Consider the following 115343-nt stretch of genomic DNA (forward strand, 5'->3'; position numbering starts at 1 on the left):
CAGGGGCCGCGCGTCGGCGAACTCACGCCGGATCGCCATCAGACCCGGCATCTCATGCTCGGCCAGACGGATCTCCTTACGCCCGAACTCCGCGAGCGACAGATCCGCCACCTTGAAGTCGCCCTCGGCGACAGTACGCGGCCGGGCCTCGGACGACGTGCCACTTGCGGACGCCGGGAGGGTGCTGGTCATAAAAGCTCCTGTCGGACGATGGTGCTGCGCAACCTCCCACCTTACGCGCGTCGACGACGGGCGGTCGGGGTGGTTACGGACAGCGCACGGGGCGGCCGGCGTGGACGTGTGCCGTCCATCTCCGTCCGCCCCGTGCATCCCCCCGGTTTGGTTCCCCCGCGCGTTCTCGGACCATCGTCGCGATAACGCTACGCACCCATAGAGTCACACTGAGCAAGAGCCGAGTCAAGCCATTTCGGGAAATTCGGACTTGCCAGTCGGCGGTCGATCGCCCGGCGAAGCGCTGGGGAAGGTTAGACCTGCCCGGTCGAGGCGATGTACGTCTCACCCGCACCGGTGACCGTGAGTGAACCACCCGCAGCCGGGCCGACCGCAGCCCGGCCCGGACCGAGGGTCACCGGCGACATCCCGTCGGTCACGGTGATCCGGCCAGCGGTGCAGAGCACCACCCGGGGGCCCGGTACCGCCAACGTCACCTCGCGTCGGCCGCCACCGACGGTCACCCGGTGCAACGCGAAGTCGTCCACCGGCACCGGCCAGGTCACCACCCCGTCGGCGACCTCCTGCGGTCCGACCACCGGCCGGTCGAGCACCTCGAAACGGAGCACCCGCAACAGTTCGGCCACGTCCACGTGCTTCGGGGTCAACCCGCCCCGCAGCACGTTGTCGCTGGCGGCCATCACCTCCACGCCGGTACCCCGCAGGTAGGCGTGCAGGTTGCCGGCCGGCATCCAGATCGCCTCACCGGCCGCCAGCCGCACCCGGTTGAGCAGCAACGCCACCAGCACTCCGGGATCTGCCGGGTACGCCTCGGCCAACCGGCCCACCAGGTCCGCGTCCGGGCCGGCCGCCGCTCGAGCCGCCGCAACCAGCCAGGCACGCTCCGCCGTCGGCCACTCCAACAGCCGGCGTACGGCCTCGGCCAGCCCCGCCGGTCCGGTGGACAACGCGGCCAGCACCGGCCGCAGCTGCGGTACGCCCAGCGCGGCGAGCGCCCGCGCCGAGGCGGCCGGGTCCCGGAAACCGCACAGCGCCTCCATCGGCCCGAGCGCCACCAGCAGCTCCGGCTTGTGGAACGGGTCGACGTAGTTGCGGTGCCCACCGGAGCAGGCCTGCTCGGCGGCGTGACCGGCCCGCGCCTGCTCGGCGTCCGGATGGGCCTGGAGGCTCAGCGGAGCCGCTGCGGCCAGCACCTTGAGCAGGAACGGCAGGCGGGTGCCGAACCGGTCCATCACCGGCCGGCCGAGCCAGTCGACCGGCTCGGCGGCGAGCACCTCGGTGAGCGGGATCAGCCCGCCGTCGCGCTCGACGGCAGCCGGGGCGCCCGGATGCGCGCCGAGCCACAGCTCCGCCTCGGGCGCCGCGCTCGGCACCGGCCGCCCCTGGAGTTCGGCGATCGCCGAGTGGGAGCCCCAGGCGTAGTCCTTGATCGGCCCGTGCAGTGGTTCCAAAGGTCAGCTCCCAGCGGGCCCGGAGGTGGCAGCGGGCTCGGCACTGGCCCGGAAGATGTCCGGTTCGAGGTAGATGACCCGGGCGACCGGCACGGCGGCCCTGATCCGCTCCTCCACCGCGTCGATGCCCCGGGCCACCTCCTCGGCGCTCTCGCACCGCGACACCGCGATCTTCGCGGCCACCATCAGCTCCTCCGGCCCCAGGTAGAGGGTCTTCATGTGGATGATCCGCTCCACCTCCGGACCGGCGGCGACCGCCCGCTCGATGGCCGAGACGTCCGCGGGCTCGGCCCCCTCCCCCAGCAGCAGGCTCTTGGTTTCCACGGCCAGCACGATGGCGATGGTCACCAGCAGCAGGCCGATCATCGCGGTGCCGGCCGCGTCCCACCGGCCGTTGCCGGTGGCCAGGGTCAGGCCCACGCCGAACAGGGCGAAGACCAGGCCGACCAGCGCGCCGAAATCCTCCAGCAGCACCACCGGCAGCTCCGGCGCCTTCGACCGGCGGATGAACCTGGTCCAGGACTCGCGGCCCCGGACCAGGTTCGACTCCCTGATGGCGGTACGGAAGGAGAACGACTCCATCACGATCGCCGCGAGCAGCACCGTCACCGGCACCCAGTGCCAGCTGGTGATGCCGTGCGGGTCGGACCACTTGTGCCATGCCTCGTAGAGGGCGAACAGACCGCCCAGGCTGAACAGCACGATCGCGACGATGAACGCGTACACGTAGCGCTCCCGCCCGTACCCGAACGGGTGTTGCGGGGTGGCGGCCCGCCGGGCCCGCCTGCCACCGAGCAGCAGCAACGCCTGGTTGCCCGAGTCGGCGACCGAGTGGATGGACTCGGCGAGCATCGACGACGAACTGGTCAACAGGAAGGCCACGAACTTCGTCACGGCGATGCCGACGTTGGCGAGCAGCGCCGCGATGATCGCCTTGCTGCCACCCTGGGTGCTCACTGGTTGGCCAGTTCCTTCATCTCGGTGATCGCCGGCACCGCCATCGGGTCCAGACCGTGCGCCAAGGCCAGATAGATCGACGCGAAGTCCGGCACCGCCACCAGGGAGGCGAGCCGTTCCAGCGCCGATCCGCCCTCGGCGGTGACCACGTCGCACCGTACGCCCCGCCGCTCGGCGAGGGTCTGCACCGCGTCCGCGCGCCGCTCCTCGACCGCGAGGGGCTCGTCGGCGTCGTCCTCGGCGTTCAGGCCACCGTCGCGCAGCAGCACCAGCCGCAGCCGGGTGCCCGCACCGTCCGACTCGTCCGGATCGGCGAAGATGTCCCGCTCCCCCTCGGACAGGCCGCCGAAGACCCCGTCGAGCAGGCCGACCCGGCCCCGACCCGCCTCGCCGAGCGCGCCGGTGACCACCGGGTAGCGGGCGTTTGCCGACAGGGTGTCGCCGAAGCGCCGGGCGGCGACCGACGCCAGCGGCGACGAGCCCCACACGATCGGGATCGAACCGGCCAGCCCGAGGGCGAGGGACTTCGCCGGGTTGACGAAGGACTCCGCGGTCGGACGGCTGCGGTCCGCGTCGGCGTCCAACCGGGCCGCCGTCTCCGCCAGATCCGCCTCGTTCACCTTGACCAGGCCGAGGGCCCGGGCGGCGAGCAGGACCGGCACGGTCAGCCCCCAGAGGCTGGCCCGGGCCGGTGCCCGCCGAGGCACCGGGATGAACGGCGCGCGGGCCCGCTCGGCGACCGAGTGCAGTTGCGACTCCGCCGGACCCACCGCGACCAGTCGGGCTCCCCTCCGGTGGGCGGCTTCGGCGGCACCCAGCGCCTCCGGGCTGCGACCGGAGGCACTGACCGCGATCACCACGTCGGCCGCGCCGACCCAGCCGGGCACTCCGGCAAGGCGGTGCGCGATCACCGGCACCGGGCAGCGCGGCCCGGCGACCGTGGCCAGCACGTCACCGGTCCGCCCGGCGGTGCCGATGCCGGCGATCACGACCGCCCGGGGACGCCCGTCGTCGGCGAGTACGGAGAGGTTCGCCTCGGCGGCCAGGGCAGCCGACTCGCGTACCTGTGCACCCGCCGAGGCGGTGTGTCGCAGCATGCCACCCGGATCGCGCTCGGCGAGGGCCTGCGGGTCGTCGAGGAGTCGCTCGTCCGCGTTGCGGTGTCCGCTGACGCCAGCCGTTCCGTCGATCACGATCCCTCCGCGGGGCTGCGCGCCTCGTCCAGCAGCAGCACCGGCACGTCGTCGCGGACCTCGAAGATCCGGCCACACTCGGTGCACGTCAGCGTCTGGGCCGGCGCGTCGTAGGTCAGCGGGGCATGGTGTGTGTCCGGGCAGGCGAGGATTTCCAGCAACTGCGGGTCGAGGGCCACTGCGCGGCTCCTTCCACGTGTGCGGCTTCACCGATCGGGGGTGCCGACCGGCGCGAGCGATCTTATCGGCGAACCCGGTCGAGCACCTCGTCGCGCAGTGCGGTCATCCGCTCGGCGGTCGGTGCCTCGACGTTGAGCCGCAGCAGCGGCTCGGTGTTCGAGGCGCGCAGGTTGCACCACGCCCCGTCGGCAAAGCGCAGGGTGAGACCGTCCATCTCGTCGGCCACGGCGTCCGGGTACGCGGCACGCACCTCGGCCACCTTGGCCGCCTGATCCGCCACCGTCGAGTTGATCTCACCCGAGGCGACGTACCGTTCGTACTCGGCGGCCAGCGTGGACAGCGGCAGCGGCTGCTCACCGAGCGCCGCCAGGGTGTGCATCGCGGCCAGCATCCCGGTGTCGGCGAACCAGAAGTCCCGGAAGTAGTAGTGCGCCGAGTGCTCCCCACCGAAGACCGCGTTGGTACGCGCCATCTCGGCCTTGATGAAGGAGTGACCCACCCGGGCCACCACCGGCTCACCGCCGTGCTCCCGAATGATCTCGGGCACCGCGCTGGAGGTGATCAGGTTGTGGATCACCGTCGAGCCAGGATGCTTGGCCAACTCCCGAGCGGCCACCAGCGCGGTGATCGCCGACGGGGAGACGGGCTCGCCGCGCTCGTCCACCACGAAGCAGCGGTCGGCGTCCCCGTCGAACGCCAGGCCGATGTCCGCGCCGTGCGCCACCACCGCGCGCTGCAGGTCGACCAGGTTGGCCGGATCCAGCGGGTTTGCCTCGTGGTTGGGGAACGTCCCGTCCAACTCGAAGTACAGCGGCACGATCCGCAACGGCAGGGCCGGCAGCGCGGCGTCGCCGAGCACGCTCGGCACGGTGTGCCCGCCCATCCCGTTGCCGGCGTCGACCACCACGGTCAGCGGCCGGATGCCGGCGAGGTCCACAAGAGTGCGCAGGTGTGCCGCGTAGTCGGGCAGCAGGTCGCGCCGCTGCGTCGGCGCGGTCGGCTCGCCGAGCGGCTCGTCCTTGTCGAGCAGGGCCTGGGCCCGGTCGCGGACCTCGGCCAGCCCGCTGTCCTGCCCGACCGGGCGGGCACCGGCGTGACACAGCTTGATGCCGTTGTACTGCGCGGGGTTGTGGCTGGCGGTGAACATCGCACCGGGCAGCCCGAGCGCACCGGAGGCGTAGTAGACCATGTCGGTCGAGGCGAGCCCGATCTCGATGACCGGGCGCCCCTCGGCGCGTACGCCGGTGGCGAAGGCGGCGGCCAGCCCGGGCCCGGAGGCCCGCATGTCGTGCCCGATCAGCACCGCCTGCCCCGGCTCACCGGCGGCGTCGAGCATCTGGGCGAAGGCGACGCCGAGGGCACCGGCGACACGCTCGTCCCACTGGTCCGGCACCGTCCCACGGACGTCGTACGCCTTCACGATCCGGGACAGATCAGACACCGGTTCCACTCCTCGCCTGCGGGTCGTCAACGAACCTGAGCGTATCGGAGCGGCGGCACCCACCCCGGCTCAGCCGCCGAGCCCGCGCCCGTACTACGGCTCGTCACCCGTCCCGGCGCCCGGTGACCGGTCCGGGTGCCCCGGCTCCCCGCCCGTGGCTGAATCGGGCCTGGCACCGTACACACCGCCGCTCGGGCGGGGTGCCGGGGTGCCGCCGTACACCCGTGGCGTGCCGGGCCGGTTCGTCCCGTACGTCGGACTGGGCGCGGCCGGTGGCACGGTGCCCAGGCCGGGCGACGGTGCCGGCGGGGCGCCCGCGGCGGGTGCGATCGGTGCGGCACCCGGACCGCCGCCGGACCGGTAGGTGGTGCCGCCCGGGTTGCGCGACGGCGGGATCTCGAAAGCGTCGGCCGGTCGTCCGCGGTCACCGCGGTCCTTGCGGGATCGGTGGATCAACAGCCCGATGAGCAGTGCGCCGGCGACGACCATGGCGATGCCGAAGTACATCACCGGTGATCCCCCGGAGCCGCCTTCGGTCTGGGTGAGGTCGTCCGTCGTCTCGGCGGCGAGCGCCACGGTGGGCGTGGCCTCGACCGACGGTTCCTCGGCCACCTCCTTACTGGGTGACGGTGAGGGCGTGGGCGACGGGGAGGGCGACGCCGAAGGCCGTCCGCCGACCACCCGCGACGACGCGGCGGCCCGACCGAGCACGGCACCCCGCGCGGTGGTCGCCTCACCGGTAACCACCAGTCGACCACCGGGGGCGGTCGCGGCGAAGGCGACCCGGTACCGCATCGCCACGCCCTTGCCCTTGCAGATCTCGTCCCGGGCCGGGGCGACCGGTTCGGTGGTGATCAGCCCCGCCGCACCCGAGAGGCCCACCGGCACCCAGCGGCCCCCCACGTTGGCCTGCACCGCCACCTGGTCGGCCCGTACGTCGGGCAGGCTCAGTCCGAGCGCGGTGCGCACCCGCACGCACCCGTTCGTGCGCTTGCGCACCTCGACGGTCACGCCTTCGGCGGAACGGCCGGCGGTGAAGCTGCCCGCCGAACGCACCCGCACCCGGTCCTCGTCGGCGTGCGCCGGGGCGCCACCGAGCGCCGCCAGGGCGCCCAGGAAAACGCAGACCGTCGCGAGCCGCGCCGTCTGCCGCCGTACCGACATGATCAACCACCGTTCCTCCCCCGACGGGGGAACGCCGGTCAGGCTACTACCGGGGCCCGACCGTGGCTGGCCATCGAGCACCCGGCATGTGCGACGCACCACGTCGTGACGGCGCTCGGCGATCACGCCCGGCGGTCCGGGCCCTCCCCGGGGCCGGGCTCGTCGGCGTCGTCCGCGTCGTCCTCCCGGTCCGCCGCGCCAAGCGCCAGCGCAAGCGCGATGCCGATGGCGATACCGACTCCGATGCCGGCAGCGCCGTCCAGCGCCATCACTCCGATCACCAAGCCGAGCAACATCGCCGACGGCCAGTACCAGAGCCGGGAATCGCCGCCCGCTTTCTTCCGATCCGCCATCGCCCGAGCGTATTGCGCTCCGTCGAGGCCCACAGCGGCCCGCGCTCGCGCCGTTCGGCGCGGCAGACCGACCGCTCATCTCACGTTCAGTAGGCTCGAACGTACGCAGCGCCAGGAATCGGCGCGGTCCGATAAGTTCCGGGGTGTGATCGACCGCGAACAGGCCGAGCAGCTCGCAGCGGTGTGGGCCCGCCGCGACTCGCTGCGTCTGGGGCGTGAGTGCCAGCCCGCGGTCACCGAGTTCGACCTCGGCTACGTCATCACCTCGACCGTGTCCACACAGGCCAGATCCCTGCCCGGCGAACTCCCCTCGACCGTCGTCGACAAGCGGACCGGTGAGGTGAGTACCTGTCCACGGGTTCCGCCCGACGTGGTGGCGCGGCTCTACCGCCGCAGCCGGGCCACTGGTCCGCCGGCTCCGCGTACGGTGGACCCGGCCGGCCAGCTGCTGCGGGAGATCCGCCGGCGGACCGCCCCGACCACCACCGCGCGGCTCACCGTCGACGGGCGGACCTGCACCGCCCAGGGCGCCAAGGGGGACGTGGCACTCAACCATCACCCGCTGGTCCAGGCGTACCTCGGCAGCCTGCCCGCCGGCCGGCTGGTTCGCGGCGGGCACCGGCACGCGGAGTTCGTCGTGGTCTCCGACGTCCTCCACGAGTGCGATCACCGCCGCAGCGCGGAGGGCATCGCACCCATGAGCATGGGCGACGCCAGGGAGCTGCTCAGCTCCGCCCGCGTCGAGGTGGTCCAGGTCCGCGATCCGGCCGATCCGCAGGGAGGTCCGAGCGCGCGGCCCTGCGACTCGTGTCTGAACATGCTTGTGGAGTTCAACGTGCTGGCGCGCACCAATCTGGTCCACACCGAGCCCTGGTTCCCGCAACCGGCGCCCGACCCGGCGCACGGCCGGTTTCCCCCGGAGGTGGCGCGAGCGCTGGTCGCCGCCGGCTGGCGGCCCCGCTTCGACGACGCAGCCGTGGCGACGTCCGCGGTGCACGACGTCGGAGCGGTTGCTGGCCGGGCCTACGGACCGACCGCGTTTCCCGCTGCGGTCGCCGCTCTGACCGCCTTCCCTCGCCTGGCCAGTCAGCGTCGCGGCCCAGGTGAGCAGGTGTGGATCTCACGCTTCGACATCCGACCCCGCCAGGTCGCCCAGACCGCCGACTCGCTCGGTGACTTCGCGGCGGTGATCGGTTCCCGGCTGTTCCCGCTCGGTGCCGAGAGTCCGCACAGCATCATCGCGGTCGACGAACAGGGCCGGATCTTCGCGCTGGACCAGGCGGGCGAGTGGTTCCTCGGGGCTGACATGGACGCCGCGCTGACCACTCTGCTGCTCGGCCGCGCCCCCGCCCGCGTACGTGACGACGGCGGTTGGTGACCCCCTGGCGGTCTCTCAGAGCTGCACGCGGGTCAGGACGGTGACCAGGAACGCTGCGGGCTCCGCAGGTACAGCCTTGGCGACCACCTACCCCACTAAAACAGTCGCATCAGCCCTTGTCTGCCGCGAATTCAGTAGCGAAGATGGCAGCAAGGTTGCGATAACCGCCGCAGCGAGACCCGGACCCCTCGGAGTGATCCAGTCATGAGTGACCAGCAGAGGCTGCGCAACTTCGTCAACGGCGAGTACGTCGAGCCGGTCGACGGCGGCTACGCCGATCTGATCGACCCGTGCACCGGTGAGGTCTTCGCCCGGACGCCGGTCTCCGGCGCCGCCGACGTCGACGCGGCCATGCGGGCCGCCGCCACCGCCTTCGACGGCTGGCGGGACAGCACCCCGGCGGAACGGCAGCGGGCGCTGCTCAAGCTCGCCGACGCGGTCGAGGCCCGGGCCGCCGACCTGGTCGACGCGGAGGTACGCAACACCGGTAAGCCCCGCCAGCTCACCGCCGACGAGGAACTGCCGCCCGCCGTGGACGAGTTCCGCTTCTTCGCCGGCGCCGCCCGCCTGCTGGAGGGTCGTTCGGCCGGCGAGTACCTGGCCGGGCACACCTCGTACGTCCGGCGCGAGCCGATCGGGGTCTGCGCTCAGGTCACCCCCTGGAACTACCCGCTGATGATGGCGGTCTGGAAGATCGCTCCCGCGCTGGCGGCCGGCAACACCGTGGTCCTCAAGCCCTCGGACACCACGCCGGTGTCGACGCTGCTGCTCGCCGAGATCGCCGCCGAGCACCTCCCACCGGGTGTGTTCAACGTGGTCTGCGGCGACCGGGACACCGGCCGCGCCCTGGTCGCGCACCCCACCCCGCAGCTGGTCTCCATCACCGGCTCGACCCGGGCCGGCATGGAGGTGGCCGCAGCCGCCGCGCCCGACCTCAAACGCACCCACCTGGAGCTGGGCGGCAAGGCCCCGGTGGTGATCTTCGACGACGCGGACGTCGCCGCGGCGGCCGAGGCGATCGCCCTCGGCGGCTACTTCAACGCCGGCCAGGACTGCACGGCGGCCACCCGGGTGCTCACCGGACCCGGCATCCATGCCGACTTCGTGGCCGCCCTCACCGAACAGGCCCGCAGCACGAAGACCGGCGCACCGGACGACGCCGACATCCTCTACGGCCCGCTCAACAACGCCAACCAACTGGCCCGGGTACGCGGCTTCCTGGACCGGTTGCCCGATCACGCCACGGTGCGGACCGGGGGCGCGCAGGTCGGCGAGCGCGGCTACTTCTACGCCCCGACCGTCGTCTCCGACGTACGGCAGGACGACGAGATCGTCCAGGACGAGGTGTTCGGGCCGGTCATCACGGTGCAGCGGTTCTCCGACGAGGACGAGGCGGTCCGTTGGGCCAACGGCGTCGACTACGGTCTGTCCGCCTCGGTGTGGACCCGGGACCACGGGCGGGCGATGCGGATGACCCGGCGGCTCGACTTCGGCTGCGTCTGGGTGAACACCCACATCCCGTTCATCTCCGAGATGCCGCACGGCGGCTTCAAGCACTCCGGGCACGGCAAGGACCTCTCCGTCTACAGCCTGGAGGACTACACCCGGATCAAGCACGTCATGCACCACATCGAGGGCTGACCACCGCTGGTCATCTCCGACGACGAGCTGGCCCGCGGCCCGGCCATCCTCGACGCCGCCTTCGGGCGACCGACCGGCCGGGTGGTTGCCGCGTCCGCACCGCGCGGCAGCCACCCGGCCTCAGCCTCAGCGCAGTACCTCGACGATGTTGTTGCGCACGAGATTCTTGCCCGGCTCCCGGATCTGCTCCATCGCGGCGGAGTTCAGCAGCACACAGCTGCCCGAGGGGCCGGTGATGGTGACCGTGGTCGCCTTGTCGTTGTCCAGGTTGGTCACCCGCAGGCGGGTACCGACCGGGAAGCGGTCGCTGGTCGCGGCCGGCCCGGCGGCCTCCTCGAAGAAGGTGATCGCACCCTGGCAGGCCGACCCGGTCACCGGGCGGGCCGCCGGTGGTGAGGCCGAACCCGGTCGGTCGCCGATCACGCCCGGCTGTCCCGCACCCGGCTGCGCGGCGACCTCGCCGATCCGTTCGACCACGTTGCGTCGGATCACGTTCTTGCCAGGCTCGCGGACGAGTTCCATCGCGGCGGCGTTGAGCAGCACGCAACTGCCCGACGGACCGACGACGGTCACCTCCGCCGATCTGTTGTTGTCCAGGTTCGTCACCCGCAGCCGGGTGCCGACGGGGAACTGGTTGCTGGTGGCGGCCGGCACGCCCGCCTCGGCCGAGAACGTGATCGATCCGGCGCAGACACTCTGCCGGGTCGGCGCGCTGTCCGCGAATCCGAGTCCGGTGCCGACCGCCACCGTCGCCGCGGCGACCACCGCCACCCCTGCCGCCAGCGCGTGCTTCCGCTGCAGCTTCACCTGTTCCTCCCGTCCTCACACCCTTGTGTTTCGAGGGCTGGTACGGCCCGGGAACGCTGTCCAGTTCATCGCCGTGACACTTGTCGAAAACAAGACTTCGAATGAACCGACGACGCACCGGTCATACCGGCCCGTAACGGGTATGGGGCGCACCCGTCAGCAACGCCCAGTAGCGATCCCCGTACGACCAGTGCCACCACTCGGTCGGATAGTTCACCAGGCCGGCCCCGCGTAGCGCGTCGGCCATGATCTGCCGGTGCCGCCGGGCCTCGACACCGATCGACGACGCGGCGGTGAAGCAGGCGTTGTCACTCGCCTCCGGGGTGGCGTCCACCGGGGTGCCCATGTCCAGTTCGATGCCGTCCACCGTGCACATGGTGAGGTCCACCGCACCACCGGTGCTGTGCGGCGCCACCGCCACCGGCGACACGAACTTGGTGGTCTCCCGGTACAGCCGCTCCGGCGACCAGTCCGGGTGGCTGCGGCGCAACTCCTCCTGGTAGCCGGTGAAGATGTCCAGCTGCGCCTGGTAGGGCCGGTAGCCCTCGACGATCAACAGGCGCAGGCCGTCCGGCAGGGCGCGCTGCGCCGCCAACAAGCGGTCCACCACCGGCTGGCGCAGTCGGGCGTACGCGCCGGTCGGATCGGCCGCCCGCGCGTCCAACCGCAGCTCGGCCACCTCGCGCAGGTCGACAAGGGGCGCACCGTCGTCGATGCCGCGCACCGCGGCGACCCGCGGATCGCAAAGGAGGATCATCGTCCGGCTCCCCCGCCGGGCCGCTCCGCGTGCCGGGCGAAGGCCAGCGCGACGAGCCGGTCCAGGATCTCCCGGTAGTCGACGCCGGCCGCTGCCCACACCTTCGGGTACATCGAGTGCGCGGTGAAACCCGGCATCGTGTTCAACTCGTTGACGTACAACTCGCCGGCGACCTCGTCGTAGAGGAAGTCGACCCGGGCCAGGCCCCAGCCGCCGATCGCGGCGAACGCCCGCACCGACAGCTCCCGGATCCGCTCGGTGACCTCGCGGGGCAGCGGGGCCGGAACGATCATCGGGTCGCTGTCGCCGAAGTACTTCTGGCGATAGTCGAACCAGCCACCACTCACCCGTACCTCGCCGACCGCTGATGCGTCCGGACGGGTACCGCCGAGCACACCGCACTCCAGTTCCCGGCCGCTCACCCCCTGCTCCACCACGACCACCGAGTCGTGCCGCAGCGCCTCCTCGATCGCCGCCGCCAGATTGTCGCCCTCGGCCACCCGGGAGATGCCGATCGAGGAGCCCATCCGGGCCGGCTTGACGAACACCGGGCGACGCAACCCCACCACCAGCTTCTCCGGATCCTCGGTCGTCCGGTACGTGGTCGCGTCGAAGGAGACGTGCGGGGTGATCGGCACTCCCTCGGCCCGCAACGCCCGCTTCATCGCCACCTTGTCCATCCCGACGGCCGAGGCGAGGATGCCGCACCCGGCGTACGGCACACCCAGGGATTCGAGCATCCCCTGCACCACACCGTCCTCACCGAACGGACCGTGCAGCACCGGGAAGACCACGTCCAGTTCGGCGTGCACCGCGCCGGGCGCGTCCATCGCGGTCACCACCGCCGTGCCGGAGCGCGGCCCAGCCCGTAACTCGACCGCCGGACCGATCACCGTCAGCCGGTCGTCGATCGCCCGCTCGGACGCCGTGCCGGCGAGGAACCCGGACAGCGCGGCGTCCGGGACGAGCCGCAGCCCGCCGGTGCGGGTGACCCCGATGGCGACGATGCGGTACCCACCGCCGGCCAGCGCCCGAGCCACGCCGAGCGCGGAGGCGCAGGAAACGTCGTGCTCCGCCGACGGACCGCCGAACAGAATGCCAATGCGTACGGGCGCACTCACGCCACTGCCACCTCTTCCTCGATTCGGGTGGTCGCCGTAAGTCGGGCGACCAGTTCCGGCTCCACGTTTCCGCCGGTCAGCACCACGCCGACCGTCCGCCGCCGGTCACCAACCACCGCCGCCGGTCGCTCGGCGGTCGGCGACCGTCGCGTCCCGCCGGACCCGGGCGAGCGCAGCCCCGCGTCAGCGCCGAGCGGGCGCAGCGTCCCGTCAGTGCCGCGCGGGCGTAGCGCCCCGTCGGCGACGAGCCGTAGCGCGCCGGCCAGGCCGGCCGCCCCCGACGGCTCGGCCAGTACCTTCAGTTCCAGCAGAAGCAGCCGGAACGCCTCGGCGATCTCGTCGTCGTTCACCCGCACCACCGCCCGCAGCCGGTCGCGCAGGACGGCGAAGGGCAGTTCACCCACACAGGACGGACGCAGTCCGTCGGCGATCGTCGGTGCCGGGGTGACCGCGACGGGTCGACCGGCCGCCAGGCTGCGGGCGAGTGAGTCGCAGCCATCCGGCTCCACGCCGTACACCTCGATCGGCCGGCCGGTCGCGGCCAGGCAGGCACCGGCCGCACCACCACCCCCACCGACCGGCAGCACGAGGGCGTCCAGCGGGGTACCGGCCCGCTCGGCCTCCTCGATCAGTTCGAGGCTGGCGCTGCCCTGCCCGGCGATGACGTCCGGATGGTCGTACGCGTCGACGATCGGGTGGCCGGTCTCGTCGCTGACCCGACGGGCCACGGCCAGCCGCTCCTCGACCGTCGTACCGGCGAGCACCACCCGCGCGCCTGCGGCGCGGGCCCGGGCCACCTTCGTCGCCGCCGCGTCGACCGGAAGCACCACCGTGGCGGCGAGCGCGAACTGCTGTGCGGCGAGCGCCACTGCCACCGCGTGGTTGCCGGTGCTCTGCGCGACCACCCCGCGGTGCCCGGCAGTCGCCAGCCGGCCCACCGCGAACAGCCCGCCGCGCATCTTGTACGAGCCGCCGACCTGGAGGTTCTCCGCCTTCAGCAGCACCCGGGCACCGGCCAGCCGGTCGATCGCCGGTGCGCGCAGCACCGGGGTACGCAACACCCGGCCGGCCAGCCATCGAGCTGCCTCCGGCACGTCGATCGGAGCCGGGACGGCTCTGCGGGGATCGGTGTGGGACATGTCCTCTCCTTCGAGGTCGATCAGTGCGACGCCGTCGGCATGAGCGGTCGTCGGGCGGCCTCACCCCGGCGGGGCAGGTCGAACAGCCACGTCGCCCGGATCGCCAGCAGCAGCCGGTGCAGTCCGAGGCTGAGCGCCAGCACGGCGACGGTGAGCGACAGCGGGAAGCCGAGGGCCAGGGCGAACCGGGCGGGATCGTCCAGCGCGGCGATCGGTTCGGCGATCAGTCGGTGCAGCAGCGCCAGCACCGGCATGTGCAGCACATAGATCGGCAAGGTCTGGCGACCGAGGGCGGCGAGCGGTTCGCCGACTGCCGGCCTCCGGGCCAGCCGGACCGCCACGGCGATGCCGAGCAGCACGGCGAGGACGGAGACCAGCGGCGCCACACCGGGCAGCCGAGCGGTGCCGGTCGCCGCCACGGCAGCCAGCGCGACGGCGTACGCCCCGGCGGCCAGCACCAGTCGTCGGCCGGTGACGGCGTCGGTCCACCTGAGCACGTACCCGCGCAGGTGCAGGCCGGCCAGGAAGAACACCAGATTCTGGTAGAGACCGGCCCGGTTGCCCGGGGTGTCGACCAGCCCCGCCGAGGCGACGGCGCTCAGGATGCCGGCAGCGGCCAGCAGCACCGCCGGACGGACCCGTCGCAGCGCCTTCGCCAGTACGAAGTACAGCGCCAGCGCGTACAGGTACCAGAGGTTGGACGGGGTGACCGTCAGCTGTGCCAACAGACCGCCGAGGTCGCTCGCCCGGTCGGTGGGGAAGTCCGGGGCGAGGGCCAGTACGGCAGTGTGGATCATCAGCCAGACGCCGTACAGGTAGAGGAAGCGGGCGACCCGGGGCCGGGCGACCGACCGCCAGGGGCGCTGCACGGCGGCCGCCGCGAACATGCCGGAGATGGTGAAGAACAGCGGCATCCGCATCGGCAGCAACAGTTCGCCGAGGGTTCCCCAGGCACCCGCCACCGGCACGTCGAGCCGCCAGTCGATCTGGAGATAGTCCTTGACGATCACGTGCCAGAGCAGGACCAGCAGGATGCAGCCGCCCTTGGCGACGTCAGCCCAGGCCAACCTGACGCCGGCCGAGGCCGACCCGGTGCCGCCGCCGGGGGCGGGCCTACCGACGGCCGTATCGACCGCGACCTGTTCCCGGGTGGTCATGCTCTCTCCTCTTCGTCGCGGTGCACGCTGGCCAACTGGTTCCCGGCACGCCGGGTCGGCTGTTTCGCGGGCACGCCGAAGGTCGGGCTGCCGCGGTGTGCGGCCCCGATCTGTGGGCTGTGGTTCGAAGCCGGCCGGGTGGCCGGGTCAGGGTGCGCTGGGTAGTTGGACGTCCACCCACAGTCCGCCGTACTCGGCCGGCCGGGCGGCGATCAGGCCGTCGTGCGCCTGGGTGATCGAGCGGGCGATGGCCAGACCGAGGCCGGCGCCACCGCTCTGGTTCGTCCGGTCCCGGGCCAGGCGCCGGAACGGCTCGAAGAGCCCGGCCACCGCCTCCGCCGGCACCACCTGTCCCGTGTTGACCACGGTCAGGGCCGGACTGTGTCCGACCGTGACGGTGAGGGTGCCGCCCGGCCGGTTGTACTTGATCGCGTTCTCCACGAGGTTCGTCACCAGCCGTTCCAGCAGCACCCGCTCGCCCATCACCATCCGGGGCTCCAGGTGGCTCTGCACCGTCACCCCGGCCTCGGTGATCCGGTCCTGGTACGTGGCCAGCACCCCGGTGACGACCTCGTCGAGCCGCTGCGGGGTACGGGACCGTAGGCCCTGGTCACTCTCGCTGAGCGCGAGCAGCCCCTCGATCAGCCGCTCGTTGCGTTCGTTCGTCTCCAGCAGTTGCCCGGTCAGCAGCTCCAGTTGTTCACCGGTGAGCGACCGGGCCATGCCGACCTCGATAAGCGTGCGCTGCACCGCCAACGGCGTACGCAGTTCGTGGGAGGCGTTCGCGGCGAACCGCCGCTGCCCCTCGTAGCCGGCGGCGATGCGCTCCATCATCTCGTCGATGGACCGGGCCAGCCGGGCCAACTCATCGTTGCCGCGCGGCCGGAGTCGGTGACCGAGATTCTGCGGCCCGACCTGCGCGATCGGCCCGGCCAGATCGCGCACCGGGCGCAGGCACCACAGCGCGGCGGCCCAGATCCCGAGCACCGCGACCAGGAGCACGGCAAGCGGGGCGAGCGCCAGGATCAGCTCGACGAAGTTGGACACCTGGCCGCAGAGCACGCCCGACCCGGGCAACCCGGTGCCGCAGAGCCGCTTGCCCCAGAGCCACAGCTGGCTCAGGGCCCACCTCGCCAGCTCGGGAGCGGCGTATCCGGCGAACAGCGCGAGCACGCCGACCAGCACGATCCGCCAGCGCGGGGTCACTCGGCACCGCCGATGCGGTACCCGGCCCGGGGCACGGTGTGGATGACCTGCGGCTCACCGAGCTTCTTGCGCAGCGTCATCACGGTGACCCGGACGACGTTCGTGAACGGGTCGGCGAACTCGTCCCACGCCTGTTCCAGCAGTTCCTCGGCGCTGACCACCCGGCCTTCGGCCCGCAGCAGCACATGCAGCACCGCGAACTCCTTCGGGCTCAGGCTGACCGGCCGGTCGTCGCGAGTGACCGTGTGCCGGGCCACGTCCAGGACGACGCCGTGGGCCGCCAGCACCGGCGGGATGGCCGGTGCGGAGCGCCGGCCCAACGCCTGCACCCGAGCGACCAGCTCGGCGAAGGCGAACGGCTTGGTCAGGTAGTCGTCGGCGCCCAACCCCAGGCCCTCCACCCGGTCGCGGATGCCGGCGGCGGCGGTGAGCAGCAACACCCTGGTACCGGAGCCGGACGCCGCCAGGCTGCGACACACCTCGTCACCGGTATGTCCTGGCATGTCCCGATCCAGCACGGCGACGTCGTACCGGTTCACCCCGACCCGCTCCAACGCTCCGTCACCGTCGTAGCAGACGTCCACCGCCATCGCGAGGCGACGCAGCCCCTCGGCGACGGTGTCCGCCAACAACCGCTCGTCGTCCGCCACCAGCACCCGCACGCTTCCGCTCCCCGTGTTCCTCGCTGTCGGCCACACGCTCTCAGGCAGGAGTTAAGAGTTCCGTAAGTGCCCGCCGAACCAATACTCCACGTAACCACCCCACCCCCTGAACGCCCGCCCCCACGCCCCCGTCGATCTTGCACTTTCGGTCGCCGACTTGCCCGTTATAAGTCATTTGCACCGGCAGAAAGCGCAAGATCGCGCGGGGTGGGGCGGGGGTGGTTGGTGGTTAGGAGAGAGCGGCTCGGATGGTGGCGACGATGTGGCTGGGGCGACGGTAGAGGTCACGGTCGGTGAAGTACCGCATCCGCCAGCCCTGCGCGTCGAGCCAGTTGACTCGTTCCCGGTCGTACCTGAGGCTCTCGCGATCGAGGTGGGAGACACCGTCGTACTCGACGCCGACCCTGCGCTCGCGGTAGCCCAGGTCGAGGCGATAGCGCTGAACGCCATAGGCGTCGTGGACCCAGACTTGCGGCTCAGGAGGCGGTAGCCGCCCGTCGATCAGCACCAACCGCAACTGACTCTCCTGGCGACATTCCGCCCGTCCGTCGGCCAGCGGCACCAACTCACGCGCCTGCCGCACCCCGCGTAGCGCCCGGTGCCTGCACACCTCAGCCATCAACTCGTCGGGAGTCACGACACCGGACCGCAGGGCGCAGTCCAGCACGGGAAGCGCGTCGAGCCGCCGCACCGTACGCGCCAGGTCGACCGCACAGCGTGCCGCCGGCACGCAGGGCAGCCCACCGACGAGGACCGGCCGCACGGGAAGCACGGACCGATGCACGACCAGCCCGGGTAGCCGGGGTTTGGGCACGGTGGCCGGCAGTTGGACGTGCACGAGATCGTCGCGCAGCACGCCGAAGCCGTACCGGCGGGCCGCCGTCTGTCGGGTGAACATGGCCCCCTCCGGCAGACACAGCAGGAGAGCCCGCAGTTCGTCCTCGTCGTCAAGGATCTGATCGGCGTAGACGCCCCTCCGCACACGGCGTAGCTCGTCCCGGCCCACCCGAGTACGAAGACGTCGGGCGGTGAGCGTCGCCAACAGAGTTTCCACCCGCCACAGCTGAGCAGTCATGCGGGCACCCTCCCCCGCCCACCTCCACACGCTCCACCCCCACCCACTCCCCTGTGGACAACCCAGCCCACTGTGGAATTCCCCCCACCCAGCCCACCCTCGTGCTAGGCACCCCCCGCTGCCCGCCCAACCCTCCGCGATCTTGCACTTTGTGTCCCCGCATACCGGACACAAGCCGCATTCGAGCGACCAAAGGTGCAAGATCGCGGAGGAGGGGGCGACGGGGGTCAGCGGTCCTCGATGGACCAGGGGGAGCCGTAGGCGGTGAGCAGGTCGAGGAAGAGTTTTGGGGGGAACGCTTCGGGGGCGAGGACGCCGGTGCCGGACCAGGCGCCGCTGGCCAACAGTTCCAGGGCGACGACCGGGTTCACGGCGGTCTGCCAGACCACCGCCTGGTGGCCGTACTCGCGCATCGACCACTCGTTGTCGACCACGTGGTAGAGGTAGACCTCGCGCGGCCGGCCGTCGATCCCGGTGCCCCGTACCCAGGTGCCGGCGCAGGTCCTGCCACGCATCCGGTCACCGAGGGTGGCCGGGTCGGGCAGGCAGGCGGCCACCACGTCCCGGGGCGACACCGGCACGCCGCCCACCCGCACCGGCGTGGTCGCCGACAGGCCCAGCTTGTGCAGCGTCCTGAGCACCTCGATGAACTCCGCGCCGAGCCCGTACTTGAAGGTGACCCGCTTCGCCGGCACCCAGCGCGGGATCAGCAGCACCTCCTCGTGCTCGACGTTCACGCACTCCACCGGCCCGATGCCGGCCGGGAAGTGGAACACCTCCGGCTCGCTGAACGGCTCGGTGGTGAACCAGCCGCGCCCGGTCTCCCAGATCACCGGCGGGTTGAGGCACTCCTCGATGGTGGTCCAGATCGAGAAGGACGGGGCGAAGGCGTACCCCTCGACGGTCAGGTCGGCGCCGTCGCGTACTCCGATCTCGTCGATTTCGGCGAACAGTTCGTCGGCGGCGTAGCGGGCGAAGACGTCGGACAGACCCGGTTCGACGCCGATGCCGCACAACGCCAGCCGTCCCGACCCGGCCCACCGGTCGGCCACCGCGAACTGCTCGTCGCCGAGCTTGACGCCGGTCTCCTGCCAGGGCCGGACCGGGTGCGGACGGGACAGCGACATGGCCAGATCGAGGTAGTCCGCGCCGGCCGCGTACGCCCCGTCGAAGATAGGCATGACGAAGCGCGGGTCGACCGCGTTGAGCACGTGGGTGATCCGGTGTTCGCGGCACAGCGCGGCGACCGCGTCCACGGACGCTGCGTCGACGGACGCGGCGACGAAGCGGGAGTCACGGCCGGCGACCGCCCGCGCGGCGCGGCCGGCGTCGTGGTCGGCGACCACCACGGTCTCGAAGAACTCACGCCGGGCCGCGATGGCGACCACCGCGGAGCCGACGCCACCAGCACCGACGAGCAGGACACGCATCACGAGTCGAACCCCAGACCGAACCGATCGAGCGTACGGAGCCACAGGTTGCGCCGTCCCTGCCGCGCGTCGGCGCGGGCCAGGGACCAGCGGGTGAGCCCGATGCCGGCCGCGCGGGCCGGTTCGGGCGGGAACGGCAGCGGCCGGTCGCGGACCAGTGCGAGCCGGGTCAGCGGGGTGTCCGCGCCGTCGAGCAGGTCGAGCATCACCCGGGCACCGAACCGGGTCGAGCCGACACCGAGCCCGGTGTAGCCGGCCGCGTAGGCGAGCCGACCGTCGTACGCGGTGCCGAAGAACGGGCAGAATCGGGTGCAGGTGTCGATCACCCCACCCCAGCGGTGACTGAACCGCACGTCGTCGAGCTGCGGAAACGTGGTGAAGAAGTGGTCGGCCAGGGCGGTGAAGGTGGCGTCCCGCTGCTCCAGCGCCGGTGCCACCCGGTTGCCGTAGTGGTAGACGGCGTCGTAGCCGCCGAACAGGATCCGGTCGTCGGCGGTGATCCGGTAGTAGTGAAACTGGTTGCCGCCGTCCGCCAGCCCCTGCCGGTTGCGCCAGCCGACGGCGTTGCGCTGCTCGACGCCGAGCGGCTCGGTCATCAGCGCGTAGTCGTACACCGGCACGATCCAGGCCCGCAGCCGGCGCAGCAGCGGCGGAAAGGCGTTCGTGGCCAGCACCACCCGCCCGGCGCGCACCGTCCCGGGCACGCCGTCGGCCCCGACGGTACGCGCCACCAGCGCCCCGCCGTCGCGGCGCAGCCCGGCGACCCGGGTGTGCTCGTGCATCCGTACGCCCGCCGCCCGGCAGGCCCGGCGTAGCCCCCAGGCCAGCCGGGCCGGATCGAGCATCGCCACCCGGTCCCGGTCCCACAACCCGCCGAGGTACGTCGGCGAGTTCACCTCGGCGCGCACCTCGTCGGCGTCGAGCAGGGCCACGTCGTGGCCGTACCGGCGGGCCAGGTCGACCTCCTCGGCCAGCCCGGCGAGCTGGTACGGCTCGACGGCGACGGCCAGTTCGCCGGTGCGCTCGAAGTCGCAGTCGATCCCATGCTCGGCCACGGTCGCCGCGATCGCGTCGAGGTTCTGCCGACCGTGCCGCTCCAGTTCGCCGATCTCGTCGGGGAACCGCCGGGCCCCGTTGGCCAGCCCATGGGTCAACGAGGCGGCGCAGAATCCGCCGTTGCGCCCGGAGGCGGCCCAGCCGCAGGTCCCTGCCTCGACCAGCAGCACGTCCCGCCCGGGGTTGGCCTGCCGGGCCAGCAACGCCGTCCACAGTCCGCTGTAGCCGCCGCCGATCACCAGCAGGTCTGCGCCGGTCGCGCCGGTCAGCGGCGGCAGCGGCTCGGGCCGTTCCGGCCGATCCAGCCAGTACGGCACCCGCGCCGCGTCGGCCAGGGCGCGGGTCATGGCCGGCCGTCTTTCCGGGCCGGCGCGGGTCATGACCGGTCACCTTCCCGGGCGGACACGGGGACGAGCGCCGCCCGGCGGGCCTGCCGGCCGCGCAGCGAGGTGGCCAGCACCAGCAGCAGCGCGATCAGGAACATGGCGGTGCCGATGACGTTCACCTGCGGTGGGATGCCCCGCTGGGCGGCACCCCAGACGTACATCGGGAACGTGACGGTGGTGCCCGAGTTGAAGTTCGTGACGATGAAGTCGTCGAAGCTGAGCGAGAACGCCAGCAGGGCGGCGGCCACGATGCCGGGCAGCACCAGCGGCAGGGTGATCCGCCGAAACGTCTGCCACTCGCTGGCGTAGAGATCCATCGCGGCTTCCTCCAGCCGCCCGTCCATCCCGGTCAGCCGCGCCTTCACGGTCACCACCACGAACGACACGCAGAACATGACGTGGGCGATGACGATGGTCCAGAAGCCGAGCGGCACGCCGCCGGAGACGAAGAGGGCGAGCAGCGAGGTGCCCATCACCAGTTCCGGCGTCGCCATCGGCAGGAAGATCAGCACGTTGAGCCCGGACCGGCCCCGGAACCGGTGCCGGGCCAGGGCGAACGCCATGAGCGTGCCGAGCACGGTGGCCGCCACGGTGGCGAGGAACCCGATCTGGACGCTACGCAGCACCGCGTCGCACATGTCGGCGGTGGCGCACGGGTTGCGCCAGTTGTCGAGGGTGAACTCGTTGAAGTCGTACGACAGCCGGCTGGACGGGCGGTTTAACGACAACGCGGCGACCACGGCGATCGGCAGGAACAGGTAACCGAGCACCAGCAGCGCCACGCCCAGCACCCAGTGCTCGGCGAACCAGCGGGAGATCCTCACAGGACCTCCCGCGTTCCGGCGCGGCGGAGGTAGCCGAAGACCACCGCGAGGATCGCCGACATCAGCAGGAACGACAGCGCCGCGCCCTGCGGGTAGTCGAGCCGGACCAGGAACGCCGAGTCGATGACGTTGCCGATCATGTACTCGTTCGGCGTACCGAGCAGTTCCGCGTTGATGTAGTCGCCGGTCGCCGGGATGAAGAAGAGCAGGGTGCCGGCGATCAGGCCGGGCATCGACAGCGGCAGGGTGACCCGCCGGAACGTCTTCAGCGGGCTGGCGTACAGGTCGCTGGAGGCTTCCAGCAGCCGATGGTCGAGCCGCTCCAGGCTCGCGTACAGCGGCAGCACCAGGAACGGCAGGAAGTTGTACGTCAGGCCGAGCACCACCGCGATCGGGGTGGCCAGCAGCCGACCGTCGGGGCCGAGCAGGTGCACGTCGCGCAGCAGGCCGACCAACCAGCCGTTGTCCGACAGGATTGTCTTCCAGGCCAGCGTACGCACCAGGAAGCTGGTGAACATCGGCGCGATCACGCAGACCAGCAGCAGGTTCTTCCACCGGCCGGCCCGCTGCGCGATCGCGTACGCCAGCGGGTAACCCATCAGCAGCGCCAGCAGCAGCGCGATGCCGGCGTACGCGAACGACCGCGCGAACTGCGGCCAGTACGCCTGCACCGCCGCCGGATAGTTGCCGAAGGCCCAGGTCAGCACGTACCCCGTGGAGAGCGAGCCGGTGGGGTCGTAGAGGCTGGCGGCGGCGAGTTGCACCAACGGCACGACGAAGAACAGGAACAGCCAGGCCGCGCCCGGCAGCAACAGCAGGTACGGCAGCAGCCGGTAGCGCTCCGATCGGGCAGCCTTCGGCGGCGAGGCAGGCTGCCGGGAGCCGGTGGGTAGGTGAGCCAGCGCACTCACGGGACCAGCACCGGGGTGGTCCGGTCGTGCTCGTCGGCGCGCCGGTCGAGCAGGAAGGCGTGCTGCGGATTCCAGTGCGCCACGACCCGCTCCCCGACGGCGAACCGCTCCTGGGCGCCGGTGTTCGCGACGAAGACGCTCAGCTCCGTGCCCCAGCCGGTACGCAGCAGGTACTGCGTGCTCACCCCGACGTAGGAGGCGTCGGTGATGCTGCCTTCGAGGTGCTGGTTGCCGGCGGGCACCTGCCCGGCCGCCGCGGCCAGCTGCAGCTTCTCCGGGCGTACGCCCAGAAAGACCGGACCCTGGTCGGCGCGGGACCGCGCCGACGGCACCGAGAACCGCGCGCCGTGCGCGGTGACCAGCAGGTCGCCCCCGTTGCCGCCGGAGACGTCAGCGGCGATCAGGTTGGACTGGCCGAGGAAGTTGGCCACGAAGGCGGTCGCCGGGAACTCGTAGATCTCGGCCGGTGTGCCGAGTTGCTCGATCCGGCCGGCGTTCATCACCGCGACCGTGTCCGCCATGGTCATGGCTTCCTCCTGGTCATGGGTGACGTGCACGAAGGTGATGCCGACCTCGACCTGGATCCGCTTGAGTTCGATCTGCATCTGGCGGCGCAGCTTGAGATCGAGCGCACCGAGCGGCTCGTCGAGCAGCAGCACCTGCGGGTGGTTGATCAGCGCCCGGGCCAACGCGACGCGCTGCTGCTGGCCGCCGGAGAGCTGGGCGGGGCGGCGCCGCTCGTACCCGTCGAGCTGCACCAGGGACAGCATCTGCCGGACCGGGCCGTGGACCGGGCGGATGCCCCGCCGCCGCAGCCCGAAGGCGACGTTCTCGAAGATGTCCAGGTGGGGGAAGAGCGCGTAGCTCTGGAACACGGTGTTGACCGGTCGTTTGTACGGCCGCAGTCGGGTGATGTCCCGGTCGCCGAGCAGCACCTGGCCGCTTGTCGGTTCCTCCAGACCGGCGACCATCCGCAACGTGGTGGTCTTGCCGCAGCCCGAGGCGCCGAGCAGGGCGAAGAACGAACCCTGTGGGATCGTCAGGCTCAGCTCGTCGACCGCGGTGAAGGCGCCGAAGGTCTTGCTGAGGTTGGCCAGCCTCAGGTCACCGGCCGGATTCTCGGTAGCCACCTCACGCTCCGATGACCTGCTGGAACTTGCCCTCGTACTCGCGTTCCTGCTGTTCGTCCAGGGCCATGAAGACCCGCGACTTGGCGAGCATCGCCTCGTCCGGGAAGATCAGCGGGTTCGCGGCCAGCTCCGGATCGATCTTCTCCAGCTCCGCCTGCGCCCCCTGCACCGGGCAGATGTAGTTGACGTATGCGGCGAGCTGGGCGGCTACCGCCGGGTCGTAGTAGTGGTTGATCAGCTCTTCGGCGTTGGCCTTGTGGCTGGCCTGGTTCGGCACCAGCATGTTGTCCGACCAGAGCATCACGCCGGAGTCGGGCACCACGAACTTGATCCGTTCGTCCTCGAAGCCGAGTTGGATGATGTCGCCGGACCAGCCGACGCACGCCGCGATGTCGCCCTTGGCCAGGTCCGGGGCGTAGTCGTTGCCGGTGAACCGGCGGATCTGCCCGGAGTCGACGGCCCGCTTGAGCTTGTTGAGCGCGTCGTCGAACTGGGCGGCGGTGAAGTCGGCCGGGTTGTGGCCGTTGGACATCAGCAGCAGGCCCATGGTGTCGCGCATCTCGCTGAGCGCGGTCACCTTGCCCTTGAGGTCGGGGCGGGTGAGCAGTTCGTCGACCGTACGGATCTCGCCGGTGACCCGGCCGTTGTAGGCCAGTCCGGCGAGGCCGGACTGCCACGGGACGGCGTACTGGTTCTCGGTGTCGAAGGGTCGGTTCCGCAGCGACGGCAGCAGGTTGGCCTCGACGTTCGGCAGCTTCGAGCGGTCGAGTTTCTGGATCCAGCCGAGCCGGATCATCCGGGCGGCCATCCAGTCGGTGAGCACAATGATGTCCCGCCCGGTGCTCTGGCAGGCGGCGAGCTGGTTCTGCACCTTGCCGAAGAACTCGTTGTTGTCGTTGATGTCCTCGGTGTAGGTCACCTGGATGCCGGTCCTGCTGACGAACTCGTCCAGACTGGGTCGCTTCGACTCGTCGTCGGAGTCGACGTCCATGTACTGGGGCCAGTTGGAGAAGGCCAACGTCTTCTCCGAGCCGGACAGGTCCTCGCTGACGCAGCCCTCCTCGGTCTGCTGCGCGGCCGGGGTGCCGCAGCCGGCCAGGGCACCCCCGGCCGCCAGCAGTGCGGCCGAGCCGAGGGTGCCGGTGAGCAGACCACGCCGGGTGACGGGCCGGAAGGCACTACGCATGTGACGACTCCGATCGGTGATCGTCGGCGGCAGGACGGGGGTGGCGCGCCGGCTGGGCTGGAGAGTCAGTGGCGATTGACGACTGATACTGACATGAGGAAACCTCACTCACAAGGGATTCCGTTGCCGAGATAGCTCCCGACGACGAATTACGCCAGACCGGCCGATGCCGCTAGGCTCACCTCGGTGACGGACATGGGGAGCGGTCGATGACGAACCGACAGCAGGACAACGGCAACGGCGGACGCCGGGTCAGCGTGCGCGAGGGTGCCAGCCACGCCCTGCTCGACGACGTGGCAAAGCAGATCATCGAGCAGTTGCAGGAGGACGGTCGCCGCCCGTACGCCACCATCGGCAAGGCGGTGGGGCTCTCCGAAGCCGCGGTACGCCAACGCGTGCAGCGCCTGCTCGACGCCGGGGTGATGCAGATCGTCGCGGTCACCGATCCGCTGCAACTCGGCTTCCCCCGGCAGGCCATGATCGGGCTGCGCACCGACGGTGACCTGGAGAGTGTCGCCGACCGCATCGCCGAGTTGGACGAGGTCGACTACGTGGTGATCACCGCCGGCTCGTTCGACCTGCTGGCCGAGGTGGTCTGCCGCAACGACGAGCACCTGCTGGAGATCCTGCAACGGCTGCGCGCGGTCGAGGGAGTGCTGTCGACCGAGGCGTTCGTCTACCTCAAACTACGCAAGCAGACCTACAGCTGGGGCACCGCCTGACTCGCCCAGCCGCTTGACCCGCCCAAGCCGCTTGATCCACTCGACATGCCGCATCCCGCGCCATCCGGGTCGCGTGAGACCGCAACATGCCGCATCCCACGGCGACGCAGCCAGGCGAGGCGACCAGCCGCGGCAGCCGAGGAAGATCCGGGGGCTCAGTCCGTGCCGCGTGCCGCAGCGGCGACGAAGGCACCCCAGGCGGTAGGGGTGAAGGCCAGGGTGCCACCGGTGCGATCCTTGCTGTCGCGCACCAGGACCCGGCCGGGCAGATTGTCGGCCACCTCGACACAGTTGCCGCCGTTGTTGCTGCTGCGGGTGGCGGTGCGCCAACGGGCGTCGGTCAGCTCCATGTCGTCGCCACTTCCCTGATCAGCTCGATGGACCGTCGACGGGGCAGCGCCTCACCGGTGACGCTCTCCCACCTCGCGCCCAGGCTAGCAAGGTCGGCACTGTCGGTCACCACCTGACCGCGCAGCTGATTGTCCAGATAGGCCGCTTCGGCGCCGTCCGCCATCCGGGCCAGCACGAACGGCCCGGCCAGGCCGGTGTGCCACGGGTTCTCCGCCGGAATCACCCGCACCTGCACGTGCTCCCGCTCGCCCAGGTCGGCCAGGTGGGTCAGTTGCTCGGCCATCACCGCCCGCTCGCCGCCCACCCGCCGACGCAGCACCACCTCGTCGATCACCGTCACCAGTTGGAGCGGAACCTCCCGCTCCAGCACCCGCTGCCGATCCAGTCGCGCGGCGACGTTCTCCGCCACCTCCGACTGCGAGAGCAGGCCGCCGGTCGCGAGCACCGCCCGGGCGTACCCCTCGGTCTGGAGCAGCCCCGGCACCAGCAGCGGCTCGTACGACCGGAGGGACCGGGCGTCCTGCTCCAGTTCCGCCCACGCCCGGAACCAGGGCAGGTCCCGGCGGCGGAACGGCTCCGGCCAGAGTTCGGCGGCCTTGCGCCCGAGCAGGTTGGCCACCGCGATCCTGGTCCTCGGGTGCGGAATCCGCCCGTCCGCCAGCCAGCGCGCCGCCGTCTTCGGATCGACGCCCACCTTCCCGGCCAGGGATTCGGCCGTCTCGCCCCGGTCCGCCATCGCCACCCGCAGCGCCTCGTTGCCCGCCGTCCCGTTGCCCATCGCGCCTCCCGACTCGCATCACACTCCGGCGCACGCTAGTCACCACGGGTGCCTGTGTCCGCCCGCTACCGGCGTGTTGCGGTCAGGACTGTTTCGCGCATCCGAGCCGCGCTCCAGATGCCCCCGAGACGCCCTGGAAACGGCACCGATTACGCCCCACCCCACTTCACCTCGCCCCCTTTGCTCTGCTTCAACCCGCGCAACGATTCCCACCGGAATCCTGTGCGTCCGGTGAAGCAGAGCAAAGGGCGCGCAGGAGCTACCTGACCCGAGCCGCCTCAGCCGGGCCGACGACGACGGGCCGGGGTTCGGTCGGGGCGCCGCGAACCGGCTGGGCGTAGTGCGAATTCCGTTGCCTAGAGCCGGGAGTCATTGTAAATCCGTTGCGTAAGCGCCCATCGCCAACTGATAGCACTTGCTTTGAGGCACGGGGCTGTGGGATAACCGTGGTATGAGCGGCCGGTGTCCCTGATCGGCCCGAGACCCGATGGGGCTGACATGGCCAACGCCACCGACCACCTCTGGATGCACTTCACCCGGATGGCGAGCTACTCCACGAGAGAGGTGCCGACGATCGTGCGCGGCCAGGGCGCGTACGTCTGGGATGCGCAGGGCCGCCGCTACCTGGACGGGCTGGCCGGGCTGTTCGTGGTAAACGCCGGCCACGGGCGCACCGAGCTGGCCGAGGCCGCCGCGAAGCAGGCCGGCGAGTTGGCCTACTTCCCGCTCTGGTCGTACGCGCACCCGAAGGCGGTCGAGCTGGCCGAGAAGATCGCCACGCTCACCCCTGGCGACCTGAACCGGGTCTTCTTCACCACCGGTGGATCCGAGGCGGTCGAAACGGCCTGGAAGCTGGCCCGGGCGTACTTCAAGCGGGTCGGCAAGCCGAGCAAGCACAAGGTGGTCAGCCGGTACATCGCCTACCACGGAACCTCGATGGGTGCGCTGTCGATCACCGGCCTGCCCGGCATCAAGACCGACTTCGAGCCGCTGGTGCCCGGCGGCATCAAGGTGCCGAACACGAACTTCTACCGGGCGCCGGAGCACGGCGACGATCCGGTGGCGTTCGGCCGGTGGGCCGCCGAGGAGATCGGCCGCGCCATCGAGCGGGAGGGCCCGGACACCGTGGCGGCGGTTTTCCTGGAGCCGGTACAGAACTCCGGCGGCTGCTTCCCGCCGCCGCCCGGCTACTTCGAGCGGGTACGCCAGATCTGCGACGTGTACGACGTGCTGCTGGTCAGCGACGAGGTGATCTGCTCGTGGGGTCGGCTCGGCGAGTACTTCGGTGCCCTGCGCTACGGCTACCAGCCCGACATCATCACCACTGCCAAGGGCATCACCTCGGGCTACGCCCCGCTCGGCGCAATGATCGCCAGCGATCGGTTGATGGAGCCGTTCCTGACCGAGACCGGCATGTTCGCCCACGGGGTGACCTTCGGCGGTCACCCGGTCTCCTGCGCGGTCGCCCTGGCCAACCTGGAGGTCTTCGCCCGGGAGGATCTGGTCGGGCACGTACGCGCCAACGAGGCGGCGTTCCGCGCCACCCTGGAGAAGCTGCACGACCTGCCGATCGTCGGCGACATCCGGGGCGACGGCTACTTTTACGGCATCGAGCTGGTCAAGGACAAGGCCACCCGGGAGACGTTCGACGGGGCCGAGTCGGAGCGGCTGCTACGCGGCTTCCTCTCCGGCGCCCTGTTCGACGCCGGCCTCTACTGCCGCGCGGACGACCGGGGCGACCCGGTGATCCAGCTCGCCCCACCCCTGATCGCCGGAGAACAGCAGTTCAACGAGATCGAGCAGATCCTGCGCACCGTCCTCACCGACGCATGGTCCCGCCTCTGACCCCGGCGGGGTCAGTGGGTGGGGGGGATTACGCGGAGGTGGCCGCGGCGGGAGGTGGGGGAACCGGCGGGGGGTGCGGTGGGGTGGTTCTGGTCGTCCTGGGGCGGACGAGGGGCGGGACGGGCAGCCTCGCGGACCGCTTCGGCGAGTGCGACCAGGTCGTCGGTGGTGGGTGGCGGCGGCTCGAACTCGCCCTCGTGTCGGACCACCTCCCAACCGCGCGGAGCGGTCAGGCTACGGGCGTGCGGCTCGCAGAGGTCGTACGTGTGCGGCTCGGCGAAGGCGGCCAGCGGGCCCACCACGGCTGTCGACTCGTTGTAGACATAGGTCAGCGTGGCGACCGCTTGCCGGGGGCAGCCGTTGCGGGAGCAGCGCCGTGGTGACCTCACCGGCGCAGGGTATCTCCATTACCGGCTCCGGCGCACCGCTTCGCGTTACGACACGCCCGTCTTGGTGATCACATTCCCGTCCGGCGCCGCAACGCGCCACGCGGTCGACACTGACGCGGCACGGCGCGGACCGGAAGCTACTCTGTGGCTCATGACGAGCCCGGAGAACCGCCGCCCCGGCACCGGCCGGCGGGCGCACCGCGACCGGCACGGACGCGGTCTGCGTGGGCGGCTGGTGCCGGCCACCGTGCCGCTGGCACGGACCAAGGCGGAGATCTTCGACGACCTGGTACTGGACACCGTCGAGACGCTGGAGCGTCGGTTCGCCAAGGAGCTGGCCGGGGTGGAGTTCGCCGTCGAGGACGTCCCGCCCGACCTGAACGTCTACGACTCCGACGTGCTGGAGGACGGCGAGGTGCCGCTGGCGCGGCTGCTGCCCGGTCGACCGGGCCGCCAGGAGGTGCCGCCAAGGATCGTGCTGTATCGGCGACCGCTGGAGTTCCGGGCGATGGACCGGGAGGATCTCGCCGACCTGGTCCACGACGTGATCATCGAGCAGGTGGCGAACCTGCTCGGCGTCGACCCGGACGAGTTGGCCTGATCGCAGCCGACGCACTCGCCGATCCGCGTCGCGATCATCCGCTTCGCCGACATCCGCACCCCCGACCTAACCCGCAAGCCCGCGCCGGGCGGGACGGCCCCCGACCGCCCCCCGACCGCCCCCCAACCGCCACCCGCCGGGTGGGACGGCCCCCAGCCGTCCCGTTCCCACGTCGGATCAGGCTGCCCGGCGCTTGAGCTTGCGCCGCTCCCGTTCGGAGAGTCCACCCCAGATCCCGAACCGCTCGTCGTGGCCGAGAGCGTATTCGAGGCATTCCGTCTTGACCTCGCACCGCGAGCAGATGCGCTTCGCCTCGCGGGTCGAGCCGCCCTTCTCGGGGAAGAACGCTTCCGGGTCGGTCTGCGAGCACAGGGCCCGCTCCTGCCACTCCGGCGCGTTTCCGAGCAGGTCGGCCGCCTCGAGCTGGCCGTCCATTCAGTTGCCTCCTTGTCGCGCACCGGCGTCGTCGCCGCTGCAACCCCCCACGCGAAAGGCGTGCTTTTGTCCGTCCGGTCCCGTTATCGTGCGTTCCGTGCGAACAACCCCATTCAAATTACACGCGTGTAATGCGTGCGCCGTCAAGCCAAACTTGATAATGGAGTCGCCCTCCCGACACGTGTCCCGGACGGCCGTCCGTACCACCCGGTCTCGCCCTGCCCTATCGATTCAGACCCCGGCCGAGTAACGCCCTCCCCGGCGAGTTGCCCGAGTTTTCTCCCGTGGCGCGCGGGCCGCCGCCGGAGCGGTCGGGCGTCGCGTCGACGCCGGGGAAGCCGTCTACGAAGATCCGTTGATCTTGATGCGCAAGGTTATCTTGACTTCGCCAACCCTGCCCGCCGAGCGGGTGAACGGCGACCGCGTCCCGTCCACACTGTGGACGGGACGCGGTAGGCGGCGACTCCGGCGGATCAGTCGGCCGATGGGATCGAGCTGGTCGGTAAGACGAATTCGGCGACCATGCCACCGGCCACGGTGACCGGTCCGACGGGCGTGCCATCGTCCCACCAGACGGTATAGCCGCCGCCGGGAGGTCCGGATGGACAGCACTGTGGAACGTCCCGTCGAGCTCAGCGCCGGGCCACGGCGCGGCCGGTCGGTCAGCCCTCGGTCGCGCACCTCGACGCGGGACTGGCCGACGAACAGTCCGGTCACGACAGACCACGCCGGCCCCCGATGAGGGGTGCCGGCGGCGGTCCTCGCCGTGCCGCCGCCGGCATCGACAGGTACGTCCGGCGGCCAGCGAAGGTTCGACCCTAGGCGGCGATGTGACCGTACGCAGTCGTACGCCTACGCGCCGGTCGGCCCGCCGCCGCCGCGATGGCCCGCAGTTGCTCCTCGGTGCGCGCCGACCCGTTGCCGGAACCGGCCATCCGCGAGATGGTCTCCTCCATCAGCGTGCCGCCCAGGTCGTTGCAGCCGCTGCGCAGCAGCTCCGCGGTGCCGGTGTCGCCCAGCTTCACCCAGGAGCACTGGATGTTGTCGATCCGGCCGTGCAACAGCACCCGCGCCATCGCGTGCACCACCCGGTTCTCTCGCCATGTCGGACCGGGCCGGGCGATGCCGGCGAGGTAGATCGGGGCGTTCGTGTGCACGAACGGCAGCGCCACAAACTCGGTGAACCCACCGGTCCGGTCCTGCACCCCGGCCAGCACCCGGAAATGCGCCAGCCAGTGCGCGGGGTGGTCGACGTGGCCGTACATCATCGTCGAGCTGGACCGGATGCCCAGTTCGTGCGCCGTGCTGACCACCTCCACCCAGGCGGCGGTCGGCAACTTGCCCTTGGTGAGCACCCAGCGCACCTCGTCGTCGAGGATCTCCGCCGCGGTACCCGGGATGGTGTCCAGCCCCGCCTCGCGCAGCCCTGCCAGCCACTCCCGCACGGACACGCCGGCCTTCGCGGCGGCGGTGACGATCTCCATCGGCGAGAAGGCGTGCACGTGCATCTGCGGTACCCGGTCCTTGATCGCCCGGACCAGGTCGGCGTAGATCGTGACCGGCAGCTTCGGGTCGATGCCGCCCTGGAGGCAGACCTCGCCGGCACCGGCCTGCCACGCCTCCTGCGCCCGGTCCGCGACCTGCTCCACCGAGAGCCGGTAGGCGTCGGCGTCCCGTTCCCGCTGGGCGAAGGCGCAGAACCGGCAGCCCACGTAGCAGACGTTAGAGAAGTTGATGTTGCGGTTGACCACGTAGGTCACGTCGTCACCCACGGCGGAACGGCGCAGTTCGTCGGCGGTGCGGCACAGCTCGTCCAGCGCCGGACCGTCCGCACCGAACAGTGCCAGCGCGGCATCGGTGTGTCGGGGCTCCAGCAACGCGGCCGGATCCTCGGCGGCCAGCCGCAGACCGGCCCGCAGGTCCGCGTCGCCTGCGCCGGCGGTGGCCCCTCGGCCGGCCACGACACGGTCCGCCGCCTCGGGTGCCAGACCCACGTCGGCACCCGCTCGCGCAGGTGGCACAGCCGCCTTCGCGGCCACCTCGGCCCAGTCGCCGTAGACGTGGTCGAAGTCGCCCCGACGGTCGTCCGTCCGCCCGGTGGTGTCGATGGTGGTGTGCAGGTCGGTACGCCCACCGAAGGTCTCGTCGGGCTCCTGCCAGGGCCGGCCCTCCGGACGGGCCGCCTCGATCGCCAGCCCGGTCGTCGGATCGGCGAGCGCGCTCACGTGCGGCAGCAGCCGCGCGTCCAACCACGGCTCGCCGGCCCGCACGTACTCGGGGTAGACGGTCAGCCGCTCGCGGAGGGTGAAGCCGGCGGCGGCGGTACGGGCAGCCAGCTCGTCGAGCTGTGGCCAGGGTCGTTCCGGGTTGACGTGGTCCGGGGTCACCGGCGAGACACCGCCCCAGTCGTCGATACCGGCTCGTAGCAGCAGGTCGTACTCACCGGCGATGAGGTTCGGTGGTGCCTGGATGCGGGCCTTCGGGCCCAACAGCACCCGGGCCACCGCCACGGTGGCCGCGAGGTCGTGCAGCTCGGCGTCGGGCATTCCCCGCATCGCCGTGTCCGGCTTCGCCCGGAAGTTCTGCACGATCACCTCCTGGAGGTGGCCGTACTCGCGTTGCGTACGCCGGATCGCGAAGATCGCGTCGACCCGTTCGGCGAGGGTCTCGCCGATGCCGATCAGGATGCCGGTGGTGAACGGGACGCCGACCCGACCGGCGTCGTCGAGCACCCGCAACCGCACCGCCGGCTCCTTGTCCGGTGAGCCGTAGTGCGGGCCGCCGGGCTCGGACCACAGCCTGGTGGCCGTGGTCTCCAGCATCATCCCCATGCTCGGCGCCACCGGCTTGAGCCGTTGCAGTTCCGCCCAGGAGAGCACGCCCGGGTTCAGGTGCGGCAGCAGGCCGGTCTCCTCCAGCACCGCCACGGCGCAGGCCCGTAGGTAGTCCAGGGTGGACCCGTAGCCGCGTTCGTCCAGCCACTGCCGGGCCGCCGGCCAGCGCTCCTCCGGCCGGTCACCGAGGGTGAACAGGGCTTCCTTGCAGCCCTGCGCCGCACCCGCCCGGGCGATGGCCAGCACCTCGTCGCGATCCAGGAAGGCCGCCGGCAACCGGTGCGGCACCGTGGCGAAGGTGCAGTAGTGGCAGCGGTCCCGACAGAGCCGGGTCAGCGGGATGAAGACCTTCTTCGAGTACGTTACGATGCCGGGCCGGCCGGCGTCCCGCAGGCCCGCGTCACGGATCGCACCGGCGATGCCGAGCAGTTCCTCAAGCGCCGCGCCCCGGGCGGTCAGCAGGGTCGAGGCCTCGTCGATGTCGAGCGCCCGGCCGGTGGCGGCACGGCCCAGTGCCCGCCGTACGCTTCCGTCACCCGGCCCGCGCTCGCTCTGATCAACCATCCGCTCAGCCTATGCGCTGCGGCCCGGTCCGGCCCCGGCCCGTGGGCAACCGCACGTACCTCCGTCGGTCAGCTCGGCTGGTCACCCGGGTCGATCCGTTGGGTACGGTCGGCCTCGCCGTCGCCCGACCGGTGAACCGACGGGTCGGCGTCACCATCGGTTGGCCGTGGGATGGCCTGGGTCGGCTCGGCACCCTGCCGCTCGGCGTTCCCGGCCGGGTCCGCCTGACGCGGCACGCCACCGACCGGGTCACCCTGACGCGGGATGCTCTGCGTGGGGTCGGCCGAGGCCGGCTGCCCGAACGGCGGTGCGGCCGGCGAGGACGGTGCCGTCGGCTGCGCGGGTACCGCCGGCTGACCGTGCGGCGGCCAGGTGTGCGGGGACTCCGGCGGTCCGCCGGCGGAGGATGCCTGCCCGGCGACCGGCCAACCCGGCTGGCCGCCCTGGTGGCCCTGGGTCGTGCCGCCCGGCGGGTAGCCGCCAGGCTGATTCGGCTGCCCCGGGCCGGGCTGCCCCGGGGCGGGGTAGCCGCCCGGATAACCGGCGGGGCGGTCGGTGCCCGGCCAGCCGCCCGACTGGCCGGGCGGCGCCCATCCGCCGCCCTGCTGACCCGGCTGACCACCGAACTGGCCCGGGCCGCCCGGCTGCGGCCAACCGTGCTGTGGCGTGCCGTACAGGCCGGGCTCGGGCTTGGGCCGGGGCACGTGGTAGAGCCGCTGCCACACGCTCCAGACCAGGTACGCCGCCGCCGCGAACAGCGCCACCCAGGCGACCCGGATGAGCAGGCCGGTCATCGCGTCGAAGAGCTGCGCCTCGGCCAGCCGACCGACCACCCAGATCAGCAGGGTCAGCCCGCCGAGCACGGCGCTCACCGCGTACTCGATCAGCGCCACCTGAGTGATCAGTTTCGCCCGTCCGACGGTCGGCGCGAGATGCGTGGCGAGCAGCACCGCCAGCACCGGCAGCACCACCGCTTCGACGCCGATGAAGGCGAAGAACGAGCTGGCGGCGCGCCCGGTCACCGTGCTGTAGGCGCCCTGCGGGGTCAGCAGCCGGATCAGCCCCACGAAGAGGAAGACGGCGTTCGCGCCCAGGAGTACGAGGGCGACGAGTTCACGCAGCGGCCCGGTCACCTGGCGGGCCGGGGTCGGGTCGGTGGGTGGGGGCTCGGCGGGGCTGGTCACGAACTCTCCCTGGGGGCGAAAGCGGACAGATGCCGACGTGAGCCTAGTCTCCCGGGGCAGTTGGCTGCCGGAGGCGTCACGTAGGCGAGGATGGGCGGATGCGCATCGTGGTTCTGACCGGCGGAATCGGCGGTGCCCGGTTCCTGCTGGGGGTGCGGGCGTACGCCCGCGAGGTGGGTGCCGAGGTGACCGCCGTGGTCAACGTCGGCGACGACCTACGGCTGCACGGGCTCCGGATCTGCCCGGACCTGGACAGCGTGCTGTACACCCTCGGCGGCGGCGCCGACCCGCAGCGGGGCTGGGGACGGGTCGACGAGAGCTGGACGGTCAAGGACGAGTTGGCGGCGTACGGCGCCGAGCCGGGCTGGTTCGGCCTCGGTGACCGGGACATCGCCACTCATCTGGTCCGCACCACGATGCTCGACGCCGGTTATCCGCTGCACCAGGTCACCGAGGCGTTGGCGACCCGCTGGCAGCCCGGCGTACGCCTGCTGCCGGCGACCGACGACCGGCTGGAGACGCACGCGGTCGTCGACCTCGACGGTGGCCAGCGGGCGATCCACTTCCAGGAGTGGTGGGTGCGGTACCGGGCGCAGATCCCGACCCACCGGTTCGTCTTCGTCGGAGCGGAGTCGGCGAAGCCGGCACCCGGCGTGACGGAGGCGATTGCCGGTGCCGACGTGCTGCTCGTGGCGCCGAGCAACCCGGTGGTCAGCATCGCACCGATCCTCGCCGTGCCGGGTCTGCGCGAGGCGGTGACGGACGGCCCCGCCCCGGTGGTGGGCGTTTCACCGATCATCGGTGGCGCACCGGTACGCGGCATGGCCGACCGCTGCCTGGCGGTCGTCGGGGTGGAGTGCAGCGCCGCCGGCGTCGGTGAACTTTACGGAAGCCGGGCGCGCGGCGGACTGCTCGACGGCTGGTTGGTGGCCGAGGAAGATGCGGCAACGGTGGTGCCGGATGTGGCGGTCCGCGCGGTGCCGCTGCGGATGACCGACGAGGCGGCGACGGCGGCGATGGTCCGCGCCGCGGTGGAGTTGACGTGAGACTGGAGATCCTGCCGGTGCCCGGGATCGGGCACGTGGCCGAGGGGGACGACCTCGCGGCCCTGATCGGAAGCGCGGCACCCTGGCTGCGCGACGGAGACGTGCTGGTGGTGACCAGCAAGATCATCTCCAAGGCCGAGGGGCGGCTGGTCGACGTGCCCGCCGACGGCCCGGATCGGCAGGCCGTCCGGGACGAGGTGCTGGCGGCGGAGACGGTACGGGTGGTGGCCTCGCGCGGTCCGACCCGGATCGTGCAGACCCGCCACGGCTTCGTGATGGCCGCCGCCGGAATCGACGCCTCGAACGTCGAGAAGACCCGGCTGGTGCTGCTGCCGGAGGACCCGGACGCCTCGGCCCGCGCGCTTCGCGCCGGTCTGCGCGACCGGTGCGGCGTGGACGTCGCGGTCGTCGTGAGCGACACCTCGGGCCGCCCCTGGCGCAACGGGCTGACCGACGTGGCCCTCGGCGTGGCCGGGATGGACGCCATCCGCGACCACCGGGGCGAGGTCGACCCGTACGGCAACGAGCTGGTGCTGACGCAGATGGCGGTGGTCGACGAGCTGGCCGCGGCGGGTGAACTGATCAAGGGCAAGTGCGACCAGATGCCGGTCGCGGTGATCCGTGGCTATCTGACGCCGCCGCTGTCGGGGGACGGCGAGGGCGCCCGGGTGCTGGTCCGGGACGCCTCGATGGATCTGTTCTCGCTCGGCACCGCCGAAGCGAAGGCGGCCGGTCTGGCGGCTGCCGCCACCCTGCCGGATCGCCTGGCCGAAGCCCCACCCGACCCGGCCGCCGTCGCACGGGCGATCGCCTCGGTCGCCGGCGTGATCGCGCCCGGCACGGTCTTCACCCAGGTCACCGACGATGACGTACGCGCCGCGCTGGCCGCCATCGTGCCGGGCTGGCCGGCCCACGCGACCGGACTGGTGCTCTGCTCCCCACCCACCCCGGTGGGTCCGTTCCAACTTGTCCGCTTCGGCACGGACGTGCAACGCCTGCGCACCGCCCTCGCGGCAGAGAACGTCCCCACCCGACTCCTCCCCCCACCCAGCGGCACCACCGCCGCCGCCGCCCTCGCTTTCTGACAGCCTCTCCGGCGGGCGGGTCACGGGTTGAGGATGGCGCGGCCGAGGGGGGTGAGGGTGTGCAGGACGGTGTTGCGGTCACGGTGGCTGACCAGCAGGCCCGCGTTCCGCAGCACGGTGGTGTGCTGGCTGGCCGAGGCCGCCGAGATGCGCAGCCGGCGGGCCAGCTCGCCGGTGGTGCAGCCGTCGTCGCTGGCGGCGAGAACCGCCGCGCGGGTACGGCCGAGCAACGCGGCCAGTGCCGCCCGGCCGGTATCGCCCGACCCGGCTACGTCCGTGGTCAACCCACCCAGCTTGTCGACCGGGTAGACAAGCACCGGCGGTAGTTCCGGGTCGAGCAGCGCGACAGGTGTGTCGGCGCAGAAGAAGGACGGCACCAGCAGCAGTCCTCGTCCCTCCAGGTGAAGTTCCCGACTCCTCGGGTACGCGGGGATCTCCAGCACGCCCGACTCCCAGCGCAGGCCCGGCCGCAGCGTGGTCAGCAGCCCTTCGACACCGCCGTCGAGCATGGCCCGCGCACGGCGGGCACGGTCGGCCTCCACCGCCCCCTGGACCCGTGCCCAGTACGGGCCGAGGGCAAGCTCCCGGTAGCGACCCATCGCCTCGGTCAGGTGGGTCAGGGCCGCCGGCTCCCCCCGGGCGATGGCGGCCGTCCCGGCGGGCAGGTTCCGGTTGTCGTTCGCCAGCAGCGTCAGATCGCGTTGCAGCAACGCCACGGGGGTACGCCGCAGCGCCTCCATCCCCGCCTCGAAACCGTGCACACCCTCGTACGGGGTGAGGAAGTCCGGAAAGTAGCCGCGCGGCGGGCTCAACGTCGACAGCAGTCGCAACGCCTCGGAGTCCATTTGTCGACGCAACCCACGAGTAACCTCGCGACGCCATCCGGCGAGCAACGGATCACGACTGCGCCCGGGCAGCAGGTGCAGGCTCAGCACCACTTCCCAGACCGGATCGGCCGCCGGAGCCACCCGGGTCCGGAGAATGTCCTCCCGGGAGAAATGGATCTTCAGCATGGGTACTCCCATCGCCTGGCAGAGGGGGCACCCGGCGACCCTCGAACTCTACCCGGCACCTCGGCCTCGGGCAGTTAAGCCTCAGCTGAAAGACCTCGACGCCCGTAACGCGAATCCGCCATGCTTCCCGTGCCACAGGGGGCGACCCACGTCGAACGTGTCCGCCCACTGTGCGCCCGAGAGCGGGCGGCACCAGACGAGGGTCTGCGGCTCAGATTCCGCAGGAGGTGCCGCCCGGTCTCCCGCGCCCCGTTCCGGCCCATCTGCTCAGCTCCGACACGCCGCACCGCGGATCCACCAGCACCCCGTACGCTGGCTCGGACGAGAGGAGTGGCCGTTGTCGACGCCCCGAATGGTGGACCAGTCCCCGCGTGGCGACGCGGACGGCTGGACGGCCTTGCACGCCGACGCGGTGGCGGTGCTCACCGCCTGGACGCCGACCAGCCCGGACGCGGCGGAGTCCCGCGAGCGCACCGTCGGTCTGCTGGGCGCCGGGCCGATCGCGATGAGCCGCGCGCACCGGGCCGGTCACGTCACCGCCAGCGCGTTGGTCTTCGACGCGACCGGCACCCGGGTGCTGCTCTGCCTGCACGGAAAGTTCCACAAGTGGGTGCAGTTGGGCGGGCACTGCGAGCCCGCCGACCGGACGCTGGCCGGCGCGGCGTTGCGGGAGGCCACCGAGGAGTCGGGCATCGCCGGTCTGCGGATCGATCCGCTGCCGATCGACGTGGACGTGCACCCGGTGGCCTGCCAGGGCGGTTCGCTGCACCACGACGTGCGCTTCGCCGTGTTCGCCCCGGCGGGGGCGACGGAACGGGTGAGCGTGGAGTCCGAGGCGCTCGGCTGGTTCCCGCCGGATCGTCTGCCGCATCCGCTGGCCGGCGGCACGGCCCGGCTCGTCGCACCGGGCCTGGCAGCCTTCAGACGAGCTTCTCCGCACCCCGTCTCTTGAGCTCGTCCACGATCGACTTCACGTCCTGAGCGCGATCACGCGGGCAGACCAGCAACGCGTCCTCGGTGTCGACCACGATCAGGTCGCGTACGCCGACCGCGGCCACCAGCCGACCGGCCTGCGGTGCCACCACCATGCCGCTGCTGTCGCACAGCAGCACCTCGGTCTTGGCGTCGCTGGCGAGCACCACGTTGCCGTCGGCGTCGGTCGGCAGCACCTCGCCGAGGGTGTGGAAGTCACCCACGTCGTTCCACCGGAAGTCACCGGGTACGGTCGCCACCCGGCCGGCCGCGGCCGCGCCCTCCATCACCGCGTAGTCCACCGAGATCTTCGTCAGCGTGGGCCAGACCGCACCGAGCACGTCGTCCTGTTCGTCGGTGTCCCACGCTGCCGCGATCGCGGTGACCCCGGCGTGCAGGTCGGGCTGCTGACGTGCCAGCTCGGCGAGGAACGCCGACACCCGCCAGACGAACATGCCGGCGTTCCAGAGGTAGTGGCCCGACCGCAGGTACGTCTCGGCGACCTCCGCGCTCGGCTTCTCCTTGAACTCGACCACCGGGCGCATCGGGCCACCATCGACGGGCTCGCCGGTCCGCAGGTATCCGTAGCCGGTCTCCGGCCGGGTCGGGGTGATCCCGACCGTCATCAGCAGCCCCTGCTCCGCGCCCCGGACCGCCGCCCGGACGGTGTCCACCCATCGCTGCGGGTCGCCGATCAGGTGGTCGGCGGCGAACGATCCCATGACGGCGTCCGGGTCGCGCACCGCGATCACCGCCGCGGCCAGCGCGATGGCGGCGCAGGAGTCCCGGGGTGACGGTTCGACCAGGATGTTCTCCTCCGGCAGACCGGTCAGCTGGCGGGCCACGGCCGCCGCGTGCGCGGCCCCGGTGACCACCATGGTGCGTTCGGGGGTGGTCAGCGGCCCCAGCCGCTCGACGGTCGCCTGGAGCAGCGACGCGGACGTACCGGTGAACGGGTGGAGGAATTTGGGATGCCCGGCGCGGGACAGCGGCCACAACCTTGTGCCGCTGCCACCGGCTGGAATGACGACATAGATCACCAGGACATCATGCCCGAACCGCCCGACCGGACGCCTCGGTTACCGGCCTCAGGCCCGCGCCCTGGTCCATGCCGCGATGTGCACCTCGGCGCTGGACCCCCAGGTGAACTCCTTCGCCCGATCGAAACCTGCCTTGGCCAGCGACAACCGGCGCGGCTCGTCGTCGAGCAGCGCGGCCAGGTCAGCGGCGATCTGATCCGGATCCTCGCTGGTGTAGGCCACCGCGTCGCCACCGACCTCGGGCAGCGACAACCGGGGAGTGGTGAGCACCGGGGCGGCACACGCCATCGCCTCCAGGATGGGCAACCCGAACCCCTCGCCGTAGGAGGGGTACGCGGCCACCAGGGCGCCGCCGAGGAAGCCGGGCAGGTCGCCGTAGCGCAGGTAGCCGGGACGCAGCAGCCGCAGGTGTGACGGCACCTCGGCCACCGCGCGGTCGATGTCGTCGTCGTGCCCCTGCCCGCCGGCCACCACGAGTGCCGGCGGGTCCTGCCGGTCGGCGACCGCCCGGGCCCAGCCACGGATCAGGTTCGGCACGTTCTTGCGGGGTTCCTTGGCGCCGAGGAACGCGACGTAACTGCTGCCGCCCAGCCCCAGGCGGGCACGAACCCGGGCCTTCTCCTCGTCGCCGGGCGCGTGGAAGGCCTCGTGGTCCACGCCGTGGTAGGCCACGTCGATCCGGGTCGGGTCGGCGTCCAACAGTCGGATCAATTCGTCGCGGGTGGCCTTGCTCGGCACGATCACCCGGTCCGCGCGCCGTAACGAAGTCTTGATCGCGCTACGGAAGAACGTGCGGCGGGACTTGTCGTAGTGCTCCGGCTCGGTGAAGAACGTCGCGTCGTGCACCGTCACGGTGACCGGACAGCCGGCCCGCAGCGGGCAGGTGTAGAAGGGCGAGTGCAGCACCTCCGCGCCGACCTGCTGGGCGAGCAGGGGCAGGCCGGTCTGCTCCCACGCGAGCCGGGCTGGCCGGTGCGCGACCGCGGCCGGCGCCGGAATGATCTCCGCGCCGGGCAGCTTCCGACGGTAGCGCTCCAGATCGGTGCGGAGGCTGACCACGACCAGGTCCACCGCCGATCCGCACACCTTGCCGAGGGCGCCGAGCAGGCCATCGACGTATCTACCGACGCCGCCGCGATCGGCGGGAACACTCGTGGCGTCGATGAGCACGCGGGGCGGGCGACCGGCGGTCACGGGGCGACTCCTAGCGGTGGCGGGGCTGTGGGGAACGACACTCCGGCAAGCCTACGCCGGAGCCGGGCACGGACGCTGACTGCGACCCGACGGTACGCCGACTTGTCGCTGTCATCGAGTACGGCCGCCGGGCGCGTATCGTTCGCGCCGATGGCCGACAACATTGCCCGGGTGTTCGCCGACGCGATCGCGACCGACCCGAACCGCCCGCTGCTGACCTGGTACGACGATGCGTCCGGCGAGCGCACCGAGCTTTCCGGAGCGACCCTTGCGAACTGGGTGGCCAAGACGGCGAACCTGCTCGTCGACGAACTGGCCCTGGGGCCGGGCGGCACCGCGGCGGCGCTGCTGCCGCCGCACTGGCAGACCGCCGCCGTGCTGCTCGGCTGCTGGTCGGCCGGGTTGACGGTGCAGCGGGCCGGCTTGCCGGTCGCCGACCAGCCGGGCGAGGTGGACGTGCTGTTCGCCACCGTCGACCGCGTCGCCGAGGCCGACGCCTGGTCGGCGGCCGACCGGTACGCGCTCGCGTTGCACCCGTTCGCGCTGCCGCTGCGGGAGGTACCGGCGGGCTTCGCCGACTACGTCACCGAGGTACGCGCGCACGGCGACCACTTCACGGCGTACCTCCCGGGCGGACCGGACCACACCGCACTGCGGGCCCGGGCCGCCGCCCGCGCCGCCGAACTCGGCATCTCTGCAGGCGACCGGCTTCTCGTGGACGTCGACCGGCACCCTGACCCGCTCGACTGGCTGCTGGCCCCGCTGAGTGTCGGCGCCACCCTGGTGCTCTGCGCCCACCTTGACCAGGCTCGTCTGGCCGACCGCCGATCGACCGAACGCATCACCCACACCCTGACCTGACCTGCCCCGCCCGCCCCGCCCTGCTCGATCCGAATGATCCGATCGGCCTGACCCACCTCGCTCGACCACCCTGGCGAGGACGCTTCCCAGGGCCCAGTTGCTCGAACCACCACGTCGACCATCACCCTCCGTGTTGCTCACCCACCGTTGCCACGCCAGCGCCAGGAGATATATCCCTCCTCGTCCTTTGCTCTGCTTCAACCGACGCACAACCGGCTGAACTGGAACGACGCGATGATGGTCCGGCGCCACTCACGTGTCGGACGCTACGGAGGGTAAATGTTGCGTGGGTTGAAGCAGAGCAAAGGACGGTGGACGGTATTGGTTGGGCGAGCTACGACAGCACGCTGAGTGACGGTATGGCCAGCCGGCCGTTGAGGAAGCGTGACTCGTCAGGTCCCTAGCTCCTAGCTGGTTCTCGACCGCTGAAGCTGGGGCTGTGGCGACCAGCGCCCAGGCCGATACCCACGAGCACGAGCCACAGCACGAGCCCGAGCACGAGCCGTAGCCCGAGCCGTTGCCGGCTGGGCGGTGCGGGAGGCTCGGGGTCGAGGGGTCGGCGGCTTGGCTCGGGTCAGGCCGTGGAGCGGTCCGGGGTGCGGTGTCGGGCCAGGGTGGCGAAGGCGGTCAGCGAGTCGGGGTTGGCCAGGGCGCCCTTGGCGGCGGCCTGGTCGACCGGGGTCCCGGTGAGGATCTTCTTGACCGGCACCTCGAGCTTCTTCGCCGACAGGGTGCGTGGCACCGCGCGGACCTGGTGGATCTCGTCGGGTACGTGCCGGGGGGACAACGCGGTACGCAGCTCCCGGGAGATCTTCCGGCGCAGCTCGTCGTCAAGGGTCACCCCCTCGGCGAGCACCACGAACAGCAGCAGTTCACCAGCGCCGCCCTCGTCGTCCTCCAGGTGCACCACCACCGAGTCGACGACCTCGTCCAGCCCTTCCACCACGGAGTAGAACTCGGCGGTGCCGAGGCGTACGCCGCCCCGGTTGAGGGTGGCATCGGAGCGGCCGGTGATGACGCACCCGCCCCGGGAGTTGATGGTGATCCAGTCCCCGTGCCGCCACACCCCGGGATAGACGTCGAAGTACGCCTCCCGGTAGCGGGCTCCGTCCGGGTCGTTCCAGAAACCCACCGGCATGCTCGGCATCGGCTCGGTGATCACCAGCTCGCCGAGTTCACCGATGACCGGGGTGCCGTCCGGCGAGCGCGCCTCCACCTTGGCGCCGAGGGCGCGGCAGGCGATCTCACCGGCGTGCACCGGCAGCAGCGGGACACCGCCGACGAAACCGGTGCAGACGTCGGTGCCGCCGGACAGCGACTGGAGCTGAAGGCCGCCGCCGACCGTGTCGTACACCCAGGTGAAGCCCTCGGCGGGCAGTGGCGCGCCGGTGGAGCCGAGGCCGCGCAGCGCGGAGAGGTCGGCGATCTCGCGCGGGACCAGCCCGGCCTTGCGGCAGGCCAGCAGGAACGGTGCCGAGGTGCCGAAATACGTGGTGCCGGTCTGCTCCGCCAGCCGCCACAAGGCTCCCAGGTCGGGGTGGCCGGGGTTGCCGTCGAACAGCACGATGGCCGCACCCACCGCCGGCCCGGAGACCAGGAAGTTCCACATCATCCAGCCGGTGGTGGTGAACCAGAAGAACCGGTCCGCCGGGCCGAGATCGTGGTGCAGCGCGAGCATCTTCAGATGCTCAAGCAGGATGCCACCGTGTCCGTGCACGATCGGCTTGGGCAACCCGGTGGTGCCGGAGGAGTAGAGCACGTACAGCGGGTGGTCGAACGGCACCGGCGTGAAGGCCAGCGGTTCGTCGGTCTCGGCCGCCAACTCCGACCAGGCCAGCGCCCCCGCTGCCGGCGGACCGTCGGGGTCGAGGTAGGGGATCGAGACGGTGTGCCGCAGCGACGGCAACGCGGCGCGGATCGCGGCCACCTCGGCGCGCCGGTCGACCGGCTTGTCGCCGTAGCGGTAGCCGTCCACGGCGACCAGGATCTTCGGCTCGATCTGCTGCCACCGGTCGGTGACGCTGCGGGTGCCGAACTCGGGCGCGCAGGACGAGAAGACGGCGCCGAGGCTTGCGGTGGCCAGCATCAGCACGTACGTCTCGGGGATGTTCGGCGCGTACCCGGCCACCCGGTCGCCGGTGGTGACGCCGAGCCGGCGCAGTCCGGCGGCGACCCGGCGGACCTGCTCGCGCAGTTGCCCCGCGGTGAGGGTGGCCGGCGGCCGGGTCTGCCCGTGCGCCACGACCACCGGCTCATCGTCGGTCCGGCCCGGCATTCGCAGCACGTTCTCGGCGTAGTTCAGGGTGGCGCCGGGAAACCACCGGGTGCCCGGCATGTTCCGGTCGGTCAGGGTGGCGATCGGCGGGGTGTGCGCGACGACGCCGAAGTGATCCCAGATCGACTGCCAGAAGGCGTCCAGATCGGTGACCGACCACCGCCACAGCGCGTCGTAGTCGGCGAAGGTGAGCCCCCGGTGCTCGGCGAGCCAACGCAGGTAAGCCCCGATCCGGGACCGCTGGAGCACGTCCGCCGGTGGCGTCCACAGCACGTCCGTCACTGGTCCACTCCTCCCCTGGCCCGGCACGACGCTGTGCGGTGGGCCGTGGCGCCATCTTGCCCTACCTCGAAGCGCCATTGTCCGCACCCGACCCGCGCAGGCGCATGTGCCCGCCCCACACCCCCTGAACCCGACCAGTGTGGCCGAGACGCAGAACGGGCCACCGACAGCCGAAGGAGGTCAGGGTTCGCTGCGGGCCGCCTGGATGGCCTGGCGGCGGGCCAGCCGGTGGGCGCGGCGGATCTCCGCCTCGCGCCAGCGCCGCTCGTCCTCCGGCGTCTCCGGCAGCACCGGACGCACCGGCCGGGGCGCGCCGCCCACCTCGACCCCGACGAAGACGAGGTACGCGGTGGCCACCCGGACCGGCAACTCGTCGGCCGAGTCCCAGCGCTCCGCCATCACCCGGACGCCGACCTCCATCGAGGTCTGCCCGGTCCAGTTCACCTGGGCGTACGCGTGCACCAGGTCGCCCACCCGGACCGCCTCCGAGAAGACGATCTCGTCGATCGCGGCGGTCACCGCCGTACCGCCGCTGTGCCGCGCCGCCGCCGCGCCGGCCACGTCGTCGACGAACTTCATCAGCACCCCGCCGTGCACCGTTCCGTACAGGTTCACATCCACTGCGGTCATGATCCGACTAAGGGTTACCCGGGAGTACGAGGTCGGCTTGCCCGGCAGGGCGGTGGCGAGGTGCTCGGTCATGTCGGAAACGGTACGGTGCGCGGATGCGACATCTGTGGAGCTTCCTCGCAGGGCTGGTGGTGGTGCCGGTCACCTGGGTGCTGGTCACCCTCGGTCAGGACGGGTCGGCCGACACCGTCAACCGGTGGGTGGAGATCGGCACCTCCAACACGGCCAATCTCATCGAACCGGCCGTGTACCTCGCTGTCGGTGGCATCGTGCTGGGCCTGCTCGGCACGCTGCGCATCTCACCGCTCGGTCCGCTGGTAGCCGGGCTGCTGCTGGTCACCCCGTACGCCGGACTGTTCGTCTCGCCCTTCCGGGTACGCGAGCGCATCCCGTCCGACTGGCAGTTTCTGGGCGACCCGCTGCCGCTGGGGCTGCCGGTGGAGAACGGGACCCTCTTCCTGATCGGCGTGCTGCTGCTGGTCGCGACGTTCAGCGGGCAACGCTGGCGGCGTTGGCCGGTCGCGATGCCGCAGCCGGCGCCGGCGACCCCGGACGCGCCGGCACCTGACCCGACGTTGACCGACTGGTCACCGGACCCGTCGGCGGAACGCGACACCACGCCGCTGAGCCTGGGCTATCCGGACCCGGACGATACGCCGACCGAGCCGCTGCCCCGGCGTACCGGAGGTGGTTCGCCCTGGTCGGCACCGCCGGGCAACCTGCCCCGACGCGACGACGCCACCAACTGATCCCGGCGACTCCGATCGTCGCCTCCGTCCGCCGACCGGGCGGGCGGAGGCGACCCGCCAGGCGTTACTGTCTGGCTACGTCATTGGCAGCCAGGGGGTTGGACAAGGCATGAGCTCGTCGGAATTCATGGTGTTCGCAGGATCAGCCAGTCGAAACCTTGGACGTGCGATCGCCGACCGGCTCGATGTCGAGTTGGGCTCCTCCGAAGTGCTTCACTTCTCCGAGGGGAACCTTTTCGTCAGAGTCCTGGAGAACGTCCGGGGGCGGGACATCTTCATCGTCCAGGGCACCGCTTTCCCGGCCAATGACAATTTCATGGAGTTGCTCTTCTGGATCGACGCCTTGAAGCGAGCCAGTGCCGCGTCGGTGACCGCCGTGATCCCCTACTTCAGTTACGCCAAGGGTGACAAGAAAGACGAGCCGCGGGTGTCCATTCGCGGACGGGTGTGCGCCGATGCCATCGCTGCGGCGGGAGCGGACCGAGTAGTCACACTCGACCTGCACACGCCCCAGGTGCAAGGATTCTTCAACATCCCGGTCGATGACCTGTATTCGTTGCCGGTGCTCTGCGACGCCATCGCGACGCGCAACTTCCACGATCTCGTGGTGGTCGCTCCGGACGCTGGATACGCCAAGAAGGCGCGACAGTGGGCCAATCGCCTGCGGGTGCCCACCGCCATTGCCGACAAGCGACGCGTCGACCACACCGAGACCGCAGAAATCGTCGAGCTGATCGGCTCCGTGGAGGGCCGGACGGCGCTTATCGTCGATGACTTCACCATCAGCGCGGGCACTCTTGTCGACGCCGCCCGCGTGTTGGTCGACCGGGGCGCGACCACGGTGTACGCGGCAGTCAGTCACGCTCTGTTGACCGAGGCTGCGAATGAACGGCTCGACGACAGCCCGATCGAGTGCCTGTTCACCACCGACAGTGTGGAGACCCAACCCACCAAACTGTCGGACAAGGTCCAGGTCGTCAGCGTGGCCGGGCTGTTCGCCGAAGCCATTCACCGCATCTCGGCACGGGAGAGCATCTCGGTGCTCTTCGAGTAGCTCCTCAGTCCTTGAGCAACTGGCGGGCCATGACGATGCGCTGCACCTGGTTCGTACCCTCGTAGATCTGGGTGATCTTGGCGTCGCGCATCATCCGCTCCACCGGGTAGTCACGGGTGTAGCCGTAGCCGCCGAGCAGTTGGACCGCGTCGGTGGTGATCTCCATCGCAGCGTCCGAGGCGAAGCACTTGGCCGCCGCGCCGAAGTAGGTCAGATCGCCGTCGCCACGCTCGGACCGACCGGCCGCCGCGTACGTCAACTGCCGGGCCGCCTCCAGCTTCATGCCCATGTCGGCGAGCATGAACTGCACGCCCTGGAACTCGGCGACCGCCTTGCCGAACTGCTTGCGCTCGGCGACGTACCCCTTGGCGTAGTCGAGCGCACCCTGAGCGATGCCCACCGCCTGCGCGGCGATGGTGACCCGGGTGTGGTCCAGGGTCTTCATCGCGGTCGCGAAGCCGGTGCCCTCGGCGCCGATCATCCGGTCCGCCGGTATCCGCACGTTGTCCAGGTACACCTCGCGGGTCGGCGAACCCTTGATGCCCAGCTTCTTCTCCGGCGCGCCGAAGCTCACCCCCGAATCGGACTTCTCGACCACGAAGGCGGAGATGCCCCGGGAGCGGGCGGCGGGGTCGGTCGTCGCGAAGACGGTGTAGAACTCCGAGACACCGGCGTTGGTGATCCAACGCTTCACCCCGTTGAGCACCCAGTGGTCGCCGTCACGTACCGCCCGGGTGGTCATCGCCGCCGCGTCGCTGCCGGCCTCCGGCTCGGAGAGGCAGTACGAGAACATCGCCTCACCGGCGGCGACCGGCGTCAGGTAGCGCCGCTTGAGTTCATCGGAACCGGCCAGCAGCAGCGGCATCGTGCCCAGCTTGTTGACCGCCGGGATCAGCGAGGAGGAGGCGCAGGCCCGGGCCACCTCCTCGATCACGATCGCCGTGGCCAGCGCGTCCGCACCGGCCCCGCCGTACTCGACCGGGATGTGCGGTGCGTGGAAGTCGGCGGCACGTAGCGCGTCGTACGACGCCTTCGGAAACTCACCGGTCTCGTCCGCCTCGGCGGCGTGCGGAGCCACCTTCGCCGCACAGACCTCACGGACCGCTTCCCGGATCGCGTCGTGCTCCTCCGGCAGGCGGTACGCGTCGAACGACTGCTCTGCGGCCATGTCGGCCCCTCCCCTTCACGGCTATCATGCGCAGTCTGTAACGTCGCTTGGACGCCCACCACGCAGACTGAAGGATAACGACCACAGTTCAGGTGATGTTACCGGCGCGTAGGCTGGGCCATGAGGAAGCCTCGACGCCGCTCGGCGATGATGGAACCGAGCAGACGACCCACCCCTCCGGCGCCCCGTCCTGGCGCCGCAGCGGAATGCGACGCAGCCACGCGGCGCCAGTGCGAGCGGAGAAGACAGGCGTGACCATCCCGTACCCGAACACCCAGCCGGTGCCCGCCATCGCGGCGGTCACGCCCCCCTCGGGTGCCTCCCGGCCCCGGGTGACCTTCCTGGGCACCGGCTACCTCGGCGCGACCTATGCCATCTGTTACGCCGAACTCGGCTACGAGGTGCTCGGCTTCGACGTCGACGCGGACAAGATCGCGAAGCTGAACGCGGGTGAGGTGCCGATCCACGAGCCCGGCCTCGACGAGTTGCTGCGGCGTAACCTGGCCGCCGGTCGGCTGCGGTTCAGCACCGACATCGCCGAGACCGCCGACTTCGGTGACGTGCACTTCATCTGCGTCGGCACCCCCCAGCGGGCCGACGGCATGGGTGCCGACCTGTCGTACGTCGAGGCGTCGGTCACCGGCCTGGCCCAGCACCTGACCCGCAAGGCGCTGATCGTCGGCAAGTCCACCGTTCCGGTCGGCACCGCCGAGTGGGTGGAGCAACTCGTCGGCAAACACAGCCCGACGGACCTCGGCGTCGAGGTCGCCTGGAGCCCCGAGTTCCTCCAGGAGGGCTTCGCCGTCGACGACGTGCTCCGGCCGAACCGCATCGTCGTCGGCGTCAAGAGCGAGTGGGCCAACGGCATGCTCTACGCCGCCCACAAGGGCGTGTTCGATCTCGCCGCCACCGAGGACCGGGAGGTACCGCTGGTCGTCACCGACTTCGCCACCGCCGAACTGGTGAAGGTCGCCGCGAACGCCTTCCTGGCCACCAAGATCTCCTTCATAAACGCGATGGCCGAGGTCTGCGAGGCCTCCGGCGGCGACGTCACCCAACTCGCCAAGGCCATCGGCTACGACCCGCGCATCGGCAACCGCTTCCTCCAGGCCGGCCTCGGCTTCGGTGGCGCCTGCCTGCCCAAGGACATCCGCGCCTTCCAGGCCCGGGCCCAGGAACTCGGCGCCGGCGAAGCCCTGCGCTTCCTGCACGAGGTCGACCTGATCAACCTGCGCCGCCGTACCCGCGTCCTGCAACTCGCCGCCGACCTGCTCGGCCGCCGCTCCGGCCCCGCCGGCCCCGACCTGTCCGGCACCCGCATCGCCGTGCTCGGCGCCACCTTCAAACCCAACACCGACGACGTACGCGACGCCCCCGCCCTCGCCGTCGCGGCCCTGCTCCACAAGGCCGGCGCCGACGTGCACGTCTACGACCCCGAGGGCATGGACAACGCCCGCCGCGCGGTCCCGGAACTCACCTACGAGCCCGGCATCAGCGAGGCGGTCACCGACGCCGACCTGGTTTGCGTCCTCACCGAATGGGCCGACTTCCGCAACGCCGACCCCGGCCTCCTCGGCGACCTGGTCGCCGGCCGCCGCATCGTCGACGCCCGCAACTGCCTCGACCCGGCGCTGTGGACCCAGGCCGGCTGGGAGTACCGGGGCATGGGGCGACCCTGATCGCGCCGTGTGGTGATATTGGCACTTGACCCGCCGACAACTGTCGAATTCCCGGCCCACTTTGGGCATGCTGCGACAGTGGGAATCCACAGTGCGGGTGGAGGGGTGTCGTGGCGAGCTTTCAGTGCCCTTCGTGCGGCCGGGACATCAAGCCAGCGGTTCGCTGCCCGCACTGCGGTGCGCACCAGCCACAATGGGCCGAGCACCTGGCGGAGATCGAACGATCCATCGCGGAACTGAAGGCCCGCGAGGCCGCCATCGCCCGCGAACAGCGGCAGCTCGCCGCGAAGATGCAGGCCGCGCTCTTCCAGCGGGACATCCTTTCGCACGCCGGCAGCCAGGGCGACGAACGACTCCGGCAGGCCACCCGACCTCGGCGCGTGCTCCGTCGTCGGCCGCCGCGGCGTCCCACCTCCGAGGATGCCTCGCCGCCCCGCGACGGAGTGACTCCGCCGCCCCGGGTACCCCGGCAGGGCCCCGCCGGCACCCAGGGGCCACCGCCACCGACCGAACCGGTCTGGCTGGACGCCGACGATCCTGAGCATCCACCGGAGGCCTCCTCCCGGGAGGTCCAGAACATCCCGCTCGGGCTCGGTGCGCTGCTGCTCGGCGTCGCCGCCGTGGTGTTCGCCGTGGTTGCCACGAGCGCGATGGACGCGTTGGCCCGCCTCGGCATCCTGCTACTCGCGACGGTGCTCATGCTGCTCGCCCCGCCGGTACTGATCCGGCGCGGGCTGACCTCCACGGCGGAGACCATCGCCGCCGTGGGTCTGCTCCTGGTGCCCCTAGCCGGGTACGCGTTGTGGGCCGTGGACCGGATCGGCAACGGCGGTGCCTCCGGTGCCGTCTTCGCTGGAGTGATCTTCGCGGTCACCGCTGCCGTCTCGGTCGGCTACGCGGGGTGGACCAGGCTGCGCGCGCCCCGGTTCGCCACCGTGCTGGCCGCCCAGCCGGTGGTGCCACTGCTGGCGTACGACCGGATCACCGGTCCGGCGGGCTGGGCGCTGGTGCTGACCGTGGTGGCGCTGCTCGACCTGTGGCTGGCCCGCTCCCCGGTCACCGTGGAGCAACCGGGCGTCGAGAACGTGGTCGACTCCCGCCGGTCGAGTGCGCCCCGGCAGCGTTCGGCCGAGCAGAGCCAGATCGACGGACGGCCGGAGGCGGCGCCGGAGGAGAGCGGCGAACTGCTCGATCCCGTCGGTGGCAGCGCGGCCGCACCGACCCGACCGGTGCCCGGGCTGCGGGGACTGACCTGGGTGTTGCACGGGGTGGCGGTCGCCCTCGCCCTCGCGTACGCGGTGACCGCCCTGCTGCGGACCACCACCGTGCCCGGCGCGACCGGCGCCGGCCTGGTGCTTCTCCTCGCCGCCGCCGTCTGCCTGGCCGGGACGCTGGTACTCCGTCGCCCACCCCTGCCCGACCTGGGCGCGGGCGTGTTCACCCTCGCCGTCATCGGCGCCCTGGGGCGGATCGCCTCGGTGGCGCTGCCCGGCCGCGCCCTGCTGTTGATCGCGGTGGTCATCACGGTCACCGGTCTCGCGGTCCGGGCGGTACCCGAGTCCGCCCGTCGGGGACCGCAGCTGGCCTCCGCGGTGGCGCTCACCGTCAGCGGGGTGGTGGTCGCCGGCAGCGCGTTGCGTGCCGGCGTCGCCCCGATCCAGGCGGCGCTGCCGGCCTGGGCGGCGGACCTCGACCGGTACCCGGCCGAACTGGCCGCCGCCGTGGGACCGGCCGCCTGGCAGCTCGCCGCCAGCGCCTTCCTGCTGACCGTGGCCGCGGTGCTGGCCCTGCCGCCGGAGATCCGGCGCGAGTTCGCGGTGACCGGTGCCGCGCTCACCGCGCTGGCCGTACCGGCCTCCTTCGGGTTGGCCTGGCCGCTCGCGCCGTGGCCGATGGTGCTGACCGCGATCGGCATCGGGGCGGCCGGCCTCTCCGCCCGTACCCCCCGCGCCGCGCTGGCGCACGCGGTGGCCGCCGCCACGGTCGGGCTGGCCGGTGCCGGCGCGGCCCTCACCCGGCCGGCGTTGACCGCCGCCGTGCTGCTCACCCTCGTCGTGGCCGGCACGCTGATCGCCGCCGCTCCCCGGATCCGGCTCGCCCCGGCGGCGGCGGACACCGTCTCCGCGTGGGCCGCCGGAGGTGCCGCCTTCGCACTGCCCGGAGCGGTGGCCGCCTTCGTGGCAGCCACCCTGCCGGTGGACACCACGCCGACCCCGGCGAGCTTGCGCGAGGCGACCGTGCCGGTGCTCGCGGCGAGCTTCCTCGCCGTTTGTGTCACGCTCGGTTACGCCGCCGTCGTGCAGGTGTCGCAACGCCAGATTCCGGTACCACTGTCGGTGGGCACCGGCCTGGGGGCGCTGGTGGTCGCCGCCGCCGGCTTCGGCTCACCGGGCGCCACCGTGGCGGATGCCTGGGTCGGCGCGCTGCTGCTGGTTTCCGCGGTGCTGCTCTTCCTGGCTCCCTCGATCGACACCGGCCGGCGTTCCGATCTCACCCTGGACGGCTCCGACCTGGCGGCCGCCGCGGTGACCGCCGCGCTGGTCGCCACCCTGCTGCGGATCGGTACGGTGCTCGCGCCGAGCGGGCAGCTCGCCGTCGCCGCCGCGCTGGTCCTGGTGGTCGCCGTGGCGGCCCGGGCGATGCCCGAGGAGTGGCGCCGCGGGCCGGTACTCGGCCTCACCGTCGGTGGCGTGTTGATCGGGCTGTTGGCGGGCTGGATGGCGCTGCGCGGTGGCCTCGGCGTGCTGGCCACCCCCGGCCCGATCTGGAACGGTGACCTCAGCGGTTGGCCGGCCGCTCCCACCGGCGGCACGACCTGGCAGGGCCCGATCGCCCTGGTGCTGCTCGCGGTCGCGGCGGGGATTCTGCTGCCGCCGCCCTGGCGCTACGACGTGGCCGGCGTGGCGGTGGTGCTCGCCACCATCGGCGCTCCCGCCGCGTTCGAGCTTGCCTGGTGGTCGCCGGTCCTGATCGGCGGCATGGTCGCCACGGTCTTCGGGATGGCCGCGGTCGCCACGATCGATCCCCGGGCCGCGCTGTCCCGAATCACGGTGGCCGGGGTGGTCGCGCTGCACGCGGCCGGCGCCGGCCTGGTACGACCGTGGACGACCGCGCTGGCCCTGGGCAGCATCGTGCTGATCGGCGCGGTGGTGGCCGCGCTGGCCCGCAACATGGCCGAGCCGCTCGTCGAGGACATCGAGGCGGAGGGCATGCCGCCGCACCTGGCGCAGATCGGTGGTGCGGGGGTGGGCGCGGCGCTGTTGGCGCTGCCGGGTGCCATCGCCGCCCTCGCCGTCGAGTTCGGCCACAACCCGCAGGTGGTGCTCACCGCCGGCCTGGCCGCGTCCAGTCTCGGCCTGGCCGCGGTGGCGGCGGCCCGTCGGCAGGTTCCCCAGTACCTGCCCTGGGCCAGCGCCGGGGTGGTCGGCGGAGCGAGCGTGACCGCGCTCGCCGCCGTGCCGATCGCCGTGCCCGTCGGTGTCTACGCCGCTGCGGCGGCACTGCTCGGGGTGCTCGCCGAGCTGGTGCGCGGGGCGACCGAGCCGCCGGTCGGCGCGGCCCAACCGGTGCGCCGCTGGACCGTACTACTGGACGGGGCGCTGCGCCGGCTGCCCGACGACAACCGGCGCCGGTGGCGGGTGAGCCCGGCCGCCGGTGCGCTGGCGGCCGCCGCCGTGCCGGTCGTCCTGGCCCTGGTCTCCATCGCACCGGCGCTGATCGCGGCGCTCGTCGACCCGCATCGCACCGTCGGCCGGATCTGGCAGGGGCCACCGGCGGCCCTGCTCGACCCGCCGCCGGCCGCGGTCAACCCGACCCATGTGCTCACCGCACTGCTGCTCACCGCGACGGCGGCCCTGGCCGCCACCGGGTTCAGTGGCGGCCGTCGGTCCCGGGCCGTGCCGGTGGTGCTGCCCGGCGCCGCCGTCACCCTGCTCATCGCGCCGATCGCGCTGGGTGGCGGCTGGCCGGCCAGCACCCTGTCGGCGTTGGCGGTGTTCACCATCTCGATGCTGGGGTTGGCGCTGACGCCGCCGCCAGCCCTGGTGGAACGGGCCCGCTCGTTGCGACTGGCCCGGGTGCTGGTCTTCCTGATCGGGCTGGCGGCGGGCGGGGCCGGCCTCGCCGGCAGCCTCGCCACTCGGGAGCTGACTCTGTTCACCCTTGGTGGTGCGGTCGGCGTCGGGCTGGTGGCCGCCCTCTACGGCCTCACCTCCCAGGCCCGCCTGCTCGGTTGGCTGTTCGCCTCGCTCATGGCGCAGCTGTTCGTGCTCACCGCCGGCCTGGTGGCCGGGCTCGCCCCGGTCTGGTCGGCGTTCGGAGTGCTGGCGGTCGGCGCGGCCTTGCAGGTCTTCTCCGCCACCCTGCCCCGCCTACGCCGCCCGGAGGCACGTCGCGAGGCGGCGACCGTGGAGTGGAGCGGGCACGCCGCTGCGCTGATCGCGCTGGCGCTGGCCTTCGACTCGCCTCGGCACATCGCCGCGCTGCTCGCCGCCTGGGGTGCGGTCCTCGGCCTCGCGGCGACCCGGCCCGGCCGCCGGCCGGCGGAGCGACGAGTGCTGTTCTGGGCGGTGGTGCTCTGCGAGATCACCGCCTGGTGGATCCTGATGCGGGTCGCCGACGTGGCCCTGCCCGAGGCGTACACCCTGCCGTTCGCCGCGCTGGCCCTGCTGGTCGGAGTGCTTGAGCTACGCCAGCGCACCGACCTGAGCAGCTGGGTGGCGTACGGACCGGCACTGCTCGCCGCCTTCGTGCCGACCCTGGCGATCGTGCTGGCCACCGATTCGAGCACCATGCGCCAGGTGCTGCTACTCCTCGGTGCGGTCGCGGTGCTGGTCTTCGGCTCGATGACCCAACAGCAGGCACCGGTCATCGTCGGTGCGGTGGTCACCGCCATCGCGGCCGTACACGCGCTGTTCAGCCTCGGACCGTGGCTGGCGCTGATCCCGGTCGGCTTCCTGCTGCTGATCCTCGGTGCCAGCAACGAACGCCGACGCCGAGCCCAGGAACGCCTACAGACGGCGCTACGCGGCATGCGCTGAACCGGCTCCACCACACGAGGCCGGTTCGGCGCGGAGTCGGGCCCGACGCACCGGGATCAGAGCCGGCGGGAAGCAGGACGCCAGCGCGCAGAGTCGCTGGCCCCCGCGCGACGTCGGGGCCCGCGCGCAACGTCGAGGCCCGCGCGCAATGTCGGGGCCCGCGCGCAACGTCGGGGCCCGCGCGACGTGGGGCCTGGCAGCGTTTAGTGCGGTGTCCAGAAACGTTCACCGGGCCGCGCCAGGCCCAGGCGGCGATCCGGCAACGTTCCTGAACACAGCACTAGAGGTTGGGGCACTGTCGAGCTGAGAGCCTGGACGGATCAGCCACCGGCGGCCGCCGCGCCGGGCGCATTGGGCGCACGCCGGGCACGTCGAGCGCACGCCGGGCGCGTTGGGCGCCGGGCACGTTGCGCGTTGGGCGCGCCGGTGCCGCTGATAGCACGGACGGCTCAGCTCGACAGCGTCTGAACCCCACATGGTGCGCCCGGCACAGCGCGGCGAACAGCGGCCGCGAGCAGGAGGGCAACGGGGCGAGCAGGCCTGCGGGCGAGCGCCGACAGACGAGCAGGCAGCTGGTGCTAAGAGCGACCGGCAATAGGGCGGTGGAGGCGAGGCGGGCCATGGTCGAGGGTGGTAAGGCGGAGGAGGGAGGCCATGCCGGTGTTGCATGGGCGACGACGACAACGCCGCCAGCCGACGTGCCAGGGCGCGCCGCAGCCCCGCCAGTCCTATCGCCGGTCGCTCTAAGCCAGGGAGGCGCGGAGTGCGGCGTCCTTCTCGGCGACCAGCTGCTCCAGGTCGGCCTGGTACGCCGACATCCGGTCGAGCAGGGCGCGGTCGGCGGTGGCGAGGATGCGGACGGCGAGCAGCCCGGCGTTGCGGGCATTGCCGATGGACACGGTCGCCACCGGTACACCGGCCGGCATCTGCACGATCGACAACAGCGAGTCCATGCCGTCGAGGTGCTTCAACGGCACCGGTACGCCGATCACCGGCAGTGGCGTCACCGAGGCGACCATTCCGGGCAGCGCCGCCGCGCCGCCGGCCCCGGCGATTATCACTTTGAGTCCCCGATCGGCGGCGGCCCGACCATAGTCGATCATCTTGACCGGGGTGCGGTGCGCCGAGACCACCTCGACCTCGTACGAGACCTCGAACTCGGCGAGCACCTCCACGGCGGCCTTCATCGTCGGCCAGTCCGAGTCGCTCCCCATGATCACACCGACCGTGCTCACGCCGCTCGCTCCTCCGGTGTTCCGTCCCGCAGCCAGCGGGCGGCCCGGGCAGCCCGGGCGCGTACCTCGTCCAGATCCTCACCGAGCACCGTGACGTGCCCGATCTTGCGGCCGGGCCGCACCTGCTTGCCGTACAGGTGAACCCGGGCGGTCGGCTCGGCGGCGAAGAGGTGATGCAGCCGCTCGTCGATCGACGTGCCGCCGGGCTGGCCACCGAGCACGTTCGCCATCACCACCACCGGGGCGGTCAACGAGGTGTCGCCCATCGGGTAGTCCAGCACCGCCCGCAGGTGCTGCTCGAACTGCGACGTCCGCGCACCCTCGATGGTCCAGTGCCCCGAGTTGTGCGGGCGCATGGCCAGCTCGTTCACCACGAGCCGGCTACCGCCCGGCGACACCGGATCGGCCACCTCGAACAGCTCCACCGCGAGCAGGCCCACCACGCCGAGCGCGGTGGCCAGGTCGATGGCGAGCTGCTGCGCGGCAACCGCCAACTCCTCGGCCAGGCCGGGTGCCGGGGCCAGCACCTCGACGCAGATCCCGTCCCGCTGCACCGTCTCGACCACCGGGTAGACCGCGACCTGCCCGAACGGCGAGCGGGCCACCTGCACGGCCAGTTCCCGGCGCAGCGCCACCCGCTCCTCGACGATCAGCTTCGTGCCGCCGGCCAGCAGCGTCTCCGCCAGTTCGGTCGCAGCGGTCTGGTCGGTGACCGGCCAGACACCCCGGCCGTCGTACCCGCCACGGGCGGCCTTGAGCACGACCGGCCAGCCGACCTCGTCGCCGAAGGTGACCAGATCGGCGGTGGATGCGACCGCTCGCCAGCGCGGGTTCGGCGCATCCAGGCGGCCGAGCCGTTCCCGCATGACCTGCTTGTCCTGGGCGTGCACCAGGGCCTCGGCGGGCGGGAACAGCTTCACCCCCTCGCCGGTCAGCGTGTGGATGTGTTCGGTCGGGACGTGCTCGTGGTCGAAGGTGACCACCTCGCAACCCTTGGCGAAGGTGCGCAGCGCGGCGAGGTCGGTGTGGTCGCCGTACTGGACGTCGGCGGCGACCAGGGCCGCCCCGTCGTCCGGGGTGAGCGCGAGCACACGCAGCGACTGGCCGAGGGAGATGGCAGCCTGGTGGGTCATCCGGGCCAGTTGGCCGCCGCCCACCATGCCGACCACGGGCAGACCGGTACGGGAATCCATAGCGGCGTCAGCCTATCCGGGCCGGTCGCGGCACCGACCAGCGGATCCGGCTCAACGCAACTGCCCCACCAGTTCCTCGACACCGGTCACCGGGCGCTGGCAGACGAAGCCCCGACAGACGTACGCGGCGGCCCGCCCGTCGACCAGCGGACGGCCGGCCAGCAGCGGAACCCCCGGCTGGTCCGGCGGGCCTGCCACGATCACCGCACCGGGTGGGGCGTGCCGGTACGCCGCCGCCACCAGCGGGTCCGTCGCCGGATCATCGGTCGCCACCGCGATCTCGTACGGCCCGGAGAGCAGCGCCTCGCCCACGGTCGCCGCGTACCCGGTGAAGCGGGCGTGCCGGCCGACGATCGGCGCGACGGTGGACAGGGCCGCCTCGGCGGCCTCGCGGTAACGGTTCTCCCCGGTCAACGCCGCGTACGCGACGAGGGCGGCGACGATCGCGGACCGACCCGAGGGGGTGGCGTTGTCGGTCGGGTCGGCAGGCCGGGCGACCAACTGCTCCGCGTCGTCGGCGGTGTCGTGGAACGCCCCGCCGGGCGCGGCGAAGTGGGCCAGCGCCGCGTCGATGAGCTGACCGGCCAGGTCCAGCCACCGTCCCTCACCGGTGACCTGGTGCACGGCGCAGAACGCCTCGGCCACGCAGCCGTAGTCCTCCAGCACCCCGGCCGGATCGCCGACCCGGCCGTCGCGGGACGCGCGGCGCAGCCGGCCGTCGGAGACGTGCACCCGGGCGAGGTACTCGGCGGTGTCCCGCAGCGCCCCGTCGGCCACGATCGTGACCCCCTCAAGCAGGTTCGCCTCGCCCTCGGTGCCGACCCGGCCGGTGGTCTCGACCAGCCGGACGAACTCGGCCAGCGCAGTGATCGCCAGCCCGTTCCAGGCGGCCACCACCTTGTCGTCGCGCGCCGGCTGGGGCCGGGTGTCCCGGGCGGCCAGCAGTCGGCGGACCACCACCTGCCAGCGTTCCCGCACCGCCGGGTCGGCGTCGTCGACGTCGCGGGCCAGCCGCAGCACGCTGGTGCCCTTTTCGAAGCTGCCGGCGTCGGTCACCGCGAACAGGTCGGCGGCCCACCAACCGTCCTCCTCACCCAGCACCTCGACCAGCTGGGCCGGCGTCCAGACGTAGGTCAGCCCCTCGACGCCCTCGGTGTCCGCGTCCAGCGCGGAGGCGAAGCCCTGCCCGGGCCGGTGCAGCTCGTCGGCGAGGAACCGGGCGGTGTCCCGGGCCACCCGCAGCGCCAGCGCGTCGCCGGTGAGTCGCCAGAGGTGGGTGTACACCCGTAGCAGCAGCGCGTTGTCGTAGAGCATCTTCTCGAAGTGCGGCACGGTCCAGTACCCGTCCACCGAGTACCGGGCGAAGCCGCCGGCCAGCTGGTCATGGATGCCGCCCCGGGCCATCGCCTCGCAGGTGTGCCGGACGATCTCCAGGCTCCGTGCCGAGCCGGTGCGCTGGTGGTGACGCAGCAGGAAGAGCAGATTCATGTGCGGTGGGAACTTCGGTGCCCCGCCGAAACCGCCGTTGACCTCGTCGTACTCGCTGGCCAGCTGGTCGGCGGCGGCGTCGAGCAACTCGGCGGTGAGCGGGGCGGTGGGGCCGCCGACCGCCTGGGCGCCACCGATCGCCTCGACCACCGCGGCGCCCTGGCGCAGCACGGCCTCACGCTGGTCCCGCCAGGCGGCGCCGACCGACTCCAGCAGCCGGACGAAGTTCGGCCGGGGAAAGTACGTGCCGCAGAAGAACGGGGTGCCGTCCGGCGTGGCGAAGACCGTCATCGGCCAGCCCCCCTGACCGGTCATCGCCTGCGTCGCGGTCATGTAGACCGCATCGACGTCGGGCCGCTCCTCACGGTCCACCTTGATCGCGACGAAGCCCTCGTTCAGCAGCTTCCCGACGCCGTCGTCCTCGAACGACTCGTGCGCCATCACATGACACCAGTGGCAGGCCGAGTACCCGACCGAGATCAGCACCGGCACATCCCGCCGTTTCGCCTCGGCGAACGCCTCGTCACACCAGGGCCACCAGTCCACCGGGTTGTCGGCGTGCTGGAGCAGGTACGGGCTGGTCGCCTCCGCAAGTCGATTCACCCGACGACCATATCCAGCCGGGCACCCGGTTGCCGGTCCGACGTCAGGAGGCGCCGTCGGCGCGGAGGGGGAGGACGTTGGTGGGGGCGGTGTCGCGTAGGGAGCCGAGGACGGCGGCGATCTTGTCGGCGGGCATCGGCTTGAAGAAGTGATAGCCCTGGGCAGCGGTGCAGCCCAGCTCGGCCAGTGCGGAACGCTGTGCGGCAGTCTCCACACCCTCGGCCACCACCCGCAGGCCCAACTGGTGGGCCAACCCGACGGTGCTGCGCACGATGGCCGCAGCCTCCGGTGAGTCGGCCATCTGGAGCACGAAGGAGCGGTCCACCTTCAGCTCGTCCACGGTGACCCGGGCGAGGAACGCCAGCGACGAGAAGCCGGTGCCGAAGTCGTCAACCGCCAACTGCACGCCCATCGACCGCAACGTGGTGAGCACCTGGTCGATGACCTCCAGGTCGCTCATCACCACCGTCTCGGTGATCTCCAGAACCAGCCGGTCCGCGGGCACCTGGTGCCGACGCAGCGCCTCGGCGATCTCCACCGGCAACCTCGGATCCAGCAGGCTGCGCGCAGAGAGGTTTACCGAGATGGGGACATTCAGGCCCTCCCGGGCCCAGTCGGCGGCCACCGCGAGCGCCTTGTCGAGCACGTAGCGGGTGAAGGCACCGAGCTGTTCGCTGTTCTCCACCGGCCGGATGAAGTCGGCGGGCCCCAACAGGCCCCGGCGGGGGTGCCGCCAACGAATCAACGCCTCCACGCCGGTCGGCGCCCCGGTGACCAGATCCACGGCCGGCTGCAACACCAGCACCAACTGGTCGTCGGTCTGCAACGCCTCCCGCAGCTCAGCGAGCAGGGCCAGCTGGTCGGTGCTGGCCGCATCGCGTGAGGTGTCGTACGCGGCCACGCTGACACCACCCGATTTGGCCTGGTACATCGCGATGTCGGCCCGGCGCAGCAGCTCGGTCAGGTCGGCGGTGCCGGCCGGGGCCACCACCACCCCGACGGAGACCTCGACGGACATCCGCACCCCGGCCACCTCGGTTGGCGCGGCCAGCCGCTCGGCGATGTCCCGGGCCTGGCGCAGCGCGTACGCCATGGGTGCGGCGCGGTCGCCGACCACCGGGACCGAACTCAGCAGCAGCGCGAACTCGTCGCCACCGAGGCGGGCCAGCAGGTCACCGGAGCGGGCCAGGGCACCGAGCCGGTTGGCGGTCAACCGCAGCAGCTGGTCGCCGGCGGCGTGCCCGAGGGTGTCGTTGACCTCCTTGAACTGGTCGATGTCCAGCAGCAGCAGGGCGACCGGTTGGTCATGGGCGAGCTGCCGCAGCGCCTGGTCACCCTTGCCGAGCATCGCCGCCCGGTTGGCCAGGCCGGTCAGCGGGTCGTGCACCGCCTGGTACGAGGAACGGGCCGTGACCAGGCGCAGCTCCCGGTGGGTGGCGGCGTCGTGCAACGCCGCGGCGAGTGCGTCGGCGAAGGCGGCATGGGCGTCACGTTCCCGGCCGGTGGCTGGCGCTGCACGGGGTAACCGCACCCGCAGGCGACCCACGCGGGTCTCGCCGACCGACAGGTCGCGGACCAGTTCCTCCGGTTCGGGCTCGTCGCCGCCGGGCGGGCCGATCTCCCGGTCGACCACCTGACCGCCCGGGTCACCCCGGTAGCGACGCCACCGTCCGTCGCCCCGGGCCACCTCCACGTCGACCAGGTCGGCCTCGAACAGCGCCAACGCCCCGGTGACACCAGCCGTGGCGACACCCCGCTCGTCGAGCTGGTTGAGCGCCTTCGTGGCCTCGGCAAGCGAGCGCCAGGTACGCCGATCGCGGTTTTCCCGCAACCGTTGCCGGTAGGTCTGCTGAAGCAGCCAGAGTGGAGCGGGCAGCAACAGCAGCCAGCGTGGGTCGATCTCGATCAGCACCACCACCAGCACGCCGACCACCACGTTGCCGACGAACATCAGCAGCTTGCCGCGCAACGCGGCGAGCAGTGGGCGTCCGATCGGCATGCCGTGCCGCAGCGCCAGCATCACCCCGCCCAGCCAGGCGCTGGCGAGTAGGTAGGCGAGGGAACCGGCGCCCACCGCGAGCGCGAGTGCCGGGGTCGGCGCGGCCAGCGTCGGCTGGCCGAGGGCGGTGGTGACCGCCACCGCCAGCGCGGTGGCGGCGGTGTGTGCGCTCGCCACCCGGATCACGTCCCAGGTGGCGTGGCCCTCGTCCAGAATCGAGAGGGCCGTCCAGGCGAGCGCGACGCCGAGCAGCGCGGCCCCGGGCAGCCAGCCGGGTGGTATCAGGTAGAGGCAGACGACCAGGGCGGCTTCGGCCCAGGTGACGCTCACCACGCCGGCTGCGGCGCGGAACCGGAGCCGGGCCAGCTGGGACAGGGCGAAAAGGGCGACCGCGAAGCCGAAGCGGGCGGGCCCGCCGAGCGGATCGTCGGCCGGCAGCCCCACCGGCAGGCTCAGTCCCACCACCGCGGCCACCAGCGCGGTGGCCACCACGGCAGCGGTGAGCAGGTGCAGCCCTGTCGGCGTACCACGGCCCGTGGGCCGGTCGAGCGGTTGACCGGCCCTGCCGGAGGTCACCGACCCCCTCCCGCCGGCCCGAAACAGGCCACGCGGCGGGCGGACACGACTGCGGTGGTCATCGGCGCCCCCTCCCGCGCAGCTTGAGGACTTCTGGTCCCCCCGGCGGAAGGCTAAGCCAAACCCGATGGTCGCAACAGGGGTCGACCATCCGGTTCGACGTGAATCATGCTCCGATCAGCCGTCGCGGCGCTGCTTGTGACCGTTGGGAGCATCCGTGGATGAATCCTGCGTCACGATCCCACCTGTCGGATCATCGACCGAGCGGTCCATCGACTCCGTGCCGGGTGCCGTCGGCCCCTCGCTCGGGAACCGGTCCGGCAGCCGGCGCAGCCGGGCGTTCATGTTCCGGATCAGCAGCACGGTGGCGGCACCGAGGACGAGGATGAGGAACAGGCCCATCGGCCCGGCCAGGCCACCCGTGCGAGTGTCCCCGAAGTTGTTCTGGGTGAGCACCTGGGCAGCGGTCAGCATGGGATTCCTCCGGGTCGCGGTGTGCGACAAGGGTAGCCCGCCGCCCACTCAGCGGGCATGGGCCGTCCCTCGCACGCCGGCGAACAGGTCCGACTCCGGCATCGGGCTGTCGACCGACGACCGGACCAGCTCGAAATCCTCGGTCGGCCAGGCACGCTGCTGCAACTCCATCGGCACCTGGAACCAGAAGCCGTCCGGATCCACCTGGGTGGCGTGCGCCCGCAGCGCGTCGTCGCGCACCGGGAAGTAATCCGCGCAGGGCACCCGGGTGGTGATCCGGGGCCCCTTGTCCGGCCGGTCCTCCCAGCGGGTCAGCCACTCCGCGTACGGCGACTCGGCACCGGTCGCGAGCACCGCCTCGTGCAACGCCAGGATCTTGCCTTTGGAGAAGCCGATGTCGTAGTAGAGCTTGAGCGGCTGCCACGGCGCACCCAGTTCCGGGTAGCGCTCGGCGTCACCTGCCGCGTCGAAGGCGGCCACGCTGACCTTGTGGCACATGATGTGGTCCGGGTGCGGGTAGCCACCCTCCTCGTCGTACGTGGTGACCACGTGCGGACGGAACTCACGCATCAGCCGCACCAACGGACCGGCGGCCACGTCCACGTCCTGGAGGGCGAAGCAACCCTCGGGCAGTGGCGGCAGCGGATCGCCCTCGGGCAGACCGGAGTCGACGAAACCCAGCCATGCCTGCTCGATGCCGAGGATCGCCCGCGCCGCGTCCATCTCGGCGCGACGGATCTCGGCGATGTTCGCCCAGACGTCGGGACGGTCGAGCTTGGGGTTGAGCACGCTGCCCCGCTCACCGCCCGTACACGTCACGACCAGCACGTCAACCCCCTCGGCGACGTACTTTGCCATCGTCGCGGCGCCCTTGCTCGACTCGTCGTCTGGGTGCGCGTGAACGGCCATGAGTCGAAGTTGCTCTGCCAAGGTCGGCGCTCCTCGTCTCTGCCCACCGGCGACCCGCCCCGGGCCCCCGTTTGACCTGCCGGATTCCTCCCCGTAGCGGCATCGGACCGCGCCGGCCTGTCATATTTGACCCCAGCCGTACGCGACGCTGAGCCAGATCTGGCGACCGAGTCGAACAGGAATGGCGGACTCTGCCATTCTTGCCGATACCGCTGACAACAACGCCAGGGAGATACCCCACGGTGACCGAGACGCACGCCACACTTGGACCGGACGCACCGGTTTTCCCGCCCGGTCGGTACGGCCGCCGCCGCGCGCCGCGGCGCCGCCGCCCGGTGCTGGCCGCGCTGCTCGCCGTCGTCGTGGTCGCGGCGCTCACCCTCGTCTCGGTCCGGCTCTACCGGCAGTACGGCGATCCGGCGTACGACGCTCAGGTGATCAGCTACGGCGACATCACGGACGACCAGGTGGTGGTCGACTTCCGGGTGAACCTGCCGGACGGCGACTCGGCGGTGTGCGTGCTGCGCGCCCGGGACCACGCCGGCGCCGAGGTGGCCCGCGAGGCGGTGCCGGTGACCGCCGTCGCCGGGCAGCCGCACGTCACCGTCCGGCACCGCCTCGTGACCACAGCGCGGCCGTTCATCGGTGAGGTCGTCCGCTGCCGACCCGCCGCCTGAGGTTCGGCGAGGTCGTCCGCGCGGCGTGATCGCCGACACTCCTTGTCGTAGGGCACTGGTAACTTGGAGGTTCACCTGTCAGCCAGCACGCACTACTGAGGAGGACCGCCTGTGTCCAATGGCAACGAGGCGCCCGCCACCTGGCTGTCCCAGGACGCGTACGACCGCCTGAAGGGCGAGCTCGACGAGTTGATCGCCAACCGGCCGGTCATCGCCGCCGAGATCAACGCCCGGCGTGAGGAAGGCGACCTGCGCGAGAACGGCGGCTACCACGCCGCCCGCGAGGAGCAGGGCAAGGCCGAGGGGCGCATCCTCTACCTGAAGGAGCTGCTCCGCACGGCCCAGGTCGGCGAGGCGCCGACCGTCGACGCCGTGGCGCCCGGGATGGTCGTGACGATCTACTTCGACGACGACGCCGACGACACAGAGACGTTTCTGCTCGGCTCACGTGAGATCGCCTCGACCACGGACCTGACGGTCTACAGCCCCGAGTCGGCCCTCGGCCAGGCGATCCTGGGTGGCAAGGCAGGCCAGGCCTGCACCTACACCGCTCCGAGCGGCGCCGACATCAAGGTGACCGTGGTCAGCTTCGAGCCCTTCTCCGGCTGACCGTCGTCCGCCGGCCAAGCCGGCAGTCCGATCGTGTCCAGAGGCGTGACGCGCCACCGCGTCACGCCTCTGGTGCGATGGTCACCTGATAGCCGCTGGCCCGCAGGGCGCTGATCAGCATGTCGGAGTGTTCGACACCTCGGGTCTCCACCGACAACGCCACCTCCACCTCACCGAGGTGTAGGTGCGGGTTGGCCCGCTGGTGCACCACGTCCACCACGTTCGCCCGGTGCTCGGCGATCTCGCTCAACAGCGAGGCCAGCTGTCCGGGCCGGTCCGAGCAGCGCACCGTGACCCGCAGATAGCGACCCGCCGCCGCCAGTCCGTGCTCGATCACCCGCAACATCAGCAGCGGATCGATGTTGCCACCGGAGAGCACCACCACCGCCGGCGTGGTCACCTCGACCGCCCCGGCCAACAGGGCGGCCACGCCGACCGCCCCGGCCGGCTCCACCACCTGCTTACCGCGTTCGAGCAGCATGAGCAGTGCCCGGGAGATGTCCTCCTCGGAGACGGTGACCATGTCGTCGACCAGCTTGCGGACATGGCTGAAGGTGACGTCGCCCGGCCTACCGACCGCGATCCCGTCCGCGATGGTGGTGAAGGCCGGCAGCCGGACCGGCTCACCCGCGACAAGTGACGGCGGGAAGGCCGCCGCGCCGGCCGCCTGCACCCCGATCACCCGAACCTCCGGCCGGAGCGCCTTGGCGGCAACCGCCAACCCCGAGATCAGCCCTCCCCCGCCGACTCCGGTGACGATCGTGGTGACCTCCGGGCATTGCTCCAGGATCTCCAGCGCCACCGTGCCCTGCCCGGCGATGACGTCCCGGTGGTCGAACGGATGGATCAGCACCGCCCCGGTGCGCTCCGCGAACGTCTGCGCCGCGACCAGCGACTCGTCGACCGTGGCGCCGATCAGCTCGACCTGGGCGCCGTACCCCTTCGTGGCCGCCACCTTCGGCAGTGGCGCGTTCACCGGCATGAAGACGGTGGCGTGGGTGCCGACCAGGCCGGCGGCGAGCGCCACACCCTGCGCGTGGTTGCCGGCGCTGGCGGCGACCACGCCCCGGGCACGCTCCTGCGCCGACAGCCGCGAGATCCGCACGTACGCGCCGCGCACCTTGTACGACCCGGCCCGCTGAAGGTTCTCGCACTTGAGCCAGACCGGCCCGCCGAGCGCGGCGCTGAGCGGGCGGGACGGCTCCAGCGGAGTGGTACGGATTACCCCGTCGAGCAGTTCCCGTGCCGCGCGCACCTCGTCCAGGCTGACCAGTTCCGTCATGCCTAGATCGTGCCACCCGCCCCGCCCGGCGTCGGCGACGCCTGACCCGGAACAGCCGGCAACGGACCGGTCGGCGGTACCGGTGCCGGGACGGCCGGGGCCGGCGCGGAGGCAGCCGGGGCCGGCGCACCGGCCGGGTCCGACGGGCCGGGCGGCGGCGGAGCACCGGGGGCGCCGGACGTGCCGGCCGGCCCGGCCATCGTCATGCCGGGCAGGATCGGGCCGGCGGGCATCGACCGTTCGATTCGGGCGGTCTGGGCCGCGGAGATGCTCCGGATCAGCACAATCAGCGAACCTCCCGCCACCGTGCAGAAGATCGCGGGCACCAGGTACTCACCGGTTGCCCTCAGGTAGTGGTCGGCGTACGCCTGGAAGTCGGACGAGGTCCGCGGGTACGGCAACGCCTCGTAATCGGCGGCGGTGGAGCGCGAGAACCTCTGCTCCGCGAAGAGGAACACCAGCCAGCTTCCCCACCACACGTGCACCAGCACAGGGGTACTCAGCCGCCAGAGGCTCTCCCGGGCGATGTTGCCCACCACCCGGTGCGGCATCACGAAGTTGACGAACGGCACCAGCCATCCGGCGATCGCCCATCCGTCGGAGTTGGTGGGCCCGGCACCCGGGAAGGCGTCCAGGTTCTTGCGGGCCCGCCAGGTCCAGACGATGACGAGCACGATCGCGACCAGGAACACGAACTGGTAGAGCAGAGCCGGCACCAGTTCCAGCACCCCCGCGGTGAGCAGGAACGTCTCGCTGTCGCGGGTGTCGGCCGCCCGCTCGGCGAGCAGCGCGTTCACCGGCTGCACGGCCACCGTCAGCAGCAGGAACGCGGTGGTCGCGGCGACGGCGACCGAGGTGGCCCGACCGATGCCCCGGACCGTTCGCACCCGGGCACCCGGGTGGAGGGCCGGCGCACCGACCGGCGTGCGGCAGGTCGGACACTCCCTGGTGCGTACGTCGGTCTCGGTGTCGCAGGTGTGGCAGCGCATGCTCGGCGGTCCTCCCGTCGCGGTGCCGAGGAGCCTAGATGATCAAGCGTTGGCCGGCCAGCCCGTTCCGACACGCGGGTAACCGGGTGCGTGCCGAGGCCACGGGCTCGCCATCTCGAACTGACCGGCGACGCCGAGCAGCAGCAGTTCCGAGCCGGGCGGTCCGACCAGTTGCACGGCGAGCGGCAGCCCGTCCGGGCGTCGGCCCACCGGCACCACCAGGGCGGGCAGGCCGGCGATGTTCCACGGCGCGGCGTACGGGGCGTACCGGATACTGGCCACCATGTTGGCCTGCCAGGAGCGGGTCGACCAGCTGGTCGCCGGCGGCGGCGCGCTGGCCAGCGCCGGGGTGAGCAGCAGGTCCACCGAGTGGTCGGTGAAGAAACCGATCGACCGCTCCCGCCAGGCCAGCCGGTCGGCCTCCCGGACGTACCCGCGCCGCCACGCCCACTCGCCGAGCGCGACGTGCCGGCGGCTGCGGCGTTGCAGGGCACGCCGGTCGACCCCGGCGCCGCGTACGTCCGCCGCCGCCGCGGCGAACCAGGTAGCGACGCCCTTCAGGCCCAGCGCGGTCGGATAGACCGGGTCGGCCGGCACGGTGTCGTGCCCGGCACCGGCGAGCAGCCGACCTGCGGCGGCCACCGCGTCCCGGTTCGGCGCGTCGGGCGAGACACCTCGCACGGGAGACCGCAGCGACACGCCGACCCGCAGGCGCTGCGGCGGCACGAGCTTTGCCTGGGCCCGGCCGGCGAGCACCTGGAAGCCGACCGCCGCGTCGGCGACGGTGGTGCTGAGCATGCCGTGCTCGACCAGGCCGAACCAGTCCTCCGCGCCGAGTTGACAGGGCACCACACCGCGACCGGGTTTCAGGCCGACCAGCCCGCAGCAGGCGGCCGGGATGCGGATCGAGCCGAGACCGTCGTTGCCGTGGGCGATCGGCACCAGTCCGGCGGCCACCGCCGCGGCCGCACCACCCGAGGAACCACCGGGGGTGCGGGACAGGTCCCACGGGTTGCGGGTGACGGCGGTCTCGTCGTCGGTGCTGCCCCACAGGCCCAGCTCGGGCATCCGGGTGACGCCGAGGATCACCGCACCGGCTCCGCGCAGCCGGCGGACCACCTCGTGGTCGGCCTCCGCCACGGCGGTACGCACGGCGGCGGAACCGTTCCAGGTGGGCACCCCGGCCACCGGGGTGTTCTCCTTGACCGCGACCGGCACCCCGGCCAGCGGGAGGTTCGCCAGGTCCTCCTGCTCGTCGACCTTCTCCGCCTCGGTGACCGCCGCCCCGCCGCGTACCGCGCGGAACGCGGCGAGGTCGACGTCTGTCTTGGCGACGTGGTCGAGGTGGTCGGCGAGCACCTGGGTGGCGGAGACGTCGCCCCGGCGTACGCCCCGGGCGATCTGTTTGGCGGTCGCCCCGACCCAGGTCGGCATGATGTCCTGCACGGCCACCCTCCCAAGCCAGCGGTCAGCCCAGCGCCTGCTCCAGATCGGCGAGCAGGTCTTCGACCGTCTCGATGCCGACAGACAGTCGCACGAGATCGGAGGGAACTTCAAGCGGCGAGCCGGCAGCACTCGCGTGTGTCATCCGACCCGGGTGCTCGATCAGGGATTCCACCCCGCCGAGGGACTCGGCGAGCACGAAGAGTCGGGCCCGGTTGCAGATCTCGACGGCGTGCTCCTCACCCCCGGCGGCGCGGAAGGAGATCATGCCGCCGAACCGGCGCATCTGCTTCGCCGCCACCTCGTGCCCGGGGTGCGTGGGCAGGCCCGGGTAGAGCACCTGACCGACCTTGGCGTGCCCGTCCAGGTACGCGACGATCCGTTCGGCGTTGTCGCAGTGCCGGTCCATGCGTACCCCGAGGGTCTTGATACCGCGCAGGGTCAGCCAGGCGTCGAACGGACCGTTGATCGCGCCCATCGCGTTCTGGTGGTAGCGCAACTGCTCGCCGAGTTCGGCGTCGGCCGCGACAAGCGCGCCACCGACCACGTCGGAGTGCCCACCGACGTACTTGGTGGTCGAGTGCACGACCACGTCCGCGCCGAGCGTGATCGGCTGTTGCAGGTACGGCGAGGCGAACGTGTTGTCGACCACCAGCAACGCCCCGGCGTCGTGCGCCACGGCGGCCAGGGTGGCGATGTCGGCGATGCCGAGCAGCGGGTTGGTCGGGGTCTCCACCCAGACCACCTTCGTGACCCCGGGCCGGATCGCGGCCCGCACGGCGTCCGCGTCGGAGACCCGGGCCGGGGTGTACGCCAGGCCCCACCGCTCGGCGACCTTGGCGAAGAGCCGGTACGTGCCGCCGTACGCGTCATCGGGGATCACCACGTGGTCGCCCGGTCCACACACGGTACGCAGCAGGCTGTCCTCGGCGGCGAGGCCGCTGGCGAAGGCCAGGCCGACCTGGCCGGCCTCCAGCGCGGCCAGGCACTCCTGGAGCGCGTCGCGGGTGGGGTTGCCGGAGCGGCTGTACTCGTAGCCGAGCCGGGGCGCGCCGACCGCGTCCTGGGCGTACGTGCTGGTCTGGTAGATCGGTGGGATCACCGCGCCGGTACGGGCCTCGGGGTCCTGGCCGGCGTGGATGGCGAGCGTCTCGAAGCCGTGCGTCATTCCGCAGACGTTAGTCCTCCCGCCCGTGCCACCGGATGAAACCCACCCTGCCGGCCAGTTGGGTCATACTTGGCCGATGAGCCCGACGGAAACCCTGCCGTCTCGCCTGGCTGGCGCGGCCGACCGCATCCCGACGTCGCTGGACCAGCTCACCGGGCCGGAGTGTGGCCACGTCGTACTGCCCCTGCGGTTGGCCTGGTCGGGCCTCACCGAGTTCGACATCGCCGATCCGCGGCAACGGCTGACTCTCTACCGGACGCTGCTGGACTGCGGCCAGCGTGACGACATCGTCCGCTACGTCAACGCGACGCTGCTCCGCCACGACTGGCCCCGCATCAGGCGGCTCACGTCAAGGCGTCTGGTGGCGATCTGGGAACGTCAGCTTCCCGAACTCGTTTCCTGAGTGTGGACGAACTACACCTTCGGCTGCTGCGCGTCGGCTTCGCTGCTGGCGACGACCTCGGGCTGGTCCTGGCTGGCGGATACGCCCTCGCCGCTCACGAACTCGTCAAACGACCGTCACGGGACATCGACTTCGCGACCGCTACCACCCTCCCCCTACCAGTCGTCGCCGCCCGCCTTGTCGATGCTTACGTCGCGGCCGGATTCGGCGCGCGCATCGTCGAGGCGACCGCACGAATGGCACGGTTGATGGTCACGGCCACGGGTCAAGCCTGCGAGGTTGACCTGTTGAAAGAGGCGATCGGACCACCCGCCGCACTCAGCCTTGGGCCGGTTCTCGCCTTTGACGACGCGGTGGGACTGAAGATGCGAGCGCTTCATGAGCGCGCTGCGCACCGCGACTACATCGACATCCACGCCGCCAACGACCGCCTCCGTTGGCCCGACCTGGAGTCTCTGGGTGCCCGGCACACGGTCGGATTCTCGTTGGAGGAGTTGGCTGACAGGCTTGGTGCCATCGGTGAGCTGGACAACGATACGTTCACCGCCTACGGGCTGACGGACCCGAGGATCGTCGAGCTGCGTGGCTGGGCCCTCGGCTGGGAGGCGGACATTCGTTCCCGGCTGGCCAACGGAGAGACCGGTCCGGTCTCGGTGGCCGGTGACGAATGGGACGCGTACCTCGACCGGCTGTGACAGGCGGCGCGGTGCGGCCGGCGGCGGCATCCGGTCGGGCCTAACCTGGCCGGGTGGCGGAGTGTGTGTTCTGCGGGATCGTGGCTGGTACGGTGCCGGCGTTCCGGGTGACCGACGAGCCGGACGGGGTGGCGTTCCTGGACACCCGGCCGGTGTTCAAGGGGCACGTGCTGGTGGTGCCGCGCGCCCACCTGGTCACCCTCGCCGACCTGCCGCCGGAGTCGCTGCCCGGCTACTTCGGGTTGGTTCGGCGGATCGCCGTCGCGGTCGAGTCCGGTCTCGACGCCGGCGGCACCTTCGTGGCGATGAACAACCGGGTGTCCCAGTCGGTGCCGCACCTGCACACCCATGTGGTGCCCAGGACGAAGGGCGACGGGCTGCGCGGCTTCTTCTGGCCGCGCACCCGCTACGCCGACGACGCCGAGGCCACCTCGTACGCGGCGCGCGTCCGGACGGCGCTGGCGGCCTGACGGGGCGCCACGCGGGTAAGGAAGCGGGGTCCGCCGGTGTTGCACGCGGGGAAGGGTACGAAAGGAGTCCCACCGTGTTCCTCCGCCGCATGAAGGCCGAGATGATCTCACCCGACCGGGCCCTGCCCGGCCGTCCCATCGCGATGCCGGTGGCCGACCGGCACGAGGTCCTCGGGACCCCGCTGAAGGGCCCGTTCCCCGAGGGCTATCAGGTCGCCGTGTTCGGTATGGGGTGTTTCTGGGGCGCCGAGCGCCTGTTCTGGACCCTGCCCGGAGTCTTCACCACCTCCGCCGGCTACGCGGGTGGTTACACCCCCAACCCGAGCTACGAGGAGGTCTGCTCCGGGATGACCGGGCACACCGAGGCAGTCGAGGTCGTGTACGACCCCACGAAGATCAGCTACGAGGACTTGCTGAAGGTGTTCTGGGAGAACCACGACCCGACCCAGGGCATGCGCCAGGGCAACGACGTGGGCACCCAGTACCGGTCCGCGATCTACGCCAGCACCGACGAGCAGCTGGCGATCGCCGAGGCGTCCCGGGAGGCGTTCGCGCCGATCGTGGCCCGCGCCGGCAAGGGCGAGATCACCACGGAGATCGCCCGGCTCGGTGACTACTACCTGGCCGAGGACTACCACCAGCAGTACCTCGCCCCGACCAAGAACCCGAACGGCTACTGCAATCACGGCCCGAACGGGCTGAGCTGCCCGGTCGGGGTGGCCCGCACCGCCGGCTGAACGCCGCGCCAAGGGAGGGGAGCCGCTCCACGTTCGGCGGGGCGGCTCCCGAACGCCTGGGTGGGAACGATTTCAGCTGGTCTGCCCGAAGCGATAGACGTCGCGTAGCGCCTCGGCGAAGGTGTCGTCCAGCTCGGGCATCTCGGGAATCGCCGCAGCGGTGTACCCGAAGTGCACCGTCCGGTGTGCTCGCGGATCGCGCAGCGCGTCGGCCAGCGCGTCGATGATCTGCGCTCGGAGTTGGTCGGGCAGGTTCACGGCCTGGCCGATGGTGGCGAGCAGCTGCGCCGCCGCCCAGGCAGCGGTGCTGCTCGGGTGGTGCAACAGAGCCACCAGGTCCGCCACGACCCGGTGATCGAGCTGGCGGAGCAGCGGGATCGCCTCCATCGCGGCGCCCTGCACCTCGGTCACATCGCTGAGTGCGGCGAGCAGGGCGGAGAGACCGATGTCGGAGCCGCGCCGCAGCATACCGAGCATCCGGGCGGCGGACTGCCGGCCGACGAAGCTCCAGTGGTAGCGCAGTGTGTCGGCGAGCAGCACCTCGAACTGCGCGGCATCGACCTGCTGGCGGAAGGAGTCCCGCTTCAGACTCACCGCCGCGGCGGTGACCTGAAGCAGGTGGCTCCGCAGATGTACGGCGGGTGCCCCGTCGAACGGATCGTTCACCGACTCGGTCAGCAGCGACTCGCACCAGCGCACCAGCAGCTCGACCCACGGCCAGCCGCTGCGTTCCCGGTGCCGGACGGCGTCGTGGTAGGCCGCAACGACGCTGCCGGGTTTGGCTGGTTCGGCATGCCTGGACACGCCGAACCAGTACAGCGCCGTAAGGGCCTCCTGCTCGGGCAGGGTGAGGATCGCGCCGAAGCTGGCGGCGCACGCCTCACGCAGCTGCTGCGCGGCTGCCTCGACGCTGCCGTCGGTGAGCTCACCCTCGGTGGCCAGCAGCGCAGCGTCGACGGCGCCGAGCACCGCACCGGGATGGAGCAGATACACCGGCGGCTCGTGCAGTTTGTCAAGATCAAGTCGTCGGGTCACCGCCCAGAACTCCGCCCAACGCTGTGGCGTCATCCGCAGCCGGGCGTGCTCGTCGTGGATCCACTCGCCCTCGTCGGTACGTGACCGGTACAGCATGCGGGCCACCGACTGGATCAGGACGGCCTGCACGGCGGCCGAGCCCGACGCCAACCGGGTCAACAGCATCCGCCAGACCGGGTCCGTCATCGCCTGGGTGTGCGCCAACGCTATCGCCTCGGGCAGGCGCCAGCCGCCCTGCTCAGCTCGCTCGCACCACTCGGCGAGCACCGTGGGCAGGTCGAACAGCACCGACTGCGGCAGCCAGTAGAGGCTCTGGGCGAGCGCCGGCTCGTCGTCGATCACCTCTTCGGCGTACGACAACGCCTTGAGGTGGGTGGCCGCGCCCACCCGGCTCAGGGTGCGGATGGGCGCGAGGCCGATCGAGAGCACCTGCCGGGCCCGGTGCCGTAGCGCGTCGTCCTCCTGGCGCACCAGCGCCATCAGCGGCTCCAGCAGCTCGTCAGTCAAGCCGCGGTACTCGCCGAGCAGCAGGGCGGCGATCCCGGTCACCGCCGGGGAAGGGTGCGCCAACCAGCGGCGCATCGCCGGTTCGCTGTCCGGGTCGAGGTTTACCAGCCGGCCGAGCACCGGACGGAGCGGGGCCTCCCCGGTCACCGCCAGCTCCCGTTCGAGTTGCCTGATCACTGCACCGGTGGCCGGCACCAACGGCGAGCCGTCAGTGCTGAGAATCCGGGGCGCCGGTTCGCCACCGGCGAGCTTCGCCTGGCGGCAGTGGTCGACGGCGCGTGCGTAGAGCACCACCGGAGTCCACGTCTCCACGCCCGTCTCGCCGGTGGTGAGCACTGGCAGATGGGCGTCGATCACCTCACCCCAGGCGCTCTCCACGTACGCCAGGTGCACCGGCCTCGCCAACTCGGCGGTCATCGCCTGCACCGTCGCGTACCTGTCGTGCTGGTCGGTGTACCGGTTGCGTACCAGGTGCAGCAGGCGGGCCTGCTCGTCCGGTGCGGTGACCCGGCCTATCGCGTCGATCCCGCGCCGGATCAGCTCGTCCGAGTACGGTGCCGGCCGCAGCCGGGCCGCCCGCAACCAGGCCAGCACCTCGTCGGCCGGGTCGCTGATCCGGGCGGCCTCCCTGGCGCAGGCGTCGATGTGCCGCTGCCGTTCCTGCGGATCGGTGACGAGACGAGCCAGCCACTCGTGCAGTTGGAACGCCTGGCTCGGATCGATCAGTTCCGCGCAGGCCAGGCCCGCCTCACGGGCCAGTTCCGCGCGCCGGTCCACACACGCCTCGGCCAGTCGGGCCAGGGCACGGGCCCGATGCCACGGATCCGCCACCGCGTGTGCGAGCCGCCGCACGTGCTCGACGGGGTCGTCGGACTCGTTCAACGTCGGGTCGTACCGGCTGGTCGACCGGTGCCGATCGACGGTCTCACCGAGCGTCACCGCCAGCACTTCGGGCACCAGGCGGGGATTCCCGGCAACCACCTTCGGCAGCACCGAACCCAGTGCCCAGGACCGGGCGAACACGAAGTGCTCGGGCACCCGGACCAACATGTCGAGCACGGTTGTCGGCACGTCCCAGAGGTCACGGTGAGCGAAGGCCAGCGGGTCGGCGGGCCACGAGTGGCCGTTGAGCGAGTAGTCGGTGTGCCGGGCCGAACCGAGATCGTTCATGGCTCCGATCAGGGCGCCGGGCGAGAGACCGGCACGTACGCCGACGTCGAGGAATGTCGCGGCCAGGTAGGCCCGGTCCTTGCCGTACCCGCCGAAGCGACGGGCGGCGATCTCCTCCACCGTGGCCTTGCGCCGGGTCCGGACCGGCAGTTTCCGCACGTCCAGGGTGATCGGCTCCGCGCCGGCCTGGAGAGACACCGCGATCACCGCGTCCAGGAGGTTCTCCCACAGCCGTACGGGCAACTGCCGGGCGGCAGCGGTGAGCGCCTCCGAGCCGGTGCCGGCGGCCCGCAGCGCGGCGTCGCGCAGCGTCACCGACAGGACGCCGGCCCGCCGTCGCAGCGCGGCGGCGGCCACCGGATCCCCGGCCACCCGCTGGCTGACGTCGCGCCCGAGCGCCCAGAGGGCCACGACCGCCTCCGCCCGACGCTCGTCGTCCGGTGCCGACGCTTCCTGGCCGAGACGATCGACCAGACCCGGCAGATCGTCTCGGCGCAACGCGGTGAGGATCTCCCGGCGCAGGGGTGAGTCCCGGGTGATCGAATCGGGAGTGAAGACGGGCGGCTCCGCGGCCCGCTTCGACTCCTCCTCACCGGACCGGTCGAGATGCACGGCCATCGCGTAGACCGGGTCGTCCCGGCCCCAGATGCGGCCGAAGTAGCCGAGGAAGGCGTCCCGCAGATGGTCGTCCAACTGTAGGTAGTTGACCATCTGACGGAACTGGTAGAGGTGGGTTCGGGCGTCGAGGTCGGCGTACCCGCCGAACAACGCGGTGATCAGGGCCAGCCATCTACGGTCCTGGCGGATCCGCGCGACAAGTGCGCTGTCCCGCCGCAGGGCCATTCGCATGGGCAGCACCCGCAGGATGGCGTTGGGATCCACCCTCGGGCCACTCTTCGGGTCGGGTGACACCACCAGGGTCAGCGCCTCGGCTATCGGGAAGCCGAGTTCCTCGCTGTCCCAGCGGGACGCCGCCCGGTGCAGCGCGTCGGCGATCTCCGGCGTGGCGATCTCGACGGCACGGACCAGCCTGGCAATCGTGCCCGCCGACTCCGCACCGTCGACCGGGTTGATCAACGCGTCGGCAAGCGTCGCGTCCACCACCGACAGGTGCTCACCCGCCCGGAGCCGCCGGATGGCCTCCTCGATCAGGCGTCGGGCCTGGGGCAGCCGGCCCAGGAGGATCAGGTCCCGGTAGCTGGTCAGCAGCCGGCGGAGCACCGCCTGCACGGTCGCGTCCGCCACGTCGGTCATCTGGGCGATGGCGCCGGCGAGCAGCAGGGCGGACTCGGGAAACAGGGTCCCGAGCCGACCCGACGCGTCGAGCAGGGCCTGGACCAGCTCCGGCATCTTGCTCTTCTGCTGCCAGTTGACCAGGGCGATCAGCATCAGGATCGGTTCCTGCCAGCGGGGATCCCCGAGGTGTTCCAGGATCGCACCCGCGCCGCCGTCGGAGCGGGTGATCAGGTGCTGCGCGGCCAGGAACTCCTGGAAGGTCAGGTGCGAGAAGCGGTAGGCACCCGGCGCGCTGCTGGCCAGCAGTCCGACCTCGTCCCGCATCGCCCGCAGCAGCGATTCGAGCATCTCCTCGACGGCGTCCGGGCGCAGCCGGGCCAGTTCCTGCCGGAAGACGTCCCGGAACTCCGGCTCGGCGATCACGCCGGACGGCTTGTGCCGGTGGACGTGGTACGCCACCGCGCGTAGGACCGCGAACATGTGGCCGCGCAGCCGGTCCACCTCGGCGCGGCTGAGTCGCTCGTACCACAGGTCCACCAGCCGGTCGACGGCCTTCTGGTAGACCTCGACCCGCTGCCGGGGCAGTTGTCCCCGCTCGGTGTGGTAGATCGTGGCGATGGTTCCGGCCAGCAACGGGTTGGTGGCCAACTCGCGCACGTAGCGTCCCTCGGGAGCGCCCAGCAACTCGAGCAGCCGATCGGCCTGCTCGTCCGAGTCGGTGGTGACCCAACCGGACGACGACTCGCCGTGCAGGATCGCGCCCACCTCACGCATCCACGTCCGCATGAAGACCGCCACCGTCTCGTCGGTCATCCGCTCGACGGTGACGTGGGTGATGGCGGCCGGTAGCGGCCGCAGGTGGTAGCCGGCTATCCGGCTGGTGACCACCATCTTGTTCCCGGGGCCGGGGGCCTGGATCTGGTCGCTTTCCGGGCGGGACCAGACCCTGAGGAACTCGGTGACCGCCTCGGAGATCTCGACGCGCTCCCGGGGATCGCTCACCTCGTCCAGCCCGTCGATCATGATCAGGGCCCGCTGTTCGCTCAGGGCCCGTTGGACCAGTTCCCGACGGAGCCGGGTGGGGATGGCGGTACCGACCCGATGCTCGCCGCAGTCGTTCGTCCACGGCGCGGTGGAGCCGAGCCAGCTGAGTTCGGCGAGGAAATCCAGCAGGAGGGTCTGACCGTCGGCCCTGCGCTGGCGCCATTCGGCGTACTCGGCGATGCGGACCAGCACCGGGAGCAGGGGCGGACCGAGACTGACCACGGCGGACTCGCCGGTCCGACTGGCGTCGATCTTGGATACCGGCACCCGGACCTCGGCGGCGTGGTCGCGAAGGGCGTAAGCGTGCATCAGGGCGAGCCACCGCATGATGGTGGTCTTGCCGCTGCCCGGGTCCCCGAGCACCACGACCTGGCTGCTGTGCTCGTGCAACTCGGCGATGTTGAGCAGGGCGTCGCGCTCGCCCCGGAACCTGGCCAGCCGCTCGGCCGTGGCCAGATGATCGGCGACCGGCAGGTCCGCCTGGAGCAACCACAGCAACCTGGATTCCTGCTCCGGAGTGTGATCACTGCTCTGCACGATCTCCTCAAGGTCACGCAGAAGCATCTGTTGCGCCGCCGCGCGCTCGCTCGGGCTGGTCGGATCGACCCGCAGCGCCACGTAGACCTGGGCCAGCGGCACCTCGACCACGCCGCGCTGGCCCTGCAGACCGGGAATTCGCAGCCGCCGGTGCAGGCGGATCACCCAGCTCAGATAGCTGTCGAGGGCGACGGCCAGTTCCACCGGGTCGAGCGGCAGCTCGCCCGATGGCAACGCCCGCAGCGCCGCTTCGACGCTCGCCATCAGGTCCTGCTTCCAGAGCCAGTCAGCGATCGGCGCGAGCCCGCCGCCGGTCAGCCCGGCCTGATCGATCTCGTGCCTGATCTGCCGGGCCATCTCGGCGACGAGATCGTCGACCGAGATGCCGTGCGCGGCGAGAAACCCGTCGCCGCCGTCAACCGGTGGCTCGTCGAACCGGGCGAACCAGGTGCGCAGCGCCTCCGGCAGATTGGCGACCTCAAGCAACTCGGGACGGTCGATGGGCGAGGAGTGCTCGGCGAGGATACGGGGAAGCTCTGCCCGGGTGGCCGGGTCCATCGTCGCGGGTACGACCCGGGCGGTCTCCTCCAGCGCCCGACGTACCACCCCGCGCAGTTCCCGCTGCTGCTCGTCGCCGAGCAGCAGCGTCAGGCCCCGCCGACTCGCCCAGGTCGCTCCCGCCTCCACCAGCCAGCCGACGAGAGTGCCACCGATCGGACCCACGTCGACCGTCTCCTCACCGACACCGGATGCGTACCGTCACCGCCACAGCGACCGAGTGCCACCAGAGTAGGTGTGACGATCCACGATGAGATCACCCCGACGGTCCATGCCGCGAGGACCGGACGACCCGTCAGCCCTCGTCGAACAGCGCCCCGGTTGCGGCGATGGTCACATCTTTTCGGTGGCGACAAACCACCCAGACGTCGGAAGACGGGCCGGAAACGTCACAGTACGAGGAAACATGACGACGACTTGATCGCAAGGTCGCGGATTCTAGCAATCCTGTTACACGACCGTCATGGACTCAACGGGCTAATCGCAACATCCTCTGGCAGCATGGGCACACATGTGCGGACTGGCTGGGGAGTTCCGACGGGACGCGACGCGTGCCGACGTCGCAGCGGTGGAACGGATGGCCGCCACCATGTGCGATCGGGGGCCGGACGGCAGCGGGGTGTGGTCACAGGGGCCGGTCGCCCTCGGCCACCGCCGCCTGAAGATCATCGACCTGTCGGCGGCCAGCGGTCAGCCGATCGTCGATTCCGCCGCCGGCCTGGCCGGCGTCTTCAACGGCTGCATCTACAACTACCGCGAGCTACGTGCCGAGCTGCAGGCCAAGGGTCACCACTTCTTCTCCAGCGGAGACAGCGAGGTCGTCGTCAAGGCGTACGCCGAGTGGGGGCTCGACTTCGTCGACCACCTGGTCGGCATGTTCGCCGTGGCGATCACCGAGCGGGACACCGGCCGCCTGGTGCTGGCCCGGGACCGGCTCGGCATCAAGCCGCTCTACCTCGCCGAGTCCGCCGGCCTGGTGCGCTTCGCCAGCACCCTGCCGGCGCTACTGGCCGGCGGCGGGGTGGACACCAGCATCGACCCGGTCGCGCTGGGTCACTACCTCAGCTTCCACAGCATCGTGCCGCCGCCGCGCACCATCCTGCGCGGGGTCAGCAAACTGCCACCGGCCACCGTGCGGGTCTACGAGGCCGACGGCCGCAGCCACGAGCGGGTCTACTGGGACCCACCGTTCCTCCGCCGCGACGAGCACGCCGGCTGGTCCGAGCGGGAGTGGCAGGACGCGCTGCACGAGTCGCTCACCACCGCCGTGCGCCGGCGGATGGTCGCCGACGTGCCGGTCGGCGTGCTGCTCTCCGGTGGGCTGGACTCCAGCCTGGTGGTGGCCCTGCTGGCCGGGGAGGGGCAGCGCGGGCTGTCGACCTTCTCCATCGGCTTCGACGCGGTCGGCGGCCGGGAGGGTGACGAGTTCCGCTACTCCGACGTGGTCGCCAAGACCTTCGACACCGACCACCACCAGATCCGGGTCGCCGCACAGGATCTGGTCCCGCCGCTGGAGGCCGCCGTCGCGGCCATGAGCGAGCCCATGGTCAGCCACGACTGCGTCGCCTTCTACCTGCTCAGCCAGGAGGTGTCCCGGCACGTCAAGGTGGTCCAGTCCGGCCAGGGCGCCGACGAGATCCTGGGCGGCTACCACTGGTACCCACCGCTCGCGCAGGTCGGCCGGGAGCAGGCCCTCGACACGTACGCCCGCGCCTTCTTCGACCGCGACGGCGCCGGCCTGGCCCGGGTGCTCAACCCCGACTGGCTCGCCGACGGCGACCCGGCGCGGGAGTTCGTCGCCGCGCACCTGGCGCGGCCGGGCGCGCAGACCGCGGTCGACGCCGGCCTGCGGATCGACACGCAGATCATGCTCACCGACGACCCGGTCAAGCGGGTCGACAACATGACCATGGCGCACGGGCTGGAGGCCCGGGTGCCGTTCCTGGATCACGAGTTCGTGGAACTGGCCGCCGCCTGTCCGCCGGAGCTGAAGCTGGCACAGGGCGGTAAGGGTGTGCTGAAGGAGATCGGCCGTCGTGTGCTGCCGCACGAGGTCATCGACCGGCCCAAGGGTTACTTCCCGGTGCCGGGCCTGACGCACCTGGAGGGCAAGCTCCTCGACCGGGTACGCGACGCGCTGTCCGCTCCGGAGGCCCGTCGCCGCGACCTGTTCCGCACCGATTACGTCAACGCCCTGCTCGACGCGCCCAACGCCGAACTGACCCCGTTGAACGGAAACAAGCTGTGGCAACTCGGACTCCTGGAAATGTGGCTCCAGAGCCACGGAATCGCCTGACCGTGACCGACACCCTGGCCACCGGCGTCGCCCGGACCGACCGGGGCCGCGGCGCGGGCAGACGGTACGAGCGGGTCGGGCCGGGCGGTGATCCGATCGCCACCGGCGGCGCCGACCCGACCGCCGACGAACGCCCGGGCACCGGTGCGGATGTGATCGTCGACTGCGGTTGGGGGCGGCTGGTCTTCGGCCAGACCTTCGCCGACCAGTCCGCGGTCGCCGACGTGCTGCGCTCCGAGGCGGCCGGCGCCCGGGACATCTGCATCTACCTGCGGGATCCGCACGTGCTGGTCTCCCGGTTGCCCGACGAGTTGTTCATCGACCCGTCGCTGACCTTCCGGTTGCCGCTCGGCGGTGACCGTCGCGGGCCCCGTCCCGGTGCCGGGACGACCGAGGAGGCCGGCACCGCCGAGACGCCGGCACCGCTCGACGGCCGCAACGAGCTGCCCGGGGTACGCATCCGTCGGTTGCGCGACGCCGCCGACGCCGACGCGGTCAACCGGATCTACGCGGCCAACGGCATGGTCACCGCCCCGGTCGACGTGCTCGTCGACAACGCCGCGACCGACCGGTTCCTGCACCTGGTGGCCGAGGCGGTCACCGGCGAGATCGTCGGCACCATCACCGGCATCGACCACGTGGCGGTCTTCGACGACCCGGACAACGGCGCCAGCCTGTGGTGCCTGACCGTCGACTTCAACCAGGCCCCGCCCGGCACCGGGCAGGCGCTGATCACCGAGTTGGCGAGCCGGTTGGTGGCCCGGGGCCGCGGGTACGTGGACCTGTCCGTGCTCGCCGAGAACGCCGGGGCGATCCGGCTCTACGAGCGGCTCGGCTTCTACCGGACCGCGACGCTCTGCGTGAAGCGGAAGAACCCGATCAACGAGCGGTTGTTCCTGCCGGCCATGCCGATCGGCTACGACGGGCTGAACCCGTACGCGCGGATCGTCGCCGACGAGGCGATGCGGCGGGGCATCCGGGTGGAGGTGACCGACCCGGAGTGGGGCGAGCTGCGGCTGACCAGTGGCGGCCGGACCATCCTCACCCGGGAGTCGCTGTCCGAGCTGACCTCGGCGGTGGCGATGAGCCGCTGCGACGACAAGCGGGTCACCCGCCGGATCCTGACCGAGGCCGGCCTGTCGGTGCCACGCGGGCGCACCGCCACCGGCGACGCCGCCGACGCGGAGTTCCTGGCCGAGGTGGGCCAGCTGGTGGTCAAGCCGGCGCGGGGCGAGCAGGGCAACGGCATCACCGTCGGGGTACGCACCCCGGAGGCGCTGACCGCCGCCGTCGAGTTGGCCGCCCGGTTCTGCCCGCAGGTGCTGCTGGAGGAGCTGTGCTCCGGCGAGGACCTGCGGGTCGTCATGATCGATCACGAGGTGGTGGCCGCCGCCGTACGCCGGCCCGCCTCGATCACCGGCGACGGTGTGCACGACATCGCCGAGCTGATCGAGCGGCAGAGTCGCCGCCGGGCCGCCGCCACGGGTGGCGAATCCCGCATCCCGCTCGACGACATGACCCGGGACGTGGTCACCGAGGCCGGCTACGAACTGCACGACGTGCTGCCGGAGGGGCAGGTGCTGGCGGTGCGGCGCACCGCGAACCTGCACACCGGCGGCACCATCCACGACGTGACCGGCGACCTGCACCCGCTGATCGCCGAGGCATGTGTCGCCGCCAGCCGCGCCATCGACATCCCGGTCACCGGGCTCGACCTGCTGGTGCCGGCACCGGATCAACCCGAGCACGTCTTCATCGAGGCCAACGAGCGGCCCGGCTTGGCCAACCACGAGCCGCAGCCCACCGCCGAACGCTTCGTGGATCTGCTCTTTCCCGGGACTCGGGCACCGCAGAAGCTGTGGACGCCAGCGGGTGCGGCACCATCTGGGGCATGACCGTACGCAAGACCACTCCGCTCCCCATCGACCTGGACTACCTCCGTCAGGTGCTGGTCGAGCTGCTCGACATACCGAGCCCCTCGGGGCGCACCGACCACGTGCAGCAGTACGTGGGCGAGCGCCTGTCGGCGCTCGGCATCCCGTCGACGCTGACCCGCCGGGGCGCGCTCAGCGCCTGCCTGCCCGGACCCCGCGAGACCGGCGCGGACCGGGCCATCGTGGTGCACACCGACACCATCGGCGGGATGGTCAAGCGGCTGAAGGAGAACGGCCGGCTGGAGCTGAAGCCGATCGGGACGCACAGCGCCCGGTTCGCCGAGGGCGCTCATGTCCGGATCTTCACCGACGACCTGGACCGGGTGGTCACCGGTCAGGTGCTGCCGCTCAAGGCCAGCGGCCACCGCTACAACGAGGGCGTCGACCTGCAGGGCTTCGGCTGGGAGCAGGTGGAGGTACGCGTCGACGAGCCCGTCGAGGATCTCGCCGGCCTGCGGGCGCTCGGCATCGACGCGGGCGACTTCGTGGCGTTCCTTACCAACCCGACGGTCACGCCCAGCGGGTACGTCAAGTCCCGCCACCTGGACGACAAGGCCGGCGTGGCCGCGGTGCTCGCCGCCCTGAAGGCGATGGTCGACGCCGGGGTGAAGCCCGCCGTGACGGCGCATCTGCTGGTCACCGTGACCGAGGAGATCGGCCACGGCGCGTCCCACGGCCTCGACCCCGACGTGGCCGAGATCGTCTCGGTGGACGCGGCGGTGGTCGCCCCCGGTCAGCAGTCCCGCGAGCACTCCGCCACCCTGGCGATGGGCGACGGCGTGGGCCCGTTCGACTACCACCTCACCCGCAACCTGGCGGCGATCGCCCGGGAACACGACGTGGATCTCGTCCGGGACGTCTTCGACTACTACCGCTCGGACGTGGCGGCGGCGGTGGAGGCCGGGGCACACGCCCGGGTGGCGCTGCTCGGCTTCGGTGTCGACGCCACCCACGGTCACGAGCGCACCCACCTGGAAGGGCTGCGTCACCTGGCCCAGCTGATCTGCCTCTACCTCCAGAGCGACCTGGTGTTTCCCGAGTGGGACGCCGAGCCGGAGGGCGACCTGGCGGACTTCCCGTCGCTGGCGGTGCAGCCGGCCAACGCCGACGGCCCCCGTGAAGGCCCGATCGGCATCGCCCAGAGCGCCTGACCGCGGCGGCGACGGCAGTGTGATCGAAATCCGTTGCCGGTGGGCCGGCGGCTGGATAGCGTGACGGTACACGGGAAAGGAGGTGGTCCAGACTTGTATAGCAATCGGACTCGTGAGGTGGCTGTCCGCTAGCCGCTGTCCTCGACAGTGACAGCCCGTCCCTCGGGACGGGCACGGTAAGAGTCGTCGAGACCGTGTGGCAGCGGTGCGGCGAAACCACGACAGCCACCCGACCCCCGGGGTGCCGACCCAGTCCAGTCGGCCCGCGTCAGCGCGGAAGCCCCGGGGGTCGCTTCATTCGTACCGGAGGCGGCCGTGTCCATGCGTGAGCTGGTGGTGCTCGGCACGGCGAGCCAGGCGCCCACCCGGCTCCGCAACCACAACGGGTACGTGCTGCGGTGGGACGACGAGGTGATCCTCTTCGACCCCGGCGAGGGCAGCCAGCGGCAGCTGCTGCACACCGGCGTCACCGCCACCGACCTGACCCGGATCTGCGTCACCCACTTCCACGGCGACCACTGTCTCGGCCTGCCCGGCACCATCCAGCGGCTGTCGCTGGACCGGGTGCCGCATCCGGTGGCGGTGCACTTCCCGGCCGGCGGTGCCGACTACTTCGCCCGGCTGCGGCACGCCAGTTCCTTCCACGAGACCGCCGACCTGGCCGTCACCCCGATCGAGGCCGACGGGCAACGGATCGCGCTGCGCTGCGGGACGCTGGAGGCGCGTCGGCTGCGGCACCCCATCGAGACGTACGGCTATCGGCTGCTGGAACCGGACGGGTGCCGGATGCTGCCGGAGAAGCTGGCCGCGTACGGCATCGCCGGGCCGGCGGTCGGTGAGCTGCTGCGCGCCGGCCACCTCGACCTCGACGGGCGTCGCGTCACCCGGGAGGAGGTGAGCACGCCACGGCCGGGGCAGCGGTTCGCCTTCGTGATGGACACCGGCCTCTGCGACGGGGTGTACGCGCTGGCCGAGCACGCCGACCTGCTGGTCATCGAGTCGACGTTCCTGGAGTCGGAGGCCGCGCTCGCCGCCGAGGTCGGGCACCTGACCGCCGGCCAGGCCGCGCAGGTCGCGGCCGAGTCGGGGGTACGCCGACTCGTGCTCACCCACTTCTCCCAGCGGTACGCCGACCCGGCCCGCTTCGCCGACGAGGCCCGCCGGCACTTCGACGGGGACCTGGTGATCGCCGAGGATCTGACCACGGTTCAGGTGCCACCCCGACGGGTACCCTCGGTCGAGTGACCGTCACGCTGCGTCCCGCGACCGCCGACGATCTGATGGCGGTGGGCCGGCTCCACCAACGTTCCCGGGTCGCTACGTATTCGTCGTTCCTGTCACCCGAGGCACTTGCCGACCCGACCCCGGAGGCGATGGGTGAGTACTGGGTGCAGCGTTGGGTCTGGGAGCGGGCCGACCACCGGATGACCGTGGCCGAGCGGGACGGCACACTCGCCGGCTTCAGCTACCTCGGCCCCGACGACGAGGGTGCCCCGGCGACCGGCCTGCTCAACGCCATCCACCTGGAGCCGGCCGAGCGTGGCCGGGGAATCGGTCGAGCGCTGATGCTCGACGCGCTGGACGCCATGCGGGTGCGCGGCTGTCGCCGCGCGGTCCTCTGGGTGCTGCGTGACAACGGCCACGCCCGCCGCTTCTACGAACGCGGCGGCTGGTCCCCCACCGGCACAGAACGTCTGGACCTCATCGGCACCACCCAGACCCCCCAACTGCGCTACACCCGCCCCCTCTAACCTCCCTCCCCCACCCACCCCCACCGTCCCCGTTGACCATGAGGTTAGCGGCAGTGTTCGATCTCCACGATGCCGCCAACCTCATGATCAACGCGGGTTGGGTGGGGGTTGGGGGGTGGTCAGCGGGCGCCTAGGTGGGCTAGGAGGTCCTGGCGGGTGAGGACGCCCTTGGGTTTGCCGTCGATCAGGACCAGGGCGGCGTCGGACTTCTCCAGCAGGTTCACCGCCTCGCTGACCGGCTGGCCCCCGCCGATCATCGGCAGCAGCGGGCCCATGTGCCGCTCGATGGTGTCGTGCAGGTGTGCCTGGCCGGTGAAGAGCGCGTCGAGCAGATCCTTCTCGGCGATCGAGCCGGCCACCTCGCCGGTCACCACCGGCGGCTCGGCCTTGAGCACCGGCAGCTGCGAGACGCCGTACTCGCGCATGTAGTCGATGGCGTCGCGAACCGTCTCGGTCGGATGCACGTGGACCAGTTCGGGCAGGCCGCCCGGCTTGCCGGCCAGGGCCTCCGCGACGGTGGGCTCCGAGCCGGAGGCGTCGAGGAAGCCGTAGCGCGCCATCCAGGCGTCGTTGAAGATCTTGGAGAGATAGCCCCGGCCGCCGTCCGGCAGCAGCACCACGACCACGTCGTCCGGGCCGGCGGTACGCGCCACCTCCAGCGCCGCGACCGCCGCCATGCCGCAGGAGCCACCGACGAGCAGGCCCTCCTCGCGGGCCAGCCGCCGGGTCATCTCGAAGGACTGCTTGTCCGAGACCTCGATGATCTGGTCGGCCACGCTCCGGTCGTACGTCTCCGGCCAGAAGTCCTCGCCGACCCCCTCGACCAGGTACGGCCGACCAGTGCCGCCGGAGTAGACCGAGCCCTCCGGGTCGGCACCGATGACCTTGACGGCGCCGTTGGACGCCTCCTTCAGGTAGCGCCCGATGCCGGAGATGGTGCCGCCGGTGCCCACCCCGGCCACGAAGTGGGTGATCCGTCCCTCGGTCTGCTGCCACAGCTCCGGGCCGGTCGTCTCGTAGTGCGAGCGAGGGTTCGCCGGGTTGGCGTACTGGTTGGGCTTCCATGCGCCGGGGATCTCCCGGGCCAGCCGGTCGGAGACGTTGTAGTACGAGCGCGGGTCCTCCGGCGCGACGGCCGTCGGGCAGACCACCACCTCGGCGCCGTACGCCCGCAGCACGTCCTGCTTGTCCTGGCTGACCTTGTCGGGGCAGACGAACACGCAGCGGTAGCCCTTGAGCTGGGCCACCAGGGCCAGCCCGACGCCGGTGTTGCCGCTGGTCGGCTCGACGATGGTGCCGCCCGGGCGCAGAATCCCCGCCGCCTCGGCGTCCTCCACCATGCGCAGCGCGATCCGGTCCTTCACCGACCCGCCAGGGTTGAGGTACTCCACCTTCGCCAGCACCGTCGCCCGGATGCCCTCGGCGACGTTGCGTAGCCGTACCAGCGGCGTGTTGCCGATCATTTCGACGACGTTGTCGTAGTACTGCACCTCGTTGTGCCCTTTCGCTCCGGCACCGGCACGCCAGGCCGGGCGGGTGAACCAGGTGGAATTCCCGCCCAGAGTACGTCGGTCAGGGCACCACGTGGCCGGGGACCACGGTGCTGCGACGTGCCTCCCACTCCAGGAAGCGCTCGGTCTCGGCAAGCACCGAACCAGCCAGCCAGGTGACCATCACCGCGTCATCGATCAGCCCGAACACGGCGAGGAACATTTCCGGTACCGCGTCGATCGGCGAGACGATGTACGCCGTGGCGGCGGTCATCATGGCCAGGCGCAACCCGCCGTCGTACTGGCCACGCGCGGTGGCCGCGATCATCCTGGGCAGCGCCCCGATCCGGGCGCCGAGCGACGGCCCGCCCCGGGCACCGGCCGTCATCGCCCGCGCGAGCGCCACGAACGCGGCACCTCGCTTCAACGTCTTAGCCATCGTCGTGCTCCTCTCCACGTGCAGCGTGACGCGCCGCCGCAACACCGTCCACCCAAGTACCCAGGACGGTCGATTTCCAGGCACCGCAGCGCCGCAACGACGACAGCAGGGCGTCAGACGGGCGCGCTAATGTCACGGTATGGGGGTCGCTGGTTCCGTCGTACCGGATCGTCCGCGCTGGCAGCGCGCCCTGCGGGTGGCCCGGCTGGCCGCCGTCGGCACGGGCGCCACGGTGGCGGCCGCGGCGGCGACGACGGGTGTGCTTCTCGGTCAGGCCCGGCAGGCCCGGCGCACCATCCCGATGGCCGAGGCGCCGCCACCACGCTGCGACGGCATCTACGGCCCGAAGTTTCCCGGGCCCCCGATCACCATGGTCATTCTCGGTGACTCGTCGGCCGCCGGTTACGGCGTGCACCGACGCCGTGAGACGCCGGGCGCGTTGTTGGCCACCGGCCTGTCCCGGCGCCTCCGGCGGCCCGTGCGGTTGCACCGCTTCGCGGTGGTCGGCGCCATCTCGGCCGGCTTGAAGTTCCAGGTGGAGGCGGCTCTGGAGTGCGATCCCGACGTCGCGGTCATCCTCATCGGTGGCAACGACGTCACCAACCGCACGCCGCCGGCCCTGGCCGTGCGCTACCTCGTCGAGGGGGTCCGGGCGCTGCGCGCGGCCGGTGCCGAGGTGGTCGTCGGCACCTGCCCGGACCTCGGCGCGATCCGACCCATCCAACCGCCACTGCGCTGGCTGGCCCGCCGGTGGAGCCGGCAACTCGCTGCGGCGCAGACGGTCGCGGTGGTGTCGGCCGGAGGTTGGACGGTCTCCCTCGGCGACCTGCTCGGCCCCCGGTTCACCGCCGAGCCGGGGCGGATGTTCGCCTGGGACCGGTTCCACCCCTCCGCCGACGGGTACGCGGCGGCCGCGGCAGCCCTGTTGCCGACGGTGCTCTCCGCGCTCGGGCACGGCGGCGAACGCAGGCCTACGCCAACGCGTCTCGAAGGCGTACGGTCGTTGCCGAAGGCCGCGCAGGAGGCGGCTCGGCACCCGGGGACGGAGGTCAGCGGTACCCAGGTTCGCGGCAGCGAAAGCGGCCCGGCCGGCCGTTGGGCGCAGCTGCGCCGGCGGGGACTTTTCGGTGTCGGTTCGACGCCGCAGGCAGCCCCCACCGTCGAGTCACCCGCAGTGGAAGGATTCTCATGACCGAGCGGATCAGGAGTCGGTTCGGCTCCGGCGCCGGCCGGAGGTTGGTGCCATGACCGGTCTTCCTCCCGCCGACCGCGTCGCCGTGCGGGTGGCCCGCACCGCCGCGTACTCTCTGCTCGCTGGCGCGCTCGGCGGGGCCGCCGTGCTCGCGGGCGAGGCCGTGGTGGCGAGCAACCGCCGTTACGCCCAGCCGGAACTCGGCCTGGCCCTGCGGGCCACCGTCGGCCGAGCCGGCGCCCCACCGCTACGCCTGGTGCTGCTCGGCGACTCCGCCGCCCTCGGCGTCGGCGTGGACCGGCTCGGCGACACCATCGGCGGGCAGTTGGCGGAGCTGCTCGCCGAGGGGCCGGACGGGCGTCAGGTTCACCTGTCGAGCGTCGGTGTCTCCGGCTCACGCTCGACCGACCTGGCCACCCAGGTGGCCCGGGCGCTGCTCGGCGAGCGGCCGGACGTGGCGGTCGTCCTGGTCGGAGCCAACGACGTGACGAGCATGCGCCGCCCGGCCGAGGCCGCCGCCTACCTCGGCGCGGCCGTGCACCGGCTGCGTCACGCCGGTGTCGAGGTCGTGGTCGGCACCTGCCCGGATCTCGGCGCGGTACGCGCGATCGCGTCGCCTCTGCGGCAGGTCGTCGGCTGGCTGGGGCGCCGCGTCGCCCGGGCACAGACCGGTGCGGTGCTCGACGCCGGGGGAGCAGTGGTCGATCTGGCCACCGAGACGGGCCCGGTGTTCCGGGCCGATGCCGGCACCTTCTGCCACGACGGCTACCACCCCTCCGCCGACGGATACCGGGTCTGGGCGCATGCTCTGCTGCCCGCGGTGGTCGCCGCAGCCGCCGTCACCCCACGTCACTGACCGGCCGGCTCGTGCTGGTGCCCGGGGTGACATTTCCCGGGCACCAGAAAACTTCCGCCGCAAGTTACCGGCGAGTTAGCGTGACCGTATGCCGATTGAGTCGTCCCGCGACGCCGTCATCGTCGCCACCGCCCGCTCCCCCATCGGCCGGGCCCACAAGGGGTCCCTACGGGATCTCCGCCCGGACGATCTGGCCGCCGGCATCGTGCAGGCGGCCCTGGACAAGGTCCCGCAGCTCGACCCGCGACAGATAGACGACCTCTACCTCGGGTGCGGCCTGCCCGGCGGGGAACAGGGTTTCAACATGGCTCGCGTGGTGGCCGTGCTGATGGGTCTCGACGGCCTGCCCGGGGCGACCCTCACCCGCTACTGCGCCTCCTCGTTGCAGACGACGCGGATGGCCATGCACGCGATCCGGGCCGGTGAGGGCGACGTCTTCGTCTCCGCCGGGGTCGAGCTGGTCTCCCGGTACGCGCGCGGCAGCTCCGACGGCCTGCCGCCAGAGGCTCAGGCCCTGCTCGGCGGATGGGAGAACCCTCGCTTCGCGTCGGCCCGCGAGCGGTCGCAGGCCCGTGCCGAGGCCGGCGCGCCGGTCTGGACCGACCCGCGCGAGGAGGACTCCCTGCCCGATGTGTACCTGGCCATGGGACAGACCGCCGAGAATCTCGCCCAGGTGTACGACGTGAGCCGTGCGGACATGGATGCCTTTGGCGTACGCAGCCAGAACCTGGCCGAGAAGGCGATCGCGGACGGCTTCTGGGCCCGGGAGATCACCCCGGTCACCACGCCCGACGGCACGGTGGTCAGCACCGACGACGGCCCCCGGGCCGGGGTCACCCTGGAGGCGGTCGCCGAACTGAAGCCGGTCTTCCGTCCGGACGGCCGGATCACCGCCGGCAACTGCTGCCCACTCAACGACGGGGCCGCCGCGGTGATCGTGATGAGCGCCCAGCGGGCCGAGGAACTGGGCGTGACTCCGCTGGCGCGGATCGTCTCCACCGGTGTCACCGCGTTGTCACCGGAGATCATGGGCCTCGGTCCGGTGGAGGCGAGTCGGCAGGCACTCGGACGTGCCGGGATGACCATCGACGACGTGGACCTGGTCGAGATCAACGAGGCGTTCGCCGCCCAGGTCATTCCGTCGTACCGCCAGCTCGGCATCCCGGAGGAGAAGCTCAACGTGATGGGCGGCGCGATCGCCGTCGGTCACCCGTTCGGGATGACCGGTGCCCGGATCACCGGCACCCTGCTCAACGCCCTGCAGTGGCACGACAAGACCATCGGCCTTGAGACCATGTGCGTCGGTGGCGGCCAGGGCATGGCGATGGTCATCGAGCGCCTGAGCTGACGCCTCGCCTGGCCACCGGCCGGCGTTTGGCCAGCGGTCGCAGTCACGGTCGACGGTTCACGGTCGGCGGTTCACGGTCGACGGTTCACGGTCGGCGGTTCGCGGTCGACGGTTCGCGGTCGGCGGTTCGCGGTCGGCGGTTCGCGACATGCGGCATCTTGGGCCATCAGGCCGGCGGGAGACCCCCGTTTGCCGCATGTCGCGACTGCATGTGGGGCCGTTGGGCCGGCCGACGTCTCCACGGCCCGGTCGGCCCGGGATGGTCGGCTCGGCCCGGGATGGTCGGCCCGGTCGGCTCGGCCCGGGATGGTCGGGCCGGTCAAGCCGGGTCTAGAGCGCGGTCCGGGTCGCGGTCACCTCGGTGGCGGCCCGGGTCAGGGCCTCCTGGCTCGGGTCCGCGGCAAGCAGGTCGGCGGCGACCACCCGGAGCTGGTCGGGCAGGGCGAGGTCGTTATCGAGCCGGGGCACGTCTCGTCGTGGCTGTCCTTCCGCATCCGCGGCAAGGTTTGCGATTTCCTGGACCAGCCGGTGCACCAGATCCGCCCGGGACACGTTGCCGACCGATGCCGCGGCCGACCACCGGGGCTGCTGCCAGTGGCTGACCTGCCGCACCAACAACTCCACCCCCCGCACAACCTCCGCCTCTGGCTCACTCCCGCCAACACCCGCCACCCCCCGCACTCTACGCACCGACCCTCCAACCCACCGCCGATCGTGCAGTTGCGTTCGTCGATTCCTCCGCTTACGCCCGACCTGTCCAGTGCCACAACTGCATGATCGGCGCAGAGGGAGAGCGGGGACTGGGGTGGGGAGACGACGGCGCCCGCCCCGGGTTGGGGCGGGCGCCGGTCGGTCGTTGGGCGGCGAGGTCAGTCGTCGCCCTGGAAGTAGCTGAGCAGGCGCAGCATCTCGATGTAGAGCCAGATCAGGCTGACCAGGATGCCGAACGCGGCCACCCACGAGTAGCGCTGCGGCAGGCCCATCCGGACACCGTCCTCGACCTCCTTGAAGCTGAGCACGAAGCTCAGCGAGGCGACCACGATGCAGACGATGCTGAACCCGATGGCCAGCGGACTGCCGTCACGCAGACCGGTGTTGACGCCGAAGAGCGCCAGCACCAGGTTGATCATCATGACGGCGAACAGGCCCGCCATCACCGCGATCATGCCCTTGACGAACTTCGGCGTCGCCCGGATGACCCGCGCCTTGTAGAGCATGGCCATCACGAAGAAGACACCGAAGGTCGCGGTCACCGCCTGGAGCACGATGCCGTCGTACAGCGATTCGAAGAACTTGCTCACCGCACCGACGAGGACACCCTCGACGACGGCGTACGCGACGACGAGCGCCGGGTTCGCCATCCGGGAGAACGAAATGATCAGGCCGAGCACCAGGCCGACGATGGCCGCACCGATCCAGGCGACACCGAGCAGCGCGTCCGGCACCAGCGCCCACGCGGCCGCGGCAGCCACGCCGACGATGGCCAGGAGGGTGACCGTCTTGACCACCACGTCGTCGATCGACATGGGGGTGACCGCCGGTGGGGCCGACGGAAAGCCGGGCGCGCCGGGGTAGCCGGCCTGCGGCGGAACCTGCTGGGGGTAGCCGGGCTGTCCGTACGGCCCGGACGGGGCGTACCCGGCGGCCCGCTCCCGCTCGGCCGCCTGACCAAGCCGGGCGAGCACCGGGTTCGAAGTCTTCACTGTCTGGCCTCCCTCAGGGGGTCTCGTTGCACGTCAACGTGCCATACAAGAGTAAACGTCCCGGCCAGTCCTTGGAGATCGCCAAGCTGAGGGAAAGCTGAGAGCTGAGCCCGGCCGGCAGCTGAGCAGTGGGCCAGCCCACCTCGTGCCGCACCCTCAGTGCTCCTCCCATCGGTCCTCGCTGCCTTCCTGGGAGTCTGTGATCCTGCTCAACACGCCCTGCAGAACGAACGCACCGGCAAGCACGGCGGCGCCCAGTGCGGTCGATAGCGTCGCCACCACGCTCGTGACGAGAAAGGCCGGGCCGTAGCCCAGTGTGCCGACGCGGAACAGGTCACTGATCGAGACCATCGCGTCGTCCAGGAGCGTCCGGGCCAGGACCGCGACGACGAGCAGGGCGATTCCGGCTCTGAACATGGCGCGGGGGGTGACTTTCTGCGGCATACGATCGCCCTCCTGGCGAAATCCATCGATCGCCCCGAAGGTGGTGCCCGGGGCGGGGGTCGAACCCGCACGCCTTGCGGCAGCCGCTTTTAAGGCGGCCGTGTCTGCCTTTCCACCACCCGGGCGGGTGACACCGGCGTGCCGGCACGTACGGTGCAGTGCCACGGTAGCGGGTTCGTCGGCACTGCGGCGTCCCCCGCCGAGCACCGCCGCTAGGGTCGAGGCCGTGAGCAGCCGCGCACCCATCGCCCCCAACGACGACGTGGCAACACAGGCGGATCATCCGCTCGCCCGGGTACGCCGGCTGCGGCTCACCCGGTGGGCTCGGGCGGTCGCCCGGTATCGGACCGACCTGCTGGTAGGGCTGTTCTTCGCGGCGCTCGCCGGCACGCTCACCCACCGGCTCTGGGCCGACCCGACCGGACTGGTGCTCGCCCTCAACCCCGAGGACCAGGTGCTCTACGAGTGGTTCCTGGCCGTCGACGCGCGGGCGCTGCTTGGCGACTTCGGCCTGTCCACCGACCGGCTCAACGCGCCCGACGGGGTCAACCTGATGGCCAACACGTCGGTCATCGCGCTCGGCGTGCTGTTCGCCCCGGTCACCCTGCTGTTCGGCGCTCCGGTCACCTTCGCCCTGCTCGTGACGCTCAACCTCGCCGGCACCGCGACCGCCTGGTACCTCCTGTTCAGCCGTACACTGCGCGCCCGCCAGGCCGCCGCCACGCTGGGCGGTGCGCTGTGCGGCTTCGCCCCGGGCATGGTGTCCCAGAGCAACAGCCATCTGCACATGACGGCGCAGTGGCTGCTACCGGTCATCGTCTGGCTGGTCGTGCGCCTGCTCCGGGCGGCCGACCCCGCCGCTGGGGCGGCTACCGGCGGGCCCGACCGACGCCGGCTGACCACCTCCGCGCTCGGGCTGGCCGCCGCCGTCTCCGCCCAGGTGTTCATCGGCGAGGAGGTGCTGTTCCTCGCCGCGCTCACCCTGCTGGTGATGGCGGCGACGATGATCGTCGTGGATCGTGACCTGGCCCGTCGGGCGTTGCCCGCCTTCGCCGGTGCGATGGCCCTCGCCACCGGTGCGGCCCTGCTGGTGCTCGCCCGGCCGTTGTGGTTCCAGTTCGCCGGCCCGCTCGGCGTCGCCGACGGCATGTTCAGCCCGCACTACTTCTCGGCCGACCTGCGCAGCTGGTGGGCGATCTCACCGCTGTCCCTGGTCGGGGACGAACGTTCCGCCCAGCTGAGCACCGGACCGGCCGAGTACAACACCTTCCTGGGCTGGCCGCTGCTGGTGGTCACCGTCGGCTGCGCTGTCTGGCTGGGGCGTCGTCCGCTGGTGCTGGCCTGCACCGCCGGCATTCTGGTGATGGGTGCGCTCTCGCTCGGCCCCGAGGTGGTCCTCGACGGCGAAGGCACCGGCCTGCCCGGGCCGTACGCGCTGCTCGGCGGCCTGCCGGTGGTCGACGGCGCGCTGCCGATGCGGTTCGCCCTGGCCGTACCGCCGCTGATCGCGACGCTGCTGGTGCTGGCGGTCGACCGGGCGCTACGCGGCACGGGCCGGACCCGCCGGCTGACGCTTGTCGCGGTCGCCGCGGCGGTGGTACCGCTGATCCCGGCGGCGCTGCCCACCGCGCACCGACCGCCGGTGCCGGCGTTCGTCACCGCCGGCCACTGGCGCACCTGTGTCGAGCCGGGCGGGGTGCTGGTACCGGTGCCACTGGCCACCCCCAAGGAGCCGTGGCCGATGCGGTGGGCGACCGCCGCCAACGCCAACTTCAGCATGCCGCAGGGCTTCTTCATCGGCCCACACGGCCGGGGCGGCAGCGCCTCGATGGGCGTCGCCCCGCGACCCACCTCCACCCTGCTGGCCGAGGTGGCCCGCAGCGGCCTCCGCCCGGTCGTCGGCGACGAGCAGCGCCGCCGTGCCGCGGCGGACGTCGAACACTGGGGTGCCTCGTGCGTGGTGCTGGCCGCCGATACCGCGCACGCCGACAGCCTGCGGCTGACCTTGGAGGCGCTCTACGGCCCGTCGTCCCGACTCAGCGACGCCTGGTACTGGCGGGTCTGAGCACGTGGGGCGCCGACGGCGCCCCACGTGGGACTCACACCTTCGCCTGTGGCTGGGACGCCTCGGCGAACTCCTCACGCGGGTCGTGCAGCTGGCCGAGGGCCACCACCTCACGCTTGAGCACGAACGCCAGCGTCCAGTCGACCACGACCCGGACCTTCCGGTTCAGCGACGGGATCCGGCTCATGTGGTACGTCCGGTGCATGAACCACGCCGGCCAGCCGGTCATCTTGATGCCGTAGACCTGCGCCACTCCCTTGTGCAGGCCGAGGCTGGCCACGCTGCCGACGTGCTTGTGCTTGTAGGGCACCGGCGCCCGGCCCCTGATCACGGCGACGATGTTGTCGGCCATCCGCTGGGCCTGGCGTACCGCGTGCTGGGCGCTCGGCGAGCAGTAGTTGCCCGGCGGCTTGGTCAGGTCCGGTACGGCGGCACAGTCGCCGGCACTCCAGGCGCCCTCGACCACCCGGTCGCCGTCGACCACCTGCAACGTCGGCAGGCAGGTGACCCGGCGCCGCTCCTCGCGGGGGAAGTCGGTCGCGTCAAGCATCGGCGACGGCTTCACCCCGGCGGTCCAGACGATGGTGTCCGCGCTGAAGCTGTCCCCGTCGGAGAGCTTGACCACCCCGTCGACGCAGGACTCCAGCCGGGTGTCGAGCCGGATGTCCATGTCCCGCTTCAGCAACTGCTGCACCGTGTAGGCGCCCATGTCCCGGTCGACCTCCGGCAGCACCCGCTGGGTGGCCTCGACCAGTACCCACCGCATGTCCGACGTGTTCAGCTCCGGGTAGTACTTCAGCGCGTGGCGGGCCATGTCCTCCATCTCGGCCAGCGCCTCGATGCCGGCGTACCCGCCACCGACGAAGACGAAGGTCAGCGCCCGACGGCGCACCTCCGGGTCGGTCGTGGCGGCGGCCACGTCGAGCTGTTCGAGCACGTGGTTGCGCAGATAGATGGCCTCACCGATGGTCTTGAAGCCGATGCCGTGCTCGTGCAGGCCGGGAATCGGCAGGGTCCGGGAGACCGAGCCGGGGGCGACCACCACGTGGTCGTAGGTGATCTCCCGGGGCGGGCCGATGATCGGCTGCACCGTGGCGGTCCGGCTCGCGTGATCGATCCGGGTGACCGCACCGGCCACCACCTTGCACCGGCGCAACTCCCGACGCAGCGGCACCACGGAGTGCCGGGGCGAAATGTTCCCCGCCGAAGCCTCGGGCAGGAACGGCTGGTACGTCATGTGCGGCTGGGGGTCGACGACGACGACCTCAGCCTCACGGGAACTCAGCTTCTTCGACAGGCGCAGCGCCGCGTAGAGACCGACGTGCCCGGCGCCCACCACAAGGATCCGCTTCGGATTCACGCCTACCATCTTTCCCCCACCGACAGCGGTAATCCCGCGTGCGGCCCTCTTCTGTGACCGAGCACAAGGTGGCTGTGACCCCGGTAACGGCGGCCACCGCGGTCACCCCCGACGCGGAGACACCCCCGGTCACTCCGACCCCGACGGTCCCTGGTTCACCTGCGTCGCAGCAGCCCGGCCAGCAACGCCGTCACCCCGACCGCCAGCAGCAGACCGGCCACCGTGACCGCCTGCCAGCCGCCGTCGGCGGCCCGCACACCGGCGAGTTCGAGCAGCAGCACGCCGAGCACCGACGTGGCGAGCAACACTCCGGCGGCCCGGGTGAGCCAACGCACTATCACGTCCGGATCCACCACGGCGTCGTACGGCAGCACCGCCACCAGCGCGCAGAGCGTGTGGGTCAGGTAGAGCGCCACGGCCACCGCCATCAGCCGCCACAACGCGATCGGCCGGTTGTACCCGTCGGTGGCGAGCAACCACCCGCCGACCGTGACCAGCGCGGCGAAGGTCGGCCACAGCCGACGCGGCATCAGGGCCGGCAACGCCGCGACCGCCACCAGCGGGCCCATTGCCCTCCCGACCACGACCTCGGCGGGGTACGCCAGCAACAACCCCACGAGCGTGCTGAGGAAGATCCCCATCCGGACCAGTACTGGTGTGAGGGAGATCCGCGCCGCGGCCTCACGCACCGCCCGGACCCGCCCGATGACCGACCCCATCACCGTGCTGACCTCTCGCTCGCGACTGCGGGACTCCGCTGCGCTGCATTCCTCGCGCTCACCGGGCTGACCTCTCGCTCGCGACTGCGGGACTCCGCTGCGCTGCATTCCTCGCGCTCACCGGGCTGACCTCTCGCTCGCGACTGCGGGACTCCGCTGCGCTGCATTCCTCGCGCTCACCGGCCACCCACCCGGGGCGCGGAGGCGAGCCTCGCCACGTCGCGCAGCACCTGGTCGAGACTGCCGGTGCCGGCCCACGGCACCACCGGCACCCCGTGCTCACGCAACTGCGCGATCATCGTGTCCCGGTCCAGTCGCCACAGCCGGTACGCCACCTCGGCCCAGCCCCGATCCTTCGGTGGCGACAGGTCCGCCGGGAGCGTGTCGACGGCCACCACGAACCGTCCCGAGCGGGCCAACCGGGCGAGCATCTGCGCCGACCGCTCCTCCAGCAGCGGGGTGAGCACGACCACCAGCGCGTCCGCGGAGAGCAGTTGAGGACCGAACACGTGGTCGTACGGCTCGTGCGGGGAGGACTGGGCCTTGACGTCCAACAGCCACTCCAGCACCGTCAGGTACTGCCGTCGTCCGGTGGCCGGACGCAGCCGCCGGGCACTCGGGCCGTACTCCAGCAGTGCCACCCGGTCGCCCCGGTGCAGGTAGTGCTCGGCGATCGCGGCGGCCGCCCGGACCGTGGTGTCCAGCACCGACGCGGTACCGGTGACCCCGCCGGAGCGACCCGCCTCGGCCAGTACGTCGAGCAGCACGACCACCTCGGCGTCCCGGTCGGACAGAGTGGCCGCCACGTGCAGTTGCCGGGTCCGCAGCGACACCCGCCAGTCGATGCGACGCAGCCGGTCACCGGGGGCGAAGACCCGCACCCCGGCGAGTTCACCGCCCTCACCGGGACGGCGCGAGTGATGGGCCCCGACCAGCCCGGCGGCCCGGGGCATCACCTCGACCGCCTCGAACGGCTCGGTCTTCGGGTACACCTTGGACCGGACCGGTTCCACGACCACCGCGCGCGAGACCAGCAGGCCCTGCGCGGCGGCGACCCGGGCGCCCGCCGGGCCCAGCGGATGCCGACCCCAGCGCAGCGCGGTACCGGCCAGTTCCAGGTCGACGGCGGTGTCCGGGGCGACCGACGTGACGAACGGACGGTCCGCCACCGTCGGCCGACCGGCACCGGCGGGCCGGTCGGTGCCGACGACCGCGCTACCGGCGAGACCCGCGCGTTCGACCCGCAGCCACGGTGAGACCCGAGTACGCAGCACCGCCACGTCGTACGGGACCGCACCCGGGTTGCCGACGGTGACCGTCCCGGTCATGCCACCGCCCTCCACCAGGGGTTCCTCGTCGGCGCTGAGCCAGACCCCGGGAAGCTCGACGGGTCGGCGTCGCAGCGCGTACGCGGTGCCGACGGCGAACGGGACGGCCAGCACGATCAGATCCACCCGTCCCAGCAGCACCGCGGCGACCAGGAGCAGGCCGGTGAGCAGCACCGCCCGACCGAACGCCCAGGTGGGCATCCAGTTGGTCGGTGCCGGCTGCTCGCTCCGCTCGCCCACGCCGGTCAGTCTCCCGGCCGGCCGGCGGCGTAGCTGGGCAGCGCGCCACTGGCCGGCGCCGGGGTGCCGTCGAGGACCTCACCGACCACGAAGGACGGATCGACCCGACGCAGCCACATCTCCGGCCGCAGCGTTATGCGGTGCGCCAGCGCCGGGGCTGCGACGTCCTTCACGTCCTCGGGCACCACGTAGTCCCGCCCGGAGAGCACCGCCCGTACCCGGGACAGCAGCAGCAGTGCCAGCGAACCGCGCGGCGAGGCGCCGACCAGCACCGACGGGTGCTCGCGGGTGGCCGCGGTCAGCGCCACGATGTACCGGCCCACCGAGTCCTCCACCACCACGTCCTCCAGCGCCGCCTGCATCGCGCGCAGCGTGCCGGCGTCGACCACCGGCTTGATCTCGGCCTCCTCCCGCCGGCGCGCCATCCGCCGTCGCAGCACCTCCCACTCCTCGTCCTGTGCCGGGTAACCGAACGACACCCGCAGCAGGAACCGGTCCAGCTGCGCCTCCGGCAACGGATAGGTGCCCTCGTACTCGATGGGGTTGGCGGTGGCCAGCACGTGGAACGGCTCGTCCAGCCGGTACGTCACGCCCTCCACCGAAACCTGCTTCTCCTGCATCGCCTCCAGCAAGGCCGACTGGGTCTTCGGCGGGGTCCGATTGATCTCGTCGGCGAGCAGCAGGTTGGTGAAGACCGGCCCGGCCCGGAAGGTGAAGTCACCGCTGCGCTGGTCGTAGAGAAAGGAGCCGGTGACGTCGGCGGGCAGCAGGTCGGGGGTGAACTGCAGCCGCCGGAAGTCCAGGCCGAGCGCCTGGGCGAAGGACCGCGCGGTGAGTGTCTTGCCCAACCCCGGCAGGTCCTCGAGCAGCACGTGGCCGCCGGCGAGGATGCCGGCCAGCACCAACTCCAGGGCGTCCCGTTTGCCGACCACGACCTGGCCCACCGCGTCCAGCACGGCCCGGGCGAGGCGACCTACCTCGGTGGGGGGCATCGTCCGGCCGACGTCGTTCATCAGATCTTCTCCAGTTCGGCGACGATCGCCGCGAGGTCGCGCGGCGAAGGGGTGCGGCGGGGTGGGGTCTCCAGGAACGTCGAAAGGCGGTCACCCAGCAAGGTACGGGCCCGGCTCGGATCGGACTCGCGGGTGACGCCGTACTTCAGGCGCATCCGTTCGTCCGCCAACTCGGCCAGCCGGGGCAGGATCACGCTGGTGAACCGTTCGGGGCTCGTCCTGGACCACTCCAGGGGAGTCGCCCAGCCGTTGATCGCGGCGCGCAGCGCATCCCGCGCGTCCCAGTTGTAGGTGCCGGGCTCCTCGCCGCCCCGCGACGATGAACCCGCCTGGCCGGACTTCGTCGGTGGGGCGAGGGTGGCGACGATCCGGCGTACCACCAGCAGCGCTACCACGGCGGTGACCAGCACCAGGAACGAGACCCGCAGCCCGACCGCGCGAAGTCCGGCGACGGCCACCACGGTCACCACCACCGTGACACCCAGTACGCCGAACACGCCACGCAGCCGTCCACCCCGGCGCGGCTCGGACTGGGCCGGCCGCTCCTCGGAGAAGCTGAGCAGGTCGTCGATACTCGTGCTGCTCACACCGGCTCACCCCCGGCCAGTGCGGTCAGTTCGCCACGCAGCCGACGCAGGGCCACCCGGGCCTGGTCCCGGGTCCGTTCGTCCACCGGGCGGGTGGCGTACCGGGCCTCGCGGTAGACGTTCGCGAACCCGGCCAGCACGTCGGCGCTCACGATCGCCGGCACGCCGGTGGACGGATCACCGGCGAGCAGCCGGGTGACCAGGTCGGTGGGGGTGTCGCCGGTCAGTCGGGGCACCCCGGCGACGGCGGCCGCCTCTTCGAGCCGTACCCAGCAGGCGATCACCGCGGTCCGTGGGTCGGTGGCCTGGTCGTCCAGGTCCACCAGGCCGGCGTCGACGGCGGCCACCACCTCCGCGGCGGTGCCCTCGGCGCTGCGCCGGGTCGGCTGCCCAGGAAGTGCCCGGGTGACCCGGCGCGCCAGCCCACGCGCCACGGTCCAGAGCAGATAGCTGAGCGCGGCGAGCAACGCCAGGCCGAGCACCGCCACCGCCACCGTGCCGAGCCACGACGGAATCCGGGTACGGGTCTCCTCGGCGGCCTCGCGAGGTTCCGCCGGAATCGACGGACGCGGCTCCCCGCTCGGGTACTCCAACACGAAGGGTGCGTCCTTGACGGCGGGCGGTATCCGGCTCGCGCCGATCGACGAGTGCGCGGTGGCCAGGGTCACGGCGGCGAGCAGGGCAATCACCGCCGTCACCGGCCACCACCTGCGAAGCACGTCCATCGGTTACCTCAGTCCACCCCGGCCAGCAGTTTCGCCCGGGCGAACACATCGTCAAGCATCTCCGGTGTCAGCCGACCGGTGAAGGTGTTCTGCTGGCTGACGTGGTAGCAACCGAGCAGTTCCGGTCCGGCCGTGCCGGACCAGTGTGCCCCATGCCCGAACGGCGGTCGCGGGCTGGGCGGAGCGACGGCGTACCCGGCGCGCAGCGCCGGCCACCACGCGGCCCAGGCGAAGGCGCCCAACGCCACCACCACCCGCAGCGTCGGCCGGATCAGCTCGACCTCCCGATGCAGCCAGGGGGCGCAGGTGTCCCGCTCGCTCGGGGTGGGCTTGTTGTCCGGCGGAGCACAGCGTACGGCGGCGAAGATCCTCGTCTCGCGCAGCGTCAGGCCGTCGTCGACGGCCACACTTGTCGGCTGGTTGGCCAGGCCGGCCCGGTGCAGGGCGGCGAAGAGCACGTCACCGGAGCGGTCGCCGGTGAAGACCCGGCCGGTGCGGTTGCCGCCGTGCGCGGCCGGGGCCAGCCCGAGGATGGCGATCCGGGCCGCCGGATCACCGAAGCCGGGCACCGGCCGTCCCCAGTACTCCTGATCGCGGAAGGCCGCCCGCCTGGTGCGGGCGACCTCCTCCCGCCAGTCGACCAGCCGGGGGCAGGCGAAACAGTCGGCGACGCCCGCGTCCAGCTCAGCCAGGTCCGTCGCGCGCGCGGCGCGGACGACGACCTCGGTGGGGGTACGCGACTCAACCAAGCTTGGCCCGGAAGAGTTCCAGGGTGCGTGCCCAGGCGCTGGTGGCCGCCCGTTGGTCGAACTTTTCCGGCCGGTCCTCGTTGAAGAAGGCGTGCGCGGTGCCCGGGTAGTCGTGCAGCTGGCAGGTGCCGCCGGAGTTCTCGATGGCCCGGCGTACCGCCTGCACGCCCGGGTCGGCGGAGGTGCCGTCCGCCTCGGAGCAGTGCACCAGCGCGTCCTTGCCCGCGTAGTCGGTCCACTCGGTACGCATGCCCTCCCAGGGCAACCGGGGATAGAAGGCGGCGGTGGCGACGATCCGCTCGGAGAAGTTCGCCGCCCACAGCGCCAGGCTGGCCCCGGCACAGAAGCCGGCGCAGCCCACCTTGCCGGTGACCTCGACGCGGCCGGCGAGGTAGTCGGCGGCGGCGGCGATCTCCTGTGCCGTCTCGTCCATCTGCGGCCCGTTGAGCAGCCGCCGGGGCTCACTCGGCTTTCCGGCTGGCTCGCCGTGCCGGAAGTCGGGTGCGAGGGCGACGAAGCCTGCCTCGGCGAAGCGGTCCACCACTGACCTGATGTGCGGCACGAGGCCCCACCAGTCCTGAATCACGATCACTGCCGGGCTTGCCGTTCCGGTGGCGGGTATCGCGAGATATCCCTCACCCGTGCCGCCATCACCACGGTAGGTCACCATCTCGCCCATCGGCCCGTCCTCCTAGCGGTCAGTCATCGTTGGCTGGTCGCCCAGTGGTCCTACGTGCGGGTAGCCTGCCACGCGGTGACCTCCGCCGGGAAGATGCCGGAACAGTGGCATTCACCTCCTGTTCGCGCTAGCGCCGATACCTCCTGTTCGCGCTAGCGCCGATACCTTCAGTTCGCGCTTGCCAGGCTCCACGCGATGCCGTCGAGGATGTCGTGCTCGGAGGCGATCACGGCGGCCATGCCGGCGCGTTCCATGGCGACCCGCAGCACCAACGCGCCGGCACCGATCACGTCTGCGCGGCCGGGATGCATCACCGGGATGGCCAGCCGCTGCTCGCGCGTCATGGCCAGCAGGTCGGCGGTCACCCGCGCCACCTGGTCGTACGACACCCGGGCATGGTGGATGCGGGCCGGGTCGTACCCGGTGAGACCCGCGGCGATCGCGACCACGGTGGTGACCGAACCGGCGAGCCCGACAAGCGTGGCCGCCTGCCGCCCCGGGACGGCCGCCAGCGCGCGGTCCACCGCGTCCGTGATGTCGGCCTGGGCGGCGGCGATCTCGTCCGGGCCCGGTGGGTCTGTGTGCAGGTGCCGCTCGGTCATCCGTACGCAGCCGATGTCCATGGAGATCGCGGCGTCGACACCACCGTCCCGGGTGCCGACGACGAACTCGGTCGACCCGCCACCGATGTCCAGCACCAGGTACGGCGATGCCGCGTCGGCGGGTAGGCCACGGACGGCTCCGGTGAACGACAGGCGAGCCTCCTCGTCCCCGGTGACCACCTCCGGCGCGACGCCGAGCGTCTGCTCCACAATGGTCCGGAAGTCGGCCGCGTTCTCCGCGTCCCGGCTGGCCGAGGTGGCGCACATCCGCACCCGCTGGGCACCGAGCTTGTCGATCTCGGTGGCGTAGTCGGCGAGCGCGACCCGGGTCCGCTCGATCGCCTCCGGAGCGAGCCGGCCGGTGGCGTCCACCCCCTGGCCGAGCCGGACGATCTCCATCCGCCGGCACTGGTCCACCAGCGGTGCGGCCGGTCCGGCCGACGGGTCGGGCAGGTCGGCCACCAGCAACCGGATCGAGTTGGTGCCACAGTCGATGGCCGCCACACGCGTCGTCACGACGAAAACCCTACCGCCACGCCAACTCACCACTCCGACCACCACAATCACGGAACGTTGCCACACCCGGCGGTGACTCTCTGAAGTCGAGCAGCCGCAGTACCCGACCTACCTTTCGCCTCCTTTGCTCTGCTTACCTACACGCAAACCCCTTACGAGCAGGGGTTCCTCGAATGCCGAGTCAGGTCCATACCCAGCCAGCCATCACCGAAAGTAAACCTGTGCGTATGGGTAAGCAGAGCAAAGGGAGCGGGGTGGTAGGTGGACCTGCCGGAAGCCGGACACAGCGAGTGACAGCGTGACCCGGATGACGGCGCAAGCGGTCGCGGCGCAGCGGGCCGGGTGGCGGCGCAGAGTGGGCGGGGCGGGCCGGGCGGGTCAGAGGCGCAGCAGCATACGGGTGTTGCCCAGGGTGTTCGGCTTGACCCGTTCCAGGTCGAGGAACTCGGCGACACCCTCGTCGTACGAGCGCAGCAGTTGCTCGTAGACGACGTGCGGCACCGGGGCGCCGTCGATCTCGGTGAAGCCGAACGAACCGAAGAACCGGGTCTCGAAGGTCAGCACGAAGATGCGGGCCACCCCCAGTTCCCGTGCCGCGCTGATCAGTTCCGCCACGATCCGGTGCCCGATCCGCTGCCCCCGGCAGCAGGGATCGACCGCGACCGTGCGGATCTCCGCCAGGTCCTCCCACATCACGTGCAGCGCGCCGCAGCCCACCACCGCGCCGTCGGAGACCCGGCTGGCGACCCGGAACTCCTGCACGTCCTCGTACAGGGTGACAGTGGCCTTGCTGAGCAGTCGGCGATCGTCGGTGTAGGTGTCCACCAACCGTCGGATCGCTCGCACATCGGCGGTCCGGGCCCGCCGGATCACGACGTCGTCGTCGTCGCTCACCCGGGCTCCGGCACGTCGACACAGGGTCCGGTCGTCCACCACGGCTCGACCAGGTCGAGCGTCTCGTCGCCGAACGGGTTGACGCCCGGCCCGGCGGCGAGCGCGTGCCCGAGCTGGACGTGCAGGCACTTCACCCGGCCGGGCATCCCACCGGCCGAGATGCCGGCGATCTCGGGCACCTCGGCGATCGCGTCCCGGCGGGACAGGTAGTCCTCGTGGGCCGCGCGGTACCGGGCGGCCAGCTCCGGGTCGGTGGCCAGCCGCTGCGCCATCTCCTTCATCAGACCGGCCGACTCCAGTCGGCTGCACGCCGCGGTCGCCCGGGGACAGGTCAGGTAGAACAGCGTCGGGAAGGGGGTGCCGTCGGTCAGCCGGGGAGTCGTCTCCACCACGTCGGGCAGGCCGCACGGACAGCGGTGGGCCACCGCCCGGGTCCCCCGGGGCGGGCGTCCGAGCTGCGCGGCCACCGCGGCCAGGTCGGTCTCCGTGGCCGGTTCCCGCTTCGGCGGGGGTACGGAGGCCGCCGCCGGCTGCTGCGGTGGTACGACAGTCACGATGCCATCTCTCGTCGGGTACTCAGTCTTCGATCTGGTGGGCGTCGGCGGCCCGCACGCTGGACCAGAGAGTGTCGTACCAGGGGTCGGGGGTGACCGGGGTGGCCGGGCCCTCGGCGGTGCCCGCCTCGCGGGCCGCGCCGGCCGGATCGTCGAGCAGGATCAGCATCTTCTCACCGGGCCGCCGCATGAAGAACCGCTCCCTGGCCTGGGTCTCGATGTACGCCTTGTCCTGCCACTTCTCCGCCTGGGTGGTCAGCTCGGCGATCAGCTCCCGCTGGGCCGCCTGCGCAGCCTCCATCCGCTCGATGTCGGCCTGCTGGTCGAGGTAGACCCGGACCGGATAGGTGTAGGCGAGGGCGAGCGCGATCAGCACCGCGAACAGCACGGTGGCGCGGCCGGTGAGACCTCGGGCTCGGGGTGCGGACAGCCGCGTCACCGCGCCACCGGCAGCCGCACGCCGGGCGGCGGCGGGGCGCTTGGCGGAGCGTACGCCCTCGGCACCGCGGGTGGCCGACGGCGCCCGACCGGCGGCGGACCGCGACTCGGCGCGGACACCGTCGCGGGCCGTGCCGGACCGGCCGGCGCGGGCCGGCCGGCGGACCGGACGCTGACCACCCGGCGTGCGGCGCTGCTGCATCACACCCCTCCCCCGAGGTCCGGCATCCGTCAGGCGGAACGGTAACGCGGGAAGGCGCCAGCACCGGCGTACCGCGCCGCGTCGGCCAACTCCTCCTCGATCCGCAGGAGCTGGTTGTACTTCGCGACCCGGTCCGACCGGGCCGGCGCGCCGGTCTTGATCTGGCCGCAACCGGTGGCCACCGCCAGGTCGGCGATGGTGGTGTCCTCGGTCTCGCCGGAGCGGTGGCTCATCATGCACTTGAAGCCGGCCCGGTGGGCCAGGTCCACCGCGTCCAGCGTCTCGGTGAGCGAACCGATCTGGTTGACCTTGACCAGCACCGCGTTGGCCGCCTGCTCGGCGATGCCCCGGGCGATGCGCTGCGGGTTGGTGACGAACAGGTCGTCGCCGACGATCTGGATCCGGTCACCGATCGCGGCGGTCAGCGTCTGCCAGCCGGCCCAGTCGTCCTCGGCCAGCGGGTCCTCGATGGAGACGATCGGGTACGCGTCGGCCAGCTTGGTGTAGTACTCGCTCATCTCCGCGGCGCTCTTGGCCGCGCCCTCGAAGGTGTAGCTGCCGTCGGCGAAGAACTCGGTGGCGGCCACGTCGAGGGCGAAGACGATGTCGGTGCCGAGCCGGTAGCCGGCCTTCTCCACCGCCTCGGCGATCAGGTCCAGCGCGGCGGCGTTTGTCGGCAGGTTCGGCGCGAAGCCGCCCTCGTCGCCGAGCCCGGTGGACAGATCCTTCTTCTTCAGCACCGACTTCAGCGCGTGGTACACCTCGGCACCGGAACGCAGCGCCTCCCGGAAGCTCGGCGCACCGATCGGCGCGATCATGAACTCCTGGATGTCCACGTTGCTGTCGGCGTGCGCCCCACCGTTGAGGATGTTCATCATCGGCACCGGCAGCAGGTGGGCGTTCGGCCCGCCCAGGTAGCGGAAGAGGCTCAGGTCGGCGCTGCCGGCCGCAGCCTTGGCCACCGCCAGGGACACCCCGAGGATCGCGTTGGCGCCCAACTCGGCCTTGTTGTCGGTGCCGTCGATGTCGAGCATCTTCTGGTCGATCGCCCGCTGCTCGCTGGCTTCGTAGCCGATGAGCTGGTCGACGATCCGGTCCTCGATGTTGGCGACCGCCTTCTCCACTCCCTTGCCCAGGTAGCGGTCCTTGTCACCGTCGCGCAGCTCGATCGCCTCGAAGGCGCCGGTCGAGGCGCCGGAGGGCACCGCCGCCCGGGAGATCGTGCCGTCGTCGAGCCCGACCTCGACCTCGACCGTCGGGTTGCCCCGCGAGTCCAGGATCTCCCGAGCCTCGATTACCTCGATGGTTGCCACTGAGTCGCTCCTCGTTCGTGTGGTCTCGTCCGGTATGGGCCGCGACGGTGCGGCAGCGGCAGGTGTTGAACGCAGCGTATCGGTCCCCGCTTTCCGGCACGGCCACCGGGCGGGTCGACGACCACGCTCCGGTACCCGACGGGTCGGACATTCCCGGATTCTCGTGCCTCAACCGGCAACCGGTTTGCACGAGCGGGACCCGATCGACAAGGCTGGTCGCCATGCCCGCCGCTTCGACCACTCTCCGTACGCTCGCGGTGTCGGTCATCGCGTTGCTCACCGTCACCGGCTGCCAGGCTCTGGACGACGCCGGGCGGGCCATGGGTCGGTCCGACATCGTCAACGATCTCGCCGCGCGGATGGACCGGGCGCTGGAGCTGACCTACTCGGCGGAGTACCAGATTCCGGGCGGCCGGAGCGTCTCGTTCGTCCAGTCGCAGGACCCGGCCCGGTCCAGCTACACCTGGCCCGGCGGAAAGCTGACCGTGACCGACGAGGCGACCACTCGGTGCGACACCGACGGCGATCGGACCGTCTGCACCGTGGAGGAGCCACCCGCCCCCAACAGCAAGCCCTCGGTGGTGGTCTTCGCCGAGGCTGAGCTACAGGGGCTGGTCACCCCTCCGCTGGTGATGGGCCGGCTGACCGCCGCGGCGTTGGACCCCGACGCGGTCATCACCGAGCGCAGCAGCACCGTCGTCGGCTACCACGCGACCTGCGTCGACGTGCGTCAGAACGGGGAGAGCTTCACCGCCTGCGTGACCGGGGAGGGCACGCTGGGCAGCTTCACCGGTCAGCTCGACGGGCAACCGGTCGAGCTGGCGCTGAGCCGCTACCGCGATCAGGTCGACGGCGGCGCCTTCGACCTGCCGGCGGGTGCCGACGTGGTGGACCGGCGCGCCGAGGGCTCCTGAGCCAACCCCGCACAGCCGGGCGATACGGCCTACCCGTCGAGCAGGGTGCGAAGGTGGCGCGGCGGTGGGCTGCCGTGCGCCAGCATCTCGTCGTGCCAGTCGCGCAGCGGCACGTGCTGCGGCCGGGCGGCGGCGATCTCGGCCACCTCGCTGTAGCCGACGAAGTACGTCGACAGCTGCGCCGAGGTCAGCAACGCGCGGCGCCACTTGCCCGCCGCCTCACCCTCCTCCTGGAAGCCGCGTCCGGTCAGCAAGGCCATCGCCTCCGCCTCCGGCAGCTCCTCGGCATGCGTCAGCTGGTCGAGCAGCGCGTTGAGGGTCATCCGTAGCTGCATCTTCAGCTGCTGCAATCGCACGGGCAGGCCACCGAAGTCGCGGCCGACCATCAGCTCCTCGGCGTAGACCGCCCACCCCTCGACGAAGGGGCCGGAGCGGATCAGCGCCCGTACCCGGGTGGAGCCGGCGTACCGCCGGGCGTGGGCGAGTTGGAGGAAGTGGCCCGGCATCGCCTCGTGCACGGTGAGGTTGCGGATCATGTGGTCGTTGTACTCGCGGTAGAACGACTCCACCCGGCGTGCGGGCCAATCCAGCGGTGTCGGCGCGATGCAGTAGAACGTCGGCACGGCGGCGGTCTCCAGACCACCGGGCGCGTCGCAGTAGGCCACCGCCACACCCCGGGCGAACTGCGGCATCACCTGGATGACGCACGGGTCGTCCGGCACGGTCACCAGGTCGTGCGCCCGGACTGCGTCGCTCGCCTCGTCCATGGTGATCGAGGCCAGGTCGACGATTGTGTGGTCGTCGGGGTGTTCGGCGGCGAGCAGGTCGAGGGCCCGGCGCACGGTCTCGTCGTCGGCCGGGCCACCGACGAGTTCGACCGCCGCCGCGCGGATCTCGTCGGTGACCCGGTCGAGGTTCGCCCAGGCCCGCCGCTGGATCTCGGCGGCGCCCAGCTCGGTGTCGAGCGTGTGCCACAGGCGCGCCTCCCAGCGCCGCCGGCCCAGCCGGGGATCGCGACCCGGGCCGGCGTCGGCCGTCAGCCCGGCACGCAGCCAGGCGACGAACTCGTCGAGCGCGGCCAGCGCCGCGGTGGCGGCCGGCTCGATCCGGTCGAGGCCGGCGGGTGCCTGCGCGAGTAGCGCGGGTACCTCGTCGCGGATCAGCGCCGCCACCCCGGTGAACTGCCCGACCGCCGTCTCGGCGTGGATCCGGGGCATGTCACGCAACGTCGCGCGCGCGGTGGCCAGCGCATCCGGTACGGCGGCGAGGCGGCCGGCGAGGGCGGTCAACCGCACCTCCACCGGCGCGTACGGGCGGGACAGCAGGGCGTGCAGCAGCGGACCGGGGTTGTGCACGAGCGGGTCCCACTCGTGCCCCCGGATCTCGGTCAGCTCGAACAGTTCCCGGTCGACAAGCGCGGAGAGCAGGGCGTGGTCCACCCGCTCCTCGACGTCGAGGTCGTCAGCGTCGATCTCGACGAGCGCGCTCGCCGCGTCGACAAGCATCGCCCGGTCCCCCGCGACCGCGTCGGCCGAGAAATCCGGCAACCGATCGTCGACCCGATGGTCCCCCGCCGTCCCGGCGAGCCCCGGCCGACTCCCCAGCAACGCCTCGACAACCCGCTCCCCCACCACCCGAAACCGCTCCACCCCCCGACCCTAACCACCCCCACCCGAACCCACCCGTCGGCGCTCCACCCCACCCCACCCCGGTTGATCATGAGGTTAGCGGCACCGGATCCGACATTTCGAGCAGATAACCTCATGATCAACGGGGTGGGGGTAGGGGGTTGGACTCGGTGGTGCGGATGGTTTGGGCGTGGGACAGGGCGGTGCGGCGGAGGGCGGCTTCGGGGTCGAGGTCGGTCGCGTGGGCCTGGGCGACCAGGGCGAGCAGGTGGGCGCCGAGAGTGGTTTCGGGGTCGGGTTGTGCCTCCGGTGCTGGCAGCGGTGCGGTGATGCCGGCCCGGGCGGCACGCTCGACGATCTTCGCCGCCAGGGCGAGCGCCGGCTGGCTCAGCGCGATGCCGTCGAGCACCGAGTCACGGGCCTTCTCCGCCTGCTTGATCCGCTCCCAGTTGGCGGTGATCTCCTCCAGGGTGCCCGCCTCGGCACCGGCGAAGACGTGCGGGTTGCGCCGGACCATCTTTTCGACCAGCCCACCGGCCACGTCGTCGATGGTCCAGCGTTCGTCCTCGGGCAACTCCTCGGCCAGCCGGGCGTGCAACACCACCTGGAGCAGTACGTCACCCAGTTCCTCGCGCAGCGCGTCGGTGTCCCCGACGCCTATCGCGTCGTAGGCCTCGTAGCTCTCCTCCAGCAGGAACCCGGCCAGGCTGCGGTGGGTCTGCGCCCGCTTCCACGGATCCCCGCCGGGTGAGAGCAGCCGGTCGAGCACCGCCACCGCGTCCAGCAGCCGCGCGCCCGGGGGGTCCCACGAGCCGTACATCAGCTCCAGCTCCGCCAGCCCCGGCTCGCGGGCCAGTCGTAGCCCCAGCTCCCGGGCCAGCGACTCGTCCCCGGCCGGGCCGGCCAGCCAGACCACCGTGTCGTGCGCCGTCACCGCGTCCAGCAGCGACGGCACCGGCGGCCCGTCCAGTACCCGCACCTCGGCACCCACCGACCGCAGCGCGGTGGTCAGCTCGCTTTCCTCGGCGGCCAGCACGGGAGCGGCGCGTACGGCATCCCAGGCAGCCGCCGTCAACAGCCCGGCCGGCAACCGGGGGGAGGTCACCAGCAGGACGATCCGGGGCATGCTCAGCCGGCGGTCGGTGCGGCCGGCTCGGGCCGCGGCCGTGGGGTGGAGATGTCGGTGACCGCGTCGGACCCCGGCTCACCCAGCGGCACGCCCACCGCGATGGCCTGCCCGCTGAAGCTCAGCACCGGGAACACCAGCGGCCGGTACCGGGGATTGACCGTCACGTCGTACGTCTCGACGGCCTCGCGCAGCGAGTTGCGGCTCGCCAGCGCCTGGCGCAGCTGCTCGCCGTCGAGCTGGGTGGCGGCCTGCTCGACGGTCACCTCGGCCGGCACCGCGCCGGCCCGCTTGCCCGCCGCGACCAGGTCGATCAGCTCCTGCTCGGTGGGGGCCACCGGAGCGCCGATCGGAATGCCGGAGAGGCAGGTGTACAGCTCGGCGACCTGCCGCACGTACCCGGTCTCCGGGCTCAGGCCGAGCCCCTGGGCCACCTGCCCCGGGTCGACCTGGCTCTGCGAGCGGTAGCCCTCGTCGGCGGAGATGCGCTCGCAGACCTCGCTGAGCACCAGGGTGCTCACCACCTGGCTGCGCCCGGGCACCTGAGGCTCCTGGCCGGGCAGCGGAGGCTCCTGGCCGGGCGGCAGCTCGTCCCCCTCGGCCGGGGTCGGGTTCTTCGCCTGAACGTCCTCGATGACCTCGGTGACCGCGTCCTCGGTGATCCGGTGGTCACCGACATAGGCGGCGACACCGGGCTCGGAACGGCAACCGGCGAGGGCGACGAGGCCGACCGCCACGCTGGCGACGGCGACAAGACGGCGAGCACGCATGCCCGTCACTCTCTCATGCCCCACCCCACCCACCCCTGACAGGTCCCCCGCCCCGCCACCCCACCGGTCGATCATGAAGTTGCTGTCATCCGGCTCGGCGTGGCGTGACAACAACTTCATGATCAACGCGAGGAGTCGGCGAGGGCCGGGGCGCCGAGGACGTCGGAGAGGAGCTGTGCGCACCACTCCAGCAGGGCCTGGTCGCGGAGCGGCTCGCCGCCGACCCGGCGGGTGGTCGGGCGGGGGACGCTGACCTGGTCGAGGGCGGCCTTGTACACCGAGTCGGGGTGGTAGCGCTTGAGCCGCAACTGCTTGGAGTCCGGCAGCGGCAGCGGGCCGAAGCGGAGGTGCTTGCCCTGCATGCTGACGTCGGTCAGGCCGTACTGGCGGGCCAGCAGGCGGAACCGGGCCACCGCGATGAGGTTCTGCACCGGCGCGGGTGGCTCGCCGTACCGGTCGGTCATCTCGGCGGCCACCTCGCGCAGCCGCTCCTCGTCGCGCGCCTCGGCGAGCTTGCGGTACATCTCCAGGCGCAGCCGCTCCACCCCCACGTAGTCGTGGGGCAGGTGCGCGTCGATCGGGAGATCGATCTTGATGTCGGTCTCCTCCTCCGGACGCTCGCCCTTGAACGCCTGCACCGCCTCACCGACCATCCGCACGTACAGGTCGAACCCGACGCCCTCGATGTGCCCGGACTGCTCGCCGCCAAGCAGGTTGCCGGCACCCCGGATCTCCAGGTCCTTCATGGCCACGTACATGCCGGCGCCCAGCTCGGTGTGCTGGGCGATGGTGGCCAGCCGCTCGTGGGCGTGCTCGGTGAGCGGCTTGTCCGGCGGGTAGAGGAAGTACGCGTACGCCCGTTCCCGGGCCCGGCCCACCCGGCCCCGGATCTGGTGCAGCTGAGCCAGGCCGAGCAGGTCGGCCCGCTCCACGATCAGCGTGTTGGCGTTCGGGATGTCGATGCCGGACTCCACGATCGTGGTGCAGACCAGGACGTCGTACTCCTTCTCCCAGAAGCCGACCATCACCTTCTCCAGGGCGTCCTCGCCCATCTGCCCGTGCGCCACCGCCACCCGCGCCTCGGGCACCAGCTCCCGCAGCCGGCGGGCGGTCCGCTCGATCGACTCGACCCGGTTGTGCAGGTAGAAGACCTGGCCGTCGCGGAGCAGCTCACGGTGGATCGCGGCGGCCACCTGCCGGTCGTCCTGCGCACCGACGGCGGTGAGCACCGGGTGCCGCTCCTCCGGCGGGGTGGCGATGGTGGACATCTCCCGGATGCCGGTGATCGCCATCTCCAGGGTGCGCGGGATCGGGGTGGCCGACATGCTCAGCACGTCGACCGCCGCCCGCATCGACTTGAGGTGCTCCTTGTGCTCGACGCCGAAGCGCTGCTCCTCGTCGACGATGACCAGCCCGAGTGACTTGAACCGGGTGGCCGAGGCCAGCAGCCGGTGGGTGCCGATGACGATGTCGGCGGTGCCGTCGGACACCATGGCGAGGGTCTGCTCCGCCTCCTTCGGCGTCTGGAAACGGGACAGCTGCCGGATGGTCACCGGGAACTGGCTCATCCGCTCGGCGAAGGTGTTGTAGTGCTGCTGTACCAGCAGCGTGGTCGGCACCAGCACCGCGACCTGCTTGCCGTCCTGCACCGCCTTGAACGCCGCCCGTACCGCGATCTCGGTCTTGCCGTAGCCGACGTCGCCGCAGATCAGCCGGTCCATCGGGATGCTCTGCTCCATGTCCCGCTTGACCTCTTCGATGGCCGCGAGCTGGTCGGGCGTCTCCTGCCAGGGGAAGGCGTCCTCCAACTCCCGCTGCCACGGGGTGTCCGGCCCGAAGGTGTGCCCCTTGGACGCCTTGCGGGCGGCGTAGAGCTGGATCAGCTGGGCGGCGATCTCCTTTACCGCCTTGCGGGCCCGGGCCTTTGACTTCTGCCAGTCCGAGCCGCCCATCTTGTGCAGGGTGGGCTGCTCGCCGCCGACGTAGCGGCTCAACTGGTCGAGCTGGTCGGTGGGGACGAAGAGCCGGTCACCGGGCTGGCCGCGCTTGCTCGGGGCGTACTCGATGACGAGGTACTCCCGGGAGGCGCCGTTGACGGTGCGCTGCACCAGTTCGACGTACCGGCCGATGCCGTGCTGCTCGTGGACCACATGGTCACCGGCGCGCAGCTCCAGCGGGTCGATGGTGTTGCGCCGCCGGCTCGGCATCTTCCGCATGTCCCGGGTGGAGACGCCCCGACCGCCGGTGACGTCGCTGCCGGTGAGCAGCACGAACCGGGCCGCCTCGTCGACGAAGCCGCCGGTCAGGCTGCCGCAGGTGACCAGCAGCTCACCCGGGGTGGGCGCGGCCGGCACCTCCTCGGTCAGCCGGGCGCCGAGTCCGCCGTCGCGGAGCACCTCGACGGCCCGCTGGGCGGGACCGTGCCCCTCGAAGACCAGTGAGATCGACCAACCCTCGCCGGCCCACCGCTTCAGGTCGTCGACCACCCGGGCGGTCTCGCCGTGGTAGAGCGGGGCGGGCTGGGCGGTCAGGGCCACCGCGATGGCGTCGTCGGGAGTGACGTCGACCGCCTCCGGCTCGTCCTCCCAGGGCTGCCGGGTCGCGGCCGGGCCGACCGGCTCGGCCAGGCCGAACGGGGACAGTGTCCACCAGGGCTGGCGCAGGGTCGCGGCGTGCGCGCGTACGTCGGCGAGGGTGTGGAAGGCGGCGGCGCCCAGGTCGACCGGGGCCTGGCCACCGACGGCGGCGGCGGCCCAGCTGGCCTGGAGGAACTCCTCCGAGGTACGCACCAGGTCGTGCGCCCGGGTGCGGATCCGCTCCGGGTCGCAGAGCAGTACGTGGGTGCCGGCCGGCATGCAGTCCAGCAGCAGCTCCATCGAGTCGTCGCCGATCAGCGCCGGCGCCAGCGACTCCATCCCCTCCACCGGTATCCCGCCGGCCAGCTTGTCGAGGATCTCGGCCAGCTCCGGGTGTTGCTGCGCGAGCGTGGCGGCCCGCTCCCGGATGTCGGGGGTGAGCAGCAGCTCCCGACAGGGCGGTGCCCAGAGCTGGGCGATCTGCTCGATGGTGCGCTGGTCCGCGACGGCGAAGGTGCGGATCTCCTCCACCTCGTCGCCCCAGAACTCGACCCGGGACGGGTGCTCGTCGGTGGGCGGGAAGACGTCGAGGATGCCGCCGCGCACGGCGAACTCGCCCCGCTTGGTGACCAGGTCGACCCGGGCGTACGCCATGTCGGTCAGCCGGCGGGCCACCTGCTCCAGGTCGGCCTCGTCACCGGCGGCGAGCCGGACCGGTTCCAGGTCGCCGAGCCCTTTGAGCTGCGGTTGCAGCACCGAACGGACGGGGGCCACCACCACCCGCAGCGGACCGGTACGCCCGTGCGCGTCCGCCGAGTCCGGGTGCGCGAGCCGACGCAGCACGGCCAACCGTCGGCCGACGGTGTCCGAGCGCGGCGAGAGCCGCTCGTGCGGCAACGTCTCCCAGCTCGGGAAGATCGCCACCTGCTCGGGCGGCAGCAGGCTGCCCAGCGCGGCGACCAGGTCCTCGGCCTCGCGGCTGGTGGCGGTGACCGCCAGCACCGGCCGCCCCGCGCCGCCGGTGCGCTGACCGCCGACGCCGTGGCCCTCGGTGCGCTGGCCCTCGGTGCGCTGGCCCTCGGTGCGCTGGCCGTCGGTCGGGTCGGCCGCGACGGCGGCGACCGCGAACGGGCGCAGCGCGGGCGGGGCGGTCAGGTCGAGGCCGTCGACCTGGGCAGCACCGGAGCGCGCCAGGTCACGGACGCGGGCCAGGCCCGGATCGGCCAGGGCGGCGGCGAGCAGTCCGGTGAGGGTAGTCATGATCACTTCCGAGGTGGGGACACGACGATCACCCCGCGTCCAACCGGACGGGGGGTGTACGAATGTCAGCCTAGCTCCGCCCCCCGACCATCTCCCCGTTTACCACCCTGCCCACCCGACCCCTCACCCGAACCACCTCCCGAGCGTGCGCAACTTCGGGAGAAGGTGCAGCCTGCGGCGCGAGGGAGGCCACACTTTGCCCGAAGTTGTCGCCTCACCGGGGCGGCAGGAGCAGTGGCGGATCTTGACTGGTCGGGTGGGGGGTGATCGGGTGGGGGCGTGAGTGGGCAGTGGCGGGTGCAGTTCGACGCGGTGGTCGATTTCGCCAACGGCGGCGGCCTGAGCACCGAGGGCTTCCGGCTGGACATCCCGGGCGACCGGGTCGACGACGCCGACCTTGCGACGCTGTTCGTCCGGCACCTCGGCCTGCTGATGGTGTCCGAGGTGCGGATCACCAACAAGACGTTCATCGAGGAACCGCACAAGGGCGGTCGCGCCGTCAGGGGTGCGCCGGGCGGGGGCACCGGGCGGCGGCTGATCGAGTTGAGTCACCCGGTCACCGACGGGATGACCACCCTGCCCGGCTGGCCGGCCCCGAAGATCACCGAGTGGCTGACCCGCGAGGCGTCCCGCGAGCACTACGCCCCGGGCACCGAGTTCCAGGTGGCCCGGATCGACATGATCGCCAACACCGGCACCTACCTGGACACCCCCGCCCACCGGTACGCCGACGGTGCCGACCTGTCCGGTTTCCCGCTCGACCGGCTCGCCGACCTGCCCGGGCTCGTCGTCCGGCTGCCCGCCGACACCCGCGCGGTCGACCGGCTGCTGCTGGCGCCGTACGACGTCGCCGGCAA

The 115343-nt window shown here is 71.7% G+C and carries 96 protein-coding genes, 1 tRNA gene and 1 pseudogene (1 of these 98 running past the window's edge); 30 read left to right on the forward strand and 68 right to left on the reverse strand.

The features are described from left to right. The 8 genes from KBX00_RS15920 to KBX00_RS15955 form a co-directional block, all read right to left on the reverse strand. The coding region (locus KBX00_RS15920; protein ID WP_210827668.1) for an adenosylhomocysteinase at positions 1 to 192 on the reverse strand (192 nt) is incomplete at its 3' end. 293 nt (positions 193 to 485) lie between these two features. Beyond that, complete coding sequence (gene manA, locus KBX00_RS15925; protein WP_210827670.1) at positions 486 to 1643, reverse strand: mannose-6-phosphate isomerase, class I; 1158 nt, start codon at positions 1641 to 1643, stop codon at positions 486 to 488. A 3-nt stretch (positions 1644 to 1646) separates the two neighbouring features. After that, a complete protein-coding gene (locus KBX00_RS15930) occupies positions 1647 to 2600 on the reverse strand; it encodes a cation diffusion facilitator family transporter (RefSeq protein ID WP_210827672.1) in 954 nt (317 codons plus the stop codon). After that, the gene (locus tag KBX00_RS15935; protein WP_210827673.1) at positions 2597 to 3793 is read right to left on the reverse strand and encodes an SIS domain-containing protein; all 1197 of its coding nucleotides are present in this window, start codon (positions 3791 to 3793) and stop codon (positions 2597 to 2599) included. Before KBX00_RS15935 ends, KBX00_RS15930 begins: the two co-directional genes overlap by 4 nt. Then, positions 3790 to 3972: a Trm112 family protein gene (locus KBX00_RS15940; RefSeq protein WP_210827675.1), complete on the reverse strand. Its 183-nt coding sequence runs from the start codon at positions 3970 to 3972 to the stop codon at positions 3790 to 3792. Before KBX00_RS15940 ends, KBX00_RS15935 begins: the two co-directional genes overlap by 4 nt. 62 nt (positions 3973 to 4034) lie before the next feature. After that, entirely contained in the window at positions 4035 to 5414 is a 1380-nt protein-coding gene (locus KBX00_RS15945; protein ID WP_210827683.1) for a phosphomannomutase/phosphoglucomutase, read from the reverse strand. A 93-nt stretch (positions 5415 to 5507) separates the two neighbouring features. Then, positions 5508 to 6578, reverse strand: a complete 1071-nt coding sequence (locus KBX00_RS15950; RefSeq protein WP_210827686.1) for a hypothetical protein — start codon at positions 6576 to 6578, stop codon at positions 5508 to 5510. A gap of 122 nt (positions 6579 to 6700) precedes the next feature. Continuing rightward, positions 6701 to 6931, reverse strand: coding sequence for a hypothetical protein (locus KBX00_RS15955; RefSeq protein ID WP_210827962.1), 231 nt, complete (start codon positions 6929 to 6931; stop codon positions 6701 to 6703). A 145-nt stretch (positions 6932 to 7076) separates the two neighbouring features. On the opposite strand from KBX00_RS15955, the gene KBX00_RS15960 reads away from it, so the two are divergent. Together KBX00_RS15960 and KBX00_RS15965 are read left to right on the forward strand one after the other, a co-directional pair. Continuing rightward, positions 7077 to 8309, forward strand: a complete 1233-nt coding sequence (locus KBX00_RS15960) for an SUKH-3 domain-containing protein (RefSeq protein WP_307868713.1) — start codon at positions 7077 to 7079, stop codon at positions 8307 to 8309. A gap of 204 nt (positions 8310 to 8513) precedes the next feature. Then, positions 8514 to 9950 carry a gamma-aminobutyraldehyde dehydrogenase gene (locus KBX00_RS15965; RefSeq protein ID WP_210827689.1) on the forward strand — a complete coding sequence of 479 codons (1437 nt, stop codon included), beginning with the start codon at positions 8514 to 8516 and terminating at the stop codon, positions 9948 to 9950. A 126-nt stretch (positions 9951 to 10076) separates the two neighbouring features. On the opposite strand, the gene KBX00_RS15970 is transcribed toward KBX00_RS15965, so the two are convergent. The 14 genes from KBX00_RS15970 to KBX00_RS16030 all read right to left on the reverse strand — a co-directional run bounded on the left by KBX00_RS15970 (position 10077) and on the right by KBX00_RS16030 (position 24797). Further along, positions 10077 to 10757, reverse strand: coding sequence for a hypothetical protein (locus tag KBX00_RS15970; RefSeq protein ID WP_210827691.1), 681 nt, complete (start codon positions 10755 to 10757; stop codon positions 10077 to 10079). 121 nt (positions 10758 to 10878) lie between these two features. After that, positions 10879 to 11514: a M15 family metallopeptidase gene (locus KBX00_RS15975; RefSeq protein ID WP_210827692.1), complete on the reverse strand. Its 636-nt coding sequence runs from the start codon at positions 11512 to 11514 to the stop codon at positions 10879 to 10881. Further along, positions 11511 to 12635 (reverse strand): D-alanine--D-alanine ligase family protein, encoded by a 1125-nt coding sequence (locus tag KBX00_RS15980; protein ID WP_210827693.1) that lies wholly within the window; start codon positions 12633 to 12635, stop codon positions 11511 to 11513. Before KBX00_RS15980 ends, KBX00_RS15975 begins: the two co-directional genes overlap by 4 nt. Beyond that, positions 12632 to 13774, reverse strand: coding sequence for a threonine/serine dehydratase (locus tag KBX00_RS29330; RefSeq protein ID WP_301548034.1), 1143 nt, complete (start codon positions 13772 to 13774; stop codon positions 12632 to 12634). Before KBX00_RS29330 ends, KBX00_RS15980 begins: the two co-directional genes overlap by 4 nt. Before the next feature lie 20 nt (positions 13775 to 13794). Then, positions 13795 to 14931, reverse strand: coding sequence for an acyltransferase (locus KBX00_RS29335; protein WP_301548035.1), 1137 nt, complete (start codon positions 14929 to 14931; stop codon positions 13795 to 13797). Between the two features lie 147 nt (positions 14932 to 15078). Continuing rightward, complete coding sequence (locus KBX00_RS15990; protein ID WP_210827694.1) at positions 15079 to 16137, reverse strand: cell wall metabolism sensor histidine kinase WalK; 1059 nt, start codon at positions 16135 to 16137, stop codon at positions 15079 to 15081. Continuing rightward, positions 16134 to 16799: a response regulator transcription factor gene (locus KBX00_RS15995; protein WP_210827695.1), complete on the reverse strand. Its 666-nt coding sequence runs from the start codon at positions 16797 to 16799 to the stop codon at positions 16134 to 16136. Before KBX00_RS15995 ends, KBX00_RS15990 begins: the two co-directional genes overlap by 4 nt. A gap of 229 nt (positions 16800 to 17028) precedes the next feature. Then, positions 17029 to 17874, reverse strand: coding sequence for a DUF559 domain-containing protein (locus tag KBX00_RS16000; protein ID WP_301548036.1), 846 nt, complete (start codon positions 17872 to 17874; stop codon positions 17029 to 17031). A 227-nt stretch (positions 17875 to 18101) separates the two neighbouring features. Beyond that, the gene (locus KBX00_RS16005; protein ID WP_210827696.1) at positions 18102 to 19304 is read right to left on the reverse strand and encodes a saccharopine dehydrogenase family protein; all 1203 of its coding nucleotides are present in this window, start codon (positions 19302 to 19304) and stop codon (positions 18102 to 18104) included. Further along, positions 19304 to 20740, reverse strand: a complete 1437-nt coding sequence (locus KBX00_RS16010; protein WP_301548037.1) for an FAD-binding oxidoreductase — start codon at positions 20738 to 20740, stop codon at positions 19304 to 19306. The genes KBX00_RS16005 and KBX00_RS16010 overlap by 1 nt, the downstream gene beginning before the upstream one ends. Continuing rightward, a complete protein-coding gene (locus KBX00_RS16015) occupies positions 20737 to 21570 on the reverse strand; it encodes an ABC transporter permease (protein WP_210827697.1) in 834 nt (277 codons plus the stop codon). The genes KBX00_RS16010 and KBX00_RS16015 overlap by 4 nt, the downstream gene beginning before the upstream one ends. After that, complete coding sequence (locus KBX00_RS16020) at positions 21567 to 22481, reverse strand: ABC transporter permease (RefSeq protein ID WP_210827698.1); 915 nt, start codon at positions 22479 to 22481, stop codon at positions 21567 to 21569. The genes KBX00_RS16015 and KBX00_RS16020 overlap by 4 nt, the downstream gene beginning before the upstream one ends. Then, entirely contained in the window at positions 22478 to 23611 is a 1134-nt protein-coding gene (locus KBX00_RS16025) for an ABC transporter ATP-binding protein (RefSeq protein ID WP_210827699.1), read from the reverse strand. Before KBX00_RS16025 ends, KBX00_RS16020 begins: the two co-directional genes overlap by 4 nt. Position 23612: 1 nt before the next feature. Further along, positions 23613 to 24797 carry a spermidine/putrescine ABC transporter substrate-binding protein gene (locus KBX00_RS16030; RefSeq protein WP_210827700.1) on the reverse strand — a complete coding sequence of 395 codons (1185 nt, stop codon included), beginning with the start codon at positions 24795 to 24797 and terminating at the stop codon, positions 23613 to 23615. A 209-nt stretch (positions 24798 to 25006) separates the two neighbouring features. On the opposite strand from KBX00_RS16030, the gene KBX00_RS16035 reads away from it, so the two are divergent. Further along, positions 25007 to 25519, forward strand: coding sequence for an Lrp/AsnC family transcriptional regulator (locus KBX00_RS16035; RefSeq protein ID WP_210827701.1), 513 nt, complete (start codon positions 25007 to 25009; stop codon positions 25517 to 25519). A gap of 155 nt (positions 25520 to 25674) precedes the next feature. Here KBX00_RS16035 and KBX00_RS16040 read toward each other — a convergent pair whose 3' ends face one another. Both KBX00_RS16040 and KBX00_RS16045 read right to left on the reverse strand, forming a co-directional pair. Next, on the reverse strand, positions 25675 to 25869 hold the full coding sequence (locus tag KBX00_RS16040; RefSeq protein ID WP_210827704.1) for a DUF397 domain-containing protein: 195 nt from the start codon (positions 25867 to 25869) through the stop codon (positions 25675 to 25677). Continuing rightward, entirely contained in the window at positions 25860 to 26648 is a 789-nt protein-coding gene (locus KBX00_RS16045) for a helix-turn-helix transcriptional regulator (RefSeq protein ID WP_210827707.1), read from the reverse strand. The genes KBX00_RS16040 and KBX00_RS16045 overlap by 10 nt, the downstream gene beginning before the upstream one ends. A gap of 498 nt (positions 26649 to 27146) precedes the next feature. Between KBX00_RS16045 and KBX00_RS16050 the strand changes: the two genes are divergently transcribed. Next, positions 27147 to 28493 carry an aspartate aminotransferase family protein gene (locus tag KBX00_RS16050; RefSeq protein WP_210827709.1) on the forward strand — a complete coding sequence of 449 codons (1347 nt, stop codon included), beginning with the start codon at positions 27147 to 27149 and terminating at the stop codon, positions 28491 to 28493. Between the two features lie 11 nt (positions 28494 to 28504). Here the strand turns inward: KBX00_RS16050 and KBX00_RS16055 are convergent, their stop codons facing one another. After that, complete coding sequence (locus tag KBX00_RS16055; protein ID WP_204011217.1) at positions 28505 to 28882, reverse strand: DUF3499 domain-containing protein; 378 nt, start codon at positions 28880 to 28882, stop codon at positions 28505 to 28507. A 151-nt stretch (positions 28883 to 29033) separates the two neighbouring features. Between KBX00_RS16055 and KBX00_RS16060 the strand changes: the two genes are divergently transcribed. Further along, positions 29034 to 29483 carry a metallopeptidase family protein gene (locus KBX00_RS16060; RefSeq protein WP_093406503.1) on the forward strand — a complete coding sequence of 150 codons (450 nt, stop codon included), beginning with the start codon at positions 29034 to 29036 and terminating at the stop codon, positions 29481 to 29483. A gap of 177 nt (positions 29484 to 29660) precedes the next feature. On the opposite strand, the gene KBX00_RS16065 is transcribed toward KBX00_RS16060, so the two are convergent. The 3 genes from KBX00_RS16065 to KBX00_RS16075 form a co-directional block, all read right to left on the reverse strand. Next, positions 29661 to 29918, reverse strand: coding sequence for a WhiB family transcriptional regulator (locus KBX00_RS16065; RefSeq protein WP_013731688.1), 258 nt, complete (start codon positions 29916 to 29918; stop codon positions 29661 to 29663). A gap of 818 nt (positions 29919 to 30736) precedes the next feature. After that, positions 30737 to 33316 carry a bifunctional FO biosynthesis protein CofGH gene (locus KBX00_RS16070; RefSeq protein ID WP_210827717.1) on the reverse strand — a complete coding sequence of 860 codons (2580 nt, stop codon included), beginning with the start codon at positions 33314 to 33316 and terminating at the stop codon, positions 30737 to 30739. A 68-nt stretch (positions 33317 to 33384) separates the two neighbouring features. Next, complete coding sequence (locus KBX00_RS16075) at positions 33385 to 34500, reverse strand: hypothetical protein (protein ID WP_210827719.1); 1116 nt, start codon at positions 34498 to 34500, stop codon at positions 33385 to 33387. Between the two features lie 98 nt (positions 34501 to 34598). On the opposite strand from KBX00_RS16075, the gene cofD reads away from it, so the two are divergent. Next, the gene (gene cofD / locus KBX00_RS16080; protein WP_210827723.1) at positions 34599 to 35546 is read left to right on the forward strand and encodes a 2-phospho-L-lactate transferase; all 948 of its coding nucleotides are present in this window, start codon (positions 34599 to 34601) and stop codon (positions 35544 to 35546) included. Continuing rightward, entirely contained in the window at positions 35543 to 36631 is a 1089-nt protein-coding gene (locus KBX00_RS16085; RefSeq protein WP_210827724.1) for a coenzyme F420-0:L-glutamate ligase, read from the forward strand. The genes cofD and KBX00_RS16085 overlap by 4 nt, the downstream gene beginning before the upstream one ends. Positions 36632 to 36651: 20 nt before the next feature. Here the strand turns inward: KBX00_RS16085 and KBX00_RS16090 are convergent, their stop codons facing one another. Continuing rightward, entirely contained in the window at positions 36652 to 37644 is a 993-nt protein-coding gene (locus KBX00_RS16090; protein ID WP_210827726.1) for a helix-turn-helix transcriptional regulator, read from the reverse strand. A gap of 352 nt (positions 37645 to 37996) precedes the next feature. Between KBX00_RS16090 and KBX00_RS16095 the strand changes: the two genes are divergently transcribed. Continuing rightward, a complete protein-coding gene (locus tag KBX00_RS16095; RefSeq protein WP_210827943.1) occupies positions 37997 to 38596 on the forward strand; it encodes an NUDIX hydrolase in 600 nt (199 codons plus the stop codon). Here the strand turns inward: KBX00_RS16095 and KBX00_RS16100 are convergent. Together KBX00_RS16100 and KBX00_RS16105 are read right to left on the reverse strand one after the other, a co-directional pair. Beyond that, positions 38565 to 39656, reverse strand: coding sequence for a sugar phosphate nucleotidyltransferase (locus KBX00_RS16100; RefSeq protein WP_210827728.1), 1092 nt, complete (start codon positions 39654 to 39656; stop codon positions 38565 to 38567). The genes KBX00_RS16095 and KBX00_RS16100 overlap by 32 nt on opposite strands. A 48-nt stretch (positions 39657 to 39704) precedes the next feature. Then, positions 39705 to 40850, reverse strand: a complete 1146-nt coding sequence (locus tag KBX00_RS16105; protein WP_210827729.1) for a glycosyltransferase family 1 protein — start codon at positions 40848 to 40850, stop codon at positions 39705 to 39707. Positions 40851 to 41000: 150 nt separating this feature from the next. On the opposite strand from KBX00_RS16105, the gene KBX00_RS16110 reads away from it, so the two are divergent. Continuing rightward, positions 41001 to 41711 carry a TIGR03089 family protein gene (locus KBX00_RS16110; protein ID WP_210827731.1) on the forward strand — a complete coding sequence of 237 codons (711 nt, stop codon included), beginning with the start codon at positions 41001 to 41003 and terminating at the stop codon, positions 41709 to 41711. Positions 41712 to 42285: 574 nt separating this feature from the next. On the opposite strand, the gene KBX00_RS16115 is transcribed toward KBX00_RS16110, so the two are convergent. Beyond that, complete coding sequence (locus tag KBX00_RS16115) at positions 42286 to 44268, reverse strand: acetoacetate--CoA ligase (RefSeq protein ID WP_210827733.1); 1983 nt, start codon at positions 44266 to 44268, stop codon at positions 42286 to 42288. Positions 44269 to 44448: 180 nt separating this feature from the next. Further along, positions 44449 to 44970, reverse strand: coding sequence for an acyl-CoA thioesterase (locus tag KBX00_RS16120; protein ID WP_210827735.1), 522 nt, complete (start codon positions 44968 to 44970; stop codon positions 44449 to 44451). A 23-nt stretch (positions 44971 to 44993) separates the two neighbouring features. On the opposite strand from KBX00_RS16120, the gene KBX00_RS16125 reads away from it, so the two are divergent. Continuing rightward, positions 44994 to 45647: a hypothetical protein gene (locus KBX00_RS16125; RefSeq protein WP_210827737.1), complete on the forward strand. Its 654-nt coding sequence runs from the start codon at positions 44994 to 44996 to the stop codon at positions 45645 to 45647. 109 nt (positions 45648 to 45756) lie between these two features. Further along, complete coding sequence (locus tag KBX00_RS16130) at positions 45757 to 46701, forward strand: ribose-phosphate pyrophosphokinase (protein ID WP_210827739.1); 945 nt, start codon at positions 45757 to 45759, stop codon at positions 46699 to 46701. 4 nt (positions 46702 to 46705) lie between these two features. Here the strand turns inward: KBX00_RS16130 and KBX00_RS16135 are convergent, their stop codons facing one another. Next, positions 46706 to 47869, reverse strand: coding sequence for an acyl-CoA dehydrogenase family protein (locus KBX00_RS16135; RefSeq protein ID WP_210827741.1), 1164 nt, complete (start codon positions 47867 to 47869; stop codon positions 46706 to 46708). A 251-nt stretch (positions 47870 to 48120) separates the two neighbouring features. Between KBX00_RS16135 and KBX00_RS16140 the strand changes: the two genes are divergently transcribed. After that, on the forward strand, positions 48121 to 49548 hold the full coding sequence (locus KBX00_RS16140; RefSeq protein ID WP_210827743.1) for a UDP-glucose/GDP-mannose dehydrogenase family protein: 1428 nt from the start codon (positions 48121 to 48123) through the stop codon (positions 49546 to 49548). A 110-nt stretch (positions 49549 to 49658) separates the two neighbouring features. Then, positions 49659 to 54587, forward strand: coding sequence for an SCO7613 C-terminal domain-containing membrane protein (locus KBX00_RS16145; protein WP_210827745.1), 4929 nt, complete (start codon positions 49659 to 49661; stop codon positions 54585 to 54587). 743 nt (positions 54588 to 55330) lie between these two features. Here the strand turns inward: KBX00_RS16145 and purE are convergent. The 6 genes from purE to mca all read right to left on the reverse strand — a co-directional run bounded on the left by purE (position 55331) and on the right by mca (position 63085). Further along, positions 55331 to 55822: a 5-(carboxyamino)imidazole ribonucleotide mutase gene (gene purE, locus KBX00_RS16150; RefSeq protein WP_210827747.1), complete on the reverse strand. Its 492-nt coding sequence runs from the start codon at positions 55820 to 55822 to the stop codon at positions 55331 to 55333. Next, positions 55819 to 57015 carry a 5-(carboxyamino)imidazole ribonucleotide synthase gene (locus KBX00_RS16155; RefSeq protein ID WP_210827749.1) on the reverse strand — a complete coding sequence of 399 codons (1197 nt, stop codon included), beginning with the start codon at positions 57013 to 57015 and terminating at the stop codon, positions 55819 to 55821. The genes purE and KBX00_RS16155 overlap by 4 nt, the downstream gene beginning before the upstream one ends. A gap of 51 nt (positions 57016 to 57066) precedes the next feature. Further along, entirely contained in the window at positions 57067 to 59106 is a 2040-nt protein-coding gene (locus tag KBX00_RS16160; protein WP_210827751.1) for a thioredoxin domain-containing protein, read from the reverse strand. 43 nt (positions 59107 to 59149) lie between these two features. Beyond that, positions 59150 to 61618, reverse strand: coding sequence for a bifunctional diguanylate cyclase/phosphodiesterase (locus KBX00_RS16165; RefSeq protein ID WP_301548056.1), 2469 nt, complete (start codon positions 61616 to 61618; stop codon positions 59150 to 59152). A gap of 240 nt (positions 61619 to 61858) precedes the next feature. Next, a complete protein-coding gene (locus KBX00_RS16170) occupies positions 61859 to 62155 on the reverse strand; it encodes a hypothetical protein (RefSeq protein WP_210827759.1) in 297 nt (98 codons plus the stop codon). 48 nt (positions 62156 to 62203) lie between these two features. Continuing rightward, a complete protein-coding gene (mca, locus tag KBX00_RS16175; protein ID WP_210827761.1) occupies positions 62204 to 63085 on the reverse strand; it encodes a mycothiol conjugate amidase Mca in 882 nt (293 codons plus the stop codon). A 221-nt stretch (positions 63086 to 63306) separates the two neighbouring features. On the opposite strand from mca, the gene KBX00_RS16180 reads away from it, so the two are divergent. Both KBX00_RS16180 and greA read left to right on the forward strand, forming a co-directional pair. Then, the gene (locus KBX00_RS16180; RefSeq protein WP_210827763.1) at positions 63307 to 63741 is read left to right on the forward strand and encodes a DUF4307 domain-containing protein; all 435 of its coding nucleotides are present in this window, start codon (positions 63307 to 63309) and stop codon (positions 63739 to 63741) included. 111 nt (positions 63742 to 63852) lie between these two features. Further along, positions 63853 to 64350, forward strand: coding sequence for a transcription elongation factor GreA (gene greA / locus KBX00_RS16185; protein WP_164446063.1), 498 nt, complete (start codon positions 63853 to 63855; stop codon positions 64348 to 64350). Positions 64351 to 64411: 61 nt separating this feature from the next. Here the strand turns inward: greA and ilvA are convergent, their stop codons facing one another. From ilvA to KBX00_RS16205, 4 genes are read right to left on the reverse strand one after another with little or no spacing between them, the layout of a single operon-like run. Then, positions 64412 to 65632, reverse strand: a complete 1221-nt coding sequence (gene ilvA / locus KBX00_RS16190) for a threonine ammonia-lyase (RefSeq protein WP_210827765.1) — start codon at positions 65630 to 65632, stop codon at positions 64412 to 64414. Positions 65633 to 65634: 2 nt separating this feature from the next. Further along, entirely contained in the window at positions 65635 to 66621 is a 987-nt protein-coding gene (locus KBX00_RS16195; RefSeq protein WP_210827768.1) for a DUF4328 domain-containing protein, read from the reverse strand. Between the two features lie 42 nt (positions 66622 to 66663). Next, the gene (locus KBX00_RS16200; protein WP_210827771.1) at positions 66664 to 68073 is read right to left on the reverse strand and encodes an amidase; all 1410 of its coding nucleotides are present in this window, start codon (positions 68071 to 68073) and stop codon (positions 66664 to 66666) included. A 16-nt stretch (positions 68074 to 68089) separates the two neighbouring features. Next, on the reverse strand, positions 68090 to 69232 hold the full coding sequence (locus KBX00_RS16205) for a cystathionine gamma-synthase (protein WP_210827772.1): 1143 nt from the start codon (positions 69230 to 69232) through the stop codon (positions 68090 to 68092). A 76-nt stretch (positions 69233 to 69308) separates the two neighbouring features. Between KBX00_RS16205 and KBX00_RS16210 the strand changes: the two genes are divergently transcribed. From KBX00_RS16210 to msrA, 4 genes are all read left to right on the forward strand, one after another. Next, positions 69309 to 69635, forward strand: coding sequence for a hypothetical protein (locus KBX00_RS16210; RefSeq protein ID WP_210827774.1), 327 nt, complete (start codon positions 69309 to 69311; stop codon positions 69633 to 69635). Positions 69636 to 69637: 2 nt separating this feature from the next. Further along, complete coding sequence (locus KBX00_RS16215) at positions 69638 to 70330, forward strand: nucleotidyl transferase AbiEii/AbiGii toxin family protein (RefSeq protein ID WP_210827781.1); 693 nt, start codon at positions 69638 to 69640, stop codon at positions 70328 to 70330. 53 nt (positions 70331 to 70383) lie between these two features. Next, the gene (locus tag KBX00_RS16220) at positions 70384 to 70800 is read left to right on the forward strand and encodes an HIT family protein (protein ID WP_210827782.1); all 417 of its coding nucleotides are present in this window, start codon (positions 70384 to 70386) and stop codon (positions 70798 to 70800) included. 74 nt (positions 70801 to 70874) lie between these two features. Continuing rightward, complete coding sequence (gene msrA, locus KBX00_RS16225; protein WP_210827784.1) at positions 70875 to 71537, forward strand: peptide-methionine (S)-S-oxide reductase MsrA; 663 nt, start codon at positions 70875 to 70877, stop codon at positions 71535 to 71537. A gap of 72 nt (positions 71538 to 71609) precedes the next feature. Here the strand turns inward: msrA and KBX00_RS16230 are convergent, their stop codons facing one another. Next, entirely contained in the window at positions 71610 to 77789 is a 6180-nt protein-coding gene (locus KBX00_RS16230) for a hypothetical protein (RefSeq protein ID WP_210827786.1), read from the reverse strand. A gap of 346 nt (positions 77790 to 78135) precedes the next feature. Between KBX00_RS16230 and KBX00_RS16235 the strand changes: the two genes are divergently transcribed. The 5 genes from KBX00_RS16235 to KBX00_RS16255 all read left to right on the forward strand — a co-directional run bounded on the left by KBX00_RS16235 (position 78136) and on the right by KBX00_RS16255 (position 84756). Next, entirely contained in the window at positions 78136 to 79920 is a 1785-nt protein-coding gene (locus KBX00_RS16235; protein WP_210827788.1) for an N-acetylglutaminylglutamine amidotransferase, read from the forward strand. Positions 79921 to 79922: 2 nt separating this feature from the next. Beyond that, the gene (gene ngg, locus KBX00_RS16240) at positions 79923 to 81815 is read left to right on the forward strand and encodes an N-acetylglutaminylglutamine synthetase (RefSeq protein WP_210827790.1); all 1893 of its coding nucleotides are present in this window, start codon (positions 79923 to 79925) and stop codon (positions 81813 to 81815) included. Then, on the forward strand, positions 81812 to 83005 hold the full coding sequence (locus tag KBX00_RS16245; protein WP_210827792.1) for an osmoprotectant NAGGN system M42 family peptidase: 1194 nt from the start codon (positions 81812 to 81814) through the stop codon (positions 83003 to 83005). The genes ngg and KBX00_RS16245 overlap by 4 nt, the downstream gene beginning before the upstream one ends. A 315-nt stretch (positions 83006 to 83320) precedes the next feature. Then, a complete protein-coding gene (locus KBX00_RS16250; RefSeq protein ID WP_210827794.1) occupies positions 83321 to 84250 on the forward strand; it encodes a ribonuclease Z in 930 nt (309 codons plus the stop codon). Then, positions 84247 to 84756 carry a GNAT family N-acetyltransferase gene (locus tag KBX00_RS16255; RefSeq protein WP_210827797.1) on the forward strand — a complete coding sequence of 170 codons (510 nt, stop codon included), beginning with the start codon at positions 84247 to 84249 and terminating at the stop codon, positions 84754 to 84756. The genes KBX00_RS16250 and KBX00_RS16255 overlap by 4 nt, the downstream gene beginning before the upstream one ends. 119 nt (positions 84757 to 84875) lie before the next feature. On the opposite strand, the gene KBX00_RS16260 is transcribed toward KBX00_RS16255, so the two are convergent. Both KBX00_RS16260 and KBX00_RS16265 read right to left on the reverse strand, forming a co-directional pair. Continuing rightward, on the reverse strand, positions 84876 to 86246 hold the full coding sequence (locus KBX00_RS16260; protein ID WP_210827799.1) for a cystathionine beta-synthase: 1371 nt from the start codon (positions 86244 to 86246) through the stop codon (positions 84876 to 84878). A gap of 82 nt (positions 86247 to 86328) precedes the next feature. Further along, on the reverse strand, positions 86329 to 86685 hold the full coding sequence (locus tag KBX00_RS16265; RefSeq protein ID WP_093406678.1) for a YkvA family protein: 357 nt from the start codon (positions 86683 to 86685) through the stop codon (positions 86329 to 86331). A 139-nt stretch (positions 86686 to 86824) separates the two neighbouring features. On the opposite strand from KBX00_RS16265, the gene KBX00_RS16270 reads away from it, so the two are divergent. From KBX00_RS16270 to KBX00_RS16280, 3 genes are all read left to right on the forward strand, one after another. Next, on the forward strand, positions 86825 to 87877 hold the full coding sequence (locus KBX00_RS16270; RefSeq protein WP_210827800.1) for an SGNH/GDSL hydrolase family protein: 1053 nt from the start codon (positions 86825 to 86827) through the stop codon (positions 87875 to 87877). A 52-nt stretch (positions 87878 to 87929) separates the two neighbouring features. Then, positions 87930 to 88733, forward strand: coding sequence for an SGNH/GDSL hydrolase family protein (locus KBX00_RS16275; protein WP_210827801.1), 804 nt, complete (start codon positions 87930 to 87932; stop codon positions 88731 to 88733). Positions 88734 to 88821: 88 nt separating this feature from the next. Further along, positions 88822 to 90081, forward strand: coding sequence for an acetyl-CoA C-acetyltransferase (locus KBX00_RS16280; protein ID WP_210827802.1), 1260 nt, complete (start codon positions 88822 to 88824; stop codon positions 90079 to 90081). 330 nt (positions 90082 to 90411) lie between these two features. Here the strand turns inward: KBX00_RS16280 and KBX00_RS16285 are convergent, their stop codons facing one another. The 4 genes from KBX00_RS16285 to KBX00_RS16300 form a co-directional block, all read right to left on the reverse strand. Further along, complete coding sequence (locus KBX00_RS16285) at positions 90412 to 90753, reverse strand: hypothetical protein (RefSeq protein WP_307868725.1); 342 nt, start codon at positions 90751 to 90753, stop codon at positions 90412 to 90414. Between the two features lie 197 nt (positions 90754 to 90950). After that, positions 90951 to 91784 carry a Bax inhibitor-1/YccA family protein gene (locus KBX00_RS16290; RefSeq protein ID WP_210827804.1) on the reverse strand — a complete coding sequence of 278 codons (834 nt, stop codon included), beginning with the start codon at positions 91782 to 91784 and terminating at the stop codon, positions 90951 to 90953. Positions 91785 to 91940: 156 nt separating this feature from the next. Beyond that, positions 91941 to 92228 (reverse strand): hypothetical protein, encoded by a 288-nt coding sequence (locus tag KBX00_RS16295; protein WP_210827806.1) that lies wholly within the window; start codon positions 92226 to 92228, stop codon positions 91941 to 91943. Between the two features lie 41 nt (positions 92229 to 92269). Beyond that, positions 92270 to 92353, reverse strand: a tRNA-Leu gene (locus KBX00_RS16300). 101 nt (positions 92354 to 92454) lie between these two features. Between KBX00_RS16300 and KBX00_RS16305 the strand changes: the two genes are divergently transcribed. Next, positions 92455 to 94293, forward strand: a complete 1839-nt coding sequence (locus tag KBX00_RS16305; RefSeq protein WP_307868729.1) for a hypothetical protein — start codon at positions 92455 to 92457, stop codon at positions 94291 to 94293. 34 nt (positions 94294 to 94327) lie between these two features. Here the strand turns inward: KBX00_RS16305 and KBX00_RS16310 are convergent, their stop codons facing one another. The 13 genes from KBX00_RS16310 to eno all read right to left on the reverse strand — a co-directional run bounded on the left by KBX00_RS16310 (position 94328) and on the right by eno (position 106212). Next, a complete protein-coding gene (locus KBX00_RS16310; protein ID WP_210827807.1) occupies positions 94328 to 95653 on the reverse strand; it encodes an NAD(P)/FAD-dependent oxidoreductase in 1326 nt (441 codons plus the stop codon). 155 nt (positions 95654 to 95808) lie between these two features. Further along, positions 95809 to 96372: a hypothetical protein gene (locus KBX00_RS16315; RefSeq protein ID WP_210827808.1), complete on the reverse strand. Its 564-nt coding sequence runs from the start codon at positions 96370 to 96372 to the stop codon at positions 95809 to 95811. Between the two features lie 176 nt (positions 96373 to 96548). Continuing rightward, positions 96549 to 97901: a DUF58 domain-containing protein gene (locus KBX00_RS16320; protein ID WP_210827945.1), complete on the reverse strand. Its 1353-nt coding sequence runs from the start codon at positions 97899 to 97901 to the stop codon at positions 96549 to 96551. Positions 97902 to 97945: 44 nt separating this feature from the next. Further along, the gene (locus tag KBX00_RS16325) at positions 97946 to 98953 is read right to left on the reverse strand and encodes a MoxR family ATPase (protein WP_210827809.1); all 1008 of its coding nucleotides are present in this window, start codon (positions 98951 to 98953) and stop codon (positions 97946 to 97948) included. Continuing rightward, positions 98953 to 99540: a hypothetical protein gene (locus tag KBX00_RS16330; RefSeq protein ID WP_210827810.1), complete on the reverse strand. Its 588-nt coding sequence runs from the start codon at positions 99538 to 99540 to the stop codon at positions 98953 to 98955. The genes KBX00_RS16325 and KBX00_RS16330 overlap by 1 nt, the downstream gene beginning before the upstream one ends. Then, positions 99537 to 100265: a DUF4129 domain-containing protein gene (locus KBX00_RS16335; protein ID WP_210827815.1), complete on the reverse strand. Its 729-nt coding sequence runs from the start codon at positions 100263 to 100265 to the stop codon at positions 99537 to 99539. Before KBX00_RS16335 ends, KBX00_RS16330 begins: the two co-directional genes overlap by 4 nt. 8 nt (positions 100266 to 100273) lie before the next feature. After that, positions 100274 to 101014 (reverse strand): uracil-DNA glycosylase, encoded by a 741-nt coding sequence (locus KBX00_RS16340; RefSeq protein ID WP_210827817.1) that lies wholly within the window; start codon positions 101012 to 101014, stop codon positions 100274 to 100276. Beyond that, the gene (locus KBX00_RS16345; protein ID WP_210827819.1) at positions 101007 to 101693 is read right to left on the reverse strand and encodes a dienelactone hydrolase family protein; all 687 of its coding nucleotides are present in this window, start codon (positions 101691 to 101693) and stop codon (positions 101007 to 101009) included. Before KBX00_RS16345 ends, KBX00_RS16340 begins: the two co-directional genes overlap by 8 nt. A gap of 167 nt (positions 101694 to 101860) precedes the next feature. Further along, positions 101861 to 102799 carry a Ppx/GppA phosphatase family protein gene (locus tag KBX00_RS16350; protein ID WP_210827946.1) on the reverse strand — a complete coding sequence of 313 codons (939 nt, stop codon included), beginning with the start codon at positions 102797 to 102799 and terminating at the stop codon, positions 101861 to 101863. Between the two features lie 390 nt (positions 102800 to 103189). Continuing rightward, positions 103190 to 103705, reverse strand: a complete 516-nt coding sequence (locus KBX00_RS16355; RefSeq protein ID WP_210827821.1) for an amino-acid N-acetyltransferase — start codon at positions 103703 to 103705, stop codon at positions 103190 to 103192. Then, on the reverse strand, positions 103702 to 104259 hold the full coding sequence (locus KBX00_RS16360; protein WP_210827826.1) for a DUF501 domain-containing protein: 558 nt from the start codon (positions 104257 to 104259) through the stop codon (positions 103702 to 103704). The genes KBX00_RS16355 and KBX00_RS16360 overlap by 4 nt, the downstream gene beginning before the upstream one ends. A 22-nt stretch (positions 104260 to 104281) precedes the next feature. Continuing rightward, positions 104282 to 104899, reverse strand: a complete 618-nt coding sequence (locus KBX00_RS16365) for a septum formation initiator family protein (RefSeq protein ID WP_210827832.1) — start codon at positions 104897 to 104899, stop codon at positions 104282 to 104284. 29 nt (positions 104900 to 104928) lie between these two features. Then, complete coding sequence (gene eno / locus KBX00_RS16370; protein ID WP_210827833.1) at positions 104929 to 106212, reverse strand: phosphopyruvate hydratase; 1284 nt, start codon at positions 106210 to 106212, stop codon at positions 104929 to 104931. 221 nt (positions 106213 to 106433) lie between these two features. On the opposite strand from eno, the gene KBX00_RS16375 reads away from it, so the two are divergent. Continuing rightward, complete coding sequence (locus KBX00_RS16375) at positions 106434 to 107126, forward strand: hypothetical protein (protein WP_210827834.1); 693 nt, start codon at positions 106434 to 106436, stop codon at positions 107124 to 107126. 29 nt (positions 107127 to 107155) lie between these two features. Here the strand turns inward: KBX00_RS16375 and KBX00_RS16380 are convergent, their stop codons facing one another. The 4 genes and pseudogenes from KBX00_RS16380 to mfd all read right to left on the reverse strand — a co-directional run. Then, positions 107156 to 108775 carry a DUF885 domain-containing protein gene (locus tag KBX00_RS16380; protein WP_210827835.1) on the reverse strand — a complete coding sequence of 540 codons (1620 nt, stop codon included), beginning with the start codon at positions 108773 to 108775 and terminating at the stop codon, positions 107156 to 107158. A 118-nt stretch (positions 108776 to 108893) separates the two neighbouring features. Further along, a complete protein-coding gene (locus KBX00_RS16385; RefSeq protein WP_210827838.1) occupies positions 108894 to 109880 on the reverse strand; it encodes a nucleoside triphosphate pyrophosphohydrolase in 987 nt (328 codons plus the stop codon). 2 nt (positions 109881 to 109882) lie between these two features. Next, positions 109883 to 110650 (reverse strand): hypothetical protein, encoded by a 768-nt coding sequence (locus KBX00_RS16390; protein WP_210827840.1) that lies wholly within the window; start codon positions 110648 to 110650, stop codon positions 109883 to 109885. A 122-nt stretch (positions 110651 to 110772) separates the two neighbouring features. Then, positions 110773 to 114249: pseudogene (gene mfd / locus KBX00_RS16395) on the reverse strand (transcription-repair coupling factor); the annotation flags it as partial. Positions 114250 to 114765: 516 nt separating this feature from the next. Between mfd and KBX00_RS16400 the strand changes: the two are divergent. Next, positions 114766 to 115343, forward strand: the 5' portion of a protein-coding gene (locus tag KBX00_RS16400; RefSeq protein WP_210827844.1) for a cyclase family protein. Its footprint extends 337 nt past the window's final position; only the first 578 of its 915 coding nucleotides appear in the window; the start codon lies at positions 114766 to 114768; its stop codon lies beyond the right edge, outside the window.

This window comes from Micromonospora sp. C95, from assembly GCF_018070465.1.
GTDB lineage: Bacteria > Actinomycetota > Actinomycetes > Mycobacteriales > Micromonosporaceae > Micromonospora.

Bases quoted from the DNA above. Each gene is read 5' to 3' on its own strand.
- KBX00_RS16170 (WP_210827759.1), bottom strand. From the start codon at position 62,155: ATGCTGACCGCTGCCCAGGTGCTCACCCAGAACAACTTCGGGGACACT.
- KBX00_RS16065 (WP_013731688.1), bottom strand. From the start codon at position 29,918: ATGGACGGCCAGCTCGAGGCGGCCGACCTGCTCGGAAACGCGCCGGAG.
- KBX00_RS16280 (WP_210827802.1), top strand. From the start codon at position 88,822: ATGCCGATTGAGTCGTCCCGCGACGCCGTCATCGTCGCCACCGCCCGC.
- KBX00_RS29330 (WP_301548034.1), bottom strand. From the start codon at position 13,774: ATGTCCCACACCGATCCCCGCAGAGCCGTCCCGGCTCCGATCGACGTG.
- KBX00_RS16120 (WP_210827735.1), bottom strand. From the start codon at position 44,970: ATGACCGAGCACCTCGCCACCGCCCTGCCGGGCAAGCCGACCTCGTAC.
- KBX00_RS16325 (WP_210827809.1), bottom strand. From the start codon at position 98,953: ATGAACGACGTCGGCCGGACGATGCCCCCCACCGAGGTAGGTCGCCTC.
- KBX00_RS16010 (WP_301548037.1), bottom strand. From the start codon at position 20,740: ATGACCCGCGCCGGCCCGGAAAGACGGCCGGCCATGACCCGCGCCCTG.
- KBX00_RS16270 (WP_210827800.1), top strand. From the start codon at position 86,825: ATGGGGGTCGCTGGTTCCGTCGTACCGGATCGTCCGCGCTGGCAGCGC.
- KBX00_RS15975 (WP_210827692.1), bottom strand. From the start codon at position 11,514: ATGATCCTCCTTTGCGATCCGCGGGTCGCCGCGGTGCGCGGCATCGAC.
- KBX00_RS15955 (WP_210827962.1), bottom strand. From the start codon at position 6,931: ATGGCGGATCGGAAGAAAGCGGGCGGCGATTCCCGGCTCTGGTACTGG.
- KBX00_RS16070 (WP_210827717.1), bottom strand. From the start codon at position 33,316: ATGGTTGATCAGAGCGAGCGCGGGCCGGGTGACGGAAGCGTACGGCGG.
- KBX00_RS16110 (WP_210827731.1), top strand. From the start codon at position 41,001: ATGGCCGACAACATTGCCCGGGTGTTCGCCGACGCGATCGCGACCGAC.
- KBX00_RS16095 (WP_210827943.1), top strand. From the start codon at position 37,997: ATGGTGGACCAGTCCCCGCGTGGCGACGCGGACGGCTGGACGGCCTTG.
- KBX00_RS16135 (WP_210827741.1), bottom strand. From the start codon at position 47,869: ATGGCCGCAGAGCAGTCGTTCGACGCGTACCGCCTGCCGGAGGAGCAC.
- KBX00_RS16275 (WP_210827801.1), top strand. From the start codon at position 87,930: ATGACCGGTCTTCCTCCCGCCGACCGCGTCGCCGTGCGGGTGGCCCGC.
- ilvA (WP_210827765.1), bottom strand. From the start codon at position 65,632: ATGACGGAACTGGTCAGCCTGGACGAGGTGCGCGCGGCACGGGAACTG.
- KBX00_RS16000 (WP_301548036.1), bottom strand. From the start codon at position 17,874: ATGACTGCTCAGCTGTGGCGGGTGGAAACTCTGTTGGCGACGCTCACC.
- KBX00_RS16210 (WP_210827774.1), top strand. From the start codon at position 69,309: ATGAGCCCGACGGAAACCCTGCCGTCTCGCCTGGCTGGCGCGGCCGAC.
- KBX00_RS16155 (WP_210827749.1), bottom strand. From the start codon at position 57,015: ATGGATTCCCGTACCGGTCTGCCCGTGGTCGGCATGGTGGGCGGCGGC.
- KBX00_RS16385 (WP_210827838.1), bottom strand. From the start codon at position 109,880: ATGCCCCGGATCGTCCTGCTGGTGACCTCCCCCCGGTTGCCGGCCGGG.
- KBX00_RS16375 (WP_210827834.1), top strand. From the start codon at position 106,434: ATGCCCGCCGCTTCGACCACTCTCCGTACGCTCGCGGTGTCGGTCATC.
- KBX00_RS15965 (WP_210827689.1), top strand. From the start codon at position 8,514: ATGAGTGACCAGCAGAGGCTGCGCAACTTCGTCAACGGCGAGTACGTC.
- cofD (WP_210827723.1), top strand. From the start codon at position 34,599: ATGCGCATCGTGGTTCTGACCGGCGGAATCGGCGGTGCCCGGTTCCTG.
- KBX00_RS16390 (WP_210827840.1), bottom strand. From the start codon at position 110,650: ATGCGTGCTCGCCGTCTTGTCGCCGTCGCCAGCGTGGCGGTCGGCCTC.
- KBX00_RS29335 (WP_301548035.1), bottom strand. From the start codon at position 14,931: ATGACCACCCGGGAACAGGTCGCGGTCGATACGGCCGTCGGTAGGCCC.
- KBX00_RS16365 (WP_210827832.1), bottom strand. From the start codon at position 104,899: ATGCAGCAGCGCCGCACGCCGGGTGGTCAGCGTCCGGTCCGCCGGCCG.
- KBX00_RS16345 (WP_210827819.1), bottom strand. From the start codon at position 101,693: ATGGGCGAGATGGTGACCTACCGTGGTGATGGCGGCACGGGTGAGGGA.
- KBX00_RS16195 (WP_210827768.1), bottom strand. From the start codon at position 66,621: ATGCGCTGCCACACCTGCGACACCGAGACCGACGTACGCACCAGGGAG.
- KBX00_RS16320 (WP_210827945.1), bottom strand. From the start codon at position 97,901: ATGCCCACCTGGGCGTTCGGTCGGGCGGTGCTGCTCACCGGCCTGCTC.
- KBX00_RS16035 (WP_210827701.1), top strand. From the start codon at position 25,007: ATGACGAACCGACAGCAGGACAACGGCAACGGCGGACGCCGGGTCAGC.
- KBX00_RS16040 (WP_210827704.1), bottom strand. From the start codon at position 25,869: ATGGAGCTGACCGACGCCCGTTGGCGCACCGCCACCCGCAGCAGCAAC.
- KBX00_RS16130 (WP_210827739.1), top strand. From the start codon at position 45,757: ATGAGCTCGTCGGAATTCATGGTGTTCGCAGGATCAGCCAGTCGAAAC.
- KBX00_RS16060 (WP_093406503.1), top strand. From the start codon at position 29,034: ATGACGAGCCCGGAGAACCGCCGCCCCGGCACCGGCCGGCGGGCGCAC.
- KBX00_RS16265 (WP_093406678.1), bottom strand. From the start codon at position 86,685: ATGGCTAAGACGTTGAAGCGAGGTGCCGCGTTCGTGGCGCTCGCGCGG.
- KBX00_RS16005 (WP_210827696.1), bottom strand. From the start codon at position 19,304: ATGCGTGTCCTGCTCGTCGGTGCTGGTGGCGTCGGCTCCGCGGTGGTC.
- KBX00_RS16030 (WP_210827700.1), bottom strand. From the start codon at position 24,797: ATGCGTAGTGCCTTCCGGCCCGTCACCCGGCGTGGTCTGCTCACCGGC.
- KBX00_RS16315 (WP_210827808.1), bottom strand. From the start codon at position 96,372: ATGGGGTCGGTCATCGGGCGGGTCCGGGCGGTGCGTGAGGCCGCGGCG.
- KBX00_RS16125 (WP_210827737.1), top strand. From the start codon at position 44,994: ATGCGACATCTGTGGAGCTTCCTCGCAGGGCTGGTGGTGGTGCCGGTC.
- KBX00_RS16235 (WP_210827788.1), top strand. From the start codon at position 78,136: ATGTGCGGACTGGCTGGGGAGTTCCGACGGGACGCGACGCGTGCCGAC.
- KBX00_RS16335 (WP_210827815.1), bottom strand. From the start codon at position 100,265: ATGGACGTGCTTCGCAGGTGGTGGCCGGTGACGGCGGTGATTGCCCTG.
- KBX00_RS16090 (WP_210827726.1), bottom strand. From the start codon at position 37,644: ATGCTGAAGATCCATTTCTCCCGGGAGGACATTCTCCGGACCCGGGTG.
- KBX00_RS16295 (WP_210827806.1), bottom strand. From the start codon at position 92,228: ATGCCGCAGAAAGTCACCCCCCGCGCCATGTTCAGAGCCGGAATCGCC.
- KBX00_RS15950 (WP_210827686.1), bottom strand. From the start codon at position 6,578: ATGTCGGTACGGCGGCAGACGGCGCGGCTCGCGACGGTCTGCGTTTTC.
- KBX00_RS16050 (WP_210827709.1), top strand. From the start codon at position 27,147: ATGGCCAACGCCACCGACCACCTCTGGATGCACTTCACCCGGATGGCG.
- KBX00_RS16205 (WP_210827772.1), bottom strand. From the start codon at position 69,232: ATGACGCACGGCTTCGAGACGCTCGCCATCCACGCCGGCCAGGACCCC.
- KBX00_RS16245 (WP_210827792.1), top strand. From the start codon at position 81,812: ATGACCGTACGCAAGACCACTCCGCTCCCCATCGACCTGGACTACCTC.
- KBX00_RS16045 (WP_210827707.1), bottom strand. From the start codon at position 26,648: ATGGGCAACGGGACGGCGGGCAACGAGGCGCTGCGGGTGGCGATGGCG.